This is a genomic window from Yoonia sp. R2331 (assembly GCF_041103235.1).
GTDB lineage: Bacteria > Pseudomonadota > Alphaproteobacteria > Rhodobacterales > Rhodobacteraceae > CANMYO01.
In genome coordinates this window covers 1501160-1614139 of record NZ_JBGCUN010000001.1, presented here as the reverse complement: position 1 = coordinate 1614139, position 112980 = coordinate 1501160, and the positions used below count along the sequence as shown (strand labels likewise).

Annotated in this window: 107 protein-coding genes, 1 tRNA gene, 1 other RNA gene and 2 pseudogenes (2 of these 111 only partly in view); 55 read left to right on the top strand and 56 right to left on the bottom strand. The window is 59.7% G+C overall.

The genetic code is table 11. The features are described from left to right. Nucleotides 1-168, top strand: the 3' end of a protein-coding gene (locus AB3Y40_RS08325) for a hypothetical protein (protein WP_369438326.1). Its footprint begins 618 nt before the window's first position; 168 of the gene's 786 nt are visible here — the last part of the coding sequence; its start codon lies off the left edge, out of view; the stop codon is at nt 166-168. Here the strand turns inward: AB3Y40_RS08325 and AB3Y40_RS08320 are convergent. The 3 genes from AB3Y40_RS08320 to cobA form a co-directional block, all read right to left on the bottom strand. Beyond that, nucleotides 165-1385: an MFS transporter gene (locus AB3Y40_RS08320; RefSeq protein WP_369438325.1), complete on the bottom strand. Its 1221-nt coding sequence runs from the start codon at nt 1383-1385 to the stop codon at nt 165-167. The two genes, AB3Y40_RS08325 and AB3Y40_RS08320, sit on opposite strands and share 4 nt — an antisense overlap. Before the next feature lie 42 nt (nt 1386-1427). Continuing rightward, nucleotides 1428-2699 carry a cobyrinate a,c-diamide synthase gene (locus AB3Y40_RS08315; protein ID WP_369438324.1) on the bottom strand — a complete coding sequence of 424 codons (1272 nt, stop codon included), beginning with the start codon at nt 2697-2699 and terminating at the stop codon, nt 1428-1430. Nucleotides 2700-2820: 121 nt separating this feature from the next. Beyond that, the gene (gene cobA, locus AB3Y40_RS08310; RefSeq protein ID WP_369438323.1) at nt 2821-3672 is read right to left on the bottom strand and encodes a uroporphyrinogen-III C-methyltransferase; all 852 of its coding nucleotides are present in this window, start codon (nt 3670-3672) and stop codon (nt 2821-2823) included. Nucleotides 3673-3768: 96 nt separating this feature from the next. Between cobA and AB3Y40_RS08305 the strand changes: the two genes are divergently transcribed. From AB3Y40_RS08305 to AB3Y40_RS08250, 12 genes are all read left to right on the top strand, one after another. Then, nucleotides 3769-4821, top strand: coding sequence for a cobalt-precorrin-5B (C(1))-methyltransferase (locus tag AB3Y40_RS08305; RefSeq protein WP_369438322.1), 1053 nt, complete (start codon nt 3769-3771; stop codon nt 4819-4821). Continuing rightward, nucleotides 4818-5543: a cobalt-precorrin-6A reductase gene (locus AB3Y40_RS08300; protein WP_369438321.1), complete on the top strand. Its 726-nt coding sequence runs from the start codon at nt 4818-4820 to the stop codon at nt 5541-5543. Before AB3Y40_RS08305 ends, AB3Y40_RS08300 begins: the two co-directional genes overlap by 4 nt. Beyond that, nucleotides 5528-6166 (top strand): DNA-3-methyladenine glycosylase family protein, encoded by a 639-nt coding sequence (locus AB3Y40_RS08295; protein ID WP_369438320.1) that lies wholly within the window; start codon nt 5528-5530, stop codon nt 6164-6166. Before AB3Y40_RS08300 ends, AB3Y40_RS08295 begins: the two co-directional genes overlap by 16 nt. Then, nucleotides 6163-6831 (top strand): alpha/beta hydrolase, encoded by a 669-nt coding sequence (locus tag AB3Y40_RS08290; protein ID WP_369438319.1) that lies wholly within the window; start codon nt 6163-6165, stop codon nt 6829-6831. Before AB3Y40_RS08295 ends, AB3Y40_RS08290 begins: the two co-directional genes overlap by 4 nt. A gap of 1 nt (nt 6832) precedes the next feature. After that, nucleotides 6833-8059 (top strand): lytic murein transglycosylase, encoded by a 1227-nt coding sequence (locus AB3Y40_RS08285; protein WP_369438318.1) that lies wholly within the window; start codon nt 6833-6835, stop codon nt 8057-8059. Nucleotides 8060-8221: 162 nt separating this feature from the next. After that, the gene (locus tag AB3Y40_RS08280) at nt 8222-8806 is read left to right on the top strand and encodes an HNH endonuclease (RefSeq protein WP_369438317.1); all 585 of its coding nucleotides are present in this window, start codon (nt 8222-8224) and stop codon (nt 8804-8806) included. Nucleotides 8807-9106: 300 nt separating this feature from the next. Then, a complete protein-coding gene (zwf, locus tag AB3Y40_RS08275) occupies nt 9107-10561 on the top strand; it encodes a glucose-6-phosphate dehydrogenase (protein WP_369438316.1) in 1455 nt (484 codons plus the stop codon). A 4-nt stretch (nt 10562-10565) separates the two neighbouring features. After that, nucleotides 10566-11237: a 6-phosphogluconolactonase gene (gene pgl, locus AB3Y40_RS08270; protein WP_369438315.1), complete on the top strand. Its 672-nt coding sequence runs from the start codon at nt 10566-10568 to the stop codon at nt 11235-11237. 2 nt (nt 11238-11239) lie between these two features. Then, a complete protein-coding gene (gene pgi, locus AB3Y40_RS08265; RefSeq protein ID WP_369438314.1) occupies nt 11240-12838 on the top strand; it encodes a glucose-6-phosphate isomerase in 1599 nt (532 codons plus the stop codon). Nucleotides 12839-12884: 46 nt separating this feature from the next. Then, nucleotides 12885-13343: an A24 family peptidase gene (locus AB3Y40_RS08260; protein ID WP_369438313.1), complete on the top strand. Its 459-nt coding sequence runs from the start codon at nt 12885-12887 to the stop codon at nt 13341-13343. A gap of 838 nt (nt 13344-14181) precedes the next feature. Next, on the top strand, nt 14182-15324 hold the full coding sequence (gene ctaA / locus AB3Y40_RS08255) for a heme A synthase (protein ID WP_369438312.1): 1143 nt from the start codon (nt 14182-14184) through the stop codon (nt 15322-15324). Further along, nucleotides 15324-16793 carry a carboxypeptidase M32 gene (locus tag AB3Y40_RS08250; RefSeq protein ID WP_369438311.1) on the top strand — a complete coding sequence of 490 codons (1470 nt, stop codon included), beginning with the start codon at nt 15324-15326 and terminating at the stop codon, nt 16791-16793. Before ctaA ends, AB3Y40_RS08250 begins: the two co-directional genes overlap by 1 nt. A 12-nt stretch (nt 16794-16805) precedes the next feature. Here AB3Y40_RS08250 and AB3Y40_RS08245 read toward each other — a convergent pair whose 3' ends face one another. Continuing rightward, a complete protein-coding gene (locus AB3Y40_RS08245) occupies nt 16806-17591 on the bottom strand; it encodes an enoyl-CoA hydratase (protein WP_369438310.1) in 786 nt (261 codons plus the stop codon). A gap of 51 nt (nt 17592-17642) precedes the next feature. Here AB3Y40_RS08245 and AB3Y40_RS08240 point away from each other — a divergent pair, with 51 nt between their 5' ends. Further along, a complete protein-coding gene (locus tag AB3Y40_RS08240) occupies nt 17643-18062 on the top strand; it encodes a PaaI family thioesterase (protein WP_369439625.1) in 420 nt (139 codons plus the stop codon). Nucleotides 18063-18105: 43 nt separating this feature from the next. Here AB3Y40_RS08240 and AB3Y40_RS08235 read toward each other — a convergent pair whose 3' ends face one another. Beyond that, on the bottom strand, nt 18106-18333 hold the full coding sequence (locus AB3Y40_RS08235) for a DUF1127 domain-containing protein (protein ID WP_369438309.1): 228 nt from the start codon (nt 18331-18333) through the stop codon (nt 18106-18108). A gap of 83 nt (nt 18334-18416) precedes the next feature. Here AB3Y40_RS08235 and AB3Y40_RS08230 point away from each other — a divergent pair, with 83 nt between their 5' ends. The 5 genes from AB3Y40_RS08230 to AB3Y40_RS08210 all read left to right on the top strand — a co-directional run bounded on the left by AB3Y40_RS08230 (nt 18417) and on the right by AB3Y40_RS08210 (nt 22591). Beyond that, complete coding sequence (locus AB3Y40_RS08230) at nt 18417-19817, top strand: aminotransferase-like domain-containing protein (protein WP_369438308.1); 1401 nt, start codon at nt 18417-18419, stop codon at nt 19815-19817. Between the two features lie 148 nt (nt 19818-19965). Beyond that, entirely contained in the window at nt 19966-20427 is a 462-nt protein-coding gene (rplM, locus tag AB3Y40_RS08225; RefSeq protein ID WP_369438307.1) for a 50S ribosomal protein L13, read from the top strand. Continuing rightward, nucleotides 20427-20927: a 30S ribosomal protein S9 gene (rpsI, locus tag AB3Y40_RS08220; protein ID WP_369438306.1), complete on the top strand. Its 501-nt coding sequence runs from the start codon at nt 20427-20429 to the stop codon at nt 20925-20927. The genes rplM and rpsI overlap by 1 nt, the downstream gene beginning before the upstream one ends. 105 nt (nt 20928-21032) lie before the next feature. Continuing rightward, nucleotides 21033-21839 carry an FkbM family methyltransferase gene (locus AB3Y40_RS08215; protein WP_369438305.1) on the top strand — a complete coding sequence of 269 codons (807 nt, stop codon included), beginning with the start codon at nt 21033-21035 and terminating at the stop codon, nt 21837-21839. Further along, on the top strand, nt 21836-22591 hold the full coding sequence (locus AB3Y40_RS08210) for a hypothetical protein (protein WP_369438304.1): 756 nt from the start codon (nt 21836-21838) through the stop codon (nt 22589-22591). Before AB3Y40_RS08215 ends, AB3Y40_RS08210 begins: the two co-directional genes overlap by 4 nt. 12 nt (nt 22592-22603) lie before the next feature. Here the strand turns inward: AB3Y40_RS08210 and AB3Y40_RS08205 are convergent, their stop codons facing one another. From AB3Y40_RS08205 to mnmA, 8 genes and pseudogenes are all read right to left on the bottom strand, one after another. Continuing rightward, entirely contained in the window at nt 22604-23119 is a 516-nt protein-coding gene (locus tag AB3Y40_RS08205; protein ID WP_369438303.1) for an acyloxyacyl hydrolase, read from the bottom strand. An 18-nt stretch (nt 23120-23137) separates the two neighbouring features. Continuing rightward, entirely contained in the window at nt 23138-23755 is a 618-nt protein-coding gene (locus tag AB3Y40_RS08200) for a TetR/AcrR family transcriptional regulator (protein ID WP_369438302.1), read from the bottom strand. After that, entirely contained in the window at nt 23748-24617 is an 870-nt protein-coding gene (ppk2, locus tag AB3Y40_RS08195; RefSeq protein ID WP_369438301.1) for a polyphosphate kinase 2, read from the bottom strand. The genes AB3Y40_RS08200 and ppk2 overlap by 8 nt, the downstream gene beginning before the upstream one ends. A 45-nt stretch (nt 24618-24662) precedes the next feature. Then, nucleotides 24663-25655, bottom strand: a complete 993-nt coding sequence (locus AB3Y40_RS08190) for an alpha/beta fold hydrolase (protein WP_369438300.1) — start codon at nt 25653-25655, stop codon at nt 24663-24665. Continuing rightward, nucleotides 25645-26559, bottom strand: coding sequence for a homoserine O-acetyltransferase MetA (gene metA, locus AB3Y40_RS08185; RefSeq protein ID WP_369438299.1), 915 nt, complete (start codon nt 26557-26559; stop codon nt 25645-25647). The genes AB3Y40_RS08190 and metA overlap by 11 nt, the downstream gene beginning before the upstream one ends. Before the next feature lie 36 nt (nt 26560-26595). Continuing rightward, entirely contained in the window at nt 26596-27459 is an 864-nt protein-coding gene (locus AB3Y40_RS08180) for an ATPase (RefSeq protein WP_369438298.1), read from the bottom strand. 268 nt (nt 27460-27727) lie between these two features. Continuing rightward, nucleotides 27728-29173 (bottom strand): annotated as a pseudogene (locus AB3Y40_RS08175) (aldehyde dehydrogenase family protein). A gap of 220 nt (nt 29174-29393) precedes the next feature. Further along, nucleotides 29394-30533, bottom strand: a complete 1140-nt coding sequence (gene mnmA / locus AB3Y40_RS08170; RefSeq protein ID WP_369438297.1) for a tRNA 2-thiouridine(34) synthase MnmA — start codon at nt 30531-30533, stop codon at nt 29394-29396. A 128-nt stretch (nt 30534-30661) separates the two neighbouring features. Here mnmA and sciP point away from each other — a divergent pair, with 128 nt between their 5' ends. The 5 genes from sciP (at nt 30662) to AB3Y40_RS08145 (ending at nt 36363) form a co-directional block, all read left to right on the top strand. Next, entirely contained in the window at nt 30662-30940 is a 279-nt protein-coding gene (gene sciP / locus AB3Y40_RS08165) for a CtrA inhibitor SciP (RefSeq protein WP_369438296.1), read from the top strand. Nucleotides 30941-31029: 89 nt separating this feature from the next. Then, nucleotides 31030-31743, top strand: a complete 714-nt coding sequence (ctrA, locus tag AB3Y40_RS08160; RefSeq protein WP_369438295.1) for a response regulator transcription factor CtrA — start codon at nt 31030-31032, stop codon at nt 31741-31743. 180 nt (nt 31744-31923) lie between these two features. Continuing rightward, on the top strand, nt 31924-34044 hold the full coding sequence (gene ligA / locus AB3Y40_RS08155; protein WP_369438294.1) for an NAD-dependent DNA ligase LigA: 2121 nt from the start codon (nt 31924-31926) through the stop codon (nt 34042-34044). Then, nucleotides 34041-36131: an ATP-dependent DNA helicase RecG gene (recG, locus tag AB3Y40_RS08150; protein ID WP_369438293.1), complete on the top strand. Its 2091-nt coding sequence runs from the start codon at nt 34041-34043 to the stop codon at nt 36129-36131. Before ligA ends, recG begins: the two co-directional genes overlap by 4 nt. A 109-nt stretch (nt 36132-36240) precedes the next feature. Then, entirely contained in the window at nt 36241-36363 is a 123-nt protein-coding gene (locus tag AB3Y40_RS08145; protein WP_369438292.1) for a hypothetical protein, read from the top strand. Nucleotides 36364-36552: 189 nt separating this feature from the next. Here the strand turns inward: AB3Y40_RS08145 and AB3Y40_RS08140 are convergent, their stop codons facing one another. Continuing rightward, complete coding sequence (locus AB3Y40_RS08140; RefSeq protein WP_369438291.1) at nt 36553-36999, bottom strand: iron-sulfur cluster assembly scaffold protein; 447 nt, start codon at nt 36997-36999, stop codon at nt 36553-36555. 65 nt (nt 37000-37064) lie between these two features. On the opposite strand from AB3Y40_RS08140, the gene hisI reads away from it, so the two are divergent. Next, on the top strand, nt 37065-37433 hold the full coding sequence (hisI, locus tag AB3Y40_RS08135; RefSeq protein ID WP_369438290.1) for a phosphoribosyl-AMP cyclohydrolase: 369 nt from the start codon (nt 37065-37067) through the stop codon (nt 37431-37433). Here the strand turns inward: hisI and gluQRS are convergent. The 5 genes from gluQRS to gyrA all read right to left on the bottom strand — a co-directional run bounded on the left by gluQRS (nt 37399) and on the right by gyrA (nt 43859). Next, nucleotides 37399-38271 (bottom strand): tRNA glutamyl-Q(34) synthetase GluQRS, encoded by an 873-nt coding sequence (gene gluQRS / locus AB3Y40_RS08130; RefSeq protein WP_369438289.1) that lies wholly within the window; start codon nt 38269-38271, stop codon nt 37399-37401. The two genes, hisI and gluQRS, sit on opposite strands and share 35 nt — an antisense overlap. Next, complete coding sequence (locus AB3Y40_RS08125) at nt 38268-38885, bottom strand: class I SAM-dependent DNA methyltransferase (protein ID WP_369438288.1); 618 nt, start codon at nt 38883-38885, stop codon at nt 38268-38270. Before AB3Y40_RS08125 ends, gluQRS begins: the two co-directional genes overlap by 4 nt. A gap of 22 nt (nt 38886-38907) precedes the next feature. After that, on the bottom strand, nt 38908-40263 hold the full coding sequence (trmFO, locus tag AB3Y40_RS08120; RefSeq protein ID WP_369438287.1) for a methylenetetrahydrofolate--tRNA-(uracil(54)-C(5))-methyltransferase (FADH(2)-oxidizing) TrmFO: 1356 nt from the start codon (nt 40261-40263) through the stop codon (nt 38908-38910). Between the two features lie 39 nt (nt 40264-40302). Further along, a complete protein-coding gene (locus AB3Y40_RS08115) occupies nt 40303-41007 on the bottom strand; it encodes a porin (protein ID WP_369438286.1) in 705 nt (234 codons plus the stop codon). A 101-nt stretch (nt 41008-41108) separates the two neighbouring features. Next, on the bottom strand, nt 41109-43859 hold the full coding sequence (gene gyrA / locus AB3Y40_RS08110; protein ID WP_369438285.1) for a DNA gyrase subunit A: 2751 nt from the start codon (nt 43857-43859) through the stop codon (nt 41109-41111). 187 nt (nt 43860-44046) lie between these two features. Here gyrA and AB3Y40_RS08105 point away from each other — a divergent pair, with 187 nt between their 5' ends. After that, nucleotides 44047-44313 carry an usg protein gene (locus AB3Y40_RS08105; RefSeq protein ID WP_369438284.1) on the top strand — a complete coding sequence of 89 codons (267 nt, stop codon included), beginning with the start codon at nt 44047-44049 and terminating at the stop codon, nt 44311-44313. Nucleotides 44314-44389: 76 nt separating this feature from the next. Here AB3Y40_RS08105 and AB3Y40_RS08100 read toward each other — a convergent pair whose 3' ends face one another. Together AB3Y40_RS08100 and rocF are read right to left on the bottom strand one after the other, a co-directional pair. Continuing rightward, on the bottom strand, nt 44390-45439 hold the full coding sequence (locus AB3Y40_RS08100; protein WP_369439624.1) for an ornithine cyclodeaminase: 1050 nt from the start codon (nt 45437-45439) through the stop codon (nt 44390-44392). Between the two features lie 5 nt (nt 45440-45444). Then, the gene (rocF, locus tag AB3Y40_RS08095; RefSeq protein WP_369438283.1) at nt 45445-46371 is read right to left on the bottom strand and encodes an arginase; all 927 of its coding nucleotides are present in this window, start codon (nt 46369-46371) and stop codon (nt 45445-45447) included. A gap of 86 nt (nt 46372-46457) precedes the next feature. On the opposite strand from rocF, the gene AB3Y40_RS08090 reads away from it, so the two are divergent. Next, on the top strand, nt 46458-46877 hold the full coding sequence (locus tag AB3Y40_RS08090; protein WP_369439623.1) for an Lrp/AsnC family transcriptional regulator: 420 nt from the start codon (nt 46458-46460) through the stop codon (nt 46875-46877). A gap of 32 nt (nt 46878-46909) precedes the next feature. On the opposite strand, the gene AB3Y40_RS08085 is transcribed toward AB3Y40_RS08090, so the two are convergent. Next, nucleotides 46910-47356, bottom strand: coding sequence for a disulfide bond formation protein B (locus AB3Y40_RS08085; RefSeq protein ID WP_369438282.1), 447 nt, complete (start codon nt 47354-47356; stop codon nt 46910-46912). Beyond that, nucleotides 47353-47931: a YqaA family protein gene (locus AB3Y40_RS08080; protein ID WP_369438281.1), complete on the bottom strand. Its 579-nt coding sequence runs from the start codon at nt 47929-47931 to the stop codon at nt 47353-47355. Before AB3Y40_RS08080 ends, AB3Y40_RS08085 begins: the two co-directional genes overlap by 4 nt. A gap of 117 nt (nt 47932-48048) precedes the next feature. On the opposite strand from AB3Y40_RS08080, the gene ypfJ reads away from it, so the two are divergent. The 4 genes from ypfJ to AB3Y40_RS08060 all read left to right on the top strand — a co-directional run bounded on the left by ypfJ (nt 48049) and on the right by AB3Y40_RS08060 (nt 56074). Next, nucleotides 48049-48888: a KPN_02809 family neutral zinc metallopeptidase gene (ypfJ, locus tag AB3Y40_RS08075; RefSeq protein WP_369438280.1), complete on the top strand. Its 840-nt coding sequence runs from the start codon at nt 48049-48051 to the stop codon at nt 48886-48888. A 54-nt stretch (nt 48889-48942) separates the two neighbouring features. Further along, a tRNA-Leu gene (locus AB3Y40_RS08070) sits at nt 48943-49028 on the top strand. A 694-nt stretch (nt 49029-49722) separates the two neighbouring features. Beyond that, a complete protein-coding gene (locus AB3Y40_RS08065) occupies nt 49723-54615 on the top strand; it encodes a Hint domain-containing protein (RefSeq protein ID WP_369438279.1) in 4893 nt (1630 codons plus the stop codon). A 229-nt stretch (nt 54616-54844) separates the two neighbouring features. Beyond that, on the top strand, nt 54845-56074 hold the full coding sequence (locus AB3Y40_RS08060; RefSeq protein WP_369438278.1) for a Hint domain-containing protein: 1230 nt from the start codon (nt 54845-54847) through the stop codon (nt 56072-56074). Here AB3Y40_RS08060 and AB3Y40_RS08055 read toward each other — a convergent pair. After that, nucleotides 56060-56647, bottom strand: a complete 588-nt coding sequence (locus tag AB3Y40_RS08055) for a nucleotidyltransferase family protein (RefSeq protein ID WP_369438277.1) — start codon at nt 56645-56647, stop codon at nt 56060-56062. The two genes, AB3Y40_RS08060 and AB3Y40_RS08055, sit on opposite strands and share 15 nt — an antisense overlap. A gap of 147 nt (nt 56648-56794) precedes the next feature. Next, nucleotides 56795-59182, bottom strand: coding sequence for a GcvT family protein (locus AB3Y40_RS08050; RefSeq protein WP_369438276.1), 2388 nt, complete (start codon nt 59180-59182; stop codon nt 56795-56797). Between the two features lie 143 nt (nt 59183-59325). Here AB3Y40_RS08050 and AB3Y40_RS08045 point away from each other — a divergent pair, with 143 nt between their 5' ends. Then, a complete protein-coding gene (locus AB3Y40_RS08045; RefSeq protein ID WP_369438275.1) occupies nt 59326-59895 on the top strand; it encodes a YceI family protein in 570 nt (189 codons plus the stop codon). A gap of 93 nt (nt 59896-59988) precedes the next feature. Beyond that, on the top strand, nt 59989-62394 hold the full coding sequence (locus AB3Y40_RS08040) for a GcvT family protein (RefSeq protein ID WP_369438274.1): 2406 nt from the start codon (nt 59989-59991) through the stop codon (nt 62392-62394). 22 nt (nt 62395-62416) lie between these two features. On the opposite strand, the gene AB3Y40_RS08035 is transcribed toward AB3Y40_RS08040, so the two are convergent. Continuing rightward, nucleotides 62417-62971, bottom strand: coding sequence for a lipid-binding SYLF domain-containing protein (locus AB3Y40_RS08035; protein ID WP_369438273.1), 555 nt, complete (start codon nt 62969-62971; stop codon nt 62417-62419). A 167-nt stretch (nt 62972-63138) separates the two neighbouring features. On the opposite strand from AB3Y40_RS08035, the gene AB3Y40_RS08030 reads away from it, so the two are divergent. Further along, on the top strand, nt 63139-64281 hold the full coding sequence (locus AB3Y40_RS08030) for a lytic murein transglycosylase (protein ID WP_369438272.1): 1143 nt from the start codon (nt 63139-63141) through the stop codon (nt 64279-64281). On the opposite strand, the gene AB3Y40_RS08025 is transcribed toward AB3Y40_RS08030, so the two are convergent. Then, a complete protein-coding gene (locus AB3Y40_RS08025; protein ID WP_369438271.1) occupies nt 64278-64886 on the bottom strand; it encodes a VPLPA-CTERM sorting domain-containing protein in 609 nt (202 codons plus the stop codon). The genes AB3Y40_RS08030 and AB3Y40_RS08025 overlap by 4 nt on opposite strands. 59 nt (nt 64887-64945) lie before the next feature. Continuing rightward, nucleotides 64946-65833, bottom strand: coding sequence for a LysR family transcriptional regulator (locus AB3Y40_RS08020; protein WP_369438270.1), 888 nt, complete (start codon nt 65831-65833; stop codon nt 64946-64948). Nucleotides 65834-65916: 83 nt separating this feature from the next. Between AB3Y40_RS08020 and AB3Y40_RS08015 the strand changes: the two genes are divergently transcribed. Further along, nucleotides 65917-66282, top strand: a complete 366-nt coding sequence (locus tag AB3Y40_RS08015) for a DUF1330 domain-containing protein (protein WP_369438269.1) — start codon at nt 65917-65919, stop codon at nt 66280-66282. A 119-nt stretch (nt 66283-66401) separates the two neighbouring features. Here the strand turns inward: AB3Y40_RS08015 and hemB are convergent, their stop codons facing one another. After that, nucleotides 66402-67400 (bottom strand): porphobilinogen synthase, encoded by a 999-nt coding sequence (hemB, locus tag AB3Y40_RS08010; protein ID WP_369438268.1) that lies wholly within the window; start codon nt 67398-67400, stop codon nt 66402-66404. A gap of 121 nt (nt 67401-67521) precedes the next feature. Here hemB and AB3Y40_RS08005 point away from each other — a divergent pair, with 121 nt between their 5' ends. The 3 genes from AB3Y40_RS08005 to AB3Y40_RS07995 all read left to right on the top strand — a co-directional run bounded on the left by AB3Y40_RS08005 (nt 67522) and on the right by AB3Y40_RS07995 (nt 72592). Further along, a complete protein-coding gene (locus AB3Y40_RS08005) occupies nt 67522-68046 on the top strand; it encodes a component of SufBCD complex (RefSeq protein WP_369438267.1) in 525 nt (174 codons plus the stop codon). Between the two features lie 35 nt (nt 68047-68081). Beyond that, a complete protein-coding gene (mfd, locus tag AB3Y40_RS08000; protein WP_369438266.1) occupies nt 68082-71525 on the top strand; it encodes a transcription-repair coupling factor in 3444 nt (1147 codons plus the stop codon). 131 nt (nt 71526-71656) lie between these two features. Beyond that, complete coding sequence (locus tag AB3Y40_RS07995) at nt 71657-72592, top strand: homocysteine S-methyltransferase family protein (protein WP_369438265.1); 936 nt, start codon at nt 71657-71659, stop codon at nt 72590-72592. A gap of 74 nt (nt 72593-72666) precedes the next feature. On the opposite strand, the gene AB3Y40_RS07990 is transcribed toward AB3Y40_RS07995, so the two are convergent. From AB3Y40_RS07990 to AB3Y40_RS07980, 3 genes are read right to left on the bottom strand one after another with little or no spacing between them, the layout of a single operon-like run. Further along, nucleotides 72667-73875 (bottom strand): multidrug effflux MFS transporter, encoded by a 1209-nt coding sequence (locus tag AB3Y40_RS07990; protein ID WP_369438264.1) that lies wholly within the window; start codon nt 73873-73875, stop codon nt 72667-72669. Then, nucleotides 73872-74516, bottom strand: a complete 645-nt coding sequence (locus tag AB3Y40_RS07985; RefSeq protein ID WP_369438263.1) for a DsbA family oxidoreductase — start codon at nt 74514-74516, stop codon at nt 73872-73874. The genes AB3Y40_RS07990 and AB3Y40_RS07985 overlap by 4 nt, the downstream gene beginning before the upstream one ends. Beyond that, nucleotides 74503-75969, bottom strand: a complete 1467-nt coding sequence (locus AB3Y40_RS07980) for a class I adenylate-forming enzyme family protein (RefSeq protein WP_459553972.1) — start codon at nt 75967-75969, stop codon at nt 74503-74505. The genes AB3Y40_RS07985 and AB3Y40_RS07980 overlap by 14 nt, the downstream gene beginning before the upstream one ends. A gap of 65 nt (nt 75970-76034) precedes the next feature. Between AB3Y40_RS07980 and AB3Y40_RS07975 the strand changes: the two genes are divergently transcribed. Further along, nucleotides 76035-76658: a helix-turn-helix domain-containing protein gene (locus AB3Y40_RS07975; RefSeq protein WP_369438262.1), complete on the top strand. Its 624-nt coding sequence runs from the start codon at nt 76035-76037 to the stop codon at nt 76656-76658. Here the strand turns inward: AB3Y40_RS07975 and AB3Y40_RS07970 are convergent. From AB3Y40_RS07970 to AB3Y40_RS07960, 3 genes are all read right to left on the bottom strand, one after another. Further along, nucleotides 76655-77308, bottom strand: coding sequence for an aquaporin (locus AB3Y40_RS07970; RefSeq protein WP_369438261.1), 654 nt, complete (start codon nt 77306-77308; stop codon nt 76655-76657). The genes AB3Y40_RS07975 and AB3Y40_RS07970 overlap by 4 nt on opposite strands. Nucleotides 77309-77665: 357 nt before the next feature. Next, entirely contained in the window at nt 77666-77791 is a 126-nt protein-coding gene (locus AB3Y40_RS07965) for a hypothetical protein (RefSeq protein ID WP_369438260.1), read from the bottom strand. Continuing rightward, nucleotides 77788-79602, bottom strand: a complete 1815-nt coding sequence (locus AB3Y40_RS07960; RefSeq protein ID WP_369438259.1) for an extracellular solute-binding protein — start codon at nt 79600-79602, stop codon at nt 77788-77790. The genes AB3Y40_RS07965 and AB3Y40_RS07960 overlap by 4 nt, the downstream gene beginning before the upstream one ends. 344 nt (nt 79603-79946) lie before the next feature. Here AB3Y40_RS07960 and AB3Y40_RS07955 point away from each other — a divergent pair, with 344 nt between their 5' ends. From AB3Y40_RS07955 to AB3Y40_RS07945, 3 genes are all read left to right on the top strand, one after another. After that, nucleotides 79947-81116, top strand: a complete 1170-nt coding sequence (locus AB3Y40_RS07955; RefSeq protein WP_369438258.1) for a calcium-binding protein — start codon at nt 79947-79949, stop codon at nt 81114-81116. Between the two features lie 112 nt (nt 81117-81228). Continuing rightward, entirely contained in the window at nt 81229-82002 is a 774-nt protein-coding gene (locus AB3Y40_RS07950) for a 3-hydroxybutyrate dehydrogenase (RefSeq protein ID WP_369439622.1), read from the top strand. Nucleotides 82003-82111: 109 nt separating this feature from the next. Further along, nucleotides 82112-83143 (top strand): patatin-like phospholipase family protein, encoded by a 1032-nt coding sequence (locus AB3Y40_RS07945; protein ID WP_369438257.1) that lies wholly within the window; start codon nt 82112-82114, stop codon nt 83141-83143. 5 nt (nt 83144-83148) lie between these two features. Here the strand turns inward: AB3Y40_RS07945 and AB3Y40_RS07940 are convergent, their stop codons facing one another. The 5 genes from AB3Y40_RS07940 to AB3Y40_RS07920 form a co-directional block, all read right to left on the bottom strand. Continuing rightward, nucleotides 83149-83748 (bottom strand): LysE/ArgO family amino acid transporter, encoded by a 600-nt coding sequence (locus tag AB3Y40_RS07940; RefSeq protein WP_369438256.1) that lies wholly within the window; start codon nt 83746-83748, stop codon nt 83149-83151. Further along, a complete protein-coding gene (locus tag AB3Y40_RS07935) occupies nt 83741-84466 on the bottom strand; it encodes a DUF502 domain-containing protein (protein WP_369438255.1) in 726 nt (241 codons plus the stop codon). The genes AB3Y40_RS07940 and AB3Y40_RS07935 overlap by 8 nt, the downstream gene beginning before the upstream one ends. Nucleotides 84467-84536: 70 nt before the next feature. Next, nucleotides 84537-85451: a pseudouridine-5'-phosphate glycosidase gene (locus AB3Y40_RS07930; RefSeq protein ID WP_369438254.1), complete on the bottom strand. Its 915-nt coding sequence runs from the start codon at nt 85449-85451 to the stop codon at nt 84537-84539. Continuing rightward, a complete protein-coding gene (locus AB3Y40_RS07925) occupies nt 85448-86341 on the bottom strand; it encodes a PfkB family carbohydrate kinase (protein WP_369438253.1) in 894 nt (297 codons plus the stop codon). Before AB3Y40_RS07925 ends, AB3Y40_RS07930 begins: the two co-directional genes overlap by 4 nt. A 52-nt stretch (nt 86342-86393) precedes the next feature. Continuing rightward, nucleotides 86394-87194, bottom strand: a complete 801-nt coding sequence (locus AB3Y40_RS07920) for a DUF4198 domain-containing protein (protein WP_369438252.1) — start codon at nt 87192-87194, stop codon at nt 86394-86396. Between the two features lie 46 nt (nt 87195-87240). On the opposite strand from AB3Y40_RS07920, the gene AB3Y40_RS07915 reads away from it, so the two are divergent. The 5 genes from AB3Y40_RS07915 to AB3Y40_RS07895 all read left to right on the top strand — a co-directional run bounded on the left by AB3Y40_RS07915 (nt 87241) and on the right by AB3Y40_RS07895 (nt 93019). Continuing rightward, entirely contained in the window at nt 87241-88527 is a 1287-nt protein-coding gene (locus AB3Y40_RS07915; RefSeq protein ID WP_369438251.1) for a HupE/UreJ family protein, read from the top strand. Between the two features lie 102 nt (nt 88528-88629). Then, nucleotides 88630-89196 (top strand): GNAT family N-acetyltransferase, encoded by a 567-nt coding sequence (locus AB3Y40_RS07910; protein ID WP_369438250.1) that lies wholly within the window; start codon nt 88630-88632, stop codon nt 89194-89196. 250 nt (nt 89197-89446) lie between these two features. Then, complete coding sequence (gene rpsB, locus AB3Y40_RS07905) at nt 89447-90235, top strand: 30S ribosomal protein S2 (RefSeq protein ID WP_369438249.1); 789 nt, start codon at nt 89447-89449, stop codon at nt 90233-90235. A gap of 82 nt (nt 90236-90317) precedes the next feature. After that, on the top strand, nt 90318-91190 hold the full coding sequence (tsf, locus tag AB3Y40_RS07900) for a translation elongation factor Ts (protein ID WP_369438248.1): 873 nt from the start codon (nt 90318-90320) through the stop codon (nt 91188-91190). Between the two features lie 137 nt (nt 91191-91327). Continuing rightward, nucleotides 91328-93019 (top strand): hypothetical protein, encoded by a 1692-nt coding sequence (locus AB3Y40_RS07895; RefSeq protein WP_369438247.1) that lies wholly within the window; start codon nt 91328-91330, stop codon nt 93017-93019. 291 nt (nt 93020-93310) lie between these two features. On the opposite strand, the gene AB3Y40_RS07890 is transcribed toward AB3Y40_RS07895, so the two are convergent. The 3 genes from AB3Y40_RS07890 to AB3Y40_RS07880 all read right to left on the bottom strand — a co-directional run bounded on the left by AB3Y40_RS07890 (nt 93311) and on the right by AB3Y40_RS07880 (nt 95653). Continuing rightward, the gene (locus AB3Y40_RS07890; protein ID WP_369438246.1) at nt 93311-94075 is read right to left on the bottom strand and encodes a LuxR family transcriptional regulator; all 765 of its coding nucleotides are present in this window, start codon (nt 94073-94075) and stop codon (nt 93311-93313) included. Beyond that, nucleotides 94072-94518 (bottom strand): type II 3-dehydroquinate dehydratase, encoded by a 447-nt coding sequence (gene aroQ, locus AB3Y40_RS07885; protein ID WP_369438245.1) that lies wholly within the window; start codon nt 94516-94518, stop codon nt 94072-94074. The genes AB3Y40_RS07890 and aroQ overlap by 4 nt, the downstream gene beginning before the upstream one ends. 100 nt (nt 94519-94618) lie before the next feature. After that, nucleotides 94619-95653, bottom strand: coding sequence for a phosphotransferase family protein (locus tag AB3Y40_RS07880; protein ID WP_369438244.1), 1035 nt, complete (start codon nt 95651-95653; stop codon nt 94619-94621). Between the two features lie 90 nt (nt 95654-95743). On the opposite strand from AB3Y40_RS07880, the gene AB3Y40_RS07875 reads away from it, so the two are divergent. Further along, nucleotides 95744-96979 (top strand): acyl-CoA dehydrogenase family protein, encoded by a 1236-nt coding sequence (locus tag AB3Y40_RS07875; protein WP_369438243.1) that lies wholly within the window; start codon nt 95744-95746, stop codon nt 96977-96979. Here AB3Y40_RS07875 and AB3Y40_RS07870 read toward each other — a convergent pair. Beyond that, a complete protein-coding gene (locus AB3Y40_RS07870; protein ID WP_369438242.1) occupies nt 96976-98004 on the bottom strand; it encodes an L-idonate 5-dehydrogenase in 1029 nt (342 codons plus the stop codon). The two genes, AB3Y40_RS07875 and AB3Y40_RS07870, sit on opposite strands and share 4 nt — an antisense overlap. A gap of 204 nt (nt 98005-98208) precedes the next feature. Here AB3Y40_RS07870 and AB3Y40_RS07865 point away from each other — a divergent pair, with 204 nt between their 5' ends. The 3 genes from AB3Y40_RS07865 to AB3Y40_RS07855 all read left to right on the top strand — a co-directional run bounded on the left by AB3Y40_RS07865 (nt 98209) and on the right by AB3Y40_RS07855 (nt 100685). Then, a complete protein-coding gene (locus AB3Y40_RS07865; RefSeq protein WP_369438241.1) occupies nt 98209-98961 on the top strand; it encodes an SDR family oxidoreductase in 753 nt (250 codons plus the stop codon). Then, nucleotides 98961-99458 (top strand): gluconokinase, encoded by a 498-nt coding sequence (locus AB3Y40_RS07860; protein WP_369438240.1) that lies wholly within the window; start codon nt 98961-98963, stop codon nt 99456-99458. Before AB3Y40_RS07865 ends, AB3Y40_RS07860 begins: the two co-directional genes overlap by 1 nt. 207 nt (nt 99459-99665) lie before the next feature. Further along, nucleotides 99666-100685, top strand: a complete 1020-nt coding sequence (locus AB3Y40_RS07855) for a LacI family DNA-binding transcriptional regulator (protein ID WP_369438239.1) — start codon at nt 99666-99668, stop codon at nt 100683-100685. Here the strand turns inward: AB3Y40_RS07855 and AB3Y40_RS07850 are convergent. The 3 genes from AB3Y40_RS07850 to AB3Y40_RS07840 are packed head-to-tail and all read right to left on the bottom strand — an operon-like array spanning nt 100682 to nt 103302. Next, nucleotides 100682-101176 carry an SspB family protein gene (locus AB3Y40_RS07850; RefSeq protein WP_369438238.1) on the bottom strand — a complete coding sequence of 165 codons (495 nt, stop codon included), beginning with the start codon at nt 101174-101176 and terminating at the stop codon, nt 100682-100684. The genes AB3Y40_RS07855 and AB3Y40_RS07850 overlap by 4 nt on opposite strands. A gap of 60 nt (nt 101177-101236) precedes the next feature. After that, a complete protein-coding gene (gene chrA, locus AB3Y40_RS07845; RefSeq protein WP_369438237.1) occupies nt 101237-102493 on the bottom strand; it encodes a chromate efflux transporter in 1257 nt (418 codons plus the stop codon). Next, nucleotides 102490-103302: a chromate resistance protein ChrB domain-containing protein gene (locus tag AB3Y40_RS07840; RefSeq protein ID WP_369438236.1), complete on the bottom strand. Its 813-nt coding sequence runs from the start codon at nt 103300-103302 to the stop codon at nt 102490-102492. The genes chrA and AB3Y40_RS07840 overlap by 4 nt, the downstream gene beginning before the upstream one ends. A gap of 284 nt (nt 103303-103586) precedes the next feature. Between AB3Y40_RS07840 and AB3Y40_RS07835 the strand changes: the two genes are divergently transcribed. Then, a complete protein-coding gene (locus tag AB3Y40_RS07835; protein ID WP_369438235.1) occupies nt 103587-104186 on the top strand; it encodes a hypothetical protein in 600 nt (199 codons plus the stop codon). On the opposite strand, the gene AB3Y40_RS07830 is transcribed toward AB3Y40_RS07835, so the two are convergent. Together AB3Y40_RS07830 and ssrA are read right to left on the bottom strand one after the other, a co-directional pair. Beyond that, entirely contained in the window at nt 104183-104836 is a 654-nt protein-coding gene (locus tag AB3Y40_RS07830) for a DUF1194 domain-containing protein (protein WP_369438234.1), read from the bottom strand. The two genes, AB3Y40_RS07835 and AB3Y40_RS07830, sit on opposite strands and share 4 nt — an antisense overlap. 93 nt (nt 104837-104929) lie before the next feature. Beyond that, nucleotides 104930-105279: a transfer-messenger RNA gene (ssrA, locus tag AB3Y40_RS07825) on the bottom strand. 37 nt (nt 105280-105316) lie between these two features. Between ssrA and AB3Y40_RS07820 the strand changes: the two are divergent. From AB3Y40_RS07820 to AB3Y40_RS07810, 3 genes and pseudogenes are all read left to right on the top strand, one after another. Continuing rightward, nucleotides 105317-106208 (top strand): annotated as a pseudogene (locus AB3Y40_RS07820) (sulfatase-like hydrolase/transferase); the annotation flags it as partial. A gap of 150 nt (nt 106209-106358) precedes the next feature. After that, a complete protein-coding gene (locus AB3Y40_RS07815; RefSeq protein ID WP_369438233.1) occupies nt 106359-107042 on the top strand; it encodes a lysozyme family protein in 684 nt (227 codons plus the stop codon). A 130-nt stretch (nt 107043-107172) separates the two neighbouring features. Continuing rightward, complete coding sequence (locus tag AB3Y40_RS07810; RefSeq protein ID WP_369438232.1) at nt 107173-107784, top strand: hypothetical protein; 612 nt, start codon at nt 107173-107175, stop codon at nt 107782-107784. A gap of 75 nt (nt 107785-107859) precedes the next feature. Here AB3Y40_RS07810 and AB3Y40_RS07805 read toward each other — a convergent pair whose 3' ends face one another. The 7 genes from AB3Y40_RS07805 to AB3Y40_RS07775 form a co-directional block, all read right to left on the bottom strand. Beyond that, nucleotides 107860-109176 (bottom strand): branched-chain amino acid ABC transporter permease, encoded by a 1317-nt coding sequence (locus AB3Y40_RS07805; protein ID WP_369438231.1) that lies wholly within the window; start codon nt 109174-109176, stop codon nt 107860-107862. Next, nucleotides 109173-110183 carry a branched-chain amino acid ABC transporter permease gene (locus AB3Y40_RS07800; protein WP_369438230.1) on the bottom strand — a complete coding sequence of 337 codons (1011 nt, stop codon included), beginning with the start codon at nt 110181-110183 and terminating at the stop codon, nt 109173-109175. Before AB3Y40_RS07800 ends, AB3Y40_RS07805 begins: the two co-directional genes overlap by 4 nt. 1 nt (nt 110184) lies before the next feature. After that, nucleotides 110185-110523, bottom strand: coding sequence for a hypothetical protein (locus AB3Y40_RS07795; protein ID WP_369438229.1), 339 nt, complete (start codon nt 110521-110523; stop codon nt 110185-110187). Continuing rightward, nucleotides 110520-110948, bottom strand: coding sequence for a hypothetical protein (locus AB3Y40_RS07790; protein WP_369438228.1), 429 nt, complete (start codon nt 110946-110948; stop codon nt 110520-110522). Before AB3Y40_RS07790 ends, AB3Y40_RS07795 begins: the two co-directional genes overlap by 4 nt. Then, a complete protein-coding gene (locus AB3Y40_RS07785; RefSeq protein ID WP_369438227.1) occupies nt 110948-111772 on the bottom strand; it encodes an ABC transporter ATP-binding protein in 825 nt (274 codons plus the stop codon). Before AB3Y40_RS07785 ends, AB3Y40_RS07790 begins: the two co-directional genes overlap by 1 nt. After that, nucleotides 111769-112554, bottom strand: coding sequence for an ABC transporter ATP-binding protein (locus AB3Y40_RS07780; protein ID WP_369438226.1), 786 nt, complete (start codon nt 112552-112554; stop codon nt 111769-111771). Before AB3Y40_RS07780 ends, AB3Y40_RS07785 begins: the two co-directional genes overlap by 4 nt. An 87-nt stretch (nt 112555-112641) precedes the next feature. Next, nucleotides 112642-112980: the final stretch of an ABC transporter substrate-binding protein gene (locus AB3Y40_RS07775; protein ID WP_369438225.1), read on the bottom strand. 852 nt of this gene lie beyond the right edge of the window; 339 of the gene's 1191 nt are visible here — the last part of the coding sequence; the start codon falls outside the window, past its right edge — the gene reads right to left on this strand; the stop codon is at nt 112642-112644.

Sequence of the window (112980 nt, the reverse complement as noted above, 5' to 3'; positions counted from 1 at the left end):
GCCCTGTTTGCCATGACCTATTTCCAGCATCCCGACCGGCTGCCCGATGATGTGCTTGATTGGCTGACGCAGAACATTCCCAATCGCCTCGCGGCTTTTGAAACCATGTTTGGTCCGGGCAAAGCGTTGCAGCGCCCGCCGCAAGACATGCCCGCCTGTCCGGGCTAGGCTGCCACGCGGCTCCGGCGCACCAGCCAGATCAGCGATCCACCGGCCAGTGCCAGAAATGGCACCATCGCGATATTGACCGCGTTCCAGCCCTCAACCGCAGTGCCGCCCGCACAATTCATCAACCCGCCAGAGGCGAGGCTGGCCACCGTGACCATGCCAAAGACGATCATGTCGTTGACCCCTTGCAACCGGCCACGCTCTGCCGGGGAATGGGCGCTGGCCAGCATTGTGGTGGCGCCGATGAAACCAAAGTTCCAGCCAAGCCCCAGCAGCACCAGTGCGATGTAGAAATTGGTCAACTCCACGCCCTGCAAGGCAACAACGCCAGCGGCGGCCAGAATGACCAGCCCCAGCCCCATGATCCGCTCCACCCCGAAGCGAGCAATCAGATGGCCGGTGAAAAAGGATGGTGCGAACATCGCCAACACATGGCCCATCACCACGTTCGAGGCATCAGTGACACCATAGCCGCAGCCCACAACCGCCAGCGGGGTCGAGGTCATGACAAGGTTCATCAATGCATAACTCACCATCGCGCAGATCACCGCGACGGCAATGCGTGGCGTCGTCAGCAATTGCCCAATCGTTCGGCCCCGGTCATCACCGGGTGCTGCCGCTGCAGGCTTTGGGATGCGCAGAAATACGAACAGCGCCATGCCGATCACATTCAGCACCATCGCCGCGAAATAGACCGGCAGATAGCGCATCACAGTGGCGTCCGGGTTGTTGAACGTCAGCAGGCTCACCAGCTGCGGCCCGATAATGGCAGAGACAAGCCCCCCCGCCAGCACATAGGAAATGGCCTTGGGCCGGAACGCGTCAGAAGCGGTGTCAGCCGCCGCGAAACGGAAAAAACCCTGTGCGGACATATAGATACCTGTCAGGTAAGAGCCCACGAGAAACAGCGCAAAACTACTGACAGTGATGGCGTAGGCCGAAATGGCCGATCCGATCAACCCGCCAAGGGCACCCACATAGAACCCCATCTGACGACCATAGCGCTGCATGAACGGGCTCAGCCAGGGCGCGGTTGTCATTGACCCAAAAACGATAAGAGAGATGGGCAGCGTCGCAAAACAAGCCAGCGGCGACAATTGTTGCCCGGCCAACCCGCCCACCACGAAAATCATGGTGATCTGGCTGCCAAGCAGCGCTTGCGCCGCGACCAGCACAGCGACGTTGCGCCGGGCGAGAGTGTCGTTCACATGTTCCATGGCGCCATCGGTATGCCTGTCTGCGCCGGGGTGCAACGGTCGTTATGTACCTGACACAATATGCGCAAATGACCCTGACACGCGCCCCTCTTGCAGTCCCATTGGCCCAAGGGCCGTGCCTTCTGCATCAAAGGCGTCAAAAAGGGGCGTGCCTTCGGCACGCAGCGTGGTGGCATAGTGGAACTCATGCGCCCTGAAGGCGGGTTGCGACTGCCCATGTTTGTGCAAGGTGCGATAGCCCAGATGCAGCTTGCGGGTGGCAAAGCTGGTGTCGAGCTTGAGCAGACCCGCCATCTTGTGGCGCACACCATCAGCATCGGTCAAGGTCTCACCCAAGGTCATATATCCACCACATTCGCCATATATATCAGTGGTTTCTGCGGCGCTCTTGAGGCTGGTCATAAAGGTTTGCGCCGCTGCCAGCCGGGCGGCATGGAGCTCTGGATAGCCGCCGGGCAGGATGATCCGGTCGGCCTGGGGGACAGGGTCGTCAGCAAGCGGCGAGAAATAGCGCAGGTCAACACCCATATGGGCGTAAAGTGCCAGGTCATAGGCATAGCTGAACGAAAACGCCGCATCCCGCGCAATGGCCAGCGACTGCCCCTTTTGCAGCCCGCGAAACCTGTCGCTGCGCAGTGGGCTTGTGCTTTGGATCGGGCGGCCCAGCGCCAGCAGCGCGTCAAGGTCAATCGAACTTGCCATCACATCTGCGGCGCGGTTCAGGAAATTCTCCAGATCTGGCATCTCGCCCGCTTGCACCAACCCCAGATGCCGCGACGGGCGTGCAAGGTCCGGGTTGCGCATCACCGTGCCAATCACCGGGATGCCGGTTGGGGCCAGCGCGGTTGTCAGCATCCGCGCATGCCGTGCGGATCCGACCCGGTTCAGAATGACACCGCCGATAGTGTTTGCGGGGTCATGGGCGGCAAATCCCGCCACCAGCGGTGCAATGGATTGCGCCATGGATGCCGCATCGACGATCAGCACCACGGGCAGGTCCAGAATGCGCGCAAGGTCCGCGGTCGCGCCTTTGCCATCCGGCGGCGCGCCGTCAAAAAGCCCCATCGCACCTTCGATCAACAGTGGCTCGGTGCCGGCGGCCGCGTCCTTGATCCGCGCGGGCGTCATTGCCCAGGCATCAAGGTTGAAACAAGGCGCGCCGCAGGCGGCGGCGTGAAACTGCGGATCAATGTAGTCAGGACCTGATTTTGCCGCGCGTACCGCCACGCCGCGTTGCGCCAGCGCACGCAGCACGCCGAGCGTGATCGTGGTCTTGCCAGAGCCAGAGGCAGGGGCGGCGAGGATCAGTCCCACGGGCGCCCCAGAATTTTCAAAAATTCTGCGTCCCGCGGCAAACGGCGGTGCGGGTTGGAGGGGGTGGATGCCTCCGGCGGGGATATTTTTGGCCAGAAGAAGGGGGACGCGCGCATCAGCTTCAGGCGGATTCGGCCGGGCGGCCACGTCCCAAGGGGTCAATGTTGCGCGGGCGCGCCCCTGCGGCCATGCCCTGCCAGTCCAGCACCTGCCGCATCAGCACCGACCGGCCCACGCAGATGATCGCAGGCGGGGCCATGCCACTGGCCGCGATGTCATCAACGATGGTACCAAGCGTGGTTTCCAACACCTGCTGATCTGCGGTTGTGGCGGTTGTGACAACAGCCACAGGTTCCGACAGGCTGCGCCCGGCGGCGATAAGTTTGGCGGTGATCTGGGCGATATGTTTCATCCCCATATAGATGACGATCACCTGCGATCCCTTTGAAATTGCGTCCCAATTCAGCGATCCCGGTGTCATGCCGGATTGATCGTGGCCGGTCACAAAAGTCACCGACTGGTTCACGTCGCGGTGCGTCACCGGGATGCCGGCATAGGCCAGCCCGCCGATCCCCGCACTGATGCCGGGGATGATCCGCACCGGTACATCATGCTGCACCAGCGTCTGCGCCTCTTCGCCGCCACGGCCAAAGACAAAGGGGTCACCGCCTTTCAGCCGCAGCACCCGCTTGCCCGCGCGCGCCAGATCCACCAGCCGCAGCGAGATATCGCGCTGCTTGGCCGAAGGCTTGCCGCCCCGCTTGCCTGCATAGATATGCGTCGCTTGCGGCGCCCAATTCAGGATCGCCTCTTGCACCAGCGCGTCATAGATCACCACATCCGCCTGCCCAAGCGCGTTCAGCGCGTGCAGCGTCAGCAGCCCCGGATCACCGGGGCCTGCACCACACAGCCAGACCCAGCCGGGCTCAAGCTTGGGCCAATCATGGCCGGGCAATGTTGGTGTACCTGTCATGTGGTCGGTTATGCACCCAATCGCGGGCCGCGAAAAGCCATGTTGCGACACAGCTTTGGCGCTTGGCGGCATGTCTTGGCTTGCTATAGTCCGCGCATGAGCCGCAAACCAACAGGTGAACTGCGCCGGGGCTGGACCACGGGCGCTTGTGCGACCGCCGCCACCAAGGCGGCGTTGTTGCGTTTGTGGGGCGGTGACTGGCCGCAGACCGTGACGATCACGCTGCCAATGGGCGAGATTCCGACCTTTGAAATTTCACACCGTGACGCGGGCGCAGGCTGGGCCGAAGCGGGCATCATCAAGGACGCAGGGGATGACCCCGATGTAACCCACGGGGCGATGATCAAGGTGCGCGTCGCGGCCTCGTCCGGCGGCGTGGTGTTTCAGGCGGGCGAAGGTGTCGGCACTGTCACCAAAGCGGGCCTGCCCATTGCGGTCGGCGAACCCGCGATCAACCCTGTGCCGCGCGCCATGATGGATGAGGTGGTGGCTGAACTTGCCGCCGATTTTGGCAAAGCACCCGATGTAACCCTGACCGTCAGCATCCCCGGCGGGGCGGACATCGCGCAAAAGACCTGGAACCCACGGCTGGGCATCACCGGCGGGTTGTCCATTCTGGGCACTACCGGGATCGTGCGCCCGTTTTCCTGCGCCGCTTGGATCGCATCGATCCATCGCGGGATTGATGTGGCCCGTGCCGATGGGCTGACCCATGTGGCGGGCTGCACCGGGGCCACCAGCGAACGGGTGGTGCAGGGGCTTTATGGGCTGCCCGATCATGCCATGTTGGATATGGGCGACTTTGCGGGCGGGATGATAAAATACCTGCGCCGTCACCCGGTCGGGCGGCTGACCATCGGCGGCGGCATCGGCAAGCTGACCAAACTGGCGCAGGGGGCCAGTGACCTGCACTCCGGGCGCTCTCAGGTGGATTTCGCGCTGCTGGCCACATGGGCGGATGACCCGCGTGTGGCTGATGCCAACACCGCGCTTGAGGCTTATGAAATCGCAGGCCCGCCGCTGGCGCAACAGGTCGCAACACGCGCAGCGCAGGCGGCAATGGCGCTTTGTGACGGGCAGGGGCCCGAGACGCTCGATATCGTCTTGATCGACCGCGCGGGCAAGATTATCGCGCAGGCCAGCGCATGACGCTTTTGCTGCTTGCTGGCACCGGAGAGGCCAAGCGCATCGCCTCTGATCTGGCCGCTGCCGGGGTTGACGCCATTGCCTCGCTCGCCGGGGCAACCCGTGCGCCCGACGCACTTGATCTGCCAACGCGTATTGGCGGCTTTGGCGGGGCGGACGGGTTTGGGGACTACCTCGATCAACATCGGATCACCCGCGTGCTGGACGCCACGCACCCCTTTGCTGCGCGCATCTCGGAACGGACGGCACGGATCTGTGCGCTGCGCAACCTGCCATATGCCGCGTATCTGCGCCCGCCGTGGGAACCGGGACCGGGGGACAGATGGATTGCGCTCGACCAAGAAGATCAGGCCATAAGCCACATCCCCAAAGGCGAGACCGTGTTTCTGGCGACCGGACGGCAAACGTTGCACCGCTTTGCCAACCTGACCGGACGGCGCGTGATCTGTCGCCAGATCGACCCGCCCGATGGGCCGTTTCCCTTTGCGGGTGGCGACTTTCTGATCGGGCGTCCGCCCTTTTCGGTCGCGGATGAAGTGGCGCTGTTTCAAAAGCTGTCTGTGGATTGGCTAGTCGTCAAGAACGCGGGCGGGCAGGCAAGCCGGTCGAAACTCGACGCCGCGCGCCAGCTGCGCATCCCGGTCCTGATGATCAAACGGCCAGCACCGCCGCCCGGCCTGATCCTGACCACCGTGGCAAAGGCTGTGGCATGGGCGCAGGCGTAGGGCGTATCATCCAGACGGATGCCTGCGTGGCCGAAGGCGCTGCGTGGTTGGCCGCGCGTGACAGCCGCATCGCGCAGGCGCTGGATCAGGTCGGTACGCTGCCACTGCGGCGCAAGCCGGATGGATTTGACCAATTACTCAACGCCATTGTCAGCCAACAGGTCAGCGTCGCCTCGGCCAATGCGATCTGGGGGCGGCTGGTGGAAGCTGACATGACCGACCCCGCCCGCATCGCCGCCACCACGCCCGACGACCTGCGCGCCCTGGGTCTCAGCCAGCAAAAGGCGCGCTATGCCAAGGCACTGGCAGAGGCCCGCATCGACTATGTGGCTCTGCGCGACACACCTACACCCGCCGTCATCAAAACCCTCACCGCCGTCACCGGCATTGGCACCTGGACGGCAGAGGTTTACGCGATGTTCAGCCTCGGCCGCGCGGATGTCTTTGCCCCCGGCGATCTGGCCCTGCAAGAAGGCGCGCGCATGCTCTATGATCTGCCCGACAGACCAACCGACAAGGCCCTTCGCGCCATATCCGAAGACTGGTCGCCCTGGCGATCGGTTGCAGCGCGGCTCTTGTGGGCCTACTACGCTGATCAGAAAAAACGCGAGGGGATCAGATGACACGCGCATTGCAGGCAGGCCGCACGGAACCAGTCTCTGGGGAAACACGATCTGCGGTGATTTTCCTGCATGGCTACGGGGCCAATGGCGCTGACCTTCTGGGGCTGGCTGATCCTTTGGGCGAACATATGCCCGACACGCTGTTTCTGGCCCCCGATGCGCCAGAGGATTGCGCGGGCAGCCCGATGGGGTTCCAGTGGTTCCCGATCCCGTGGATTGACGGATCATCCGAAGAAGAGGCGCAAGCAGGTCAGCTCCGCGCTGCCGAAGACCTCAACGCCTTTCTTGATGGCGTCATGGTTGACGAAGACCTGCTGCCCGAACAGGTCATGGTGCTGGGCTTCAGCCAAGGCAGCATGATGGCCCTGCACGTGCTGCCCCGGCGTGAAGACCCGGTCGCTGGCATCGTCGCGATTTCCGGCCGCCTGTTGCAGCCCGAACTCTTGGCGGATGAGGTCGTCTGCCGCCCGCCGGTCCTGCTGATCCACGGCGATCAGGATGACGTGGTGCCGCCGCAATCCATGCCGCAAGCCGCCGAAGCCCTGCAAGGGGCGGGCTGGAAAGAGGTGTTCGGCCACGTCATGAAAGGCACCGGTCACGGCATTGCCCCCGATGGGTTGTCCGTGGCGCTGGCCTTCATGCGCGACCGTCTGGGGCTGGGCTAAGATGTGGCGCGGGGTCATCCTCGCGCTGCTGATCGCCGCACCTGCGGCCGCGCAAGACCGCGCGCCGGTTGAGGCGCAATTCCAGACCTGGCTGGAAGAGGTGATTTGGCCCGCCGCGGAAGAACGGGGCGTGTCCCGCGCCACGTTCGAGGCGACACTGGGCAATGTGACACTCAACTGGGACCTGCCCAGTCTCGCACCTCCCGGCTTTCCGCCCGCCGACACCGGCTTCAAACAGGCCGAATTTCGCGCGCCCGCCCGCTATTTCAACGCCGACAACATCGCCGCCTCTGGCCGGATCGGGGCGCAGCTGGCGGCGCGACACGCTGCAACATTGCGCGCGCTCGAAGACCGCTTCGGCGTGCCGGGCCATATCCTGCTTGCGATCTGGGGCCGCGAAAGCGGTTTTGGTCAGGTCGCGATCCGCGACAACCCGTTCCCGGTGCTGGCCACGCGCGGCTTTATGGGGGCGAACGCGACCTATTTCACCTCCGAGACACTGGCGCTGCTGGACATTGCTCAATCCGGTGTGGTGCCACTTGCCGACCTGCGCTCCAGTTGGGCGGGCGCGCTGGGGCAGCCGCAGATGATGCCCGGCAGCTATCTGGCCTATGCCGCTGACGGCAACGGCGATGGGCGCATCGACATTTGGGGCTCTGCCGATGATACGCTTGCCTCCATCGCCAGCTTTCTGGCGCTGCACGACTGGCAACCGGGCCGGGACTGGGGGTTCGAAGTCGTGCTGCCCCCAACCCTGTCCTGCGGGCTGGAAGGCCCAGACAACCGCAAACCCATCGCCCAATGGGTGGCCGATGGGGTCACACGGCCCGGTGGCCGCGCCTTTCCGACCCATGAGCTTTCGGGCGATGCCTCCTTGATGCTGCCGGCCGGGCGCAACGGGCCGGCCTTTCTGGTCACGCCAAACTTTTATGTCCTCAAACGCTACAACCCTTCTGATCTTTATGCGCTGTTCGTGGGCCATGTGGGCGACCGCATCGCTTACGGCGTCGGTGATTTCGCTGCACCCTGGGGCAACACCGACAGTCTGTTGCGCTCTGACGTGGCCCGTATCCAGACCGCGCTGATTGCACTGGGCCATGACGTGGGCGGGGCGGACGGTCTGGTGGGTTACAAGACCCGGCGCGCCATCGGACGCTGGCAGACGGCCACAGGGCGCGATGCGACCTGTTTTCCCAGCCGCGCTATCCTTGCGGCACTCGCCCCGTGATCCGTCATAGGCCTGTCACATCGGCAGGCCAGACATGCGACACTAACAACTTCATTTAGCGTTTGCCCTTTGATTGACGCAAGATATAGTTGACCCAAGCGGACCGAGCGGGGCTCCCGCTCTGAAACCGCAGCAGGCGACAGAGCGAGGATGTTTTGACCGATGGACGGCGATTTCAGATCAGACTTTGTACGAGAGCCGGGCGCGCTCAAACACTTTCCCGCGCTGGTGCTGAACGCGGACTATCGCCCGTTGTCCTACTACCCGCTGTCGCTCTGGCCCTGGCAAGAGGCGGTCAAAGCCGCCTGGCTCGACCGCGTCGACATCGTCAGCGAATATGAAGAGGTCGTCAGATCACCTTCGACCGAGATCAGGATACCCTCGGTGGTGGTGCTCAAGGACTATGTGAAACCTCAAAAGCGCGTGGCCTTCACGCGCTTTAATTTGTTTCTGCGGGATGAATTTTCCTGCCAGTACTGCGGGGCCAAGGGTGATCTGACCTTCGATCATGTGCTGCCGCGCGCCCGTGGCGGGATCACAAGCTGGCAAAACGTTGTCGCGGCCTGCGCGCCCTGCAACCTCAAGAAAGGGTCGCGGCTGCTGAAACATTCCGGCCTCAGCCTCAACCGTACCCCGCGCCAGCCGCAAGCCGAAGAACTGCGCAACATGGGCCGCAAATTTCCACCCAATTACATGCACGACAGCTGGATGGACTACCTTTACTGGGACGCCGAACTCGATGCGTAAAAAGGGGCCGCCCCGCAGGGCGACCCAGTGTTCCACGGCCCGCATTATTGGGGTCTACAAGCCTATGGAAACACCTTGACCGGCTTAGCCTGCCACACTCAGTGGGATTGCCGGTCTTCCGTGAGTTATGGTGCAGCCACGCCGCTACCGTGCCAAAAGTTTCACCCTTTCCCGCTTTTTGTCGTAAGACAGGCGCGCGTACAGCCGCTTGCCGCGATTCACACTGACAAAAGCTGGACAGGGCACCGTGGTCTGGTAAGAGGGCGTTAGCGCTAACGCATAGAAACGAAGAGGGTGCTCATGGTCTCGCGCGTCATCCCGGTTGAAAATTTTGATCTGGTCATTTTTGGCGGAACGGGCGATCTCGCCCGCCGCAAAATTCTGCCCGGCCTGTTCCGGCGCTTCCGTGCGGGTCAGATGCCCGATGAAAGCCGGATCATTGGTGCGGCACGTTCTGACATGGATGCTGACGGCTACCGCGACATGATCCGTGCGGCCATCGTTGAATTTGGCGGCGAGGAAAAAGAAGACACCGCCAAGCTTGAGGCGTTTCTGGCGCAGCTCGACTATGTGGCCATTGACGCGATGGGCGACGGCGGATGGTCCGAACTGGCGGGCATGATGCGCAAGAACATGGTTCGCGCGTTCTATTTCTCGGTCGGGCCCAGCTTGTTTGGCGCGCTGGCCGAACGGCTGCACAAGCATAAGATCGCGGATAAAAACAGCCGCATCGTGGTCGAAAAACCCTTTGGCCGTGACCTCGCCTCGGCGCAGGAATTGAACGAAACGCTGGCCGCGCATTTCAAGGAAAAGCAGATCTACCGGATCGACCATTATCTGGGCAAGGAAACCGTCCAGAACCTGATGGCCGTGCGTTTCGGCAATGTGTTGTTCGAACCCTTGTGGAACAACCACTACGTCGATCACATCGAAATCACCGTGGCCGAAACCGTCGGGGTCGGCGGGCGCGGGGCCTATTACGACAAATCTGGTGCGATGCGCGATATGGTGCAAAACCACCTGATGCAGCTGTTGTGCCTGATCGCAATGGAACCGCCCAGCCGCTTTGGCGCGGACGAAGTGCGCGACGAAAAGCTCAAGGTGATCCGCGCGCTTGACCCGGTAGAGCCGCACCACATCGTGCGCGGCCAGTACGAGGCTGACGGTGACGCGCCGGGCTATCGTGACGACGCCGAAAACCCCAAAAGTTTCACCGAAAGCTTCATCGCGCTGAAATGCGGCATCTCCAACTGGCGGTGGGCCGGGGTGCCGTTCTACCTGCGTACCGGCAAAAAGATGAAGGCGCGGGTCAGTTCCATCGACGTGGTGTTCAAGGACCTCGGTCACACGATCTTTGAAGGTGACCACTCCCGCCACCGCAATATTCTGTCCATTCGTCTGCAACCCAACGAAGGCATGGACCTGCAAGTCACGATCAAGGAACCGGGGCCCGGCGGGATGCGCTTGATTGACGTGCCGCTTGATATGACTTTTGCCGACGCGCTTGGCGATGATGTCGAAGACGCAGCCGACGCCTATGAACGGCTGATCATGGACGTGATCCGTGGCAACCAGACGCTCTTTATGCGCGGCGACGAGGTGGAGGCCGCATGGGCCTGGACCGACCCGCTGATCGAAGGCTGGGAGGCACGCAATGACGTGCCCAAGACCTATGAACAGGGCAGCGCCGGGCCGGAAGATGCCATGATGCTGATGCATCGTGATGGTCGAAAATGGCGGGAAATCAAAGGGTAACGTGATGGACTTCAAGGAATATCCCGACAGCGAAATGATGATGATCGACCTCGCGGACACCCTCGCGAGCGAGCTTGAGAATACGCTGCTGACCCACGACCACGCCTCCTTTGCGGTGCCCGGCGGCACCACGCCGGGGCCGATCTTTGACAGCATCTGCGATGCGCGGCTCGACTGGGACCGGGTGCATGTGATGCTCACCGATGAACGCTGGGTGCCGGAAACCTCCGAACGCTCCAACACCCGGCTTTTGCGGCAGCGCCTTCTGGTCGGGCGCGCGGCTGCGGCCAAATACGTCCCGCTCTACGCCGATGCGCCCACGCCCGAGGACAAATTGCCCGACCTGCAAACCGCGCTGGAACAGGAACTGCCTGTCTCTGTCATGCTCTTGGGCATGGGGGCCGACATGCACACCGCCAGCATCTTCCCCGGCGCCGACCAACTGGACGCAGCCCTTCACGGCGACGCCACGCTCGTAGCCATGCGGGCCCCCGGCGCGCCCGAACCCCGCATCACGCTCTCAGCCAAAGTGCTGAAAGGCGCGATGAGCCGTCACATCGTCATCATCGGCGCAGAGAAACGCGAAGCGCTTGAAAAGGCACGACATTTGCCAGTCGAAGAGGCCCCCGTCGCCGCCATTCTGGCCGGTTCAACCATTCACTGGGCGGAGAGTTAACCATGTGGGACGCACTGCACGCACATCACGCCACCATCAAGGACCGCCGGTTTGAAACCCTCGTCGATGACGCCCGTGCGCAGGATTTCGTCGCCCAAACCGGCGACATGCGCCTTGATTACGCCAAGACCAACATCGACGCCAACGGGCGCAAACTGCTGATCGACCTCCTCGATCAGGCCGGTGTCTCGGCCAAGCGCGACGCGATGTTCAGCGGCAAGGCGATCAATGAAACCGAAGGCCGCGCCGTGCTGCACACCGCCCTGCGCAACCTCGATGGCGATGCGGTCACCGTGGACGGCACGGATGTGATCCCCGGCGTGCGCGCGACGCTGCAACGCATGATCACCTTCTCCAAGGCCATCCGTAACGGCACGATCGAGGGGCAGGGCGGCCCCTACACGGATGTGATCAACATCGGCATCGGCGGCTCTGACCTTGGGCCTGCCATGGCCGTCAAGGCGTTAGCACCCTATCACAACGGCCCGCGCTGCCACTTTGTCTCGAACGTCGATCCCGCTGATATTGCTGGCGTTTTGCGCGCCTGCAATCCCGAAACCACGCTGGTGATTGTCGCCTCCAAGACCTTCACCACGATTGAAACCATGACCAACGCCCGCACCGCACGCGCCTGGATGAGCGATAAGGTCAGCGATCCGGCCAGCCAATTCGTCGCCCTCAGCACCGCGGACGACAAGACGGCGGCCTTTGGCATCGCCCAAAAACGCGTCTTCGGGTTCGAGGATTGGGTTGGCGGCCGCTATTCCATGTGGGGGCCGATCGGCCTGTCGCTGATGCTGGCTGTCGGCGCCGATGCCTTTACCGCGTTCCTGCGCGGCGGACAGGACATGGACCGGCATTTTCAGGCGGCACCGTGGCAGGATAACCTGCCTGCGATGCTGGCACTGGTGGGGATCTGGCACAACCAGATCTGCGGCTATGCCACCCGCGCCGTGCTGCCTTATGACAATCTTCTCATGCGCTTGCCGGCCTATCTTCAACAACTTGAAATGGAAAGTAACGGCAAGGGCGTGGCGATGGATGGCGCAGCACTGACTGTCAATTCCGGCCCCGTCGTCTGGGGGGAACCCGGCACCAACGGCCAGCACGCGTTCTACCAGTTGATCCACCAAGGCACCCGCGTGATCCCATGCGAATTTCTCGTGGCCGCCCGTGGTCACGAAGACGCGCTCCATCACCAGCACCAGCTTTTGGTCGCCAATTGCCTGGCCCAGTCAGAGGCGCTGATGCGCGGCCGCGCGCTGGACGAAGCGCGCGCCAAAGTGGCCGATAAATTCGACGGGGCAGAGCTGGAGCGTCAGGCTGCCCACCGTGTCTTTCCGGGCAATCGTCCAAGTATTACAATCTCTTACCCGCAACTGACGCCACATGTTTTGGGCCAGATCATCGCGCTTTATGAACACCGCGTGTTCGTTGAAGGTGCGGTTCTGGGGATCAATTCCTACGACCAATGGGGCGTGGAACTGGGCAAGGAACTCGCCACCGCATTGCAACCGGTGGTCGAAGGGCAAGCGGACACAAGCGGCAAGGATGGCTCAACTGCCGCATTGGTCGCGTTTTTGCAAAAGCATGGTGTTTAGGTCGCGGGCCTTGCGCTAATCTGCTCGCAAAACAAGAGGCAGGCAGATGACACTCACCATGATCCACGCAGCCGTTGCCGCACTTTTGGTGCTGGCCGCGATTTTTGACAGCAAGAATGCGAAAATCCCCAACTGGCTGATTGGCCTTTTTGCGCTGGTCTTCATCGCCCAGATCATCCTGTTGCCGGGCAGCGTTGATTTGATCTGGCAACCGGTCTTTGCGCTTTGCGTGCTGATCGCCGGTTTCGGCCTGTTTGCCACGGGCGGCTTTGGGGCAGGGGCCGTGAAACTGATGGCTGTTACAGCGCTCTTCATGCCGCTTGACCGGTTGGGCATGTTGGGTCTGACGCTGGTCGCCGCCGTGATCCTCAGCCTGTTTTTCTTCGGACTGTTGCGGAGCATGTTCGGGTCCGAAAGCAGCAGCTGGAAGGTCCTGCAATCTCGCATCATCCCGATGGCCTTTCCCATCGCAGTCACCGGGATCATCGGTATGTTCGTGCTCTGACGGGCAGCACCTCACCGTCAAACACGGCGACAATATTCGTACGAAGCCAACCTCGAAACACTGCAACCTGGGCCATTCCTGACAGGGCCGACCAAGCCATATGGTTCGCCATGTCAAACAGCGTTGCTTGTTTCACGCTATCACGCGCCCCGTCTGACGCGCCCCGCACCCCAAACGCGAATGCCGCTGCAGACATCTTCGCCTTGGGTCTTGGGACGCAACCGCAAAACGGATCAGGGTCGTTCCCGTTCAACCGCTGGAAGGCGCCCCACGACATCCCTCTCTTTCAGAGCGTCAGAGTCTCACATTCTCAGAGCTTCAGAGCGTGATAGTTTCACAGCTTCAGAGTCTCACAGTTTCGGGATCTCATAGCCTCATAGCCCCATAGCCCCATAGCCTCATAGCCTCATCGTCTCACAGTCTCAGAGCCTCAAAGTCTCAGCGCGCCTGCGCAGGCGATGCCGTCCGCACTTGCTGCAAAACATCGCGGCGCGTGCAGCCTCGCAACCGCGCCCACCGGGCACCAACCCCATCGAACGCCATGAACGAACCGTTACCAATCAGGTGACATAATCCCGCGGATCGCCCCTTTACCCCCGATCATGGTAAAGCGCGCTGCGTTCATCATGCCCAGACGCGCCCGAATGTGCATGCAATGTGCATGGGATGTGTATGACGTCTGCGCTGGTTAATCCCCTTGTTTTGTTGCGTTAAGACCTTGATTCGCGCACATGCCGACAGTCTGCCGCAAACAGGTTAACAAACTGCCGCGACACCCCGACGCTTGCCCCCGCCCGGCACCGCTCTTAGGTTGCGCCAGACGAGCAGGAGAAGACCAATGGCTGACAAGCCCCGCAGCATTTTCGAAGACGTGAACACGACCGAAAAACAGACCGCGACCCCCGGTGGCATTGACCGTGGTGGCGAAGGCGCACGCGGCGCGATCCGGGCCTGGCTGATGGTGCTTTTTGCCCTTGTGGTCCTGATGATCGCCGTCGGCGGCTTGACCCGTCTAACCGACAGCGGCCTGTCGATCACCGAATGGAAACCGGTGACCGGCGCGCTGCCACCGCTCAGCGCCGAAGCCTGGGAGGTGGAGTTTGAGAAATACCGCGCGATCCCCGAATATCAGTTGCAAAACAAGGGGATGGAGCTTTCGGAATTCAAAGTCATCTATTGGTGGGAATGGGGCCACCGGCAATTGGGCCGGGTCATGGGCGTGGTTTGGGCGCTGGGTCTGGCCTATTTCCTGCTGCGCCGACAGGTGCCCACAGGCTGGACCGGACGGCTGGTTCTGGTCGGCGCGTTGGGCGGGCTGCAAGGGGCCATCGGGTGGTGGATGGTCAGCTCTGGCTTGCGGCCCGGGATGCTTGATGTGGCCTCTTACCGGCTTGCGGTTCACCTTGGATTGGCCTTCGTGATTCTGGGGCTTCTGGCGTGGTATGTGCTGGCCTTGTCGCGCCGATCTGCCGATCTGTTACAGGCCCGACGGTCGGGTGATCCGACCCTCTGGACCCTATGCTCATGGTTAATGGGGCTGACCTTCCTGCAGATTCTGCTGGGCGCATTGGTCGCAGGCATTGACGCTGGCCGCGCTTATCCTGACTGGCCCTTGATGGCAGGGGGTATTTTCCCCCCTGATCCCTTTGGCCTGACGCCGCTTTGGCGCAACTTTTTTGAAGATGCAGGTCTTGTGCAATTCATCCATCGCACAGTGGGTTACCTGTTGTTTTTGTTCGGCATTTTCGTCTGGTGGCGTGGCCGGTCTGTCGCCAATACCCGGACCCGTTTTGCGCTGAACGCGATGCTTGCGGTGATGTTCCTGCAGGTCGTACTGGGCATTGTTACGGTGATCTATTCAGCCCCCGCGCATATTGCGATCGTGCATCAATTGGGCGCTGTTCTGCTATGGGTGCTGATCCTGCGAACCCGTTTCCTCACCCGCTATCCCCATCCTCAATCCGTCCGCGGAGGCCGCTAATGTCTGCTTATAACGACTTGATGTCATTTGAGAAAACCACGCAGGCCCTGGGCCAGATTGCCGGACGTCTTGGCTGGGATCAGGAAACCGTGATGCCCGCAGGTGCTGTCGAACAACGGGCCGAAGAACATGGTGCCATGGCCGCCGTCCTGCACGCACGCCGCACCGATCCGCGCATCGGTGACTGGCTGGCCAATGCCAAGGCAGAGGACGATGTCGCTGCTGCAAATCTGCGTTTGATCTCAAGGGAGTATCGCCGCAATGCGCGTGTCCCCGAACGGCTCGCGGTGGCGCTTGCCAGCACAACCAGCCGCGCACATCGGATCTGGGCCGATGCTCGACAGGCAGAGGATGTTGCCGCCTTCCTGCCGATCCTCAAAGAGGTTATCGCCCTGCGCCGGGAAGAGGCTGCCGCAATCGCTGATGGCACACGACCCTATGACGCGCTACTGGCCGACTACGAACCCGGCACGACAGAAGCAGAGATCGCGGCGATGTTCGATGCATTGCGGCCGCGTTTGGTCGCATTGCGCCAGGCCATTCTCGATCAACCGGCGGTGCCAGCGCTGACCCAAACCTTTGATGAGGCGGGACAATTGGCGCTTTCCGCAAAACTTGCGGCGACGTTTGGCTATGACCTCAACCACGGTCGGATTGACAAAGCCGTGCATCCGTTTTCCAGCGGGTCGGGGCTCGACGTGCGCATCACCACACGCACCACGCCAACCGATCCGTTCAACTGTTTCTATTCGACAATACACGAGGTCGGCCATGCCGCCTACGAACAAGGCATTGATCGCGCTTACCTTTTGACGCCGCTGGGGCGAGGGGCGTCGATGGGAGTGCATGAAAGCCAAAGCCGCATATACGAAAACCAACTGGGACGAAGTGCGGCCTTTACCGGCTGGCTTTACGGGCAAATGCGCGACACCTTCGGTGACTTCGGGGTTGCGGACGAGACGGCGTTCTATGCCTGCGTCAACCGCGTCACTGACGGCTTTATCCGGACCGAGGCGGACGAGGTGCAGTACAACCTGCATGTGATGCTGCGCTTCGATCTTGAGCGGGCGCTGATCTCGGGCGACCTGATGCCTGACGATCTGGAGGCGGCTTGGAACGACCGTTTCCTGTCCGATTTCGGGACAGCAGTCGACAAGCCTTCAAACGGTGTTCTGCAGGATGTGCATTGGTCCGAGGGGCTGTTTGGCTACTTTCCGACCTATTCGCTGGGCAACGTTTATGCAGGCTCCCTGCATCAGGCCTTGCGCACAGCGGTACCCGATCTGGACGCGGACCTTGCGCGGGGTGACACAACTGCGGCGACCACATGGCTGCGCGAAAATTTGCAGCGCCATGGTGGGCTTTATGAACCACGTGACGTCATTGAGCAGGCCGCTGGTCAGCCTGTGTCGGTCGAACCGCTCCTGGACTATCTTGAAGCGAAATTCGCAGGAATTTACGGACTTTAGCAGGCGGTGAGCCTATTCCGCCCAATCCGGCTTTCGCTTTTCAAGAAAGGCGTTGATACCTTCTTCGGTGTCGCGCACCAGCATGTTTTCCACCATGACGTCACCGGTGTAGCCATAAGCCTCTGCCGTGTTTAGCGCGGCTTGGGCGTAAAAGGCTGACTTGCCAATCCGCACAGCACTTCCCAGCTTTGACGCGATTGCTTTAGCCAGATCATGGGTCGCAGCAGGCAGGTCGGCGATGGGCGCAGTACGGTTGATAAGACCGAGAGTTTGCGCCTCGGCAGCGCTGACAAACCGGCCCGTCGTCAGCATTTCAAACGCAGCCTTGCGGTTGACGTTGCGCGTCAGGGCGACCATTGGGGTTGAACAGAATAGCCCGATATTCACGCCGTTGACCCCGAATTTGCAGTCCTCTGCCGCAACAGCCAAATCGCATGTTGCGACCAACTGACAACCTGCCGCCGTGGCGATGCCATGCACCTGCGCGATGACCGGCTGCGGCAGAGACTGAATGCGCAGCATCAACGCGGCACAGCGGTCAAATAGGTCTTTCATCGCCGCAGCGCCACCGTCCGGTGCTGCGCGTTTGGCTTGCATTTCTTTAAGGTCATGACCGGCGCAAAAGGCCTTGCCCTCACCGGCCAGAATGACGACCCGGATGTCAGGGTCAGCGGCAATCTCATCCAACGTTTCATGCAGCGCTGCGATCATCGCATCTGACAACGCATTCAGGCGGGCAGGGGCCGTCAACGTCACTGTCGCAATATGGTCGGCATCGGTACGGGTCAGCATTGCCATTGGGTCCTCCGCATGGTCACTTTACAAAGTATTAGGGCAGGGAACGGCATGATGGAACCAGTGATGGATGTGGCGGGTCTGACCGCCTTTCTGGCAGAGGCTTTTCCAGAAGTTGATGGTGAGTTTGCCGTAGACACCGTGACCGACGATGGCGTTATGGTGCGTTTGCTTGTCGGCGACCGGCATTTGCGGCCCGGCGGCACGGTATCTGGACCTGCGATGTTCAGTCTGGCGGATGTCGGCGTCTATCTGGCGGTGCTGTCGCGCATTGGGCCAGTGGCTTTGGCGGTGACCACAAATTGCAGCATTGATTTCATGCGCAAACCTGTCGCTGCGCAGGATCTGGTTGCGACGGTGCGGTTGCTAAAACTGGGCAAACGGCTCGCCGTTGGAGACGTATTGATCCGCAGTGCGGGGGAAACGGCGATCGTGGCGCGGGCAAGTTTGACCTATGCGATCCCTGATCGGTAAAAAGTGGGCCGGTCGCAACCGGCCCAGTCAGGAAGAGGCGGGGTTACCCCTGCCAGAACGGTTTGTCCGCCTCGCGCTGCGCGTCGGGTGCGGATACACCGATGTCGTCCAGTTCATGTGCCTCTAGACGGGATAAGGCGCGTCGCGACCGGCTGCGCGTGTCCCATGCGGTTACAACAACGGCCAGCGCGATCAGCACACGCGCGAGGGTGGGCAAGGTCTGATGGTTTGGTGTGGCGTCGTGGAACGCCGCATGAACGACATGTGACATGGTGATTTCCGATTTGTATTGATACAATGTTGCAGTATGCTGCACATATATTGATACAATGTGCAGGAAAATCGGTCTATAAAATGATTGTACCCGATACAAAATGGCGTCCTGACCTGAGCGGCGCAGGTAAATCGAAATACAAAGCGCTGGCGCAGGCCATTCGCGACGGGATCGCCAGCGGTGCGCTTGCTGCAGGCAGCAAGCTGCCGCCTGTGCGAGATCTGGCCTATCAGGTCAGCGTGACACCGGGCACCGTGGCGCGGGCCTACCGGCTTTTGACGGATGAAGGGCGTCTGACGGCAGAAGTCGGGCGCGGGACTTTTGTGGCGGGCACTTTGCGGCGCGAACTTCCCGTCCAGACGCCGCTTTTGTTCAAGGTCAATGAAGAGACCGCCGATTTTCGCAGCAGCCGTGTGCCGGACGTGGGGCAGGGCCGGTTGATTGATGCGGCCTTTGTTCGGCTTGGCGAGCGTCATCGCAGGCGTCATATCAATTACCCCACCGCCGAAACCGATCTGGAGGCGCGCGAGGCTGTTGTCACATGGCTGGGCCACGACAGGTTGGGCCAGTTCGACGCCAGCGATGTGATCCTTGGGAACGGGGCACAGAACTGCTGTATCCTGGCGTTGCAGGCTGTGCTTCACGGTGCGCACCCCGTGATCCTGACCGAAGAGCTGGCCTATCCCGGTGTCCGTCATGCCGCGCGGATGCTGCGGGCCGAGGTGGTGGGCGTTGCGATGGATGATGAGGGTATCCTTCCCGACGCGCTGGCCGCCGCCTATCGCCAGCATGGCGCGCAGGTGCTGTTGACCGCCGCAGAGGTGCACAGCCCCACGACGATCAAGACCAGCGCACGGCGCAAGGCCGAAATAGCGGCAATGGCGCAAAATCTCGGGCTGACGATTATCGAAGATGACTGCCACACCACGGCACCCAGCGATGTGCCGGCTTACCGCGCGCTTGTCCCGCAACAGGCCTATTTCGTATCCTCCTTGACCAAAGCGGTCAGTGGCGCATTGCGGTTCGGGTTCATTGTCGCGCCGAGCGATCTGGCTCCGGCGCAACGGCAGATCGCCCAAAGCTCTTTCTATGGGGTGGCGCAGCCCATTTTGGATGTCTGCACCGATCTGATTGCCCGCGGCGATGCGCAGCAAGTGCGAGATCGTGTTGTTGCACAAACCGCCAAACGCGTCCGTCAGGCCGTCAATGTACTTGGCGGCTGGGATTTGCGGTGGCGCGAGGATGCGCCGTTTGTCCTGTTGCATCTGCCGCAGGGCTGGCGCGCGTCTTTGTTCGTGTCCGCTTGCGAGCGGAAGGGGATCATCATTCGGGGGGTGGACGAATTTGCACTGGCCGATGGACGCGCGCCGAATGCGGTGCGGCTTGGTGTCAACACCTGCGCCGATGACGCGCGTTACGCGCAGGCCTTGCAGGATATGAACCATTTGCTGCAACATCCAGAGATGTCGATGGAGGGGTAGATGGGGTAAAATATTACCTATTTTGTAAGCCATTGATAATGCGAAATTAAATCACCAGAGCGGCGCTTGACTGGCACAGCGGCGGCTATATAAGCCACCCATCCGAATGCAGGGTGCGCAATGCATCCCCCAACCGCTTAGGTGAGATATGAAAACCTTTACCGCTACCCCGGCGGATATCGACAAGAAATGGATCCTGATTGACGCCGAAGGCGTTGTTCTGGGCCGTCTTGCTTCGATCATCGCCATGCGCTTGCGCGGCAAGCACAAGCCGTCGTTCACGCCGCACATGGACATGGGCGACAACGTGATCGTCATCAACGCTGAAAAGATCCAGATGACTGGCAACAAGCGTGATGAGAAATATTATTGGCACACAGGCCACCCCGGCGGCATCAAGTCCCGCACCAAGGGTGAGATCCTGGAAGGCGCGCACCCTGAGCGTGTCGTGATGAAAGCCGTTCAGCGCATGCTGCCCGGTGGTAAGCTGAGCCGTCAGCAAATGACTCACCTGCGCGTATTCGCAGGCACAGAGCATGGCATGGACGCGCAAAAGCCCGAAGTTCTGGACGTCAAAGCCATGAACAAAAAGAACACGAGGACTGCATAATGGCCGATCAAGTGAACTCTCTCGAAGAGCTGGGCGCTGTTGCCGAAGGCATCGAAACTGTCGACGCACCCGTCGCAGAGCCGGTCATCACCCGTGAACCTGTCCGTGACGAGCTGGGCCGTTCTTATGCAACTGGTAAGCGGAAAGATGCGGTTGCCCGCGTCTGGATCAAGCCGGGTTCCGGCAAAGTCACCGTGAATGGCAAGGATATGGACACATATTTTGCTCGGCCCGTGTTGCAGATGATCCTGCGCCAGCCGTTTCAGGTGGCCGGTGTTGTCGATCAGTTCGACGTGATGGCCACGGTTGCCGGCGGCGGCCTGTCTGGTCAGGCCGGTGCGGTCAAGCATGGTGTGTCCAAGGCGCTCCAACTTTACGATCCGACCCTGCGTGCCGCGCTGAAAGCAGCCGGCTTCCTGACCCGCGACAGCCGCGTGGTTGAGCGGAAGAAGTACGGTAAGGCCAAGGCGCGGAAGAGCTTCCAGTTCTCCAAGCGCTAATCGTCTGGACCTTGAATATTTGGAATTGGCCGCCGCGGGGCGGCCTTTTTCGTTGTGGATGGCGATGGCTGAATTATGGTGTCGGCACGAACCAAAAGGACAGGCATGAAGCATCTGATCAAAGCGGCACTGCGCCAAGCAGGGTTTGAGCTGCGCAAGATCCCGAGGGTCAAACCGGGATACTCAAAGGACGTGGCGTTTCTGAAATCAGGCGCGTTCGAGGTTGCCTATACAGAGGCAAAATTGGACGACAGCACCTATTTCGCACCCGGATACGCGCTGCACAGGCCCGCCGTTCAGGGCGTTCTGCAAGGCATGTTGTACGAACCTGACACGCACAAGTTTGTAACTCGATTTTGCGCGGAAAACGCAGGATCGATGGTACATGCGGGTACGTTCTTTGGCGACATGCTGCCGACATTTGCCGCCGCGGTTCAAGGCAAGGTCTATGCCTTTGAACCGGTGCTCGAAAGCTTTGTTCTGGCAAAGCTGTGCATTACGCAAAACGATCTGTCGAATGTGCTTTTGTTCAATGCCGGATTGGGCGCAGATCTTGCGCCCATGAAAATCAATACGGTGCAATTGGATGGGCGCCATGCGGGCGGGGCGTCCAAACTAGGGGCTGATGGGCAACCTTGTGTTGTCTTGAACATTGACCGGCTCGAAGCCGATGATGTGGTGCTGATCCAATTGGACGTCGAAGGTTTCGAACTTCAGGCCCTACAAGGGGCCACCAAAACGATAGCCCGCTGCCGCCCGGTGATTGCGATCGAAGACAACGAAAAGGCCTGCGATGGGTTCCTGACCGAACAGGGCTATGCCAAGACCGCACAGATCCCGGGGCTTGATATCTGGTGCCCGAAGGAAGTTGCAACGCTGAGCGCGCAGGTGAAAGAGATGACCAACGCATGACCGTGTGGCGTGGCCAGTTTCTGTCGCTGGGCCAAAGGCTGGGCTATCTGCCGCTGCGCGTCCGCCATCCACGCCCGAAGGCGGGACAAAAGGTGGTGCATTTTCTGCATATTGGCAAGAATGCAGGGTCTCAGGTTGGGCTGACGGCGACTGCGCTGGGGCCTAACCATCCCAAGGTGCGCATCGTCAAACATGGGCATGATGTGCAGTTGCGACACCTGCCAGAGGGCGTGGATTATTTCTTTTCCGTGCGCAACCCGGTGACTCGGTTCAAGTCGGGGTTTTACAATCGCAAGTCCAAGGGGCTTCCGGTGCGGTTGGTCGAATGGTCGTCACACGAAGCACGAGCATTTGCGGCGTTTGATCATGCCAGTGATCTGGCAGAGGCTTTATTCGAAGACAGCGCGCAAGGCCGTGACGCCTGGTCTGCCATGGCCAGCCTGCGACATGCGGGCCAACATCAGGCGGACTGGTTCTTGCAACGCGGTGCGTTTCTGGATCTATGCCCCCCGGTTCATATTCTTCGGGCCGAGTATTTTTCTCAAGACTTCAGCGACTTTGCGCGCAAAGTTGATCTACCAGCAGATACATTGAATGCCGGTGACGATACGGCTGCGCGAGTGACTGATTATGGGGATATCCCTGAGTTGTCAGACAAAGCGGTGGCCAATCTGGAACACTGGTATGCCCGAGATGTTGCGTTCTATGCGATGTGCAATGACTGGATCAACACGCATCCGCCAGACGCCTAGGGCCGCTTCGAATTAGTCCAGCAGAATACTTAGCTTCAGCGAGATCGTCTCTAGCCCCGGGTTCAGCGCCAGACGATCTGCGTTCGACCGGTGGTCATAGGCAAGCGCCAGCGTCGCCCCGCCATCAAAGGTGTAGCCAAGTCCCAGCGAGGACCGAAATTGCAGGTTTCCGCCAATATCGGGGCCCGCGCCGCCACTGTCGTAGCCAGGCATGAACGACGCTTCGACAAAAATTGGGCTATTGGCGACGATTGGTTTGGTCCAAAGAGCACCAGCGCCGACCCAAAACCTTTCCTGGTCGGTCATCGTCGCCATCACGATTGGCTGAAACGGCCCATAGCTGCGCGCAAAGGCATAGCCGATACCCAATTCTTCACCGATGATTTCACGGTCAAATTCGACACCGCTGGCTTGCAGAAAAAGCCGTGCGTCATTGCTTTCAAGCTGCAAACAACCGGTTGGACAATCGTTCAGGGCCATATCTGTTAGGCCCGCGATAAAGAATATCGCGGCAAGTGTCCCGTCCATCGCGCTGCCCTTTGCCTGTCAGTCGTCAGGGGCAATCAGCCCCAATCCGCGCAAATAAACACCGATACCGGATTCAAGCAAGTCTTCGGGCGGGTAGGGGCTTTTGGTGCCGGGGCTGCCACGGGCAAAAAGTTCAACCACCCCATGGCTAAGCGCCCAGATATGGGCCGAAAACATCGCAGGCGGCGGTCGTTTTTCGGCTGGGATGTGCTGGGACAATTCGACCGCAGCTTTTTCCAAAACACCCAACGCCTTGGTGGCGGCGGCATTAAGGGCCGAATTGTGATTGATCGAGATGCCGCTTTCAAACATCGCGACGTAGTGGCCGGGATACTTGCGGGCAAACGCCAGATAGGCGCGGCCGGTGGATTCAAAGGCTGACAGGGCCGAGGGTTGGCCTTTGTCATAGGCAAACTCCATCAATTCACCAAAGATTCCATAGCCTTGCAAGGCGGCCTCGGCGATCAGGTCCTCGCGACCCTCAAAGTGGCGGTAGACGGCGGCGGGGGTCACGCCCGCCTCGCGGGCGGCTTCGGACAGGGTGAATCCGGTGGGGCCCTTGACCTCGATCAGTTTCAGACAGCCATCGACCAACGCTTGCCGCAGGTTGCCATGATGATACCCGCGCTTAGACATTCCAGATGTCGATGCCCCCGGCGATTTGGCCGTCAACATTGCCAATGGCGTCGTCGTGTTTGCGGGCATAGTCCAATTGGGTCAGCACTGCACGGATCGTATTCACGCGCGCACGGCGTTTGTCGTCTGACCGCACCACCAGCCACGGGGCGTGATCTGTGTTCGTGCGGGTCAGCGTTTCTGCGATGGCGTCGGAATAGGCATCCCATTTCGCCAATCCCTCAACATCAATCCAGCTGAGTTTCCACTGCTTGAGAGGGTCATCTTCGCGGTCCAGAAAGCGTTTTAGCTGGGTTGCTCGGCCAACGTTCAGCCAGACCTTAAAAAGCTTGATGCCTTCGTCGACAAGCAATTTCTCAAAATCCGCGACTTGGTCAAACCATGCGGCGCGCTGTGCAGGGGTACAAAAGCCAAAGATATGTTCAACAACGCCACGATTGTACCAAGAACGGTCAAAGAACACGATCTCGCCGGCGGCAGGCATGTGCTTGATATAGCGTTGGAAATACCACTGGGTGCTTTCATCCTCGGTGGGTTTAGACAAGGCCACAACGCGGGCCTGACGTGGGTTCAGGTGTTCGCGAAACCGTTTGATCGTCCCGCCTTTGCCTGCTGCGTCGCGACCTTCAAAGACCACGACAATGCGTTGCCCGTCTTCTTGCGCTGCGGCTTGCAGTTTGACCAGTTCGATCTGAAGTGCGGCCAGCGCCGCTTCATAGTCGTCCCGTTTCCAGCGTTTTTCATAGGGAAAATCGGGGTCCAAAATACGGCCCTTTTGGGCGCTCTGGATCGCGTCGCGCACGTCGTCGGGTGCATCGTCGTTAAAATAGCGGCTGATGCCACCGTCAAACGGTTTCGTCATGGGTATGTCCTTGTCCTCATATATGATTATGGGGACGCAAGCGGCTTAGCGCAATCCGGCGCGCACCGCGGCACGATCAATTGCGGCAACTGCGGCCTCTGGGTCATTTTGGTGAGGCATGTGGCCGATACCGTCCAGCATGGTCAAGTTGGCAGAAGGCACAATCTTGATGATTTCCTTGCTGTGGACATGCGGCGGTACGGTTGTGTCAGCGCTGCCGTGCAGGATTTCAATGGGCAGGGTTAGGTCGGGGTAACGTTTTGCCATTTCAACCACATGGGGGCGCAGCGTGTTTACTTGCCGGACATTGGCGCGGAAGCTGTCTGCGCGGATCGTCAGCGGTGCGCCGATGTATTCGGCATAGCCGGCAGGTGGCTGTTGCGGCGCAAAGGTTTCAACAATGGCGCTGTCAACACGGTCCTGCGGGACAAAGGCGGACAGAAGCGGCACCAATACCGCGCCGCCAAGTGCAGAGCCGTTGTAGACATAGTACCAGCCCAGATCGCCGGGCCATGGCATTGCCACCCCGGCGAGAGAGACAATGGCAGCGGCATCTTGTGACGATTGCGTATCAAGTCCCTGCAGGGCCCAGGCTATTGCCACGATCCCGCCAAAGGAATGGCCAACAACCACCGGATCCTCGATCCCGATCTGTGCGGCGGCCTCGCGCAACATGGCCGCTTGGGCCAAAGGCGGGTCGCCTTCGGTGGCAAAGGCGCCCGTGTCGACCCCAGGCACCCGGTCGGTATAACCAAGACCGGGCCTGTCGAACGCGGTGACCGTGTAACGGTCGGACAAGCGGTCCATGAGGTCAAAAGTGAACTCTCGCAAGTTGCCACCTGCACCATGAAGCAGGATCACATGTGGACCAGACCCCTCTTGCACATAGTGGACCCGGCCACCGGTCACATCGACAAATTGACCAATGGGGGGATAGGCCGCCTCTGCCGCCGCCGATTGCCGGGAAGAGGCGATCTCTGTCGCCACAGCGCCGACCCCCGCAATCAGGGCGGTGATGGTCAGTGCTTTACGTGCCAATTTTGTCCAACTCATAATGTGTCGTCTGATATATCTCGTTGATCCAGTTGCCGTACAAGAGGTGCGCGTGACTTCTCCATCTGTTTTGAGGGTCCCGAGCGGGATCATCGTCAGGGTAGTAGTTCATCGGCACATTGATCGGCGTCCCATTAGACACGTCACGATCGTATTCTTGTTTCAAAGTTTCGCTATCATATTCAAAATGATTGAAAATATAGAGCGCACGATGCTTTGGATCCTCGACCAGACAAGGGCCAGCGTCGGCTGAGGTGATCAGCGTTTGCAGGCCCGCACCGTCGATTTCCCCTTGCCGCATTTCCGTCCAGCGGCTGACCGGGATCACGCAGTCATCCGAAAACCCGCGCAAATAAGGTGAGGCGGGGGCCTGATTGCTGTGACGAAAACAGCCGAACAGCTTTTGATCCAGCAGGTGCTTTTGCACGCCGTGGAAATGGTTGATCATCGCCATGCCGCCCCAGCAAACGCCAAAGGTGGAATGCACGTTGGTCTGGGTCCAGTCAAAGACCTCGCGCAGCTCGTCCCAATAGCTGACCTCTTCAAATGGCAAGTGTTCGATGGGCGCGCCCGTAATGATCAGCCCGTCAAATTTTTCGCCGCGCACGTCCTGAAACGGGCGATAGAATTCGGCCATATGTTCGGCAGCGGTGTTCTTGGTCTGATGTTCGGACATGCGGATCAGCGACAGCTCGATCTGCAAAGGTGTGGCCCCGATTAGACGCGCAAACTGGTTCTCGGTCTGAATTTTCTTGGGCATCAGGTTCAGCAGGGCGATCCGCAGTGGGCGGATGTCCTGACGGCCTGCGGTGTCTTCGTCCAGCACCATCACGCCTTCGCGGTTCAAAACGTCATAGGCGGGCAGGGCGGCGGGCAGTTTGATCGGCATCGGATTTTTCCTGATAAGAGAGCAGAGATAGGCGGGTTAGCCGCGCATCTCAAGGGCGTCAGCGATCATGCTGACAAAGCCCTCCGTATCTTTGACGCCTTCCACGGCGGCCTGCGGGACGGTCAGGCCCCATTTGTCCGCCATCGCCTGATAACGTGGCTGGCGATGGGCCAGCGCCTTGGCAAAGGCCCAGCGAATGAAATCATCGGGATCTACCTGATCCGGCGCTGTGCCAAATTCGACCAGATAGGCCTGCCAAGTCGCGAGCAAAAAGGCGGGGTCATAAGACATCGGCTTGGGTTCACGATCAAACCGGCGGATAAGCTCTGCGGTGTGAGCGTCAGTGCCTTTGATCCAAACCATCAGCGTCTTGGAGGCCAGATCCGTCATGATCGGGTCATTCGGATTGTTCACATCGACCCATTCGCAGATCGACCCGCCGGTGTCGCAAACGAAGTGCGGATAATGGTAAAGGTCCACGGCCCGGTCGATGAAATAACCGGTGTCATGGAGTGCTGCGACCTCTGCCGCCTGAAACTGATCCTGACGGCGGGTATATTCTTCCCACGGCAGGCCGCCCTTGGCCGGATCGCCGGGCTTGCCCAGATAGGACGACATCGGTTTGAGATCGTCGAAAGAGATGTTCGATCCGATATAGATGCTGTTGGACTGCAGAAGATCGCGCAGGAACGGCACTTTCATCGCTTCGCGCTTGGCGTTGTCCGCGATCTTTTCGCCCATGTAGCGCGTACCGATGCGGTAATCGATGGAGTAGTGGAACCAGTCGCCGGTGTCGCGCAGCATTTTGGACAGATAGGTCTTGCCCAAGCCCGACATCGCGAACAAGAGCACGCGTTTTTGCGGGGCGTTGCGCCAATCAGATGCGGACAAATAGATCATGAACGCTTGGGTAATGGCCCGCTTGTGCAAGGTCCAGAGGTACCGCTACTTTTGCACGGTTTCTGTGGCTTTGGTGGCGAGGTTGGGGGGTGCTTGGGAGGCTAGAACAACATCAGGCCAAGACCGGGCAGTGACCGACCTGAAAGACATCCGCAACGGTCCCGCAACGCGCGGCATCCCCACCAATTTGACGTCGGATTGCTTTAAAGGGTGCAAAACTGCCCTCCTGGGAGAGGTCTGGCAGTGCCCGGAATCGTAAATCTGTCATTTATCCCTTTAGCTTGATCGCGACGTTCTTCGTTTGCACATAATTCCACAGTGCTTCGCGGCCCTTTTCGCGGCCATAGCCCGACTTGCCGTATCCGCCAAAGGGAGTTTCGACCCCGCCTGCATACCATTCGTTAACAAAGACCTGACCGGCGCGGATGTCGCGGGCGGCGCGCGTGGCGCGGTCGATATCGCGGGTGAAGACCCCGCCGACAAGGCCGTAGGGGGTGCCATTGGCAATGTCGATCGCCTCTTCATCCCCGTCAAAAGATAGTACCGACAGGACCGGGCCAAAGACCTCTTCGTTGGCGATCGTCATATCTGGGGACACATCGGCCAGAATGGTCGGTTCAAGGAAGGCACCGGGGATGTTCATCTTGCGCCCGCCGGTCACCACGCGGACGCCTGCTGCCTCTGCGTCGCTGATCATGCCAGCGGCGCGGTCGCGTTGGCCTTCGGATACCATCGCGCCCATGTTGGCCCCAAATGTCGGCCGGTCGATCCCCGGTCCTACAGAAAGCGACTTGGCAACACCTGCGACCCGTTCGATCAACTCGTCCTTACGGCTTTTGTGCACGATCACGCGGCTCATCGCGGAACAGACCTGGCCTGCGTTAAAGAAGATGCCCCAGCGCACGTCATTTTCAAAAGCGTCGAGATCGGCGTCATCATGTACGATAGCGGCCGATTTGCCGCCCAACTCCAGCACACAGGGCACCACATTGGCGGCGGCGGCAGTTGCAATCGCGATGCCGGTTTGAACCGACCCGGTAAAGACGATCTGGTTGACATGACGATGGGCGGACAGCGCTGCTCCCGCCTCATGCCCCAAGCCACACAGAATGTTCACTGCACCGTGCGGCAGACCCACGGCCTCGGCGGCATGCGCGAACCAGGCGTTGGTCAGTGGCGTCATCTCTGGCGTTTTGATTACGACTGTATTGCCGGTGGCAAGGGCTGCGGACAGGGACCGCGCCGTCATTTCCAGCGGATAGTTCCACGGGATGATCTGGGCTGAGACGCCGTATGGTTCGTGCGTGGTAAAGTCGAATTAGCCCGACCCCAATGGGATTGAGCGGCCTTCGACGGTTTCGGCTTGATTGCCGTAGTATTCGAAATAACGGGCGGCGCCTTCGACCTCGATCCGCGATTCCCACAAGGGTTTGCCTTGCTCGTGGGTCAGGACCGGCGCGATCTCTTCTATGTGTTCGAGCAAATAGCGACCCATCGCTTGTACCATCCGGCCACGCACGACGGGACGCAGGTTTGACAAGGCACCAGTCAAATGTACCCGCCGCGCAGCCATCACTGCGCGGTCCACGTCAGCGGCATCAGCCAAGGCGTGGCTGGTCAGCTTTTGGCCGGTGCCGGGATCCATCACATCAATCTGGCCCGCGCCGCCATCGACCCAAGCGCCGTCGATATAATTCTGCCAATAGTCTTTCATGGAACGCTCCGGCAATGTGATGAACCTGCTTACCGCGCTGTCCGTGGAACGCCTGTCTCAGAGCGGCATCAATCTTCTTCAAGCGACGTCTGGGCGTCGGTTTGGATAAGGCAGACGGCAGGGGTATCCCCAACGCGTAGATGACACATGACCATCCTGTGATAGCAAATGTGGTCTGGAAGGATTGCTTCGACACACCGCCCGTTTGGACGGCGCCGCCCTAGTATCCGCGCCAGATCCAGCCACCGCCAAGCACGCGGCTGCTGTCTGGATCATAGAATACGCAGGCCTGTCCGGGGCTGACACCTTCTTCGGCCACGAGCAGTTCAACCTCGGCCTCCGTGTCCGAGATCGGGCGCAGAATCGCGTCTGTCGGTGGACGGGTCGACCGGACTTTGACGGCGATCTGTCGTTCACCACCCTCCAGTAATCCGCCGTCACCTAGCCAGTTGATTTCCCGCAAAGGTACACGGCGCGTCGCGAGCATGGATTTGGGCCCCACGATGACCTGTTTGGCGTCAACGTCGAGCTTGACCACATAGAGTGGATCCGCCAGCCCCCCGATACCAAGGCCGCGCCGTTGGCCGATGGTGTAGTGGATTACTCCGTCATGTGTGCCCAGAACGTTGCCGTCGACATCCACAATCTCGCCGGGTTCGGCGGCACCGGGGCGCAGCTTTTCGATCACGGCGGCATAATTGCCGTTGGGGACAAAACAGATGTCCTGGCTGTCGGGCTTGTCAGCCACGCTCAACCCGTATTTCGCGGCCAGCGCTCGGGTTTCATCCTTGGAGGGGTGATGCCCCAACGGGAAGCGCAGGTAGTCCAATTGTTCTTGTGTGGTCGAGAACAGAAAATAGCTTTGGTCCTTGGTCGGGTCCGCGGCACAATGCAATTCGGCACCCGCATCACCCATCATCCGTTGAATGTAGTGACCGGTTGCCATGCAATCGGCATCAAGGTCGCGCGCGGTTTCCAACAAATCCTTGAACTTCACACGCTCATTGCAACGGATGCAAGGAACGGGGGTCGCCCCGGCCAGATAGCTATCGGCGAACTCGTCGATCACCGCTTCGCGGAAGGTGTTTTCGTAGTCCAAAACGTAATGGGGAAAGCCCATTTCTTCGGCCACGCGGCGCGCATCGTGGATATCGCGTCCTGCACAACACGCGCCCTTTTTGGCGAGCGCGGCACCATGATCATAAAGCTGCAAGGTCACGCCCACGACATCATAGCCCTCTTCTGCCAACATTGCCGCCACAACAGAGCTGTCGACGCCGCCAGACATGGCAACGACCACTCGTGTTTCAGCAGGCGGCTTGGCAAAACCGAGCGAATTCAGGGCAGGATCAAGGGGCATCTGCGGTCCTTTGAGCGAATTGAGCAGCAAATATAGGAAAATGCGGCATACTTCCAACCCGCTGCCTACACCAGTCATTAAGCGATTTGCGTCATGTAGGGCGAAATTGAGCAAGAAAGGCGCGAAAAATGTATCTGCGCAAGATCGATGGACCCCGGTCCGTTACATTGCCGGACGGCAGTATTCTGACGCGGGCCGACCTGCCGTCGCCAAAAACTCGTCGCTGGGTGGCGTCCCGAAAAGAGGCAGTGGTCAGGGCTGTGATGTCCGGGCTGATTTCGCGTGAGAACGCGATGGAAATGTATGCCTTGTCCGAAGATGAATACGACGAGTGGGAAAATGCCGTGCGCAACCACGGGCGTGATGCCCTCAAGACGACAGCGATACAACGCTATAGACAACCTTAGGGAGAGTCGCCATAATTCTCCGTGTCGGTAACCGGTGATTAACCATTCAGCGTCTAGGTTGATCTAACGATTTCATGCGGAGATAGCCAATGCGCGTATTGCTGGTCGAAGACGATCCAACCACTTCCAAAAGCATCGAACTGATGCTGAGCCATGCCAACCTGAATGTCTATTCCACCGATCTGGGGGAAGAAGGCATCGATCTGGCAAAGCTCTATGACTATGATCTTATCCTTTTGGATATCAATCTGCCCGATATGACCGGGCACGAAGTGCTGCGACAATTGCGGCTGGCGCGTATTGATACACCGATTCTGATTCTCTCTGGTGCCGACGATACCGAAAGCAAGCTGAAGGGCTTTGGTTTCGGGGCCGACGATTACCTGACCAAACCATTCCACCGCGAAGAACTGGTGGCGCGCATTCATGCGATTATCCGCCGGTCCAAAGGGCATGCGCAGTCCATCATCAAGACCGGCTCCGTGGCGGTGAACCTTGATGCTAAGACTGTCGAGGTTGAAGGTCAGACCGTGCATTTGACCGGCAAGGAATATCAGATGCTGGAATTGCTGAGCCTGCGCAAAGGCACGACGCTGACCAAGGAAATGTTCTTGAACCACCTTTATGGCGGCATGGATGAACCCGAATTGAAGATCATCGACGTCTTTATCTGCAAGCTCCGCAAGAAGCTGAACGAGGCGACAGGGGGCGAAAACTCCATCGAAACGGTCTGGGGCCGGGGCTATGTGCTGCGCGATCCCGAACCGGCTGTCGCGGCAGAGAAAATCGCGCTCGGCGCTTAAGTCAAAATACAATGCGAAGAATCGGCGGTCCAGACCTGGGCCGCCGTTCTTGCGACTAGACCAGACCGCCGACCGCGCCTAAAACCTTAGGGCCGGTTCCTGTCCGGCGTAGCAACATAGGGGACCGTTGCGGTGGCTGGCCAATCTTCTGACAAGCAGAATAACATTGCGGGCATCGACGTGAGTGTTGCTACTGAGGATTTGTCAAAGGAACAGGCACGCGCCTTGCTGACAAAATTGGCCGATTTGCTCGCTCAGGCCAATCAAGACTATCACACCGCAGATGCACCACGGTTGTCCGATCGCGATTACGATGCCTTGAAGAGGTACAACACCGGAATCGAAGCGGCCTTTCCATCCCTTAAACGCGCAAACAGCCCCAGTGATCAGGTTGGCGGACCTGTGGCCGAAGGATTCGGTAAGGTCAAACATGCGGTCCGCATGCTGTCTTTGGCAAATGCCTTTGACGATGACGATGTGCAAGATTTTGACGATCAGGTCCGTAAGTTTCTTGGCCTTGGGGCAGATGCGCATTTGTCCTATACAGCCGAACCCAAGATTGATGGGCTGTCGCTGTCATTGCGTTATGAAGATGGTGTACTTGTGCAAGCCGCGACACGTGGCGATGGCGAGACCGGCGAAAATGTCACCGAAAATGCGCGGACAATCGCGAATATCCCGCAGCAATTGACGGATGCGCCGTCTGTGCTGGAAGTCCGGGGCGAGGTTTACATGTCGCATGCCGACTTTGCCGCATTGAATGACAGACAAGCCAAGAATGGCAGTAAGACCTTTGCCAACCCGCGTAACGCCGCAGCCGGATCATTGCGCCAATTGGATTCGTCGATCACCGCCGCACGCCCGTTGATGTTTTTTGCCTATGCATGGGGTGACGTCTCTGACCCGTTTGCGACAACGCAGTCCGGCGCAATCGCAAGGCTGGGCGATTGGGGATTTGACACCAATCCCCTGACGCAGCTGTGCGACGGTCCAAAGACCTTGCTTGCGCATTACCAGCTGATTGAGCAGCAGCGCGCCAGTTTGGGCTATGACATCGATGGTGTGGTCTACAAGGTCGATGACCTTGGACTGCAACGCCGATTGGGTTTTCGATCGACGACCCCTCGCTGGGCAATTGCTCACAAATTCCCGGCAGAACTGGCCTGGACTCGGCTGAACGGCATCGACATCCAAGTGGGCCGCACGGGTGCGCTGTCGCCCGTTGCGCGGCTTGATCCGGTAACGGTTGGCGGGGTCGTTGTCAGCAATGCGACGCTGCACAACGAGGATTACATCGCGGGTATTGGCGGTGACGGTGCCCCGATCCGAGACGGGCGCGATCTGCGTGTGGGCGATTGGGTGCAGGTCTATCGCGCAGGCGATGTAATTCCCAAGATCAAGGATGTGGACCTGTCCAAGCGGCCTCCAGATGCCCAGCCATTTGTTTTTCCTCAGGCCTGTCCGGAATGCGGGTCTGCCGCGATCCGAGAAGAGGGGGATGCCGTGCGCCGCTGCACCGGCGGCCTGATTTGCCCGGCTCAAGCGGTTGAAAAACTGAAGCATTTTGTAAGCCGGGGTGCCTTTGACATCGAAGGTTTGGGTGCCAAGCAGGTAGAGGCGTTCTATTTCGACGCGGATCTGCCGGTCAAAGAACCCGCCGATATTTTCACGCTGGCGCGGCGGGATGAAGCGAACCTTGCCAAGCTGAAGAACCGTGATGGCTGGGGCGACACCTCTGTGCGGAACCTGTTTGCGGCAATTGACGAACGTCGCAAAATAGCGCTGAACCGTGTGCTGTTTTCGTTGGGCATTCGCCATGTGGGCGAATCGGGCGCGGCGATGCTCGCCCGCCACTACGGGTCATGGTCCGTCTTCGCCGAGGCCATGGACGAAGCGACCATTGGCGAGGGTGCTGCCTGGGATGATCTGCTTGGCATCGACGGGGTTGGCGCTGTGATGGCGACCAGCCTGATTACCACGCTGCAGCAATCGGCGGAACGTGCCAGCATCGACTCACTGATTGCAGAGTTGGATGTGCAGGATGTCGCGGCCCCCACCACCGATGGCAGCCCGGTCGCGGGCCAGACTGTTGTGTTCACCGGCACATTGGAAAAGATGACGCGATCCGAGGCCAAGGCCCGCGCCGAAGCCTTAGGCGCCAAGGTTGCGGGGTCTGTCAGCGCCAAGACGGACCTGTTGGTTGCAGGACCGGGGGCAGGGTCAAAGGCCAAAAAGGCCGCTGAGCTTGGGGTCGAAATGATTGACGAAGACGCATGGCTTGCCTTGATCGGTGATGCATGACCGGACGCCCCGAGGTTCTGTTTCCGCTGTTTGCTGACGTTACAGTGTTGGATGGCATTGGCCCGAAGACAGCGCAGAACCTCTTACAGATCGGTATCGCCAAGCCCCGCGATCTACTTTTGACCTTGCCCGTATCGGGCGTGGACAGACAAAAACGTGACAGCTTGCGCGATGTGGTGCCGCCAGCCACCTTGACGGTCGAGGTGACGGTGCAGGATCACATCCCACCCAAACAGAAAGGGCGTCCGTATCGTGTGAATGTGAGTGATGCGCAAACGGCTTTTCAGCTCGTCTTTTTTCATGCGCGCGGGGACTACTTACAGCGGCAATTGCCGACCGGGCAGCGTCGCGTGGTCTCGGGCAAGATCGAGCTTTTTGACGGCATCGCGCAGATGATGCACCCCGACTACATGGTTGCAGTAGATGCCGGTGATGACATTCCTGCCTTCGAACCGGTCTATCCGCTGACCGCAGGTGTAACTCAACGAACCATGTGGAAGGCCTCGCGCGATGCGCTGGGGCGGGTTCCGGATTTGCCCGAATGGATCGACCCGCATTTGCGGACCAAGGAAAACTGGCGCGATTGGAAAGGCGCATTGCAGGATGCGCACACTCCCGGAAACATGTCGGCGCTTGCGGCAGAGGCGCCAGCGCGGGCGCGGCTGGCCTATGATGAACTGCTCGCGCATCAGTTGACCCTGGCACTTGCCCGCGCGCAGGCCCGGCAAAAACCGGGGCGTGTGTCGCAGGGCAACGGTGTGCTTTCGACCAAGGTTTTGGCCGTGCTGCCCTATGCCCCGACGGGGGCGCAGACCCGATCCATTGCGGAAATCGCCGATGATCTGGCTGCACCGCATCGGATGAACCGCTTGCTGCAAGGGGATGTGGGGTCCGGCAAGACGCTGGTTGCACTGATGGCGTTGCTGACCGTAGTTGAAGCAGGCGGGCAGGGCGTGATGATGGCCCCTACGGAAATCCTTGCCCGTCAGCATCTGGAAGGGTTGCGCCCCTTGGCAGAGGCGGCGGGCGTGACGCTCGATATCCTGACCGGGCGCGACAAGGGGCCAGACCGCGCCGCCAAACTGGCGCGCTTGGCGGCAGGAGACATCCAGATCCTGGTTGGCACCCACGCGGTGTTCCAAAAGGACGTGGCCTTTGGTGACTTGCGGTTGGCGGTGATTGATGAACAACACCGCTTTGGGGTGGCGCAACGGATGGAACTGGGGGCCAAGGGGCAGGCGGTCGATGTACTGGTGATGACCGCGACACCGATCCCGCGGTCACTGTCACTGGCGCAATACGGCGATATGGATGTCAGCGTATTGGACGAAAAGCCAGCTGGCCGGACACCTGTCCAGACCGCCTTGGTTTCAACCGAACGCATGGACGAGGTGATCGAAAAATTGCGACAGGCGGTGGCCGAAGGGCGGCAGGCCTATTGGGTCTGCCCCTTGGTCGAGGAAAGCGAAGTCAGCGACATGACCGCCGCAGAAGAACGGTTCAAACGCCTGCGCGCGGCCCTTGGTGAGGGGATCGTAGGGTTAGTCCATGGGCAGATGCCGCCGGTCGAAAAAGACGCGGCGATGGCGCGGTTCGTGGTTGGCACCACCAAGGTTCTGGTTGCAACGACAGTCATCGAGGTTGGTGTGAACGTCCCTAATGCCTCGATCATGTTGATCGAACGCGCCGAATCTTTCGGACTGGCGCAATTGCATCAGCTGCGCGGGCGCGTGGGCCGGGGATCGGCCGCATCGACCTGTTTGTTGATGTATCAAGCACCCCTGACCGAAAGCGGCAGGCGGCGGTTGGAAATCCTGCGAGAGACAGAGGACGGTTTTCGCATTTCCGAAGAGGATCTGGCCATGCGTGGTGCGGGCGACGTGATTGGCACCGCTCAATCGGGGCTGCCACGTTTTCGCATCGCTGATCTGGAACGGCAGACCGCCCTCATGCAATTGGCGCAATCGGACGCCCGCAAATTGCTGCGCGATGATCCATCGTTGACATCAGACCGGGGGCAGGCGGCGCGGACCTTGTTGTGGCTGATGGAACAGGACAAAGCGATTCGTTTGTTATCAGTGGGTTAGAGCGCCGCGGACCATTTTGTTCACAAATGTTCTTAAAAAGTTCTTTACAGTTGATTAACCATATGAGAACAAAGGGGCAACAAAACGAACCGAAGCAGGAGACACCCACATGGCCAAGGACATCAAGAACGTCATCGTCAATGCACATGACACGCTGATCGCCGACGCTTTGGGTGCTGTTGCCCTGATCGTCATGTTGTTTGTCGGATTGTCCTTGCCCGGGGCTTTCTGACCTGCCTTGCATCCGGTCCGGGTGTCGTCGTTGCACTGACCCACACGCAAAGACGTAATGACCTGCCTGTCCGATATCTGATCTGGGTTTGCCTGCCCGTCATCAGATCACCCGTCCCACCGGATGCACTTTCCTGCCGCCGCCATCCCGTCCCGGATGTGCGGCGGTTTTTTCTTTGAATGCAGGTTTTTAGCTGCTGATCTTCACGTCATCAAATGCGCCCAGCGTGGCCTCAAACGCCAGCATGATCGAGGCATGGCGGTTCTTGTAGTCACGTGCAGGTTCCAAAACCTCGAGGCCTGCAAAGGGGGCATCAGGCACCGGGCCGCCAGCTTTCAACATAGCGAGCAATTGGTCACGGCCCTTGGTGATCGTCGCCCGGTCAAGCCCGACAACCTCGCGCCCGACGACAGATGCAGCGGCCTGACCCAGCGCACAGGCCTTCACGTCTTGCGCATAGCCGGTGACCTGATCGCCATCCAGCAACAGGTCAACTGTCACGGTTGATCCACACAAGGGCGAGCGTTTCTTGCAGCTGGCATCAGGGTCCGTCAGGCGGTCCGTGTGCGACAAATCTGCAGCCAACGCGAGGATGCGCTGCGAGTAGAGCTTCATCAGATCGGCATCGTTTGACACGTGTTTGCCCTTTGCTTCTTCTCCCCCTAGATAGGGCCAACACCGCTTGATGCAAAGGTAAAGAAATGCCCTTCGATCCCGCCTCACTGAAGTATGATTCAAACGGGTTGATCCCGGCAATTGCGCAAGACGCCAACTCTGGCGAGGTTTTGATGATGGCCTGGATGAATGCCGAAGCAGTCGCGCGTACGCTGGAGACCATGCAGGTGACCTATTGGTCGCGGTCCCGGCAGGAATTTTGGGTCAAGGGGGCAACTTCGGGTCATACGCAGGCACTTGTTGATTTTCGGATTGATTGCGACCGCGATTGTATCCTGATGGAGGTCGTGCAAGTCGGTGCAGCCTGCCACACGGGGCGTCGCACGTGCTTTTTTACAGAAGTGAAAGACGGTGCAGAGGTTATCCTTCCGGAAGAAGCCCAACCATCCGCCTGATATCGTTCGGCGTGGCGCCATCGGCGCGGTATTTGGCCAAACTGCGGGCATCGTCCCGTTTTGCCAGCCGTTTGCCATGATCGTCACGGATGAGCCGGTGGTGGTGGTAGGTCGGAGTCGGCAGGCCAAGGACGGCCTGTAAGAGCACATGGATTTGCGTGGCCTCAAACAGATCAGCACCACGCAGCACATGGGTCACGCCTTGTGCGGCGTCATCCAGCACCACGGACAGGTGGTAGGAAGTGCCAATGTCGCGGCGAGATAACACAATGTCACCGACTTTGGACGTCAGGGCATTCAGTGTGACGGTGTGGTTTCCGTTCGGCGCGCCGGTCTCCAGAAACGAGAGTCCGGTTCCGTCAAACAACCCCTTTGGCACGGTTGTCAGATCAAGGCGCAAAGCGGCGTCAGCGGGGGGGGCGGCCGGATAATGATCGCGGTCTTCAGGCAAGTTGCGACAGGTGGCAGGGTAGATGATCCCGTCAGGCCCATAGCTGACACCTTCTTGCGGTGCAGATGCCGCTGCACGAATATCCGCGCGATTGCAGCGGCAGGCATAAAGCAGCCCGTCCCACCACATCTGGTTGAGGGTTTCACGATAGACATCCAACCGATCCGATTGCCGCATCACGGGGGTTTCCCATGTCAGCCCGAGCCAGGCCAAATCATCGTAAATCTGTGCTTCCCACGCCGGTCGCGCGCGGCTTTGGTCGATATCCTCGATCCGCAGCAGAAACCTGCCGTCCGCAGACCGGGCCATATCGTGTGCCAAAAGCGCCGAATAGGCGTGTCCCAGGTGCAATGGCCCGGTGGGCGAAGGCGCAAAACGAGTGATCACCTGCGGCGCAGAATTATAACGTCGGACTTCATACCGACATCGTCCAAATGGGGACCATGCTCGCGAAAAATGACCTCGACCGTGCCAGCGGCAACCGCATCATCAAGTGCTGCGATGTAACTGGCATCCGCCAACGTTGGATCATTGTAGGAAAACGCTAGCAATCCGCCGGTGTTCAGCTTGTCGATCAGCGGGGCCAACATATCCGCGGGTGCTGCACCAAGACTGACAACACCGACGGCCAGCACCACGTCATAAGCGCCACGGCCAAAGGTCAGTGCGCCGGGTTCTGACAGCCAAACCTTGTCGTAGACGCCGCGCTTTTCGGCCTGCTCCAGCATCTCGGGCGAAATGTCAGTGCCGTGCAGCGCGGTAAAGCCAGCCGCCCGCAAAGCCAGACCAGAAAGGCCCGTGCCACATCCATAATCCAGCATCGGTACCTTCAAATCCGCAAATTGTGCGACCGCATCGGCAATCCGGGCCGGGGTGTGATAACCCCGGGCCGAGACATCCGCATCATAGGTCGCGGCCCAATCTGCGTAGACTTGCATGGTCTCTTCGACAGGGCGGGGCATCCAAAGCTGCGGTTTCAGCACATCTTTTTTGTCAGTCATGCGGCCAACGTAGTCCGTGGTCTCAAGCGGCGTCCAGCGCCTTGTTGCTCAGCCATGCAAGCCAGTCCGCCTTGGCGCGGTCGGTATAACCTTTGTAGCGTTCCTTGCGGCCCTTGCGTCCGCCTTTCATGCCATCAAGCGGCGGGAAGAGGCCAAAGTTCACGTTCATTGGCTGGAATGTCTTGGCATCCGCGCCGCCAGTGATGTGTGTCACCAAAGCACCCATTGCTGTCGTCTCTGGCACTGGCGGTAGCGTCTGACCTGTCAGCTCTGCCACGGCCATGCGTCCGGCCAAAAGTCCCATCGCGGCACTTTCGACGTAGCCTTCAACTCCGGTGATCTGTCCAGCAAAGCGGACGTTTGGTTTGGATCGGAGCCGCATATCGGCATCAAGCAACGTCGGCGAGTTGATGAAAGTATTGCGATGAATTCCACCCAGACGCGCAAATTCAGCATCCTGAAGTCCGGGAATCATTTTGAAAACAGACTTCTGCGCGCCGTACTTCATTTTCGTCTGAAAGCCGACGATATTGTAAAGCGTGCCAAGCGCGTTGTCGCGGCGCAACTGCACAACGGCATAGGCTTTTTCGTCCGGCTTGTGGCTATTGGTCAGGCCAATCGGCTTCATCGGGCCAAAACGCAATGTCTCGCGACCGCGTTCGGCCATCACTTCGATGGGCAGGCAACCGTCAAAATATTTGGCTGTCTCTCCGTCCTTGAACTCTGTCTTGTCGGCGGCCAACAGCGCGTCGATGAATGCCTCATATTGGTCCTTGGTCATCGGACAATTCAGATAGGCGGTGCGTTCTGCCTCTGTCTCTCCCTTGTCGTACCGGGATTGCATCCAGGCTACGTCCATATCCACGCTGTCGAAATAGACGATCGGCGCGATGGCATCAAAGAATGCCAGTTGTTCGGCCCCGGTTTCCTGGCGGATCGATTCTGCCAGCGCGCCAGAAGTCAGCGGGCCAGTGGCCACGATCCAGTGGCCTTCGTCGGGCAGGGTGGTGATTTCTTCATACGACACTGACACGTTGGGATGTGCCTTGAGGGCCACAGTAACACTTTCAGCAAAGGGATCACGGTCAACTGCAAGCGCCCCACCTGCCGGCAAGCGATGTTTGGTTGCCATTTCCATAATCAAACCATTGGCTTGGCGCATTTCCCAATGCAGCAATCCAACGGCATTTTGTTCGTGGTCGTCGGATCGGAAAGAGTTGGAACACACCATCTCACCCAGATTGCCGGTGCGGTGGGCGAAGGTTCCGACCTTTGGGCGCATCTCGTGGATGACAACGTTCAGGCCCGCATTCGCTGCCTGCCAAGCGGCTTCGGATCCGGCCATGCCGCCGCCGATGATATTCAGTGTCTTGCTCATGCCCGTGATCTAGCGGGCATGAGCGATCTTGCAAAGGGTTTAGAAGCCCGGAAGGATTTCAAACAGGCTGCGCTGGTCAAATGTGGTGCCGCGATTGGCGCCAAAGGCAACTTCTGCACCGATCGTGATAAAGGTCTGGTCAGCGCTCGTGCCGCCAGCTTCGCCCGAAACATTGCCGAGCTTGGCATAGACGCTGGGCCCTGCGGACAGGTCGTATTGCGCACCAATGGCGGCCTGGCTCAGCGACACGTCGCCTTCGCTGGCGCGGTCATATTCGGCGATCACCGAGAAACCGTTCGACAGGCCGTAAGCACCATCAAGACCGAAGAGGTTCACTGTGTCTGTACCGTCATCAGCACGGCCAATGTAGCCACCCACGGTGCCGCCCATAAACTCTGTCCCGCCTTCAATGCCGTAGACATCGGAATTGGCATCTTCGATCCAGTCGCGGCCAAAAAAGACGCCGGCCGTGGCAGAATCAGAGATATGATAGATCCCGTGCAGCGTCGCACTGCTGAGGGATGTGTCAATGTTATCAAGCTTGTAGCCCGAGACATCGACGCCAACAGCGAATTGACGGTTGATTGAATATTCTAGCCCACCAGAATATGTAGTGCCGCCGAAATCGGTGCCGTCTGTGGGGGCGCTATATTCTATTCCCAATTGACCCGACAGGCTTTGCGCCGCGACGGGGGTGCTGACCACTGCAAGAACAGCGGCAGCGATAACTGCTTTGTGTGACATTTGCTCGCCTCAATTTTCCATGGGGCTTTTGCCGCCCCTTGAGGCACAATTTATGCGGTCATCGGGAATCTGACAAGCAAATCATGAGGATGCGCGCGGCATTATGCCTCTATCGCATCCTCTGTGTCATCTTCGTCACCCTGATCAGCAATCCAGGCCACGCTGACAACTTCTTCGCCCTTGGCGGTGTCAAAGACCTTCACGCCACCAGCGCCGCGACTGCGGAAGCTGATACCGTCGACAGGCACGCGGATGGATTGGCCAGTCGAGGTGACCAGCATGATCTGGTCAGACATCTCAACCGGGAATGACGTGACCAATTGGCCGCCGCGCATCGCCTTGTCCATTGCGGCCACGCCCATGCCGCCGCGTCCGCGGACAGGATAATCATGTGATGACGATAGCTTACCGGACCCTTTTGATGTAATCGTCAGGATCAGATTTTCAGCCGCCGACATCTCTGCATAACGCTCCTGACTGATTGCACCGGCTGGCACGTCTTCTTCATCGTCAGTTTCCGCGTCGTCGGTCAGACCCGCCATGGCGCGGCGCATCTTGAGGTAAGCGGCGCGCTCATCGGCTTCGGCATCGAAGTGGCGGATGATCGACATTGAGACGACACGATCGTCACCATTCAGCTTGATGCCGCGAACACCAACCGATGCACGTGAATTGAAGACCCGCACGTCAGTCGCCGGAAAGCGGATTGCCCGACCTGAATTGGTCACCAACATCACATCGTCGTCGTTGGACGCAATACGCGCATTGATCAGTGTTGTGCCTTCGTGTTCGCCTTCGAACTTCATGGCAATCTTGCCGTTCGACTTCACATTTGTGAAGTCTGACAATGCGTTACGTCGCACAGTTCCAGCGGACGTGGAAAACACGACTTGCAGATCGTCCCATTCATCCTCTGGCCGGTCGACGGGCATGATGGCGGCAATGGTGACACCTGCGGGGATTGGCAGGATGTTCACGATTGCCTTGCCTTTGGCAGTTCGACTGCCAAGCGGCAAGCGCCAAGTCTTAAGCTTGTAAACCATGCCGTCAGTGGTGAAAAACAAAAGTTGCGTATGGGTATTCGCCACAAAGAGGGTCGTGACGACGTCTTCTTCCTTGGTCTGCATCGAAGCGAGGCCCTTGCCACCGCGCCGCTGCTGACGGAAATCGGCCAATGCTGTGCGCTTGATGTAACCACCAGAGGTGACGGTGACGACCATGTCCTCTTGCTCGATCAGGTCTTCATCGTCCATGTCGCCAGACCAGTCGACAATCTCTGTTCTGCGGGGCACGGCAAAAAGGTCTTTGACCTCGTGTAGCTCGTCACGGATGATCTGCATGATACGGTCGCGCGAGCCAAGAATTTCAAGGTATTCCTTGATCTTACCGGCCAACTCTTCAAGTTCGTCGGTGACTTCTTTCACACCAATCTGTGTCAATCGCTGCAAGCGCAATTCTAGGATCGCACGGGCTTGCGTCTCCGACAAATTGTAGGTGCCATCGTCGTTGGCGGTGTGGGTCGGATCATCGATCAGGGCGATGTATTGAAGGATTTGATGCGCAGGCCAGCGGCGCGTCATCAGCTTTTCGCGGGCTTCTGCTGCATCTGCCGATTGGCGGATCGTATTGACCACCTCGTCGATGTTGCTGACGGCAACTGCCAGACCACACAGGATATGGCTCCGTTCGCGAGCTTTGCGCAACTCAAACGCGGTGCGTCGGGCGACGACATCTTCGCGGAAGTCGATGAAGGCAGTCAGGAAACCGCGCAGCGTGAGCGTTTCGGGTCGGCCGCCATTCAGCGCCAGCATGTTACAGGCAAAGTTTGTCTGCATTGGCGAGAAACGGAATAATTGGTTCAGCACCACTTCTGCGGTGGCATCGCGCTTCAGTTCGACAACAACGCGCACACCATTGCGATCAGATTCGTCCTGAACGTGGGCGATACCTTCAATCCGCTTTTCGCGGGCGGCTTCGGCGATCTTGTCAATCATGGACGCCTTGTTCACCTGGTAAGGCACCTCGGTGATGACAATAGCCCAACGATCCTTACGAATTTCTTCCGTATGCGTGCGGGCGCGCATGATGACGCTGCCACGCCCTTCCAGATACGCTTTCCGCGCGCCAGAACGGCCCAGCATGATGCCACCAGTGGGAAAGTCGGGGCCGGGCACGATTTCAATCAGTTGCTCGATCGAAAGGTCCGGTTCATCAATCAGCGCAAGGGTTGCATCAACGACCTCGCCCAGATTGTGGGGCGGGATATTGGTGGCCATGCCCACGGCAATACCGCCCGCACCGTTGACCAGCATGTTCGGAAAACGTGCAGGTAAAACAGTGGGTTCACGGTCCTTGCCGTCGTAGTTGTCCTGAAAATCAACGGTGTCTTTGTCGATATCGGCCAGCAGATAAGCGGCCGGCTTGTCCATACGGACCTCGGTGTAGCGCATCGCGGCGGGGTTATCGCCGTCCATTGAGCCAAAGTTGCCCTGACCATCCAAGAGCGGCAGCGACATGGAAAAATCCTGCGCCATACGGACCAAAGCCTCGTAGATGGCGCTGTCGCCATGCGGGTGGTATTTACCCATGACATCACCGACCGGACGCGCCGACTTACGGTATGATTTATCATGAGAATTTCCGGTTTCGTGCATCGCATAGAGGATGCGCCGATGCACCGGTTTTAGTCCGTCGCGGAGGTCGGGGATGGCGCGGGAGACGATGACTGACATGGCGTAGTCGAGGTAGGACGTGCGCATTTCCTCGATGATCGACACTGTCGGGCCGTCGTACGCGGGGCGTTCGGGCGGCATTTCTTCATCGTTTTCAGGGGTTTCCGGAGTGTCGCTCACGCTGGGGGCCTGTCTGCTATATTTTGTTCACCAAACCATATCAGACACCGGATATGGGGTGCAATGGCAGATGTCCCGCACGGCTGGCAGCCATCGAGGGAGAGCGATAACAATCTGTTTTCATTGACTTTTAATCTGCCTGTGGTTGGATTTACCCAAGACCCATCGCAAAGTATGGAGCAGGCAAATGTCTCAGGAAACCGAAATGATGCTGAAAGGCTATGGCTTGACGACGGCAGAGATATTCTATCACATGCCGGATTTTCCGCATGTTATCAACACCTTCGTCTGGCAAGAGTATGACCAGGCCCCCGATCACACCAGATTGCTGACCTTCATCGACTTCTGGCGGGAGGAGATCGAGGGACCGCTACATTCGGTACGGTTTGTGCACCGCAAGATGATTGCCGCTGGCGAATGGCGGCATGTCACAGGTGAGTTCACTTATCATTAACCCCGCAAAACGCACGGGATGCACAAAGGATGCACATCCCATGCACATGCCATGCAGGTCCAGGTATTAACGCGCGTTAACCCGCACGTTGTAGCATGCCAAACAGATCGCGCGGATCGTCGGGATCAGCAACAAAATCAAGATCAAGATAAAAGTCTGTCCCTTTGATTTTGCTATGAATATAGCGCAAAGCGGAAAAATCCTCGATCGCGAATCCAACCCCGTCAAAGAGCGTGATTTCGGTTAACGCCGCCCTTCCAGACGCCTTGCCCGTTAACACTTTCCAAAGCTCGGTCACGGGGTGGTCGGGATCCATCTGCTGGATCTCGCCTTCGACCCGTGTTTGCGGTGGGTATTCCACAAACACGGAGGACCGCGCGACGATGTCGCGGTGCAGTTCGGTCTTGCCCGGACAATCCCCCCCAATGGCGTTGATATGGACACCAGCCCCCACAAGGTTGTCAGTCAGGATTGTCTGCATGTCCTTGTCGGCGGTGGCAGTGGTGATGATGTCTGCGCCCTCGATCACCTCTTCGATGGAGCGGCAGGGGACAAGGGTCAAACCATGTCCAGCCAGATTGTCCATCGCCTTTGCCGTGGCTGCGGGATCGACGTCATAAAGCCGGAAGGTGTCCACACCACAGACCGCGCTGATGGCGAGGCACTGAAATTCTGACTGTGCGCCATTGCCGATCATCGCCATGGTGCGGCTGTCAGGACGGGCGAGCGCGCGGGTGGCAACGGCGGACATCGCAGCGGTGCGCATGGCAGTGAGCATGGTCATTTCGGACAGCAGAACCGGGTAGCCAGTATAAACCTCTGCCAGCAGGCCAAAGGCGGTCACGGTTTGCAGGCCTTCTTTCATGTTTTTGGGGTGGCCGTTGACATATTTGAAGCCATAGAGATCGCCGTCAGAGGTGGGCATCAGCTCGATCACGCCGACATCGGAATGGCTGCCGATGCGCGGTGTCTTGTCAAAGCTTTCCCAGCGGGCAAAATCCTCGGTTATGGCCTCGGCCAATTCGCGCAGCATCGTCTTGATCCCGATATGGTGGATCAGCTTCATCATGTTGTCGACAGAGACAAAGGGCACATAGGCGAGTTTTGACGGGGCGAGGTTTGTCATCTTGTTCATCCGTGGCTCCGGGTTGGGCGGTCAAAGACGCGGCGGCCCAAAAGGGACGCGGTCAAGTCCACCATGAGCGAGGCAGTGCGCCCGCGTTCATCAAGGAAGGGGTTGAGTTCAACGAGGTCGAGCGAGCCGACAAGGCCGCTATCAGAGAGCATTTCCATCACAAGGTGGCCTTCGCGGACGGTGGCACCGCCGGGGACGGTTGTACCGACAGCGGGGGCGACGGAAGGATCAAGGAAATCCACATCCAGTGAGACATGCAGCACGCCGTTTGCGGCCCTGACCCGGTCAAGGAAGGCCGCGAGCGGTTTGGCAATGCCGCTTTCGTCGATCATCCGCATATCGACCACGTCGATGTCCATGTCCTGCAGCATCTGATGTTCTGGCGGGTCGATGGACCGCAGGCCAATCATGCAGATGTTCGCGGGATCGACGGGCGCTTTCAGCGGTGGGAAGGCGTCAAAACCGGGGCGGCCCGTGACATAGCCGACAGGCGTGCCGTGCAGGTTGCCGCTATCGGTGGTGTCGGGGGTGTTGATGTCGGAATGGGCATCGAGCCAAAGCACAAAGAACGGACGATCGGATTTGGCGTGATGGGCGGCCATGCCTGAGACAGTGCCAAGCGCCAGCGCGTGGTCGCCGCCCATGAAGATCGGCAGGCCATTGGGCGCCTGGGCTTCTGCCGCTTCGGCCAGTGCCACGGTCCAGCCGACATTGGCGGCGAGTTCATGCACCACCGGGTTTTTTGGCGGATCAACAGTGACGTCAGCCGGGGCGACGTTGCCAATATCAGTGACGGTGTGACCGAGGGCTGTGATCGCCTCTGCCAGGCCCGCGGTGCGATAGGCGTCAGGGCCCATCAGGCAGCCGCGGCGTTTCTTTCCGGCGTCCATTGGTGCGCCGATGAGGATGCAATGGTGTGTCATGAGGCGATGATTGCGCAGAATTGGGGGTATGCGAAGCCTGCAAATTGCGCATAATGGGCGCGGATTATACAAAACGGATGACCGGTATGGACAAAGTGGACAGTCGGCTGATTGCGGCACTGCGCCGGGACGGGCGGGCGAGCCTGTCGGCGCTGGCCGAAGCGGTGGGAATCACGCGGGCCACGGTGAAGGCCCGATTGGACCGGTTGCAGGCGGGTGGCGAGATTGCCGGGTTTACCGTGTTGACACGGGCTGATGTGGCACCGGACCCGGTACGCGGTTTGATGATGCTGGAGATTGCCGGCCGCGGTGCAGAACGGGTGCAAAGGGCGCTGGGGGTGCTGCCCGAGGTATTGGCGGTACATTCGACCAATGGCACATGGGATTTGATTGCCGAGATCGGGACTGAGACGCTGGAAGATTTTGACCGGGTGCTGACGGGGATCAGGCGGATGGATGCGATTACGCGGTCAGAGACGAACCTGTTGTTGTCGACGAAACGGTAACGGCGGCGGTTGTGCTGCGTGCCACGCGTTTGTCAGGTGCGGCGCAGTGCCATGATCCAGAGGATGCAAAGGAGTGCCGAGAAGAGTGCGTTCCAGCTGGGCATGGAAAGGCTTAGAAACTCCCACGACACCTGATCGCACATGATCAGCTGTGGTCCGTCAAGGGACAGCAGGTCACCGGTCAGCGCGTTGTCGTTGCCGGTGCAGGAAGAGGGGCCTTCCCACCAGCCACGCTCGACCCCTGTATGAAAGATGCCAAGGCCGCTGGTGATCGCGGTGGCCAGCGCGCCAAGGGCGGGCAGCAGCGGGCCGGTTACACGCAGGGCAATCAGACCGATGGCGATGGCGGCGTAGTGCGGCCAGCGCTGCCAGTGGCACATCTGGCAGGGCAGGTAGCCAAGGAATTGGAACACGAACGCCCCGGCGATCAGCGCCACCGACCCGGCGGTGGCCAGAAAGATCAGCGTGTTCCGGGTCATAGGAAGCCGATCAAGGCAAAGCCGCCGATCAGCAGGATGCAAGCGAGGGTGAACATCAGGGTCAGGCGTTTTTCGATGAAATCGCGGATCGGTTCGCCGAATTTCCACAGCAGGAGCGCGACAAGGTAGAAGCGGATCGCACGGGCGATGATCGACGAACCGATGAAGACCGGGAGCGACAGACCGGTCACGCCCGAGGCAATGGTGATGACCTTGAACGGCAGCATCGTCACGCCCGCCACGATCACGGCCCAGGCCCCGTATTGATTGAAGGTGGCCGACATCTCGGCAAAGCTGTCGCCCTTGCCATAAAGTTCGAGGATCGGGCGGCCGACGGATTCAAACAGGGCAAAGCCGATATAATAGCCCAGAAGCGCGCCCAGCACGGAAGCCACAAGGCAAACGGTGGCGATCAGGAAAGCACGGTTGGGACGGGCGATAATCATCGGGATCATCAGCACATCGGGTGGGATCGGGAAGAAAGAGGATTCCACGAAGGACACGATCGCAAGGAACCACAGCGCATGGGGCGATGCGGCCAGCGAAAGGGTCCAGTTGTAAAGGCTGCGGATCATTGGGCCGGCTGCGTTGGTTGCGTGCGCCTGCTTAGGCCATGGGGCGGGGACTGCGTCAACCTTGTGGGGCAAAGCATTTTGGCGCAACCTGTCACAAATGTGTGGGGGATCAGTATCATGAAGTGGCAAGGGCGCAGAGGCAGCCGGAATATTGAACGCCGGGGCGGTCGGGCGCGGTCGGTTGGTGGCGTTGGCGGGATCGCGGGTTTGCTGATCTTGCTGGCAGGGTGGTATTTCGGGTTCGACACCAGCGGGTTTGTCGACCTTGGCGGGCAGGGTGGCAGCCAGAGCGCCGAAGTCACAGAGGCCGATCTGGAGGCGGAGCAGTTCGTCTCGGTCGTGCTGGCGGACACAGAAGACGTTTGGGGTGAGTTGCTGCCGCAACAGGCGGGCATTCCTTATACAGAACCGACGCTGGTGATCTTCAAAGGGTCGGTGCAGTCGGGGTGCGGCGGGGCGACGGCGGCCTCTGGCCCGTTTTACTGTCCCGCAGACAACACCGCCTATCTGGACACGCAGTTTTTCACGACGCTGGCAAACCGGCTGGGCGCGCGGGGTGATTTTGCCGCGGCCTATGTGGTGGCGCATGAGATCGCACACCACGTCCAGAATGAGCTGGGCATTCTTGGGCAGGTCAACCAATTGCGCGCGCAGGTAAGCGAAGAGCAATCCAATGAGCTTTCGGTGCGCACTGAATTGCAGGCCGATTGCTTTTCTGGGATCTGGGCGCGCAAAGCGCAGGAAAAGTTCGCGTCATTGGAACGTGGCGATCTGGAAGAGGCGGTGAACGCCGCCAAGCAGATCGGCGATGACACTTTACAGCGCAACGCGGGCCGCACGGTGCAGCCGCACACCTTTACCCACGGCACATCAGAGCAGCGCCAGCGCTGGTTCGTGCGGGGACTGGAAAGCGGCGACATGAGCCAGTGCGACACCTTTTCGACCAACCAGCTGTAACCCTCGTTTGAGGCGTTGACGCCACGCGCGGCACGTCTTAGGAGGGTCGCGCTGGCCGATGTGGCGGAATGGTAGACGCAGGGGATTCAAAATCCCCCGATGGTAACATCGTGAGAGTTCGAGTCTCTCCATCGGCACCAACACCCTTTTGCGAAATCAACGCCCCAAATGGGCGATTGTGGCACACCGATCGTGTGCAAAGGCTTGCCGCATTCCTGACCGAATCAACTCAAAACCAGCGGGAAGTCGCGCACCTCTGTTTCGCGAAGGAGGGGTAATGGTGTAGATTTCGGCGCGTTGTTTGCCGGTGCGCAACAATTTTCGCAACGTCACTTGCAAACAAGGCACGATTTCGGCGGCAAGGTTAATCCCGCCACATTTGGCAGGGTTAACCCGGGGAGTGCCGCCAGATTCGCGAAAAACAGCTGTTTTCGGCACAAAATTTCATCAAACTTGAACGAAAGTTGGTAAATTTCGGCAGGTTTGCCAGGCAGGGGGCGCGACACCTTGTTTCAGGTTCTGCGCCAATAGCGCGGGAATCGCGTGAATGTTCTCAATTTGATGCGCGACCACTCATTTTTCCCTTTGCCCGGTAAGTTTCCGTTAGGTATGCCGGAGGAGCCCAACTGGGGGGCACATCGACCGATTGGGGCGGTCGAGCGGCGCGGTGTGTGCGCTGCAGAAGTGATGTCTGGTGTGTGTGGCGAAAGCCAAAAACGATCAGATCGAGCATAACGCGGCTTTGCCGTGTCCAAACTGGCGTGCGCTTGGCGGACGTCGGACCTAAACCAATTTGGGATGCGTGCGCGTGTTCCGGCCACTGGAGTTAATGGTATGACCAATCTGATCTATCTGGGCAATTTTGCAGACGTAGACCCCTATGAGAATGACTATGACGCTGAGCGCGGTCACGACCTTGAGGGGATCTCTGCCGGGACGGACGATCTTCAGATCGTATCGGTCTACCAGTATGACCATGAGAATGACGGTGTGATTTCCGACAACGAGCACACATGCGACTACATCGGCTATAGTGTCGGTGGCGGCACTGTTTACAATCAGACTGACAGCACACTTTTGGGCACTGTGGCCGTGACCCTGAAGGATGGCTCTGTAAAGCACGTCGAAGTTGTTCTGATCCAGCAGGACAATGGCGATCTGTTCGTGACTGAACTGCTGAACGACGGTTCCCTTGATGGATTGGAAATTGCCAACATCGAGATCACCGACATCACCGGCACCTGCTATTCGGGTTGGTATGCCAACCAGTCGGTTGACGGTGCGAGCATCTGCCCGGTCGAGACAAGCCATCTGGACGGTTATGTCGAAGGCACCGAAGGCAATGACGTGATCGACGCCAACTATACTGGCGACCCTGATGGCGATTGCATTGATGCCAACGACCAGATCCTGCCCGGCGAAGGCGTGAACGACGATATCGTGCTGGCCGGTGGCGGTGACGATCTGGTGCTGGCCGGTGACGGCAATGATGAGATTTACGGCGGTGAGGGTGATGACACCCTGTGCGGTCAGGATGGTGACGACACCGTTTATGGCGGTGACGGCAATGACATTCTTGAAGGGATGAACGACAACGATCTGTTGTTTGGCCAGGACGGTGACGATCGCATCTATGGTGATGCAGGTGATGACACCGCCGTGGGCGGCACGGGCGAGGATGACATCCGTGGCGGCAGCGGTGAAGACAAGCTTTATGGTGGGTTGGATGACGACACCATCAAGGGCGGGTCTGGTGACGACATGGCCTTTGGCGGTGCCGGTGATGACAACATTTCCGGCGGGTCGGGTGACGACATGCTGGTCGGCGGCGGCGTCAGCTTTGACGGCAAGCTGGATTTCAACGATCTGGACACGGGCGAGCTGGTCAATGGGCAGTACACCGGCAATGGTGTGCACATCTACAGTGCCGACCCGATGCACCCTGTCATGATTTTTGACACCGCGAACCCAACCGGTGGTGACAGCGATCTGGCGACCGGCAATCTGGGCAATGTGCTGATCCTGTCCGAGGACCGTGACGGCAACGACCCCGATGACAACGGTAGCGGTCGCGGTACGTTCGTCTTTGAATTTGACGGCCCGGCCCATGTCGGCAGCCTTGATTTCCTGGATATCGAGGGCGGTGCCTGGATCAAGATGTATGACGGTGACGGCAATCTGATCCGTCAGGTCGATACCGGCAGCACATCCAACAATGGCCAATTGAGCCAGACCATCAATCAGGATGGCGTGGTACGGATGGAAGTGATCATCCAGGGCTCTGGCGCGATTGACAACCTGTGCTACACGCTGGACGGCAATGCCGAAGATGGCGATGACGTCATTGATGGTGGCAGTGGCGATGACACCATTCTGGGTGGTGACGGCGACGATACGCTGGATGGCGGCGCAGACAGCGACGTGATCTTTGGCGGCAATGACGCAGACACCATTCTGGGCGGTGCGGGCGATACCGTTGACGGTGGTGCGGGTGGTGATGACCACGACGTGCTGGACCTGACCGGCAAGGGGCCGTTCTTTGTGGCAGGCCCCGGCGGCGTGGGCGATCCGATCCCGGACAGCAACGGCAACGGCATTGACGGCCAGATCGTCTTTGTCGATGGCGACGGCAATCCGACTGGCGAAGTGATTGATTTCGTCGAGATTGAAGAGATCATCGGCGACGAGATCAACCGCGGCCCAGATGCGGTAGACGATGGCTTTGACGCGGGCGAGGATGATGCGCCAGCCGACATCGGCAACGTGTTGGACAACGATAGCGACCCCGACGGCGATCCGCTGACCGTGGGCGAGGTGAACGGCGATCCGAACGCTGTTGGCACGCCGGTTGCGGGCGACAATGGTGGTCTGGTGACCATTGACGTAGACGGCAATGTCACGTTTGACCCCAATGGCGACTTTGAGGCGCTGGGTGAGGGCGAAGAGGCCACGACGACCGTGACCTACACCGTTGATGACGGGCAGGGCGGCACCGAAGAGGCGACCGTGACGATCACCGTGACCGGTGTGAATGACGGCCCGAACGCCGAAGACAGTGCCTATGTCGTGGATCAGGACGAAGCCGCAGGCGACGTCGACGCCAATGCGATCACCGATGACACGGGCGCAGGGGCTGACAGCGATCCCGAAGGTGATCCGCTGGACGTGGTTGCCGTAGCGGGTGCGGCCGGCAATGTCGGCAACGCGGTTGCGGGCGATAACGGTGGCCTCTTCACGATCAACGCGGATGGGTCGGTTGATTTCGACGCCAATGGCGAGTTTGACGCCCTGGGCGACGGTGAAAGTGCCACGACATCGGTGACTTACACGATTGCGGATCCTGATGGGGCAACGGACACGGCCACGGTGACATTCACCGTGACCGGCACCAATGATGACCCGGTTGCTGTGCGCAATGACTATGTTGCGAACTTTGACGAAGCGGCGGGCGACGTCGACGGGAATGTGCTGACCGACGACACCGGCGACGGTGTGGACAGCGACCCCGAGAACGATCCGCTGACTGTGGTGGGCGTCGGCGCGCCGAACAGCGGTGTGGGCACGGCTGTGGCCGGATCTGCTGGTGGTCTGTTCACCATTCTTGCGGATGGCACGATCGACTTTGACGCCAATGGCGAGTTTGACGATCTGGGTCTGAACGACACACGCACCACAACGGTCGAGTACACGATCTCTGACGGGAACGGCGGCACCAGCACGGCTGTGGCGACATTCACTGTCAGCGGGATCAATGATGGCACGGTGCAGGGCACCGATGGCGACGACATCATCAACCCCGACATCCCATACGTGGATGCCGATGGGGATGTGGTCGACAACAACGACGCAATCCTGCCCGGCGATACCGGCAACGATGACCTGATCCTTGGCTTTGGTGGCAATGACAGCATTGACGCAGGCGACGGCGATGACCGGGTCTTTGGCGGTGACGGCAATGACACCATCGACGGCGGCGTCGGCAACGACGGTCTGGTTGGTGACGATGGAGATGACATCATCGAAGGCAATGACGGCGACGACATGCTGTTCGGCAATGCGGGCAACGACCAGTTGTTCGGTGGCGACGGCATGGACAAGCTGGAAGGCGGCACTGGCGACGACCTGCTGGAAGGCGGCGACGGCAATGACGATCTGTGGGCCGGCGCGGGCAACGACCGCGTGGTCGGTGGCGACGGTGACGATGTAGCCAATGGCGGCAGCGGCAACGACGTGATCCTTGGCAATGCAGGCAACGACACGCTTGACGGTGCCAGCGGTGACGACACGATCCGCGGCGGCGAGGGCGATGACAGCATCGACGGCAGCTTTGGCAACGACAGCATTGTCGGCGGCGAAGGCAATGATGTGGTCGACGGTGGCAACGGCAATGACGTGATCAACACGGGCAACCACGCTGATCCGGCCTTTGACAACCCCTATCCGGGGCTGGGTGCGCCGGATGCCGATCCAAACAACGACCTTGATACGGTGTTTGGCGGATTGGGTGACGACACCATCCTGACCGGCGACGATGCCGACAGCATCGACGGTGGCGGTGGCCGCGACTTTATCGACGCAGGGATCGACAACGATATCGTGGATGCAGGCACCGGGAATGACACCGTGATTGGTGGCGAGGGTGTCGACCTGATCGACGGCGGTGACGGCGATGATGTCCTTTATGGCGGACTGGACAACGACACGTTCGACATTGTGGACACGGACCCCGATGGCAACCCAGTTGACCTGCTGCCTGGCAACAACATCGACACCATCGAAGGTGGCGCTGGCAATGACACGATCTTTGGTCGCGACGATGCGGACGTGCTGTTTGGTGGCACCGGCAACGACGTCATCGACGGTGGCATCGACAACGATGTGATCACCGGTGGCGAAGGCGAAGATGAACTGTTCGGTGGACAGGGCAGCGATACCTTCCTGGGCGGCAACGGCGGCGACGTTGTGGTCGGTGGTGAAGATACCCCAAGCGGCACCTTCCCCGACGGCGCAGACATCGACGTGTTGGACCTGACCGGCTCCAACGTTGAACGCATCGAGTATGTGCCCGGCGACCCCGAGGCCGGTACCGTGTTCTTCATGGATGGCACGACGATGACCTTCTCGGAAATCGAGAACGTGATCCCATGCTTCACACCGGGCACGACAATTGCCACGCCACGTGGTGAGCGGCTGGTCGAAGAGCTTCAGGTTGGTGACAAGGTCATCACCCGTGACAACGGCATCCAGGAAATTGCCTGGGTCGGTCACAAGGCGATGAACGGCCGACAGTTGGCGGCGAACCCGCATCTGAAGCCGATCCTGATCAAGGCCGGTTCGCTGGGTCAGGGCCTGCCAGAGCGTGACATGCTGGTATCCCCGAACCACCGTGTGCTGGTCGCGTCGGACAAAACGCAGCTTTACTTTGAAGAGCGTGAAGTTCTGGCCGCAGCCAAGCACATGACCGGAGCCGACGGGATCCATGCGGTTAACGTGATGCAGACCACCTATGTGCACTTCATGTTCGAACGCCACGAAGTGGTGCTGTCGAACGGAGCCTGGACCGAAAGCTTCCAGCCCGGCGACTACAGCCTGAAAGGCATCGGTAACAGCCAGCGGAACGAAATCCTTGAGCTGTTCCCGGAGCTGGCGACCACCACAGGTCTGGAAGGCTATCAGGCGGCTCGCAAGGCGCTGAAAAAGCACGAAGCGCGCCTGCTGATGAAGTAAGACATGCAGCTTGTCGCCCGCGCATTTTCGCGGGGACACGAGAGCAGGGGTTGCCGAAAGGCAGCCCCTGTTTCCGTTTGCGAAACAAAAGGGGCGCAATAATCGCGAATGTTCGCGCATTCCAAACAGATCTTGCCCGAAACCTGCCGATCAGAGCCACACACGTCAAAGTTGATTTGCAATTAAAGATCTTCCCCGCAAAATGCCTGCGTGAATGCATAGGTAGGTCATGCTGCATGTTGCAGTGCTTTTGCGCGAGGACGTGATGCCGACCAAATTTGGAACAACGGGCAATGACACGCTGATTGGCAGCCAAAACCAAGATACGCTGGCCGGTTTAGAGGGCGATGACACGCTTTTGGGCGGCAATGGTCAGGACCGCCTTTATGGCGGTGATGGCGATGACAGCCTTGATGGGGGACAGGGCGAAGACAAGCTTTATGGTGGCGCAGGTGACGATAGCCTGAATGGCGGCCAAGGGCAGGACAAGCTTTATGGCGGTGCGGGCAACGATGTTATCGACAGCGGTGATACAGCTGACAACAAGGGCGTTGACCGGGTCTATGGTGGTGAAGGTGATGATACGCTCATTTCGTCGGGCAATCAGGACAAGCTTTATGGCGGGTCCCAGAGCGACGGCTTTGTCATCATCTCTGACGGATCGAATTTCAACAATCTGTTTGTTTACGGCGGCGAGGATGATGACGGCGCAGATCAGGACGTTTTGGACCTGCGTCAGCTGCAGGCGGATTACCCAGACCTTGACGTCATTTATGAAAAGGGTGGTCCCGGTGATGAAGACGGGCGCATCCTGCTCAAGACGGCCCCCGGTGGGCGCGAGTTGGGGCGCATACGCTACACGGGCATTGAGAAGGTGGTGATCTGTTTCACACCGGGCACGGCGATTGCGACGCCCAAGGGCGAAGTGCCGGTTGAGGATTTGCAGCCCGGCGACCGGGTCCTGACGCGCGACAATGGCATTCAGGAATTGGTCTGGGTGGGCGGGCGTGATCTGACGCAGTTGGACCTGCGCCGGACGCCGGGTTTACAGCCGGTGCTGATCCGGGCGGGCAGTCTGGGCCCCAATGTGCCAGAGCGGGATTTGCTGGTCTCGCCCAATCACCGGATGCTGGTGACAGAGCCGCGCGCGGCTTTGTATTTTGAGGACAGCGAAGTTTTGGCAGCGGCCAAGCATCTGACATCACTGAACGGCGTGGATCAGGTGCAGATGGATGCGGTGCGTTACGTGCATCTGATGTGCGCGCGCCACGAGGTTGTTTTGTCGAACGGTGCCTGGACCGAGAGTTTTCAGCCCGGTGATTACAGCCTGCGCGGCATGGATCAGGCGCAGCGGGCCGAGATTTATGATCTGTTTCCAGCGTTGGAAGCCGGAGATGCCGAGATGCCAGGCGCGCGGCGGGCGCTGAAGGCGCATGAGACGAAGCTATTGCTGCGCTAAGCGCCAGGCGGCCCAATCGGCAGGTGTATCAAGGTCGCGGCGGGCGCGGTCGCCGATCACTGTCAGATGGGTGCGGCCCTGCAGCGGGTTCACGAGGGTTTCGCCGCCGCTGTCGCCGGAAAGCTGCCCGAAGTCCGGGCGCAGGGATGCATCAAAGATGATTGGATGGCCGGGCTTGCCTGCGCGGGTGGCACCGCGCCAGATCAGGTTATCCGGGTTGGCTGCGCGCGCGGCAAGTACTGCGCGCAGATCGGCGGCGGTCAGGTCGGGCAGGTCTGCCAGCAGCAGCATGAAGGCGGGGCAATCGGGCAGCTGTGCCACCCCGGCGCGCAGGGTGCCAGACATGCCCTCTGCAGCGTCCGGCGTGACAAATGGGGTGACGGGCAGCCCGTCGAGTGCGGCAAGGCGGGCGGTTTGGCCGGGGCCAAGGACGACGTGGACGTCAGTTGCGACCTCAAGCGCGGTATCGGTGACGTGCCGCAAGAGCGGCCTGCCATGGGCCATCTGCAAGAGCTTGTCGGCGCCTTGCATGCGCGCGGATTTTCCAGCGGCGAGGATCAGGACGGGGATCATGGGAGCAGACTAACGCTTGTGTTTGCGAGGGTCCATTTTCTGACGCAGAAAATGGGCGCGGGTTGCAGCGGTGGGCGGTGTTCAAGTGGGTATGTCGCCGGAGGTGTTGGAGCCTCCGGCGGGCATATTTGCATTCAAAAGAAAGACTTAAGTTGTGTTGATCAGATGATCGGTGATCAGTTTGGCGGGGCGCAGGTCGCCGAGGATTTCGATTTCGACCGCAAGACCCGGTTTTGCCAGCGCGCGCGGGATCAGGGCCATGGCGATGGATTTGCCCGCGTAGTGCGAGTAGCCGCCGGAGGTGCAGAAGCCTTGCACCTTGCCGTCGATGAAGACCGGTTCGTAGGCGGTGACGTCGGTATCGGTGGCATCAACTTCGAAGGTGGCGAGGATGCGGGTAGGGGGTGTGGCGCGCGCGGCCTCTGCTGCGGCACGGCCGATGAAGTCTGTGTTTTTGGACCACTGTATGAAACGGTCCATGCCGGTTTCGGCTGCGGTATAGTCGGGCGAAAATTCGGCCAGCCACGAGCCGAAGAAACGGTCGAGCCGCAGGGACATCATGGCGCGCATGCCGAATGGCGTGATGTCGTAGGGCGCGCCGGCAGCCATCAGCACGGTCCAGAGACGGCGTTGATCCATCGGGTCGCAGTAGATTTCATAGCCCAGATCGCCGGTGTAGCTGACGCGCTGGATGATGCAGTCGATGCTGTTCAGCGTGATCATGGCAACATCGAGGAAGTTGAGGTCCGGGGTGTTGGGATCGGCGGCTTTGAGCACATCGGTGGCGCGGGGGCCTGCGATCTGAAAGCCGGTCATTTGGTCAGAGACGTTGCGGACGCTGACGCCATCGGTGGCGTGACGGTCAAACCAGCGTTGGTGGATGGTCTGGTAGCCGTAGGATGCGGTCAGTTGGAACCATTCTTCGGTCAAGCAGGAGATGGTGAAATCCCCCAAGAGCTTGCCCTTGGGCGAGAGCATTGGGGTCAAGGTCATCCGCCCCGGTTTTGGGACGCGGCCCGCCATGATGCGGTCGAGCCAGGCGCGGGCCTGCGGGCCTGTGACCTCGAATTTGCCGAAGTTCTGAAGCTCGTTGATGCCGACGCTGCCCCGCACGGCGGCAACCTCTCGCCCGGTGGCGGCAAAGGCGTTGGAGCGGCGGAAGGATGGGGCTTCGAAGGTGGGTTCATCGCCGGTAGCAAAATAGTTCGGCACTTCGAGCCCGAATTGGTGGCCCCAGACTGCGCCAAGGTCCGAGAAGATATCGTACATGGGTGTGGTGCGGTGCGGGCGCGCGGCGGGCAGTTCTTCATTCGGGTACGACACCGAGAACCGACGCTGGTAGTTTTCGATCACCTTGGGGCGGGTGTAACCAGAGGTGATCCAGGGACCAAAGCGGCCCACGTCCATGGCAGTGACGTCGCGTTCGCATTCACCTTCGATCATCCATTGGGCGAGCATCAGCCCGACGCCACCACCCTGGCTGAATCCGGCCATGACACCACAGGCGGACCAATAGTTGCGAAGCCCCGGCACCGGGCCGACCAGCGGGTTGCCATCAGGGGCAAAGGTGAAGGGGCCGTGGATCACCGATTTGACGCCAGCGGTTTCCAGCACCGGGAAGCGTTTGTAGGCAAAGGCGATGCTGTCTTCGATCTTGTCGAAATCATCAGGCAGCAGTTCATGGCCGAAGTCCCATGGCGTGCCGTTCACGGCCCAGGGGCGGCAGGGTTGTTCATAGAATCCGATGCAGAGGCCGCGGCCCTCTTGCCGCAGATAGCTTTCACCGGCGGGGTCCATCACATGGGGGTGCTCGCTGTCGCGTTCGAAAATCTCGGGCAGATCGTCAGTGACGAGGTACTGGTGCTCCATCGGGTGCAAAGGCGCATAGGTGCCCGCCATGGCCGCAACCTCGCGCGCCCAGAGACCCGCGGCATTGACCACGTGTTCGGCGTGGATGGCGCCCTTGTCCGTCACCACGTCCCATGTGCCATCAGGGCGGGGATTGGTTTCGATCACCTTGCAGTGGGTTTCGATGGTGGCCCCGCCCATGCGGGCGGCGCGTGCATAGGCGTGGGTGGTGCCGGAGGGATCAAGGTGACCGTCGAGTGGGTCATAAAGCGCGCCGATGATGCCGTCGGTGTTGGTGATCGGGGCGATTTTCGCGATCTCTTCGGGACCGACGATCTCGGTCTCGAGCCCCATGTAGCGGTGCTTGGCCCGTTCGGCGACAAGCATGTCAAAGCGGTCTTTGTTGTCGGCCAGCGTCACGCCGCCGACGTGGTGCAGGCCGCAGGACATGCCGGTGATTTCTTCCAGCTCGCGATAGAGCTTGATCGTGTAGCCCTGCAAGGCCGCCATGTTGGTGTCGCCGTTGAGCGTATGAAAGCCGCCTGCGGCGTGCCAAGTCGACCCTGACGTGAGCTCTGACCGTTCGAGCAGCATGACGTCGGACCAGCCGAGTTTGGTCAGGTGATAGAGGACAGAGCAACCGACAACGCCGCCCCCGATGACGACAACGCGGGAAGTGGTTTTCATGGGAGGGCCGTCCTTTGCGATTCTGATTTGGGGCCAGAGTGGCAAACTGAACGCAGAGCGGATAGCCGGAGGCGACATTTTTGGTCGCTTCTATCACCGAGAATTGGTTTGGGCCGATGCGGTGCCCCGTGCAAGGCTGTGGCATGATGATCAGGTGGATAAGTGCAGCGGTCTTTGCGGTTTGGGCCATCGGTGCGGGGGCCGCACCCGAACGCTATGTGCTGGATGCGCGCGGATCGACGATTGGCTTTGCGTTCAGTCTTGAAGGCGCGCCGGTGACGGGCAAGGTGCCCGTCGCTGCGGCCCATGTGGTGGTGGATTTTGACAATCTGGCAGCCAGTCAGGTCACTGCACAGTTTGATATAACACGGTCGGATGCGGGCAACGTCTTTATGACCGAGGCGATGCTGTCGGCGTCGGTGTTGAACGCGAGCGCGCATCCCCAGGCGGTGTTTCGGTCGCGGCGCGTGGTGCCAGTGGGTGCGGGCGCACGGTTGGAGGGGGATTTGACCTTGCGCGGAGTGACCCGACCTGTGGTGCTGGATGGTCAGATTTTTCGCAAGCGCGGCAGTGATCCGGGCGATCTTGACAATCTGGTGCTGATCTTCACTGGGGCTGTCAGCCGGGCAGAATTTGGGGCCACGGGGTTCCAAAGAGTGGTGGCTGACAGGGTCGAGTTGGAGATTATTGCGGCGATCCGGCGGGCCGAGTGACTTGTTGCAATGCGACATTAGGTGTCGCCTTGAGGCAAAAGAATCGCGCAGGTGCAGGGCAGTGTTGTCGTGACCCAGGAAAAGGACCCAGTCATGCGCACCCATGCCCAAGCTGTTGTGATCGGGGGCGGCGTGATTGGCTGTTCGATCCTTTACCACCTGTGCAAGGCAGGTTGGACCGATGTGGTGTTGCTGGAGCGGGATGAGCTGACATCAGGGTCCACGTGGCATGCGGCGGCAAATATTCACGGGTTGCATGACAGCACAAATATCAGCCGCATTCAGCACTATACGATGAACCTGTACAACGCGCTGGAGGAGGAGACCGGGCAAAGTTGCGGGGTGTTTCAGCCCGGCAGCCTCTACTTGGCGCAGACAGAGGCGCGCGAGCATCAGTTGCGATTGCAAGCGGCCAAGGCAAAGTTCTATGGGATGAATTTCCACGAGGTCAGTCGGGATGAGGCCGAGAGGTTGCATCCGATGGTCAATTTCGATGGCATTCGCTGCATCATGTTTGAACCGGATGGCGGCAATGTCGATCCCAGCGGGGTGACCAATGCCTATGCGGTTGGCGCGCGCAAGATGGGGGCAGAGATCATTCGATTCTGCCCGGTGACGGGGACCGAGCAGCAGCGCGATGGGTCGTGGATCGTGCGGACCCCAAAGGGGGATATCAAGACGCAATGGGTGGTGAACGCCGCGGGCCTCTGGGGGCGCGAGGTGGCCGCATTGGCGGGCATTACGCTGCCATTGCAACCGACAGAGCACCAGTATTTCGTGACCGAGACCATCGCCGAGATCGCTGCGATGGATCGGCGTCTGCCGTCTGTCGCGGATCGCGACGGCGAATACTACCTGCGGCAAGAGGGGCAGGGGCTGTTGATCGGGGCCTATGAGAAGGACCTGAAGTATTGGGCCGAAGATGGCACACCGCTGGATTTTGCGCATGACCTGTTTCCGGACGATCTTGAGCGGATCGAGGACAACATGATGCGCGCGATTGATCGCGTGCCGGCGGTCGGCTTGGCGGGTATCAAACGGGTGATCAACGGGCCGATGATCTGGTCGCCTGATAGCAATGTGCTGTTTGGCCCGCACCCGGATATGCAGAACTACTTTTGTTGCAACGGGATTATTCCGGGGTTCAGTCAGTCAGGCGGCATGGGGTTGATGGCGGCGGATTGGATGACCACCGGCGAAAGCCGCTATGACATGTTCGCCTGGGACGTGGCGCGGTTTGGGGATTGGGCCGATGCGGCCTTTACCAAGGCGCGGGTGGGTGACCAGTACGGACACCGCTTTGCCATCCATTTCCCCGGAGAGGAACGCGCGGCGGGCCGTCCGGTGCGGGTCCGTCCGATTTATGAGATGCAACGCGAGAAGGGGGCGGTGTTTGGGCTGAACTATGGCTGGGAACATGCGGCCTACTTTGACGCCAACGTGCCCGACAGTGCAGGCTTTGACCGCCAGCCGTGGTTTGACAGCGTCGGTCGTGAGGCGCGGATGCTGCGTGATGCGGTGGGTGTCATCGATATCTCGAACTTTGCGAAATACAGGGTTGCGGGGCCGGGGGCCGAGGACTGGCTGAATGCGGTGTTCGCCAACCGGATGCCACATGAGGTGGGCCGGTCTTGCCTGACGCCGTTGATTGGGGTGAATGGCGGGATCGCGGGGGATTTCACCGTCACGCGGATGGCAGAAGATGAATTCTGGATTATCGGATCGGGGATGGCCGAACGCTATCACCAACGGTTCTGGAAGATGGTGCCACTGCCCGACGGCACGACGTTTGAAAGCCGGACAGAGGCGATGTGCGGGTTCAACATCGCTGGACCTTTGTCGCGTAAGGCGCTGCAAACGCTTACGAATACGTCGCTGGAGACCCCCGACTTCGGGTTCATGCGCTCTGCCTGGCTGGAGATCGGGGGCGCGCGTTGCCTGGCGTTGCGGGTGTCGTTCACCGGTGATCTGGGCTGGGAAATTCATTGCGCCGAGGCGGATCAAGCTGTGGTCTATACAGCACTTCTTGGGGCCGCCGCGCAGCATGATGGAGGCCCGGTGGGCAGCCGTGCACTGATGGCGCTGCGGGTTGAGAAGGGCTATGGCTCTTGGGGGCGGGAATATTCGCCGGAGTATTGGCCACAGGAGGTTGGGCTGGATCGGCTGATCAAGCTGGAGAAGGAATTTCTTCATAAAGACAGCTACCTGCGCGTCAAAGATCATGCACCGCGCGAGGTATTGTCGTTGATCCATGTGCAGGATGTGACCACGGCGGACGCCACTGGCGGCGAGCCAGTGTTCTTGGCCGATGGCACACCGGTGGGGCGTGTCACCTCTGGCGCATATGGCTATAGTGTGGGCATGTCACTCGCGCTGGGGTATCTGAAAGACGTGCAGCCGGGTGATGCGGTCGACGTGATGATCCTTGGCCAGCCGCACCGGGGCGTGGTGCTGGCTGAACCTCCGTTTGATCCCAAAGGCGCACGGTTGCGGGCCTAACGCCGCACAGGTCGCCGCAAAGCTACGGAATGATCCGCGTGTATTTGGTGCCTTCAAGCGTGGCGCCAAGTTGCAGGCCGGTTTGGGCAAAGACCACGGCGATCACAGGCGCAAGTGACGTGGTGGTGTCGGCGCGCAGCATCTCACCCTGATCGTTGATCGCATATGTTACATCAGCGCCTGCGGCCCAGCCGGGGCCAGAGCGGAAATCAGCAAGGCTTTCCTGCGTCATGAAGAACAGCACATGGCTGTATTGTTGCGCACCGATTTGCAGGCCGGCAGAGCCGGAAGCGGCAGAATAGTAGTCGACCGTGGAGTCGCCGATTTGCAAAGCGCCGGTGCCAAAAGAGCCACCGAGGCCGAGGCCCACTTCTGTCACCAGCGGCATTGCAAGGATACCTGCGGACTTCGACGCCAGATCACGGGTGCCGGGGTATTTGGAATACATGAAGTTCAGGGTGGAGCTCACCCGCGCGTCGATAGTTGCGGCACCATTTGTGCCGATGCCATTGTTACATGCCGCCAGCGGCAATGCTGCCGCACCAAGCACAAAGCTGCGCCGAGAAAAATCTGTCATGGGTCTGCCCTATATACTGCCGTTTGCGGGGCTTATGTTGCCCCTTTGCGCATTACTATAGGGGTTTGGGCGAATCCTGTCACGCGCGAAGATATACGGACGGCGGGCAAGGGCCGATGCACAGTTTGCGCGTTGCGGTGGCTGCCTAGCCTGAGTAGCCTTATGGCATGATTTGGACCAGACGACATATGATGGGTGCGCTTGGCACCTTGTTGATTGCGGCCTGTGGCGGGACCACCCCACAAGTGAGCCGCGCGCAGGCGCAAGGCCTGCCGGCTGACCTGCAACCTGTTGCAAACGCAGGCTTTGACGCCTGGGTTTCAGGTTTTCGCGGGCGCGCGCGGGGGGCAGGCATATCTGACGCTACGCTGAACGCCGCCTTTGCTGGTGCGGGATATTTGCCAGGTGTGGTGACCCGAGATCGTTCGCAAATCCAGACCCGCCGCACGCTGGAAGAATATCTGTCGATCGCCACATCAGACGAGCGGCTGGCCAAGGGGCGCGCGGCCTTTGCCCGGCATCAGGGCGCGCTGCGGGCGATTGAAGCGCAGTATGGTGTGGATGCATATATCGTCGCGGCAATCTGGGGGTTAGAGAGCCAGTTTGGCGAGAAGCGCGGGCAAATTCCGGTGGTCTCTGCCACCGCGACGTTGGCCTTTGACGGGCGACGCGGATCGTTCTGGGAAAGCCAGTTGATTGCGGCGCTTCGGATTTTGCAGCGTGGTGACACGACAGCGGACCGGATGGTTGGCAGCTGGGCCGGGGCGATGGGGCACACGCAGTTTATTCCCACGTCTTATCAGGCCTTTGCGGTGGATTTCACCGGCGACGGGCGGCGCGATATCTGGGGATCTGATCCAAGTGATGCGCTGGCCTCGACGGCGAGCTATCTGGCGCGCAATGGCTGGCGGTCGGGTTTGAAATGGGGCGCTGAGGCGGGGACCGGCGGACCCGCCGGGCGCACGATCCGGCCACAGGCAGGCGGTGTGGCCTTTACGGTGACGCGCAATTTCAATGTGCTGAAGACCTACAACAACTCTGACCTTTACGCCTTGGGCGTTGGGCATTTGGCGGACCGGCTGGCCGGGGGCGGGCCGTTGCGCGGCAGCTTCCCGCCTGATGCCAACGGGCTGACCAAGGCGGACCGGCTGGCGATCCAGCAGGGGTTGACCGCGCAGGGCTATGACGTGGGCACCGTCGACGGGGTGATCGGGACCAAGACCGAGGCGGCGATCCGTGACTTCCAAAGCCGTCGCGGCGTCGCGGTCACCGGACAGGCGACACGCGACGTGCTGGAATTGTTGCGTTAGGTCCGGCGGAGCAGACGCAGCCCACCAAAGCCCGCCAGAAGCAGCAGGGCACTTGCAGGCAGTGGCACGGGGGCCGGTGCGGGTGAGAAGGCCAGATTGTCGAGCCCCGCGCCCGGATTTGGGGCGATGTCGATCAGGATCTGGTCAAACAGGCTGCTGGTGAAGCCATAGACGTTGCTGGTGCTGGTGTCGGTGACCACGCTGAAGCTTTCGATCACGGTGCCGCCCAAGAGGGCGGTGAAGGTGGTGTCCTTGTTGCCGGTGCGAAAGTGGAACAGCGCATCGGTGACAGCGGCGTCAAAGTAGATCGAGAACGGATCGACGTATTCAACCTGACCCTGGTCATTGAACTTGAAGTTAGTCAGATGACCGCCGGTCATGTTGGATTTGCCATCCAGAAACGAACCCATGAAGAGGTTGGGATCGAAGCGGACGCCGAAATCGGATTGGTATTCGGTCGAGACGTCGTCGCCATCCGCGACGCGGCCATCGTTGAAATCAAGCAGCACATCCAGATCGGCGATGCCACTGTTGGCCTGTGAGACCGGTGCGGCCTGTGCGGCGGTGCCCAACAGGACAGCCGCGATTGTCAGAAACGTTTTCATCATTACCCCCTAAAAACTGTTGTCGACGCTAGAGACACGGGGCGGGAAGGGATAGAGTTTCAACGCGATTGTGATGGAGGCCCCGGTGGCGGCGGCGCGGTCTGAAACTGATCCCAGGACCGGCGCAGGTGCCGCATGGTGGCGCGGATCCGGTGCAGGTTGCGTTGTTCGGGCAGGCAGAGCAGCCAGTAAAAGAACGGCGTGCCCACATCAACGACACCCATTTCGTGCAGACGGTGATCAGCGCGGCCCAGACGACAGGGCAAGACGCCCGCGCCGATGCCAGCGGCAATCGCTTCGCGCATGGCGGTATAGCCGTCGATGGACAGAACAACTTGCGCGTCAGGCATCAGCGCGCGGACCCAGTCGGGCGGTTCTGGCCTGCCGGGATGGGTGATGTAGGCCTGTGTGGGGGCGGAAAGATCAGCGGCGGCATAAAGGCCAAAGGCAACCGCCCCAAGCTTGACGGCGTGCAGGTCCGCAGGGGCGCTGGGGCTGATGCGCAGGGCGATGTCCGCCTCGAACCGGGCGAGCGCGCTGATCTGGTCGCGGGCCGAGGTTTCCAGCAGGATATCGGGGTGGTCGGCGACAAAGCTGCGCTGCCATTGTGCGAGCGTCATGACGAATTGTTCGGGCACTGTGACGCGAACCTTGCCTGCGCTGTGCTGGGCGGCATGGGCCTGTGGATCAAGCGCCCGAAGCTCTTGTTCGGCCCGTTCAGCGGCTGCAAAGAGCGCGCGGCCGTGGTGGGTCAGTTGAAAGCTGCCATCGGTGCGGTCGAACAGTGCACGGTTCAGCCGGGCTTCCAACGCGTCGATCCGACGGGCGACGGTCGTGCGGTCAGCCCCAAGCGCTGCACCGGCCGCGCTGAGCGTGGTGTGGCGACCAAGTGCGAGGAAGAACGGAACCTCTGACCATGATAGGTTGGGGTGTGCAATTTTGCCCATTGGTGTGCTGAGACTCGCATTTTCGTGACGTTTTGCACGGTATAGGTCTGGGTCCATCAACGCAAACATGGAAAGGACATGACATGAAATCTTTGCTGATCGCACTTGCTGCTGCCGCCACAATCCCGGTGATGGTGAAGGCCGAACCGGCCTATCTGATCGCGCAGATCGGGGTAGAGAATTGGGACGCCTACATGGGCGGATATGGGGCCGCCGCGGCACCCACCGTGTTCGAATATGGTGGCAGGGTACTGACTGCCAGCATGGACGCGATGCCGCTGGAAGGTGACTGGGCGGGCAATTGGACCGTGGTGATCGAGTTTGAAAGCATGGACAAGGCGCAGGCCTGGTATGCCGATGCCGATTATGTGGCGGCGCGTCCGCTGCGCCACGAGACCACAAGCGTCAACAATCTGGTCTTTGCACCAGGCTTCGTGCCGCCGCAATAAGGGCTGATACGAGGGACAGGGCGGGGCGCTTTAGCGCCCCGTTGCCGTATTGAGAAGGTGACTAGTCGAGCGCGTGATCGGGGTGGGGATCCACGAAAATCAATCGTATCTGCATGACGCTACTCCTGCAGCAAGCGCGCCGCTGCGGGGGCGAAGTAAGTCAGCACGCCATCGCACCCGGCGCGTTTGAAGCACAAAAGGCTTTCCAGCATGACCTTGTCATGATCCAGCCAGCCGTTTTGCGCGGCGGCCTGGATCATCGCGTATTCGCCAGAGACCTGATAGGCGTAGGTGGGCACGCCAAAGCTGTCTTTCACGCGGCGGCAGATGTCGAGATAGGGCATCCCCGGTTTGACCATGACCATGTCGGCCCCTTCCATCAGGTCGCGTTCGACAAGGCGCAGCGCCTCATCCGAATTGCCGGGGTCCATCTGGTAGGTGTTTTTGTCACCGGTGAGGGCTGCGGATGCGCCAACGGCGTCACGGAACGGGCCATAGAAGCTGGAGGCGTATTTCGCGGTGTAGCTGAGGATGGTGACGCGCTGGTGGCCTTCGGATTCGAGTGCTGCGCGGATCGCGCCGATGCGGCCGTCCATCATGTCAGAGGGGCCAAGAATGTCGGCCCCGGCCTCGGCCTGTGCCAGCGCCATCTTAACCAGTGCGTCGACCGTGCGGTCATTCACGATCTCGCCGTTTTCAACAAAGCCGTCGTGGCCGTTGATGTTGTAGGGATCAAGCGCGATGTCGGTCATGATGGCGATGTCCGGCACCGCGTCCTTGATCGCGCGGATCGCCTGGTTCGAGATATTATCAGGTGACCATGCCAATGCGCAGTCTTCGGTCCGCGCTTCCATCCCGGTGTAGGGAAAGATGCAGATTGCCGGGATGCCAAGGGCCTGCGCTTCGCGTGCGGCGGCCACGGCGCGGTCCACGGTCTTGCGCGTCACACCGGGCATGGAGGCGACCGGCGTTTCATCATCCGTTCCGTCCATCACGAAAATCGGCCAGATCAGGTCATCCACCGTCAGTGTATTTTGCCGGGCCAGACGGCGCAGTTCTGGGCTTTGCCGCATCCGGCGCAGGCGGGTCGAGGGGAAGGGGGCAACGGTCGGTTTCATGATGCGGGCCTTTCTGGTCACACCTGATTGGTTGCATGTCCACGGAGGCTTCACAAGTCTGGGCATTTGCGGGTCCGGGGTCTAGGTTCCGGCCAACTGCAAGCTGCCCTAAGAGACATTCGTGGACTGGAGCCAGGCCCTTTTCCAACTGATCGACATCTCGTCGTTCTCTTCCCTGTGGTATTGGATCATGCTGGCCGTGGTCTGGTCGTCGGTCAGTCATTGGGTGCTTGGTGTGCCCTATGACCTGATTTCGCGCGCCAAGCGGTCTGGCGGACAGGCGGAGTTGGACTTGACCGATCTGGTGCGGATCAACGTCAACCGGATGCTGGGCATTGCCCGGACTGCGGGTCTGATCCTTATTGCGTTCCTGTCCTTCGCGCTGACCTCACTGGCGGTTCTGGGGTTCTGGTACCGGATCGAGTTGGCACAGGCGATTTTCCTGATCGCCTTGCCGCTGTCGGTTGTCGGCGCGGTCAGCCTGTCGACCAGCCGCCTGATTGCCGCCACCGAACCTGAGGGTGATGCGCTTTATGCAGCGTTGAACCGGCACCGGTTGTGGACCCAGATCATCGGTATGATCGCGATCTTTGTGACGGCCATGTACGGCATGTATCAGAACCTTGATGCGGTGCGTTCGCTCTGACTTGACACCAGCAAGGCGCAGGGTAGGTCAGCCGCATGTCCCAATCAGATCACATCACCGTTGCAGGCGCGCCCGAGGGGTATGACGCGCAGTTGATCTTGGCCGAGCTAGCGCGGGCCGATGGTCCGGTGTGCCATGTCGCGCGCGATGACAAGCGGTTGGCGGCAATGCAGGCCGCATTGACGTTCTTTGCACCCGACATGCCGGTGATCGTGTTTCCGGGCTGGGATTGTTTGCCATATGACCGGGTGTCGCCGAATGCGGATGTGAGTGCGGCGCGGATGGCGACGCTGGCGGGGCTGGTACACGGCATGCCCAAGCAGTTCGTGTTGCTGACAACACTGAATGCCGCGACCCAACGGGTTCCCCCGCGCGATCTGCTACGCGAAGCGGCCTTTACCGCGCGTGTTGGCGACCGGATCGACGAAGACGCACTACGCGGTTTTCTGGTGCGCATGGGGTTCACCCAAAGCCCCACGGTGATGGAGGCGGGTGACTATGCGATCCGTGGCGGGATCATCGACATCTTCCCGCCCGGACAGGATGGACCCATCCGGCTGGATCTGTTTGGTGATGTGCTGGATGGGGCGCGGCGGTTTGATCCTGCCACGCAGCGAACGACCGAGAAGCTAAACGAGATTGAGCTGGCACCGGTCAGCGAGGTTATTCTGGACGAGGCGGCGATCACCCGGTTCCGGCAGAATTACCGGATTGAGTTTGGTGCGGCAGGCACCGATGACCCGCTGTATGAAGCGGTCAGCGCGGGGCGCAAGCACGCGGGCGTCGAACATTGGCTGGGGTTCTTTGCCGAAAAGCTGGAGACGCTGTTTGACTATCTGCCCGGTGTCACCGTCACGCTGGACGATCAGGTGGGGCCGATGCGGATCGCGCGGTGGGACAACATTGCGGATCAATATGGCACGCGGGTGCACGCGCTGAACCAGAAGGGCCGCGTGGATACGGTTTACAAGCCTGCACCGCCGGAGCTTTTGTATCTGGATGAGGCGGCCTGGGATGCGGCAGTCGCCACGACCCGCGTGATGCAGTTTGCCCCTAACCCCCAAGCCACCGGGCCGGGGGTTATTGATGCAGGCGGGCGCGTCGGGCGCAATTTTTCCGTGGAACGTCAGCGCGAAGAACTCAGCCTTTTCGGGGCCTTGGCGGACCACGTGAAGGCAAAGATGGCTGATGGTCCGGTGCTGATCGCGTCCTATTCCGAAGGCGCGCGCGAGCGTTTGACTGGGTTGATTGAGGATGAGGGCATCGCCGAGGTGATCCCGGTCAGTGATTGGGGCCGGGTTGGCAAAACTGGTGTGCATCTGGCGGTTTGGGCGCTGGATGCGGGGTTCGAGGCCCCCGGCATCACGGTGATTTCCGAACAGGATGTGCTCGGCGACCGGTTGATCCGCCAGACCAAGCGTAAGCGGCGGGCGGAGAATTTCCTGACCGAGGCGAACAGCCTGTCACCCGGCGATCTGGTGGTTCACGTGGATCACGGTGTCGGCCGGTTCAAAGGGTTGGAGGTGGTCACGGCATTAGGGGCCGCGCATGAATGCCTGCTGCTGGAATATGCCGAAAGTTCAAAGCTTTATCTGCCGGTCTATAATATCGAGCTCTTGTCGAAATACGGCCATGACGAAGGGCTGTTGGACAAGCTGGGCGGTGGTGCATGGCAGGCCAAGAAAGCCAAGCTGAAGGAACGGATCCGGCAGATCGCAGAGCGGTTGATCCGGGTCGCTGCCGAACGTGCGCTGCGCACAGCGCCGGTCCTCACGCCAACAGATGGGCTGTGGGATCAGTTCCTCGCGCGCTTCCCCTATGCGGAGACCGAAGACCAGTTGCAGGCCATTGAAGACGTGTTGGAAGACTTGGAATCGGGGCGTCCGATGGACCGGCTGATCTGTGGCGATGTCGGCTTTGGCAAGACCGAGGTGGCAATCCGGGCGGCGTTTATCGCAGCGCTTTCGGGCGTGCAGGTTGCGGTGATTGCCCCAACAACGCTGCTGGCAAGGCAGCACTACCAAAGCTTTGCAGAGCGGTTCCGGGGGTTTCCGGTCAATGTCCGACCGCTGTCACGGTTTGTCAGCGCCAAGGATGCGGCCCTCACGCGCGACGGGATCACCAAGGGCACGGTGGATATTGTGGTGGGCACCCATGCGTTGCTGGCGAAATCGGTGCGGTTCAAGAACCTTGGCCTGTTGGTGATTGACGAAGAACAGAAGTTTGGCGTGCAGCATAAAGAGCGGCTGAAATCCCTGCGCACGGATGTGCATGTGCTGACGCTGACGGCGACACCGATTCCGCGGACGCTGCAGTTGTCGCTGTCAGGGGTGCGGGATCTGTCGATCATTGGCACGCCGCCGGTGGACCGGTTGGCGATCCGCACTTACGTCAGCGAGTTTGACACGATCACCATCCGCGAGGCGCTGTTGCGCGAGCATTATCGCGGCGGGCAGTCGTTCCTTGTGGTGCCGCGGATTGCGGATATGCCCGAGATGGAAGACTGGCTGAAACGCGAGGTGCCAGAGGTGTCGTTTGTCACCGCCACGGGCCAGATGGCGGCGGGAGAGCTGGATGACCGGATGAACGCCTTTTACGACGGCAAGTTCGACGTGTTGCTGGCGACCACAATTGTGGAATCCGGGCTGGATATTCCGACAGCGAACACGATGGTGGTCTGGCGGTCGGATATGTTCGGTCTCGCACAGCTTTATCAGATCAGGGGCCGTGTGGGCCGGTCGAAGACCCGCGCCTATGCCTATCTGACGACTAAGCCGCGCCAGAAGCTGACTGATACGGCGCAGAAACGGCTGCGGGTGCTGGGGTCGATTGATAGTCTGGGCGCGGGGTTCACGCTGGCGTCGCAGGATCTGGACATTCGCGGCGCGGGGAACCTGTTGGGAGAAGAACAGTCCGGCCAGATGCGCGAGGTCGGCTACGAACTTTATCAGCAGATGTTGGAAGACCAAATTGCCGCGATCCGGTCTGGTGCGGCAGAAGGCATTGTCGATGACGGTCAATGGGCACCGCAGATCAATCTGGGCGTGCCGGTGCTGATCCCCGAGGACTACGTGCCTGATCTGGACGTGCGGCTGGGGCTTTATCGGCGGTTGTCGGATTTGACCACGAAGGTCGAGCTGGAGGGCTTTGCTGCTGAATTGATCGACCGCTTTGGCAAGCTGCCGCGCGAGGTGAACACGCTGATGCTGGTGGTGCGGATCAAGGCGATGTGCAAGCGCGCAGGAATTAGCCATTTGGATGCGGGGCCAAAGGGGGCGACAATCCGGTTCCACAACGACAAATTCGCAAGCCCCAAGGGGTTGGTCGACTTCATCAACGATCAGCGCGGGTTGGCGAAGGTGAAGGACAACAAGATCGTGGTGCGCCGTGACTGGGCAAAAGAGCGTGACAAGATCCAGGGCGCCTTTGGAATTGCACGTGATCTGGCGGCGAAGCTGAAAGAGGCGAAGGCGGGGTAAGGCAGCTGTGCGGACAAAGTGAGCTTTCGCTGCGTTTGCGCCAATGGCCGGTTTCGTTAGGGTCGCATCAGTGACACGACACTCACCCGTTGTTATGGTCGAAGGGTAATGCAAGCGACTGGCCCAAAAAGATGACACTTTATCGGGACTCATTTCCTCCCAGCAATGCCGACTTATTCTTGGCCTATGTCGGGATGGAAACCGACTTAATGTTCAATCAGGGCGTCGATTTGCCCGGCTTTGCTTCATACCCGCTTCTGAAAACTACGGAGGGTAGAGAGCTTCTCAAAGGATATATGAAAGACCTGATCGCTCTGGGCAAAGAATCGCATGCTGGTGTAATTCTTGAAAGCCCGACATGGGTCGCCAATCGAGACCGCGGGTCTGCAATTGGGTACGATTTCCCCGAACTCAAGCAGCTTAATCTAGATGCTATCGCCATGATGGCGGCAGTTCGCTCAGAAAGCGATCATGCTCCGACGATCATCAGTGCGAATATCGGACCGCGCGACGATGCGTACGCACCGGAAACGCAAATGAACGCTGATGAGGCGGAAATCTATCATTCGGAGCAAGTATCTGTTCTGGCAGACACAGATCTGGATGTGATCAGCGGATACACCTTGGCGTACCCATCTGAGGCGGTTGGCATCGTCAGGGCGGCCCGCAGGTTCGAGCTTCCGGTTGTCATTTCTTTCACTGTGGAAACAGACGGGCGGTTGCCGACCGGCGCGTCACTGGAGGGCGCTATATCAGAGGTCGAAGTTGCGACTGACAGCTATGCAGCCTACTACATGATCAACTGCGCGCATCCTCAGCATTTCTCGAGAGTCCTCGAAGACGCACCGTGGATGCAACGTGTAGGAGGTATCATTGCCAATGCGTCTCGCTGCAGCCATGCAGAACTGGACGAAGCCGAAGAACTGGATGACGGCAATCCGACCGAGTTGGGTGAGCAGCTGTCCGATATCAGGCGGCGCTTTCCTCAAATTCGGGTTTTGGGAGGGTGTTGCGGCACCGACATGCGCCACATGAAGCAGATCGTGAATGCCGCCCGGACACCTTAAGCCGACATTCGCCACATCGCAGAAACTTGTTAGGTTTGGGCTCAAACCAGACATTCATTGTTGCTGTTGATATCCTATTCTTCGCCCGGGCGTTTGATGCGGGTGGTGAGCCAGAATGCGAGCACAGCGCAGATCAGTACCCCGATCCCAATGGGGACGGGGGTTCCGTCGAAGGCAAGGCCAATGGGGGCTGCGATGATAACAGCGCCGACCGTTGAGATGGCGGCGATCAGAGAGGCGGCCATGCCGGCGATATGGGGCAGGGGTTCCATCGCCAGCGCATTGAGATTGCCGATGGTCAGGCCCGCCTGATAGAAGCCAGTGGTGACCCAGATCACGTAGATGCCAAAGGTCAGCCAGTAGGGGCCGCCCATCAGCGTGATGGTGATCATGGCGATGCTGACGGCAATCTGGACCATGAACATCGCGCGGATGATGGCGCGCATGCCCAAGCGCACGACAAGCCGCGCGTTCAGAAGGCTACCGGTCGCGGCGACAACGGCGATGCCGCCGAACCAGAAATGAAACACATCGCCCTGATCAAAGGTCACATCAAAGACCTGTTGGGTTGAGGACAGGCCCGTAAACAGCATCCCAAAGGTCAGGGTCTGAATGATGATCGACAGGCGGGTTGTGGGGTGGGTCAACACCTCGCGTGCGGCGGACAGCAGGGCCGTCACGTTCAGCGGGCGGCGGGTTTCTGGTGTTGATGTCTCTGGCTGGCGGATCAGGAGCCACGTGACGGTCACAACGGAAAACGTTACAAAGGACAAGAAGATCGCCCGCCAGCCGAGGCCTTCGATGATGAAATGACCCATGGTCGGAGCAAGCGCCGGGACCAGCGAGAAGACCACCATCACAAAGGACAGGATACGGGCCATGTTTGGCCCGGCATAAAGATCGCGGATCATGGCCATCGTTGCGACACGCGGGCCTGCGGCCCCGATGCCTTGCAGGACACGGGCTGCCAGCATCACCTCGAGACTTTGTGCGGCCCATGCCAGAAGGGCCGAGGCACAATAAAGAAGTGCGCCGCCGACGAGCACCGGCTTGCGGCCAAAGGTGTCAGCCAATGGCCCGGTGACAAAGGTGCCGAGCCCCATGCCCAGCACAAAGCTGGTGATGATCAGCTGCGCGCGGTTGGCATCACCGGGCGAAAGCTCTGCCGCGATTTCGGGCAGTGCGGGCAGCATGGCATCTATCGAAAAGGCCACTGTCGCGGCCAGCATCGCCATCAGGGCGATAAATTCGGTTTGGTGCAGGCGTTTGGTGGGTGCGTTCACTCTGCCGCGTCCAGTTGTTTCTGAATGTCCGCGATGACCTGCACCCACATTTCGGGCGGCTGCGCACCGGGGACGGCGTGTTGTTGGGCCACGACAAAGGTCGGGACAGAATTGACGCCCATTTCGCGGCTGTGGGCATCACGCTTGCGGATGTCATCAAGATCAGCATCCGTGGACAGCAGGCGGGTGACGGTGGCGGCGTCCATCTCGGCGGTGTCGGCGATGTCGGCCAAAACCTCGTGATCACCAATGTCGCGGCCTTCGACAAAGTAGGCTTTGAACAACAAGTCGACCACGAAAATCTGGCGCTGTTCGATCCCGGCCCAGTGGATCAGACGGTGAGCATCAAGCGTGTTGGGGGTTTTCTTGATGGCCTCAAAGTTGATCAGCGCACCGGCATTGGCGGCGTGTTCGACCACGGGGGCATAGGCCTTGACCGCACCTTCTTTGCCACCGAACTTGCCTTCGAGATAGGCGCGGCGGTCCATGCCGCCGGCGGGCATGTCAGGGTTGAGCTGGAACGGGTGCCATTCGATCACAAAGGGGTGGTCGGGCACCTGGGCCAAGGCCTTATCAAGGTTGGTCTTGCCGATGTAGCACCACGGACAGATCGGGTCAGAGATAATATCAAGTTTGACCATGTTCGGCTTCCCATGTTTCGCGCAACACGTGGCGCAGAAGTTTGTTGTTGGTCCCGCGGGGCAGGCTGTCGACCCGGCAGAAGACGCGGGGAATCTTATAGGCCGCGAGATGCGCGCTGGCATATGCGGTCAGATCATCCTCATCTAACAGGTTGTCGGCGACATAAAAGGCCGCAATGAGCGAAAGGTCTGTGCGCAGGCGCACTTCGGCGGCTGCAACCTCTGTGATGGCGGGGTGGTGGGTCAGGGCCTCTTCAACCTCGATCGGGCTGACGCGGGTGCCGCCGGCGTTCATCATGTCGTCGGCGCGACCGGCATAGGCAATGGCGCCGTCCGGGGTTTCATGGCCGATGTCGCCGGTGAGGAACCAGTCGCCGTCGAATTTCGCCGCCGTTTCAGCAGGGTGGTTGAGGTAGCCGAGCATCAGGCCGGGGTCGGATCGGTGGACGGCGATAATCTGGCTGTCGGGCATCAATTGGACGCGGCGTCCCGGTTGCGGATAGCCAAGTGTGCCGAAGGGGGCGGGGCGATTTGGGCCGCCAGAGATGAAGGTCGAACATTCCGACATGCCATAAGCCTCGTGCAGGGGCGTGGCTGTCGCCACCTGCCAGCGCTGGCGGAGCGTTTCAGAGAGCTTTTCACCCGCAGAAAGCCCGTGCCGGAGCCGGGGCATCGGTGGCATGTCACCGCGGAGGATCCGGCGGTAGACACCGGGTGCGGCGGCGAAGATGGTGGCGTCGTGTTGTGCCAGAAGCGCGGGCAGGGCGGCGGCATCGGTGCCGGGTGCCGGGATCAGGGCCGTGGCCCCGATCGACCAGGGGTCCATCAACCCGGTGCCAAGCGTATAGGTCCAGTTGAACGCGCCTGCGTGTAGGAGCCGGTCATCGGCGCGCAGCCCGTACCAGCCATCCCACATCATGCGACGGGCCAGAATGGCGCGGTGCGCGTGCACAACGGCGCGCGGCTGACCGGAGGTGCCAGAGGTGTAAATGATATAGGCAGGGCGCTCTGGGTCACCCAGATCCGGCTTGGCGAGGGTCGAGCCGGGCGCGACCTGGTGCAGGTTCTGGACTTGCAAGCGCGGGATATCCTGATCGGGCAGCGATATGCCCGCGCTGTGGACCACAAGGGCAGGTGCTGTGTCTGCGGCGATACGCGTCACCTCTGGCGTGGTCAGTTGCGAGGAGGTCGGAATTGGGATCAGCCCCGCGTAGATGCAGGCCAGATAGAGGATCGGAAAATCAGGTGTATTGCCCAGACGCATCAGCACGCGGTTGTGCCCCGGTGACAGGCCGTGATCCAAAAGGGTCTGTGCGGTTGCGCGCACGGCGCGGTCCAAATCGCTGTAGCGAAGCGTCAGCGGGTCCGGGCCAAGCACCTCAAGCGCGGGATGATCGGCGCGGGCCTTGGCCTGCGACAAAACATAGGCTGCCATGGTGAACGGGGTGCGCATGAGCTATCGCTATGTCGGCTGCAGCGCGGTTGCAAGGTGGGGGCTTTGCCGGGTATGTGACCCATATGGCTGAGACTGACCCAAAATCCCTGATCCGCGTGGCCCGCAACAATGGCGACAGCGCCACCGCAGCACCGGTTGATCTGGGTGCGCGGGTGCGTGCGCTGCGCAAGGAGCGCGACTGGACGTTGGAACAGGCCGCCAAGCAGGCAGGTCTTGCACGCTCGACGCTGTCCAAAATCGAGAACGGGCAAATGTCGCCCACCTATGATGCGCTCAAGAAACTGGCCGAGGGATTGGCGATTTCGATCCCTCAGTTGTTCACGCCGCCGTCGAAAGAGCAGGTGAACGGGCGCATGGTGATGACGCAGCGCGATGATCCGGTGCGGCATGTGACAACCACCTATGAGCATGACCTGCTGGCCGAAGCGCTGACACAGAAGAAAATGCTGCCCTATCGCGCGCGGATCAGAGCGCGGAAGATGGACGATTTCGACGGCTGGGTCCGCCACGACGGCGAAGAGTTTCTGTATGTGCTGACCGGGACGATCCGGCTTTACACGGAGTTCTATGAACCGGTTGAGATGGGGCGCGGTGACAGCGCCTATTACGACGCCACGATGGGGCACAACGTGGTGTCGGTCAGCCCCGAGGATGCGACGATCCTGTGGGTGACGGCGCTGGTCTAGTCGCGCGGGAAGAGTTTCGGCAGGACCAGGGCCGCGACGCCGAGGCCCACCACTTGCATCACGATGAATAGGGGCGCGTCGGCGGGATTGATCCCGGCAAAGGTATCCGAGAAGGTGCGCGCAATGGTCACTGCGGGGTTCGCAAAGCTTGTGGACGAGGTGAACCAATAGGCCCCTGTGATATAGAGTGCGACGAGGGTCGGCACCGCCTCTGGCCGGGATTTCAGCCCACCGAAGATCACGAAAAGCAGGCCGAAGGTGGCAAAAACCTCTGACGTCCATTGGCCGGGACCGGTACGGGCGGTGGTTGAAAATTGCACGACCGAGAGGTCGAACATCACATGGGTCAGCCAGACGCCCATGATGCCGCCTGCGATTTGCGAGGCGATGAAAGATGCGGCGGTTGTTGCGTCAATCTCGCGCCGGATCAAAAACACCAGCGTGACCACCGGATTGAAATGCGCGCCCGAGACGGGGCCAAGGGTTGTGATGATGACATAGAGGATGCAGCCTGTGGCAATGGCATTGGCCAGCAGTGCGATGGCGGTGTTGCCGTCTGACAGGTTCGCACCCATGATGCCCGAGCCCACCACACCAATCAGCAGCAGGGCTGTGCCAAGCCATTCAGCTAGAAGCTTTTGTGCCATCAATCCGGTCCTGTGGTCATCAATGCTTGCGACAGGGCATCGCCCTGCCGGAGGGTGACGTCAAGAGCCAGATAGCGCCGCACCGTAGTGGTGAGCCGGTCAGAGGTGGTTTGGGCGGACGTGATTGGGCCAACGCTGATGGGGGCAAGATCGCTGGGCGGAGGATGGAACGGGCTGCGTGACCGGTGCGGCGGACGAGGCTGTTCATGGGCTGCGGGGTAGAGCGGTATTGTAACGGATGTGTGACGACGGGTCGCGTCAGCGGCCCGTGTGCGGGTAAGCGGCTTTGCTTGCAAAATTGCGGCCGTCACCGGGTGGCCATGGCGCGCCAGCCTTTCATAAAGCCAAAGCCTCCAGCCCTTAGATCACCATGTCCGCTGCACCCAAGACCACCTGACCGCCGGTGATCGCGGCGTTACCGACGACCCGTGCAGGGGTGCAGGCGCTGGCCGCAAGGAGCGCGGCCAGCAAGAGCAGGCGGATCACTCTTCCCACCACCAGACGTCTGGCTGCCAGCCGGGCCAATCACCAAAGATGGGCAGGGGTTCGGGGAATTTCAGCTCTTTGACGTGGGCCAGACGGCTGATGTTCCACTGGTAGATCGGGATCACGTAGCGGCCAGAGGTCAGGACACGATCAAGGGCCTGCACGGCGGCAACAAAGTCATCCTGGCTGTCAGAGGTCAGCAGCCGTTCGATCATCGCGTCAACGGCAGGGGACTGCACGCCCATCAGGTTGCGCGAACCGGGTGTCTCGGCCGCCTCCATCCCGTAATAGGCGTATTGTTCGTTGCCCGGTGAGAGCGACACGCCACGCCGATAGTAGGTCATGTCAAAGTCGAAGGCGTCGGTGCGTTCCTTGAATTGAGCGCTGTCGACGGATTGTACGTCAACGGTCACACCGATGCGTTCGAGGCTGCGCGCGAACATGTCGATGATCGCGGCATTCTCAGACGAGCCCGATTTCAGGAGAATCTCAAATGTGAAGGGATTGCCATCAGCATCCTTCATCACGCCATCCTGAATGGTGTAGCCTGCGGCCTCCATCATTTCGAGAGCCTTAGCAGTGCCAGCGCGGTTGCGTTCAGAGCCGTCACCAACAGGCAGGCTATAACCCTCGATCGCACCGGGGGTGAGGTCGGCGGCGAAGGGTTCAAGGAATTCCAGCACACGGCCGGAAGCCGCGTCGTGGGACATGCCGAGCGGTGAGTTTGACCAATAGGATGTGATGCGCGGTTGCTGGCTGCCGGTCATCGCTTCGTTGATGAATTCAAAATTGAAGGCCTGAATCATCGCGTCGCGGACCTGCCAATCGGTGAATTGGTCGCGGCGGGTGTTCATCACAAATCCGGTCATGCCCGAGGGGCGCTGATGCGGCAGGACGAATTTGACCACGTCGCCGGATTCGGTGGCGGGGAAGTTGTACTGGCTTTCCCATTTGGCCACGTTGAATTCGCGGTTGGAATTGACGATGCCGGTTTTGAACGCCTCAAACGCGGCGGTTTCGTCGCCGAAAAATTCCAGCCGGATTTCATCCAGGTTTGCGGTGCCGCGCCGGAAAGGGATGTCAGCGCCCCAGTAGTCGGGGTTCCGGGTCAATGAAATGAAGCGTCCGGCGTCGAATTCACTAACGACGTAGGGCGATGAGGTGATTGGCACGATATCAAGGCCGCTTTCGGCAAAATCGACACCGTCCCACTGCGCCTTTTTCAGGATCGGGCGCAGACCGGCCAGAAGTGCGAGTTCCCGGTCGGCGGTGTTGAATTCAAAGCGCACGACGCCGGGGCGCACCTCTGTCAGGCTGGCGACCTTGCCCCAGAACCCGCGATAGCGCCCGTGGCCTTCGGTGCCGAGTGTTTCGAACGACCAGATCACATCTTCGGCGGTGACCGGGCTGCCATCAGAGAATCGGGCGTCCGGATTAAGGGTAAATTCGACCCATTCGCGATTCGGTCCGGTTTCGATCCCGGAGGCCAGAACCCCGTAAAGCGAGAAGGGTTCATCGAGCGTGCGGCCCATCAGGCTTTCGCCGATCAAGAAGCGCAACTGCCAGTGAACAGAGCCTTTTTGGATGTAGGGGTTCATGCTGTCAAAGCTGCCAACGGCCGATGTCACGATACGGCCGCCCTTGGGCGCATCGGGATTTACATAGGGCAGTGACACAAAATCAGGTGGCAGTGCGGGTTCGCCATACATAGCTATGCCATGCTGCGGTTCGGCCTGTGCGGCGCTTGCGGCCAGAACGAACACTGCGGTGGCGGTCAGTCGGCTGATCTGATGGAAAATGTCTATGCGCATTTTGGCAACAATCCCTTTGGTCCCTGTGTGCTTGGACTTTGAGCGTAAAGAGGGTTGCGAGCCTTTTCAAACTTTTAGCTTGGCTGCGCGCAAGTCATTGCTTATAACGGGGGGCACTGCTCGATAGGTTTCTTGCCTGTATGAAACCTGCCTCAATAACTTAACGCCAGCTTCGTGCTGGCGTTTTTTTTGGGTTTTGGGGACGGGCATCTTCCTGATCTGGTTTGTGTCACTTGTGCAGTAATTGCGACAGCGTGGCGGCAATTGCGAATTGCGGGCTTTGGACGTTGACCCCATTACGCGGTCTGGTCAGATTGAGGCAAAATCAACCGGGAGAGACCTGAATGGCATTGATGAGTTTTGCGACCACACCGACCTTTTACCGTGTGGGTGAGATTGTAGATGGTTTTACGGGGGTGCACATTTTTGGCACCGGTATGACCTATGTGACGGACCCCACCACCGGGGTCGATGTACCGGTCACTGGCACGGTAACCTCCATGCGGTTCTATCTTGACGGGATCGCCGTTGTCGCGATGCGGGATTTGCCGGTGACGAGTATCCCGCTTCTGGCCGCGGACATTGGTGATATTTTGGCCGTGCTTGACAGTGGCGACCCCGCGGATGCATTTGATGCGGTCTTTGAAGCCTTCGAAGGGGCGACATTTGTCGACCTGGCATTGGGTAATCTGACAGGCTCTGATTCAAGCGATGATATCTTGCAGGCGCGGGCCAGCGGCGGCGACCTTTTTGGCGAAGGCGGCGATGATGAGCTGCGCGGGAGCGCAGGTGAAGACGGTTTGTTCGGCGGTGCGGGCAATGACGCGCTTTTCGGCGGTGCCAATGGTGACTTTATGTCCGGCGAGGAAGGTGACGATCTGATCAATGCCGGGTCCGGCAACGATTTTGTGTTCTTTCTGGAAGGCGAAGATGAAGTTCGCGCAGGCGCGGGTGATGACGTTGTGTTTGCCGGTGATATCTTTTCCTCGTCCTTTGGGGCGACGGGCGACGATATTGTCTTTGGCGGCTCTGGCAATGATGAGCTGTACATGTCTGATGGCGACGACCGGATCTTTGGGGGCGCGAACGATGATTCCATCTACACCGGCGGTGGCCGCGACGTGGTGCGCGGAGGATCAGGCAATGATGAGATTCTCTTTGGCACCGGCCAGAACCAGATTTTTGGCGGTTCGGGCGAGGACGTCTTTCTCTTTGAAGGGGCCGAAATTTTCGAAGGCGACTCTGTGGTGCGTAACGCCGGCGATATCTCGACGATCCGAGATTTTGATGCCGGTGACGACGTCATCGTGCAGTCTTCGATTGGGGTAGGCTTAGGCGGTCCTTCGGATGCTACGACAGAGCTGGCGGCTTTTCTGGCACAGGCGAGCGAAGTGGGCGATGATGTCCTGTGGACCGATGCGGTCAGCGGTCAGCGGGTTCTGATCAAGGATCTGGAACTGTCAGACCTGAGCATTGACAACTTTGCCTATGGCGCACCGCTGGTGGCGCTCTGATCTGAACGGGGGCGGTGTGACCGCCCCCTTTTCCTGACGCCATTTTCGCAAAGGGGCATGTTCTTTCGCAGTTGCAGCATTATACTGTTGTGAAAGCGCAAGGAGCATGGCCATGACATTTGCAGGCAAAACGGCAGTTATCACCGGATCAAACTCTGGCATCGGGCTGGGCATCGCGCGGGAACTGGCCCGTGCGGGCGCGGACGTGGTGCTGAATTCCTATACCGATCGAGATGAGGACCACGCCTTGGCAGAGGGCATCGCATCCGAATTCGGCGTGAAGGCGACATATGTCGGGGCGGATATGTCCAAGGGCGAGGACTGCCGCCGGTTGATTGCCGAAGCAGGGCGCTGCGATATTCTTGTGAACAACGCTGGCATTCAACATGTTGCAGCGGTGCAGGATTTCCCCAGCGACAAATGGGATGCGATCATTGCGATCAACATGTCCTCGGCTTTTCACACCACGGCCGCCGCGATCACTGCGATGCGCGAGAACGGCTGGGGCCGGATTATCAATATTGCAAGCGCGCATGGGTTGCGTGCGAGCCCCTTCAAATCGGCCTATGTCACGGCCAAACACGGGGTTGTTGGCATGACCAAGGTCATTGCACTTGAGACCGCCAAGGAACCGATCACCGCCAATGCGATTTGTCCGGGCTATGTGCTGACCCCGCTGGTCGAGGCGCAGATCCCGGCCACGGCCAAGGAATACGGCATCTCGGAGGATGAGGCGATTGAGAAGGTGATCCTGGCCAAACAGCCGTCCAAGGATTTTGTCACGGTCGCGCAATTGGCGGGCATCGTTACCTTTTTGTGCTCGGACGCGGCAGCACAGATCACCGGCACGGCGATAGCCGCGGATGGTGGCTGGACCGCACAATGACAAAGCGACAGGGGGCCAGCCCCTTCGTCAGTGTCTCTGGGACCAAGTGCGAGGCAATGGACAAAGCCCTCGAGGTATTTCCGGCCAGAAGAAACAGGGGACCGCAGTGGTGAAACGGATCAATCTGGCCTTGCAAGGTGGCGGCGCACACGGGGCGTTCACCTGGGGCGTGCTGGATCGGTTTTTGCAGGACGAAGAGATCGAGATCGCCGCGATTTCAGGTACTTCGGCAGGGGCATTGAATGCAGCGGCGCTGAAGGCAGGGATGATTGAAGATGGTCGTGCGGGTGCGCGCGCCAATCTGGACTGGCTGTGGGGGCAGGTGGGTGCGATCACCGATGAGGGGCTGTCGGCCTGGGTCGGGGCCTGGGGTGCAACGGCGCCGTTCTGGGCCAAGGCGATGGAATATTCGCTGCCGTATCAGGGATTTGACCTGACGACGCGACTGTTTTCACCTTACGTCTACGGGCCGCTGATGCAAAATCCGTTGCGGCGGATCGTCGAGCAGTTCAGCTATGACAAGGTCTGCGCCAACGAAGGGCCGTTGATCCATATCTGTGCCACGAATGTGCGCAGTGGTAAGATCCGGGTGTTTCAGGGCGAGGAGATCTCGCCGGAGGTGATCCTTGCCTCGGCCTGCCTTCCCAGCCTGTTTCAGGCGGTGGAGTTTGTGGACCCCAAGACCGGCAAGGAAGAGGCGTTCTGGGATGGGGGTTACACCGGGAACCCGGCGCTGTTTCCGCTGTTTGAACCGGCGCTGCCGGATGACATTTTGATCGTGAATATCAACCCGCTGCACCGCGAGGACCTGCCGCGCGACAGTCAGGCGATTGCCAATCGGATCAATGAGATCAGTTTCAATTCGTCGCTGCTGCGCGAGCTGCGCGCGATTGATTTCGTCCGCAGGCTGATTGCGGATGGCAAGGTGCAAAAGGGCGCGATGAAGAATGTGCTGGTACATATGATTGCCGACGATGACCTGATGAACGATCTGAATGTGGCGACCAAGACCATTCCCAATGCGGTTGTGCTGGGGCGACTGAAAGCAGCCGGGCAACAGGCAGCAGAGCAGTTTTTGGCCACACATAAGGGCGCGCTGAACAAGCGCAGCACTGTCGATCTGGAGGCGATGTTTGCCTGAACTTTCTACAGGATAAGTTTCAGGGCCAGCGCCCACATCACCAGCCCAATGATCACATCAAGGATGCGCCATGACCGGGCCGATTGCATGATCGGTGTCAAAAGCCGCGCGCCATAGCCCAGCCCGAAGAAAAAGACGAAGGACGAGGTGACCGCGCCTGCGCCAAATGCAAGCTTGGCGTTCCCCAGATAGGCCGTTGAGATGGCACCGATCAGCGCCAGCGTGTCCAGATAGACATGCGGGTTCAGCCATGTGAAGGCGGCCCCGGTGGCGAGCGTCGCCCAGAGCCCTTTGGACTGGCCACCCATTTGCATGTCATAGACACCCAGCCACGCGGCGCGCAGGCGCAGCGCGCCGTAGGCAAAGAGAAATGCAGCCCCACCCCAAGCCATGAACTGCGGCAGGCTGGGGTATTGCGCGACAAGCACACCAAAGCCCAGCACACCTGCGGTGATCAGGATCGCATCAGAGACAGCGCAAAGCAGGCACAGCCAGAACACGTGTTGTCGCATGAGACCTTGGCGCAACACAAAGGCGTTCTGCGCGCCGATGGCGAGGATCAGGGCAAAGGCGGTGGCAAACCCGGTCGCGGCGGCGCTAAGCATCAGGTGGCGTGGTCGGGTCTTTGCCGTTTGGATAGACAAGGCCCGCAGAGATCACGAGTTTTGCCGCATCCTCGACCGTCATGTCGAGTTCGATCACATCCGCGCGCGGCAGGAACAGTAAGAAGCCCGAGGTGGGGTTTGGTGTTGTGGGGAGGAAGACGGTGACAATCTCGCCATCGCCGGGCAGCTTGGCTTTGATTTCGCCTTTCGCGTTGGTCGAGATGAAGGCGATGGCCCAGATGCCTTTGCGCGGGTATTCGATCAGGCAGGCCTTATCAAAGGACGTGTCGCGCTGCGAAAACACGGTTTCGGCGATTTGCTTGACGCCATTGTAGATCGACCGGACGACGGGCATCCGGTCGACGATCCGTTCAGCCCACCGCAGAAAGCTGCGGCCGATCAGGCCCTTGCCGAGCCAACCCACGACAACAGTGAAGATCAGGAAGATCACCACGCCGATGCCGCGGACGTTGACGTTGATCGGGTCCGCGCCTTCGGGCACCAAATAGCGGTTCACCAGTGCTTCGGGCTGGTAGTAGTCGGGCACAAAAGGCCAGACCCAGCTGTCGATCCAGCCGACAACGGTGTAGATCAGCCAGAAGGTCATCCCGATGGGGGCGACGATGATCAGACCCGCCAGAAAGTTGCTGCGCAGTCGCGAAAACAGGCCCGGGCGGCGCAGGCGAGTGGTGTCCGGGTGATCAGGGTCGTTTTGCATCGTGTCTTTCGCGCGAAATCCTGAAGCTCATGTAAGCGGCGCAACCCGCGGCCACAAGCTTTGACGTGGATCAGCCGGTGTTGCGCACCATTTCGGCAGCAATTGCGGCGCCAAGACGTGCATTGTTCAACACAAGCGCAATGTTGGATTGCAAGGACCGGCCTTCGGTGAGGTGAAATATCCGATCCAGCAGGAAGGGCGTGACCGATTTTGCGCTGATCCCTTGCGCGTCTGCTTCGGCCAGGGCCTTGGCGATGATCGGGGCGAGGGTCGCGGCGGGAATCTCGTCCGTTGCGGGGATCGGGTTGCAGACGAGTTGGCCGCCTGCAAGGCCCATCGCGGTGCGGGTTTGCTGCGCGCGCGCGATGGCAGCGGCGTCATCCATGCGCAGGGGGGCGGCCACGTCAGAGCTGCGCGACCAGAAAGCGGGCAGCATGTCCTGACCGTAAGCGATGACTGGCACACCAAGGGTTTCAAGGACTTCGAAGGTTTTGGGCAAGTCCAGAATGGCTTTGGCCCCAGCCGCAACGACGGTCACCGGCGTTTGCGCCAGTTCCTGCAGGTCTGCAGAGATGTCAAAGCTGTGCTCGGCCCCGCGATGGACGCCGCCAATGCCGCCGGTGGCAAAGACGGAGATACCGGCCAGATCGGCGGCGATCATTGTGGCGGCCACGGTTGTGGCCCCGGTGCCGCCTTGGGCGATGCAGGCGGCCATGTCGGCGCGGCTGAGTTTGGCGACATCCTGTGCCGTGGCCAATGCGTCCAGCTGCGCAGGTTCCAGCCCGATGTGCAATTGCCCGTCCAGCACGGCGATTGTGGCGGGGGTGGCACCGTGAGCACGCACCTCTGCCTCGACCAGCTTGGCGGTTTCGACGTTCTGCGGGTAGGGCATCCCGTGGGTGATGATCGTGCTTTCAAGGGCGACGATGGGGGTGCCTGCGGCACGGGCGGCGGCGACTTCGGCGCTATAAGTAAGGGGGATCACAGGGGGGTCTCTCCGGAAACGTAGGTGGCGGCGGCTTGTAGCGCGCGGTGAAGGGCAGATGCGCGGTCATGGCCCTGCGCCTCTGACGCGATATGGGCGGCCATGAAAGTGTCGCCCGCGCCGGTTACGCGGGTCACAAGGACGTCGGGCGGTGTTTGGGTGATGATGTCGCCTGCGGTCCCTTCGGAAGCGGATTTCCCACCATCCGTGACCAGCACCCGATGCGCGCCGCGGTGCATCAGGCCAGCTGCGGCACTTGTGGAAGTGTCAAAGGTGGTTTGGCAGAGCAGCCCCGCCTCTTCGAGGTTCACATAGAGCGTGGTGGCCGGGCGGTTCATCAGGGTCAGCAGGCGTTCGGCCTTGCCCGGTGAGGCGGGGGCGACGCGCAGGTCGCAACCTTTAAAAAGCGGAGAGGTGGCAATGGTTTGCAGCACATCAACGGTCAGGTTGCCGTCAAGGGCGATGGGGCCTGGAAAGGGTTCACCTTCGCGCGCGATGGCCCCATTGCGCAGGGGTTGCAGGATGCGCAGGCCTGCCGCCTCGAGCGAATGCGCGTCAGCGATGGCGGCGATCAGCCCGTTGGCCCCCTCGATGGCCATGTAAACGTCGGTGGGCAAGTCTTCAGAGCGATAGACATGATCGCAGATCAGGCCCATGCGGCGCGCCTCTGTCATCAGTTCTTCGCCTTCGGCATCGCGGCCAATGGCCGTCAGCAGGGCGGGTTTCATGCCAAAGCGGTGCAGTGTCATGGCGATGTTCATCGCCACGCCGCCGGGCAAGCGGGTGATCCGGCCCGGTACGTCAGAGCCCAGCCGCATATGGCTGGCCGAACGCCCGATCACGTCCCACAGGACCGAACCGATGCAGAGGATATCAGGTTGTTGCGTCATGTCCCCGGTTTGCAGGAGCCAAAGGCGGTCTGCAAGAGGTTGGTTGCGGGTCTTAGCCCGGTACACCCCAGGTCAGGTTGGCCCAAAGCGTTTCCCAGACCGCGCGGGTATCGGCCGCCACAGAGGCGTTTGGTTCGCGCAGCACCACGGCATCGGCCATATAGCTGTGGCCGGTTTTGACCGGCACGGTGGCGATGCCTTGGGCATCGGTGCGCACCAGAAAGATGTTCACGGCGCCGCTGGCCGATTTCTCGAATATCTCGATCTGTTCATTGGCCCGCACGTCCTGACGGTAGAAAAGTTGCAACCGCATCCCTGACGACAGGTCATCGGTATAGGGGTTGGTCAGGGCCACGATTTCGGTTTCCAATCCGGTGCGCACATCGCTGCCCGCGGCATCACCGACGCCGATCAGGGATTTGGAATAGCGGGAATAGACTTCGATGAAATTCGCCTCTGGCAGTCCGCGGGCGCGGTGCCGGGTCAGCACATCGCCCAGATCCTTGTGATCGACGAAATTCTGAAATTTCTCCCAGGTTTCATAGTCCACCGTGGCGTTGCGGGATTGGTAGGCGATCACATGCAGACCTTCAGGCGTAGCAGGTGCATCAAGGGCGGGCGTATCGCCGGGGCGGCCTGACACATTGGCGACCTTACCACCGGCAAAATCCACAAAGTGCGCGAACCGTTGCGGGAGATAGGGTTGCCGGTTGCCCGCAAATTCCTGCCCATTGACAACATCGGCAATCATTCTACCGTCCGGCGCAACTTGATAGGCTTGCGGTTCGATCCAAAATTCGTGCGCCACGAGCGGTGTAGAAAGCAGTGCAAAAACAATGGCGAACAGACGCATGAGATTTTCCTTTTTGTTAGCTTCAAGGGTGGCACTGGCATGGGTAATGTCAAGCGCGATGCTGGTCTGGATCACGCTGGCGTCATCTGCGCAGGCCCACGAGGTGCTGCCGACGATTGCCGATATGCGCAAAGAAGGCGACAGCCTCGTTTTTGACATGCGCCTGTCGATGGAGAGCTTCATTGCCGGGATCGATCAGGACAGCGTGCTGGATACGGATGCGACACCGCAAGCGGCCGATTATGACAGGCTGCGGGCGTTGGAACCGGCAGAGTTGCAAGCCGCATTCGCAGCGTTCTGGCCGCAGATGGCCGCACGGATCAGTGTGACCGCTGATGATGTCCCGCTTGATCTAACGTTGGTCGAGGCACTTGCCGGGGATGTGGGCGATGTGGATCTGGCGCGCGCCTCAGCCATTCGGGTGGCCGCTGCATTGCCGCAAGGGGCCGAGACGGTGTCTTTTGCATGGGACCGCAGCTTTGGCACCATGGTGTTGCGGCAGGTTGATGTGCCTGCACCCTATGATGGTTACTTGCAATCGGGTGCGGCCACTGGGCCGATCCCACTGGCGGGCGGCGCGCAATTAGGGCCGATGCAGACCTTTGTCAACTATATCCCTGTTGGCTTTGATCATATCGTGCCACTTGGGCTAGATCATATCCTGTTTGTGCTGGGGCTGTTTTTCCTGTCCACACGCATGGGGCCGCTCTTGTGGCAGGTCAGTGCCTTTACGCTGGCGCATACGATCACGTTGGCGCTGGCGGCGTTGGGTTATGTCACCGTTCCGGGCAGCATTGTTGAGCCGCTGATCGCGTTGTCGATTGTCTATGTTGCGGTTGAAAACCTGTTCACGGACGGTTTGTCACGCTGGCGACCGTTCATTATCTTTGGATTTGGTCTGCTGCACGGGCTTGGCTTTGCCTCTGTCCTTGCCGAGTTCGGATTGCCAGAGGGGACGTTTGTGCCGGCGCTGATCGGGTTCAACATCGGTGTTGAAATCGGCCAGTTGGCGGTGATCGGCGTGGCCTATGTCTGTGTCATGAAGGCAATTGATCATAGCGACGCCGGAACTGAGAGCCGCACGGCGGCTGCCGTTTATCTGGCGCTGATGGTGGCTGTGATCGCACTGATCATCCCGATCTCTGGCATGGCGCCAGATCTGGTGGCGGCCATGGTGCCATTGATCGCAACGGTTGCCATTTTGTTGGGGCTGTCGGCGGCATCGGTTGTGGTTGGCCGCTTTGACAGTTATCGCCAAATGGTGGCGATGCCGGGGTCGATCCTGATCGCTGTTGTAGCGGCTTATTGGTGTGTGGAGCGCGTTTTCCTGTGAACCTTCGCCAGACCGTAAGTCCGAAAAGGCTGGAATTCCTTACCTTGTGAAAGCGCTTTGGTCCGCCAATATCGGAGGCGGGACGTTGTAAGGGAGCTGACAATGACCATTTGTCTGCGACCAGCGACACGCGCTGACGCACAGGACATCGCCGCATTTGCGGATGTCTCAAGCGATGGGCTGATTTCAACCTTGTGGGCACGCAAGACAGATCTCAGCCAGTCGCCCTTGGAATACGGCTGTGCGCAGGTGTCACAGGATGAGGGCAGCCTGTCTTGGCGACATGCGACATTGGCCGTCGATGGCGACCGTGTGGTTGGCGTGGTGATGACCGATCAGCTGGCCCATCGCCCCGCCGAGATCACCAGCGAAACCCATCCCATCTTGCGTCCGTTGATCCGGTTGGAGAACGAGGCGCGGGATACCCGGACCATCTCTGCCCTCGCCGTCATGCCCGACGTGCGGCGACAAGGTGTTGCCCGCGCCCTGCTTGGCGCTGCCGAAGACGGCGTCGGGGCTGCGGGTATGTCAGTGATCCTGGCCGATCAGAATGCTTCTGCGCTGCAGTTTTTTGCCCGGCAGGGCTATGAAACACGGGCGACCCTGCCGATGGTAAAGGCGGATTGGGAAACCCAAAGCAGTGCGTGGAACTTGCTGCGCAAGCCCTGATGCGGCTTGCCAGACGTGGGTCGCGTAAATTGGGGAGAGTTTCCGTGCCGCGTGGTCAAACGGACCCGCCCTCGCGTGCTTGTTTTTCCTAACGTTTCTGCGCTTGCCAAGTCCTATTGGCCGGTCTATACGGCGCGCACTTAATCCCACAGGCGGGGGCGGGTCAGAGGGGGAGACATCCCTGATGATCCACCGGTTGGGCCACTTGGTCTAATTCCCCGCTGAGGCTGAAACCGGAAAAGGAAAAGACATGGGCTTACCTGAGTTCACCATGCGCCAACTGCTTGAAGCAGGCGTACACTTTGGTCACCAGACCGCACGCTGGAACCCCAAGATGGGCCAGTACATCTACGGATCCCGCAACGGCATTCATATCATGGACCTCACCCAGACGGTCCCGCTGCTGGATCAGGCGTTGCAAGCCATTCGCGACACCGTTGCCAAGGGTGGCCGCATTCTGTTCGTTGGCACCAAGCGTCAGGCCGCCAAGCCGATTGCTGAAGCAGCAGAGAAATCTGCACAGTTCTACATGAACCACCGCTGGTTGGGTGGCACGCTGACCAACTGGCAGACCGTGTCGCAGTCGATCGGTCGCCTCAAGGCGATTGACGAAGCATCCTCGACCGGGTTCGCAGGCCTGACCAAGAAAGAGCGTCTTGGCATGGAGCGTGAGCAGGGCAAATTGCAAGCCTCGCTGGGCGGGATCGCCGAGATGGGTGGCACACCTGATCTGTTGTTCGTCATCGACGTCAACAAGGAAGACCTGGCCATTGCCGAAGCCAAAAAGCTGGGCATCCCGGTTGTTGCTATTGTCGACACCAACTGCTCGCCCGAAGGCGTGGATTACATCATTCCTGGCAACGACGACGCAGCCCGCGCCATTGCGCTTTACTGCGATCTGGCCGCACGTGCAGCCCTAGATGGCATGTCCGCCCAACTGGGTGCGGCAGGCGTCGACATGGGTGCGATGGAAGAGCTGGCCGAGGAAGCCGTGGCTGAAGAAGCCGCAGAAGCCCCGGCAGAAGCCACCGCAGATTAAGCGTCACACGCTTGTCACATCGACCGGGCAGGGCGTGTTCGCGCCCGCCCGGCACATATGATTATTCTCAAGGAGAGATGACATGGCTATCACCGCTGCAATGGTGAAAGAACTGCGCGAAGCAACCGGCGCAGGCATGATGGACGCCAAGAAGGCGTTGACCGAAAACGACGGCGACATGGAAGCTGCAACCGACTGGCTGCGCACCAAAGGTCTGGCGAAGGCCGCCAAGAAGTCTGGCCGCACCGCAGCAGAGGGCCTTGTGGCCGTGGCTGTATCCGGTGGCAAGGGTGTTGCTGTCGAAGTGAACTCTGAAACTGACTTCGTTGGCAAGAACGCCGACTTTCAGGCCATGGTTGCGAAGATTGCAAACGCCGCGCTGGGTGTGAACGACATCGACGCGCTGAAGGCTGCAGACATCGACGGCAAGACGGTTGAGCAGACCGTGACCGACGCGGTTGCTGTGATCGGCGAGAACATGTCCGTGCGCCGGATGGCGGCATTGGAAGGTGCGTCTGTTGTAACTTACGTGCACAACGCGGCTGCCACCGACATGGGCAACATCGGTGTGCTGGTCGCCATGACCGGCGACAACGAAGCCTTTGGCCGTCAGGTTGCGATGCACATCGCAGCCACCAACCCGGCTGCCCTGAATGAAGCTGATCTGGACCCGGCGATGGTTGAGAAGGAAAAGCAAATTCAGATGGATATCGCCCGCGAATCCGGCAAGCCTGAGCAGGTCATCGAGAAGATGATCATCGGTCGGATGAAAAAGTACATGTCCGAGATCACGCTGGTGAATCAGTCCTTCGTGGTGAACCCCGATCTGACCGTGGGTGCCGCAGCCGCCGAAGCCGGTGTCGAGATCACCGGGTTCGTGCGTCTTGAAAAGGGCGAAGGCATTGAGGTTGTGGCAGAAGATTTTGCCGCCGAAGTGGCCAAGCTGAACGGTTAACACCGGCTTTTCAAAACCAGTTTAAGGCCCGTCACCTATGTGGCGGGCCTTTTTGCTGTTGCTGCCCCCTTCGTGCCGCAATCCCGGCCCAATAACGGGGTAATCCTAACGCCATATCAAGCGTTTAGGACTTACACATGCCGCAGATTATTACCCAGACCGACACCGATGACCTTTTTGATTGGTCAACGATTATCACGCAGATCGCTGACAATGGCGACAGGATCCAACGGGATTGGGAATATGACGATGGTTCGATCCGAACGGACATCTATGATGCGGGCGTGATCACCGAAACGCGCAAGTTTGATTCCAGCGCCAACCCCGATGCGAACCCTTGGGATGTGGTGCGGGTCTACTATGACAACGGCGTTATTGTCGGCAGTGAAATCACGTATGATGACACCTCTGCCAAGATCGAGATTTTCGAAAACGGCGTGCGGTCTCAACTGACTGAGTTGGATTCTACGACCGTCCCCGGCACCCGTGATTGGGAGCGGATTGACACCTACTATGATGCCAATGGCGATTTGGCTGGCCGCGAGACGCTCTATGATACGGGCGAGCGACGGTTGGAGACATATGAGTTTGGCGCGTTGTCACAAATCACCCAGCTGGACGAGACAGATGTCCAAGACTGGATCGACATTCAGACCTATTACGACAACGGCCTTATTGCAGGGCAGGTGATCACCTACGATGACGGGCGTGAAGTTGCCCGCAGCTACGATTCCGGCGCGCTGTCGCGCGAGGACCAGTATGACCGCACCGCTGCCGGGGACCCGGCAGGGCAAGAGTGGGAGCGGATCTCGACCTATTATGAGCCGGACGGGGCGCTGGCCGGACGTGAGACAGAGTTCGACGACGGTGTTCTGCGGTTGGACTATTATAGCGATGGCGCGCTGTCGCGTGTGTCACAAACAGACCGTGCAGGCGATGCGCGTATTTGGCAAAGCCACAACACCTATTTTGAGGCCAATGGTGACAAAGCGGGAATCGAGATCGACTATGACGACGGACGATTCGAGACGATCTATTTTTCTGATGGCATCAAATCCCGGCAGGAATTGATTGATCGGACCCAATCCGGCGATCCTGCGGGGCAGGGCTGGGACAGCCAGACCACCTATTTTGAGGTGAACGGCGACAAGGCCTATCGCGAGACACAATTCGACAATGGTGTGCTGAAGCAGGAAACCTTTGACGGTGGCCAGATATTCACGGTTGAACAGTTTGACACCGGCAATGCGAAAACCTGGGATTCAATTGTCATTCGGTATGATGCGCAAGGACGTATCGCCGCCAAGGAGGTGACAAACGACAACGGTTTGTTGCGCGAGGAAACTTTTGTCGACGGCCAACGCTATGAAGTCAACGAGCAAGACACAGGCAACGCCTTTGGCTGGGACTCGCGGCTGACGAGCTATAATGTTGACGAAGGCTATGTGAATGGCAAATTCATCGCGGGCGACAACGGGATCAACACCAGCCTTGGTTATGATCAAGGTGTGCTGTCCGTGCGTGAACAGGCCGACACTTTTGATATTACACCTTGGGATCTACGTGTCCGGGTTTATGGCGACGATGGCAAAGTTGACACGTTCCAGACCAGTTTTGACAACGGCGACCAACGGGTGATTTCATATGCCGAGGACGGCCGCACCCAAGCGATCCGCATTGATCAAGATGGTGACGCATCGCACGAATGGACATTCAAGGTAGTGGATATGCGCGGTGCGACCAATGTGGTCACAACATATGATTCCTTTGATGAGCTGAGCGCCGATTATCAAGATGTACTGAATTTCAGCTACACGGTGTCGATCTAAGCTAACGCATTCAACCAACGAGAAAAAAGGCGCCGCAATCGGGAGAATTGCGGCGCCGTACTCGTTACCCCCGCGCGCAGTCATTGGGATGGGACAGGCGCGCTTTATGCAGGGCCAGGTCAGAGGATCAATTCCCCGTTGCTGGTTTAGTTGCGGACCGGCTTGCCTTGAAATCGCAAGGGTTCCGGCCCGCTGTTCCCTGGCCTAAGGCCACCACTCACGGAACAAGGTAAACGTGCCATTTGACGCCGCGTCATGAAAGTAAGGTAAACCTGACCCTTCGGTCAAAACTCAGTTGTCGACGTCTTCCAGGACGAACATCTGATTATAAAACGCGGCCTTTAGAACGGCCTGCGCTGTGGTCTCGACGTCAAGCGCTTCGCGCGCAAGGCGCAAGTGCTTTTCGACGGTGGCCGGGGTCAGTTCCAGCAGAATCGCGATGTCCTGCGTGGTTTTCCCGTCGCCCACCCATTGCAGCACTTCGCGCTGGCGTTTGGTCAGCGGACGCGCACCGGAATAGGGCAGGGTCAAAAGCTTGAGGTGGAAAATGTTGTTCAGCACGATGAGTTCGTCACCGTGCTTTGCCCAAACCTCTTCCACCTGGTCCTGATTCATGCGTGGGCTGCCCACCAGACCAATGGCACCTTTGCTGCGCTCAGAAACCGAACGGAAACTGATGGTGTAGCCTGCCGTCACTTCGTGTTTCTGGTTGATCTGCAGCACGTTCATCTCACCCGGGGTGAGGTTGCCGGTCTGTGCCAGTTCTTCCATCCAGCGCCAGCTACACGCGCCATTGTTGTTGAGCGCCCACCGCAGCATCGGCGCATGATCGTAATGGGTGTCGGTAAAGAAGCTTTCCATGAACTCAGGACCGTGATTGGTCAAAATGACCCAATCCTGCGGATCGCCAAGCCCATGTGTGGTGCGGTAGCGTGTGTAGCCATAGAGCACACGGTCAAAGCCATAGGATTTCATCAGGCCAACGTGATAGTTCCACAGCTCGTTATCTGTTTTAGCGTTGGTCAGCGCCGCGAGATGGTCCAAAAGCTGAGTCATGCGGCACCGTCCAGATAGTCGCGCATTGCAGTCATCGCCAGTGGGTAGCCTCCTGCGCCAAAGCCGCAGATGACCCCAATGGCCGCTTTGGCGATATAGGATTTGCCTCGGAATTCTTCGCGGGCATGAACGTTGGACAGGTGCAGTTCAATGGTTGGCACTTCGGTCGAGAAAATCGCATCCATCAACGCAATTGACGTATGCGTATAGGCACCGGCATTGAGGATGATCCCAGCATGCACGCCACGTGCGGCATGGATCGCATCGACCAGCGCGCCTTCGTGATTGGATTGTTCAAACGCCACCGCGACACCCAGCGCCTTGGCGTGATTGGCGCAAAGGGTTTCGATCATCGGAAGGGTGGTCGCGCCATAGACCTCTGGCTGGCGCGTACCCAGCAGATTGAGGTTTGGACCATTGAGGATCAGCAGCGACGTGGTCATGGCGGTATCTTTGGCATAATCAGGTTGGGCGTGAAACCAGATTTCGTTTAGATGCCTGTTTTGCGTGTGTTTTGTGTGCCTTTTGCGCCTGTGTGTACCCTTATGGTTTCGCAATCCGGCGCGCGACTTGCGCCAGTGCGGGAATTGCAGCTTGCATCTGGCCAAGATCACCGGGATTCGAGGCGTTACCATCCACCGCACGGCGGATCACGCCCTGAATGATGGCGATGAAGCGAAAATAGCTGAAGGTCAGAAAGAATGGCCAATTGGCAGGCGGCTGGATGCCACGCGCGTTACAATAGGCCGCGATGTAATCCTGTTCGGTCGGGATGCCCAAAGCCGCACGATCCGCATTGCCCAGACCGCGCGCCACACCTTGATTGGGCAATTGCATCCCCATGATCTGATAGGCCAGATCGGCCATTGGATGGCCGATTGTCGAAAGTTCCCAATCGAGCAGCGCCAGAACCGCGGTGCCATCGGGGGCGAACATCAGATTATCAAGCCGGAAGTCGCCGTGCACGATGCTGATCTGGCCGTCATCGTCGGGGATCCGCTCTGCCAGCCAGTCGATCAGCCAGTCGACATCCGCGTTGGGTTTCAATTCGGCGGCGCGGTATTGCTTGGTCCAGCGGCCAACCTGACGCGCAAAGTAGTTGCCGGGCGCCCCAAAGTCTGACAACCCGACCGCCGCCACATCAACGCTGTGCAGGTCGGCCATCACCCGCACCATGTTGTGGTAGATCGCGGTGCGGTCAACGTGGGTCAGGTCAGGCAGGGCAGGGTCCCAGAAAGTGCGGCCTGTGAGCGCCTCCATCACGAAGAACTGTGGGCCCAGAGGGCTTTCATCGCCTGTCAGATGGTACATCTGCGGCACTGGCACGGGAGTGTCACGCAGGGCCTGCATCACGCGGAATTCGCGTGCCACCTGATGGGCGGAGCTGAGCAGCTTTCCCGTCGGCTTGGCGCGAACCACAAAGGCGCGCGCACCGCTGGTGATCCGATAAGTGGGGTTCGATTGGCCGCCGGTGAACCGGGTGATCCCGTCGAGTGTGGTGAAGCCGGGCACATGGGTCGCCAGATAGGTCTGCAGGGTGGTGTGATCGAAGGAATGGCGCAGATCAGCTGTGGTCATGGCAGGGCTTTCGCGGGCAGAGGCGTTGACAAGTATCTGCGGAGTTTGGTCCAGTCAGACCGGAATGCAAAGCCTTGAGGGGATGGAACGATGGATATGAACCTCGGGATGAGCGCGCGGGTCGCGGACTTGCGCGACCGGGTGGCGGCAATGATCCGGGACGAGATCGCACCGCTGGCCGACGAATATCACGCAGAGGTCGCGGTGGGTGATCGCTGGGTCTTTACCCCACGCCAAACTGAGATCTTGGAGGGACTCAAAGCAAAGGCCAAGGCGGCGGGTTTGTGGAACTTCTGGCTGACCGACAGCGACAAGGGCTTTGGGCTGACGACGGTCGAATACGCATATCTGGCCGAAGAGATGGGCAAGGTGACCATCGCGGCAGAGGTCTTTAACTGCAACGCGCCCGATACGGGCAACATGGAAGTGTTCGAACGCTACGGCACGCCTGCCATGAAAGAGCGTTGGTTGAAGCCGCTGCTGGCGGGTGAAATGCGGTCGGCCTATTTGATGACGGAACCGGATGTCGCTTCGTCCGATGCGACCAACATTGCGCTGTCTTGCGTACGGGACGGCAATGACTATGTGCTGAACGGTGAAAAGTGGTGGGCCAGCGGAGCAGGGGACCCGCGCACGGCGGTTTACATCGTGATGGTGCGCACCGGGGCTGCTGATGCACCTAAACATCAGCAGCATTCCATGATCGTGGTTGATGCCCGCCTGCCGGGGATCGAGGTTTTGCGCCCGATGCAGGTTTACGGCCATGACGATGCACCACACGGGCATATGCATATCCGGTTTACGGATGTCCGTGTGCCAGCAGAGAACCTGCTGTTAGGTGAGGGTCGCGGATTTGAGATTGCACAAGGGCGACTGGGGCCTGGGCGCATTCACCACTGTATGCGGGCCATTGGTCAGGCCGAGGCAGCCCTAGAGGCGATGTGTCAACGGTCGTTGGTGCGCGAGGCGTTTGGCAAACCGATTGCGGCACTTGGTGCGAATTTCGACATCATCGCAGAGGCACGGATGAAGATCGAACAGGCGCGGCTGTTGTGCCTGAAAGCCGCATGGATGATGGATCAGGGTGATGCGCGGTCGGCGGCCCCGTGGATCAGCCAGATCAAGGTCGTCGCCCCGCGCGTAGCGCTGGAGGTGATCGACGAGGCGATCCAGATGCATGGTGCGATGGGAATCTCTCAGGACACACCATTGGCGGCAGCATGGACCGCGACGCGTACGTTGCGGATGGCGGACGGGCCGGATGCGGTGCACCGCCGTCAGGTGGCGCGGGCCGAGTTGCGCAGGCACACGCAACAAAAAGTCTAGGCAAAGGCGATTTGTACCTTGAGCGCCTGCGTTCGGTCAGAGGCGAGGTCAAAGGCGGCCTGCATCTGATCAAGCGGCAAGGTATGGGTGATCAGCGGTTTCACATCCAGACGTCCGGCCTGCATCATCCGCACGGCGGTGAAGAATTCGGTGTGAAAGCGAAAAGACCCTTTGAGCACCAGTTCCTTGGCTGTCATGGCCTGGACCGGGAGGGTCATGTCGCCGCCAAGCCCCAGTTGCACCATCGTGGCACCAGGACGCAGGGCCGGAATGGTTGACGCGACAACTGGGGCCGCGCCGGTGCATTCAAACAGCACATCAAAGTGGCCTTTGTCTGCGGCGTAGCCAGTCAGCGCATCGGGGTCATCCGCCACGTTGTGGGTGGTGTCAGCGCCAATCTCTTGCGCTTTTTGCAGCGTGAATGCGGTAATGTCTGTTGCTACGATCTGTGCGGCACCCGCCGCCCGCGCCACCAGCACCGCAAGAAGGCCAATGGGGCCGCAGCCGGTGACCAAGACCCGTTTGCCAACCAGATCACCGGCCTGCCGCGCAGCGTGCAGCACAACGGCCAAAGGTTCGGCCATTGCCGCCTCTGCTGCGGTCAAGCCCGATGCGGGCGCGCATTGGGCAGCATCGGCGACAAGCATTTGTCGGAACGCGCCCTGTATATGCGGAAACGGCATCGCTGACCCATAAAACCGCATGTGCAGACAGTGGTTCTGCGCGCCGGACGCACAATAGCGACACTGCCCGCAAGGGCGTGACGGAGAGACGGCGACGAGATCACCCACTGCCAGATCAACACCTGCCCCGGTGCTTTCGATCACACCAGACACCTCGTGACCCAGAACCATCGGTTCTTTCAGGCGCACGGTGCCAAAGCCGCCGTGTTGATAATAATGCAGGTCTGATCCGCAGATACCACCAGCCTGCATCGCGATCCGCACCTGACCGGGTCCGGGAGGCGGGGCGACGCGTTCTTCGATCCGAAGGTCCTTGGCGGCGTGGGCAACGATGGCTTTCATGCGTATTCCTTCAGATGGCGGGTATGAGATCCGGTTGGCACATCGTTTCGCTGGTCATGGCGGAGGCAGTGCATGGTGCGACCTGGCGTCTGGCGGCATCTGACACCATGGCTTCCTTGCTTGACAAGCATTGGTATCGGTAACATGTCATCGGCAACGGTCGATCGGCTGTCAAGCGCCATCATTGTGACCTGAGGGGACGATATGTCAGAACTGTTTTCACTCAAAGGCAAGCGCGCACTTATCACGGGGTCTTCCCAAGGGATTGGGTACGCGCTTGCACAGGGGCTGATTGATGCCGGCGCGCAGGTCATTCTGAACGGACGTGACACCGCCAAGCTGGCCACCGCAGCAGAGGCCTTGGATGGGGCCGACACACTGGCCTTTGATGCAACCGATCATGACGCGGTGCGGAGCGCCGTCGACGACTATGAGACGGATCAGGGTGCGATTGATATTCTGATCAACAACGCCGGAATGCAGCACCGGACCGAGCTGGAGAACTTTCCAGCTGATGCGTTCGAGCGGCTTTTGCAGACCAATATCGCCAGCGTCTTTCATGTGGGCCAGGCCGTCGCGCGGCATATGATCGGACGTGGTGCGGGCAAGATCATCAACATCGCGAGTGTGCAAACCGCGCTCGCCCGGCCCGGAATTGCGCCTTATACGGCCACAAAGGGCGCTGTGGGCAATCTGACCAAGGGGATGGCCACCGATTGGGCCAAGCACGGGTTGCAATGCAACGCGATTGCGCCGGGTTATTTCGATACGCCGCTGAATGCCGCACTTGTGGCCGACCCGGAGTTTTCGGCTTGGCTGGAAAAGCGGACCCCGGCAGGGCGTTGGGGCAATGTGGATGAATTGGTGGGGGCGGCAGTGTTCTTGTCTTCTGCCGCGTCGAGTTTCGTGAATGGTCACACGCTTTATGTCGACGGCGGAATAACGGCGTCACTGTGATGGGCCGCTTTGTTGTGATGGGCGTGTCGGGGTGCGGCAAGTCCACAGTCGGCCAGTCTATTGCAGCGCGCATGGGCCTGCGGTTTGTCGATGGTGATGATCTGCATCCGGCCGCGAACATCGCCAAAATGTCCCAAGGCATTCCGTTGGAAGACACAGACCGCGCGCCGTGGCTTGCAGATGTAGGCAAGGCGTTGGCGGGTGAAGGCGGTGTAATCGTCGGATGTTCGGCGTTGAAGGTCGCGTACCGCGATACGATCCGCCAATTTGCGGCGCATGACGTGCATTTCCTGCATCTGGCTGCACCAAAGGCGGTTCTGGCCGCACGGGTGAATGCGCGGGAAGGGCATTTCATGCCACCTGCGCTTCTGGAAAGCCAATATGCAGCTCTGGAACCGTTGGGCCGCGATGAAAGCGGGCATGTCATTGATATTGATCAACCTATTGACGCCGTGCTCGCGGACGCAGAGGCGTATGTGAGGACGATTATCGGTTGAACGGACTGAGAGCATTGAGCGGGGGCATTTGGAAATGCCTCTTGGACACCGGGGGCTGCTTGAAAACCTTTGATCTGGATCCTGAGACAGGGACGACAATGACAACGTCGCGGGCATCACCCGTTTGGTATCAACCAAAGCAGGTGATAGGCGAAATTATTGCGGCCAATTTTGGTGTTAAGTTCCACAATCAGTTGACGGACATGCATGACGACTAAGCCTGACCCTAACCGCCGCGTTACCATGCGTGACGTCGCGCGCGCGGTGGATATGTCACCGATGACCGTAAGCCGTGCGCTGCGCGGGGATGAAACTGTCAACGCCCAAACCCGTGCCAAAATCAAAGATGTGGCCGCGACGCTGGGCTATGTCTATGACACCACGGCACAGGCGTTTCGAACCCAGAAAAGCGGCTTTGTCGCGGTCACACTGCCGTCGATCAACAACGCTAACTTTGCCGAAACATTTCGGGGTCTGTCAGACGCACTTGCCGATAGCGGGTTGCAGCTTTTGCTGGGAAGCACGGGCTATGATGTTGAAAAAGAAGAAGAACTTGTCGGGCAATTGCTGACCCGCAACCCCGAGGCGATTGTGTTGACGGGTGGGTATCATACCGATGCGACGCGAAAATTGCTGATCGACACCCGGATCCCGGTGATTGAGACATGGGATTTGCCAAGTGATCCGCTGGGCCATGTGGTCGGTTTCTCCAATGCGGCGGCGATGTCTGATCTTGTGCAGCATCTGGCAGATCGCGGGCGGCAAAAGTTGGCCTTTGTCGGGGCAGAGGCCGAAAGCGATCAACGGGGTGCGGCCCGATTAGAGGGGCTCCTGTCGGCGGCAAGGTCGCTTGGTTTGCCAAAGGTGGAGGTGATCGTGGCAGGGCGCGCGCCGATTTCGATGTCGCATGGGGCACAGGTGGTCACCGATTTGGGCGCGCGCATTGCGGAATTTGATGCGCTGGTCTGCGTATCGGACCCTGTGGCCTTTGGCGCGCTGAGTGCATGCCAACGGATGGGCATCGACGTACCGCGGCAGTTGGCAATCACCGGCTTTGGTGCGTTTGAAGTCTCGGCGGTGTCGACGCCGCGTATCACGACCGTCGGCGTATATGCCAACCAGATCGGGGCGCAGGTGGCGGCGCTGTTGCAAGACATATTCGCAGGCAAGACCATGCCGCAAACCATTGATGTGGGATCAGAAATTGTGCTCGGCGAGACGAGTTAAGTCTTGCGGAACTTGTCGAGGCTGACGACCTCTGCCTCTTGCGGTGCATCTGGCGCGGAAGGTTCGACCATTTCGTCCATCGGCGCTTCTTCGGCGACATCCTCTGCCGCGTCATCGTCGTCATCATCTTCATCGTCGTCCTGGGTTTCGAACCGAAGGCCAAACTCGACCGATGGGTCGACGAACGTCTTGATGGCGTCGTAGGGGATATAAAGCGGCTCTGGGCTGTTGCCGAAATTCAGAGTGATTGCAAAGCCTTCGTCGGTGACGTCAAGGTTGTCGAACCAGTGTTGAATGACCACTGTCATCTCGCCCGGGTAACGGTCAGACAGCCAATCTGCTATTTCGACATCAGGATGCATGGTGTCAAAGGTGATGAAGAAATGGTGCGCACCGGGCAGGCCTTCTTTGGCGATCCGGTTCAAAACCTCCTGGATCAAACCGCGCATGGCGCGATGCATGAGGTTTCCGTAATCAATGGTGCGGGACAAGGGCCAATCCTCCGGACGCTCCAGCGCAGCATAGAAGATTCTTGGGGGGATGAAAGGGGCCTAGAGGATGCCTGCGAGAAATAAGAGCAGCCCCAGCCCTGCATTCAGTGCCAGCACGAACAGCAAGGACCAGCCACGTTGCCACATCAAGTAGCCAGCAAGGATCGCGAGCGCCAGTGGTACGGCTTGGAGACTGTCCAAAACGGGGAGGGTGAGCGTGATCGGGCCAGATGTGAAGGGAATGACCACGCCAAAGAAGACGTGGACCGCAAACCAAAGCGACAGGTTCGCGATGACCCCGACAACAGCCGCGGTGATACCCGCGAGTGCTGCCTGCAATCGGGGCTGACCTGCCAGCCAGTCGATCAACGGCGCGCCTGCGAAAATCCAGATGAAACAAGGCACAAAGGTCACCCAAAGCGCCATGCCACCAGCCAATAGCGCCATGCCTGTGCCCTGCGCGGTCAAGCCTGCCAGCATCGCCACCATCTGCGTGACAAGGATAAGTGGACCCGGCGTCGTCTCGGCCAGCCCCAAGCCATCCATCATCTGCGTGGTGGTGATCCAGCCGTAATCCTGCACCACGGTTTGCGCCATGTAGGCCAAAACCGCATAGGCGCCGCCAAAGGTGACCACGGCGAGTTTGGAAAAGTAGATGCCGATGTCCAGCAGAAAGGTCTGACCGGCTGCAAATGAGAGGGCGAGCGGCGCGGCCCAGATTGCTCCGCCGATCATCATGATCCGGCCAAGCCCGTGCCAGCGCGGTGGTTCTGTGGTGGGGGCGGGGGTGCGGCGCAAGAGGGTTGCCCCGACCAAGGCCGCCGCCGCGATCACCAGCGGAAAGGGTAGCGACAAAGCGAAGAGCGCCAGAAAGGAAAGGGCTGCAAGCGCAATCGCCATCGGCCCGTGCAGTGCCTTGCCGATCAGTTTGTGCATCGCGCCCAGCACGATCACAACAACAGTAGCCTGCACCCCGACAAAAATCGCCTGCACCAGCGGCAAAGAGCCATAGGCACCGTAGATCAACGCAAGGGCCGTGATGACAATTGCACCGGGAATGACAAAGAGGCCACCGGCAAGCAGGCCGCCCGCAATCCCGCGTTGCCGCCAGCCGGCGTAAGTGGCGAGTTGCATCGCCTCTGGCCCTGGAAGAAGCATGCAAAATGTCAAGGCGCGCAGGAATTGATCTTCTGTCAGCCAGTCACGTTCTTCCACCAATTCGCGATGCATGACGGCAATTTGGGCCGCAGGACCGCCGAATGACAACAAACCGATGCGTCCGAAGACACGCAACATCTGGTGCCAGTCCGGAGTCATGGCTGCGCCTGCGCATCGGTTGTGTGGGTTTCGGTATGGCCGTCACGTGCCCATCGATAAAGCGCATCATAAAGCGGGAGTGCCGCGTTAAGCTGGTCGATATCATTTTTGAATTGGCGCGAGAGGCCAACCGAAATGGCAAGCAATCCAGCCGCTTGCGGGACACCCTTCATCTTGTCGGTGTCGGCGGCGCGCACCACAGCGGCCAATCGGTCCAATGCCGGATGCGACAGGCCGAAGGTGCGGATCATCACGTCAAAGGTGCAGAGCGGGCCATCATGGGCAAAGGTCACGCCCGGCACGTCATAAGGCGTGGCCGTGAAACGGTCAGCCACGTCCGTAACCTCCGCCGGAGGCACAAACAGAAACTCGGCCCGTGGATCAACAAAACGCCGGATAAGCCATGCGCAGGCGATGCGATCAATCTTGGGGCGGTGGCGCGTGACCCAACGGGTGGTGCCATCCGGCAAGGTCGGCACAGCTGCCATTGGAATGGCGGGCAAGGCTTCTGCCAGCCAAGCGAGCATACCGCCCTCTAACACCTCGGCAGAGGTTCCAGCGGCCCGCAGACGGGCGGCGACGCCGTGGCTGATCTTATGTCCCGCGTGGCAGATCGTAACGCAAGGTGTACCGCCTACCTGTTTGAGAAGATTGTCAAAGTTCCGGAAATCATGCGGGAATGCACCGGGGATCAAAACCGGGTTCTCTGCCAGATCCTCTGGGATACGCAAGTCAATGAGTTTGGGACAATCAGGCAAGCCGATCCTGCGCATGAGCGCGGCAGGGGAGATGGTTTGAAAGCCAGACATGGGGCATCCTTTCTGAGGGTTTCAGCGGATGCGAGCCTTGGGCCGAAGCCTCACGGGGTGGTCGCAGTTTGACCCCATGCGAAAGCGTTAAGCGAGGATTTGCCGGGCGTCAAGCCGCCGAAATGGCGGGAATTTCTGAGTTATCCCCAGCTTTTCGGCGTCAGGGACTGGTCAAAGCTTGCCGACTTTGCGCATCATATGGTAGCGAGCTTGACAACATCCGCGATATATTGGCGCGCATACTAAACCGTCCTGCCAGACGGAGACCGCATTGGGGGAAGAACATGAATATCACTGAGACAGTTGGCATGATGTCGACCGGGGCCCTGTTGACGATTGGCGTGGGCTATTTCATGGGGGCGTTTGATCAGCCCGCAGCCCAGCAGCAAATCGCGCAACAGCAGCCCGCAGCGGTGGTGCAAACAGCGCCCGCACCGCAGGTGACCCGCGCCACGACCGACCTGACCGAAGTGAGCCCGGTGAACCAGATTGAGGCGATTGTAGCCCTGTCCGAACAGGGGCTGAGCCAGGATCAGGAATTGTCGGACGAGCAGCGCGAAGTCATCGCCTTTTTCGAGGACACGGCCCGCGCCATGAACGAAGCGGATCGCGATCGGACCAGCGACACTGTACAGTTTTCCAACATGGCTGTGTCTGACCTGAAGGTCCGATATTTCTACACGGTGCCGGCGCGTTACGACGCGCTGAACGTGGACGAGATCATGACCGCGCAAGCGCAACTTGTGAACGAAACGCTGTGTCAGGGCGACGCGATCCAGACCCTGATGCAGGATTACGGGTTCGAGTATGTCTATACTTACATCAGCAGCGATCACAGGATGATCGGCGCAGTTCAGGCGAATGCAGCGACCTGCGCAGGCTAGCCGATCACGCGGCTCAGCTCTCGGATGATCTTGCGCCGCAGGGTTTCGGCATATTCACGATGGGTCCGCGCGGTCATCACAAAGCCGTCGCGGGTGATGACGGCACCGCGGAAAAAGTTCGTGATGGCCATGCCCATCGATTCAATCGCGATTCCGTTGATAGTCACGCCTTGTTGTTCGGCGGCGCGGCGGGCATCGCGCACTTCACCGCCTGAATTTGGCGTGCCGTCGCCTGAGACGTCAATGATTTTTCGTTTACAATCAGGAACTTGGCTGAACAGCCTTAATGAATAGTAAACCGCCTCGGCCGGGGCGGTGTCGGACAAGACAAAGGCGCGCGGCATCAGGCGGGCTTGTTGCGAAAGCACCGCCACATCGGCGGCAGATTGGATCCGGGTCCAAGGGATCGTCACCTCTTGCCGGTCAAAGCCCGACCATTGCACTACGGCAACTGCCGCCTGATTTTGGACCATCGCCTCGATCACCTCGGGGTCGCGCAGGGCATCCGCGAGGCCATCGGCCTGCACGCGGTATTCGCCGGGATCAACAGAGTTTGAAACATCCACTGTCAGGATCAGTGCCGTGTCGCAGGCCGCGCCGAATGTTGGCCAGAGTGCGCAAAGCATAGAGAGAAGTGGTAAACGCCCCATGATCGAATGGTGCGCAAGGCCCGCATGAAAGGCAAGCGCGCATTGCGCCGCAGTCTGGAAATCAGGACAAATCGGTGTGATCTGAGGGGGTTAAGTGCAGGTTTCTGTTGCCAGGTACCTGCGAACCCCGCCATAGGTCGCTAAACCTATGGAGTTAAGATTTCGGTGTTAGGCACTGCTTACGCAGCGACTGCGACCGGAGCATTGTTGTCATTTGCAACTAGCTTTTGTGAACCGATAACGGTGGTATCTCACCGAGACAAAGCAAACCCCTTTAGACGTTCGTCGATCCTATTTCGTCCCCGTCCGGCCCCAAATGAAGGCTGTTGGTGGAGACGCCGGGTACCGCCCCCGGGTCCGATCCGCTTATTACGAGCGCGTTTATGTCCATAGTCCCGAAGGACATCCCATAGATAGGCAGCGCGCGCCTGCGGGGCAAGGGGAACTGTCAGAGAGACCCAAGATTGGCCCCGTGCGGTGCCATTGCCCGTGGGCGAGGTGACGTTGGGCGATCATCTGCGCGGCGCCGGAATGGCGCGGTTGGGGCTGGCCCCCGATAGCGTGATTGGTGCACGTCAGGCAGAATGCGGCTTTGACGTTTGAACGCGGGACGATGGTCTATGGGGCAGACGGGCTTTATGACCAGCAGCGGTCACCTTACAACGCCTATCTGCAATCAAAAGGATATGACGGGGACAACCCGTGGGCCGATTATGCCAATGCAGGCGTTGAAGGCGAAGAGATCGCGAGCGGCTGGATGTTCCGCAATGCCGACGAGCCCGCCAATATCCGCGAGGAGGACAGCGAGACGCCTTGGCTGACCCGCGAAGCGATCCGCTTTGTCGATCAGGCCAAGGGGCCGTGGTGCGCGCATCTGAGCTATATAAAGGCGCACTGGCCCTATATTGTGCCAGCGCCCTATCACGCGATGTACCGGCCCGAACACGTGCCACCCGCGCAGCGCAACCTGGTTGAGCGGGATGATCCGCAGCCGGTTTACGGGGCCTATATGGGCAACAAGATTGCGCAGGCGTTTCGACAAGTAGCGGTGCGCGACAAGGTGATCCCGACCTATATGGGGCTGATCAAGCAGTGCGACGACCAACTGGGTGTGCTACTGGATCATCTGGAGGCCACCGGCCAGATGCAGGACACGGTGATCGTGCTGGCCTCTGACCACGGGGATTATCTGGGCAATCACTGGCTGGGTGAGATGGATCTGTTTCACGCGCCCTCGGTCAAGGTCCCGTTGATCATCTACGACCCAAGGGCGGCGGCCGATGCAACGCACTGCGCGATTTGTGACGCGCTGGTCGAAAGCATTGATCTGGCTGCGACCTTTGTCGAGGTCGCAGGCGCGGAGGCGCCGGATGCATTGACCGCGCGCTACCGTGAAAAGGTGCGCCAGCGCAACGACCCCGACCCGTGAACGATTTGGCAACCTTGATCGGTCAAAAGGTAGGTGAAACCTGTCCTGGGGGCGCCATTGGCCTTGCGGTTGTTACTTTGTCTATTTCTGTTGGTGCCGCAGGTGCTGCAGGCCGAGGTCGCATCGTTGTTCGGTGCGGCCACGGTGGGCAGCCGGGGTGCGTTGATCGATTTTGGCCCTGCGTCTGGTGACGCCGATGGCGCAAGCCTGTTTATCGGGCGCGACGGCACTAGCTTTTTCCGGCCATTTCCGGTCCGTGTAGCCCCCGAGACCGGGCGCATTTACCTTGGGGTCGGGCAGGGGGCCGCGGCACAGCTGCGCAACCTGATTGCCGCGGCAGAGGCGGGCCCGGCGGGATACAACGCCGTGCAATATAGCGCGCGGGTCAAGCCACCACGCTTGCCCACGCAGATGACTGTGGCGCAGATTTATGACTGGATTGATGCAACACCGGGCCAGCCCCACGCGATTGGCCGGTATCAGTTCATCCCGGCGACACTGCGGAGGCTGGTGCGCAAAGTGGGGGTCAGCGAACAGGCGGTATTCTCTATCGAGGTGCAGGACAAGCTGGCTAATGCTCTGCTGGTCGAGGCGGGGCTGAATGCGATGCAAGCCGGTGAAATTTCGCGCCATACGTTCATGGCGAACCTCGCGAAAATCTGGGCCGGTCTGCCGACGCCTTCGGGCAAGTCGCATTATGAGGGGTATGCGGGCAATAAAGCGACGATGACATGGGCGCGGTTTGATGCTGCCATGGTGCAGATTTTTCCGGGGTGAGGGGTGTTGGGCGGCTTTGCGGACGAATGCTGACGTTCGTTTTCGTTGCACCCTTTGACCGCTTGTCACTATTTTTGAACCAAAATAGATTGAAGCTGCACCCAGAATAGCAGCCATGCCGACTAGAAAAATGAATGAGCTCGATGAACCTCGTTTTCGACTGTCACGATTGGCTGCACGTTTCCGCCCTACGCCTGAGTCTAATATTAGGAATGTGAACTCAACAGAGGTTGCGTCGATCATCGCTGGGTTGATGGGCATTGGGCTCTACGCAGATGAGTTTGCCTACCTTGAAGACCCGGAGTTGAACTACTTCGAAATGCTAAAGATACTTGAGTCCTTTTTGGCGGGTCTCAGTTGGAAGCCGTTGGGCGAAGAACAAGAGTTCCGTTTTCTTACAGCAGTTTATGCCGAATTGGGCGTGAGAGACGACAATTCTGCATATGATGCAATTACACGATGGATGAAGGATGTGGGACGGGAGATGGACGAACGCTTCCACGACCAGTTCGTTGCTGACGGGATTGAAGCCGAGAAACTGTATGGCTGTTATTACTCACACTCGTCCGTGCTGGGCGGAGACGTCATCCCAAGCGTTGACGACCCGAAGACCCATGATTGGAGTATGGAGGGCAACGCCCGTCCAATGAAGGTGTTCGCCGAATGGCTGGCCGCGCATCCTAATGACAAAAGGGAATATCGTCCCTTCGATGAAGACTTGTTGACCGAGCTTTTTGCATAGTAAATGCAAGTCGTTTTTCTGCGTGGCAGCAAATGACACTTTGGGCTCTTTGCAGACGTTCAGAACCGTGCCAACTCACCTTTCTGGCACCAGCCCACGCGGGCTGAAGCGCAAGACTAGCAGTAGGATCACCCCCATCGTCAGCAGGCGCATATGAGCGGCACTTTCGATCAGGTGCATTTTCAGCGCAGAGCCATCGGCCATGCCCGCAGTCACTGCGTTCATTAGCATCAGGCCAAGCGGTTCCACCTGCACCCATAGCCACCAGATCAGGAAGCCGCCCAAGACTGCGCCGATATTGTTGCCAGAGCCACCGACAATCACCATGACCCAGATCAGGAAGGTAAACCGCAGTGGCTGATAGCTGGTGGGCGTCAGTGTGCTGTCAAGCGTGGTGATCATCGCACCTGCGATGCCACATATGGCAGAGCCAAGGATGAATACCTGCAAATGACGGGCGGTGACGTTCTTGCCCATCGCCTCTGCCGCGACTTCGTTGTCACGGATCGCGCGCATCATCCGGCCCCAAGGCGAATTCAACGCCCGCTGCGCCATCCACAGGATCACGAGCAAGAAGATCGCGAAAAGACCCGCGTAAAGCAGTTTCGTAAAGAGCGTTGAGGCGTTGACCGGGTCGAGCCCAAAGTCAGCGGCTCGTTCCACAAAGGCGGGATCATTTTGCAGGTCCGTCTCGTAAGGCACCGGACGGGGCAGGCCGACCACGTTCTTGACCCCGCGCGAGAGCCAGTCTTCGTTCTTGAGAACCGCCAAGATGATCTCTGCAATGCCGAGGGTCGCGATGGCAAGGTAGTCGGAGCGCAGGCCAAGGGCGGTCTTGCCAATAAGCCACGCCGCCCCGGCGGCCAGCACGCCACCAAAGAGCCACCCCAGAAGGGAGAACCAGTCGGCGTCAAAGGCGTTTAAGCCACCCAGATAACCCGTTGCGGCGGGGTTCACCGCCTCAACCGCGACGACGCCCGCATCAAAGACCGTGCGGAAGGCAAAGAATCCGATGATCAAAACGGCAAGCGTGGCCCATGTCTTGGCCCGGCCTTTCAACCGGGTTTGTGCCAGCACAGCGCCGACAATCGTGGCCGCACCAAGCAGCAGACCTGCAATGATCGAGATGCCTCCCGCGCTCCAAGCCTCTTTGACGGGCGGCATGGACATCAGCACGGATGCCAGCCCACCCAGTGCCACAAAGCCCATGATGCCAACGTTGAATAGGCCCGCAAAGCCCCATTGCAAGTTCACCCCAAGCGCCATGATCGCCGAGATCAGCCCGTAGTTCAGGATGGTCAGCGCGGTGTTGGGGCCCTGCACGATGGCTGTCCCGACCAGCAGGACCACGACCAGGGCAAAGAGAAGCGGGGCACGCATGGATTGGGTCATACCGATTGTCCTTTGAAGAGGCCGGTGGGTTTGAACAGCAGCACGATGATCAGGATCACGAAGGAGACTGCGAACTTGTAGTCGGTGGAAATCAGCTGCACGAGCGCATCGGGTTCAAGGTTTTCAGGCAGCAAGTAGCCAAGGACCTTTTTCAGCGGGTAGGTGATGGCGACCTCGGCAAAGGCCACGACAAAGCCACCGGCAATGGCGCCAATCGGGCTGCCAAGGCCGCCAACAATTGCAGCGGCAAAGATTGGCAGTAGAAGCTGGAAATAGGTGAAGGCCTTGAAGGATTTATCAAGGCCATAAAGCACGCCCGCGGTGGTCGCCAGCGCGGCCACGATCAGCCATGTGACCATGACCACGCGTTCGGGGTTGATGCCTGACAAAAGTGCCAAGTCTTCGTTGTCGGAAAAGGCGCGCATGGATTTGCCAGTGCGGGTTTTGTTGAGGAACCAGAACAACAGCACCATGACCACAAGCGCGGTCACGACGGTGATCCCTTGGGTGGTTTTCAGGGCGAGACCTTCGTCCAGGCCGGTCATTTCCTTGAAGTTGCGGGCGGTGATGATGAAACGCTCGCCGTCCGAAAAGTTGATGTCACGCACGCCGATGATGAAGCGGGTCAACCCGTTCATGATGAACATCACGCCAAGGCTGACAATCACGAGGATCACCGGTTTCGCCTTTTGCTGGCGGTAGAACCGATAAACCGTCCGGTCGGTGAACAAGAGCAACAGGGCCGTCACCCCGATGCCAAAGGGCAGGGCAAGTAGAGCGGTGGGCAAGGGGCCAAAGCTGATGCCCATCGCCTGAAACGCCCATGTAAACAGGATCGTCGCCATTGTACCAAAGGCCATCGTGTCGCCGTGGGCGAAGTTCGAGAACCGCAGGATGCCATAGATCAGCGTGACCCCCAGCGCGCCGATGGCAAGTTGCGCACCGTAAGCCAGGCCCGGCACGATCACGAAGTTGGTCAGCACCACAAGGGCGTTCAGGAAATCCATGTCAGTGGTCCTCACAAGTGCCGGTGAGCGTTTCACCGGTGCGGGTATTGGCAAGTTTGGCAGAGCCGTCAGCGGCGACCGAGAACATCACGGATGATCCGCCAAGGCCGTCCGCATGAAAACCGCGCACGGGGCCGATGATGAACGGCTCTGCCGGAAAACGTTTGTCGCCAAGGCTGACCTGGCTGATCTTGCGGCGCGGCGGGTCATTCGGGTCTTGCGGGGCGACGAATTGCGTGCGGTCTATGGCAAAGGTCAGCGCCTCGCCATTGTCCATGGCACAGCGGATATCGTCGGCATGGGCTGTTGTGGCCAGACAGGTGAGGGCGGCGCGGATCATCCGAAGAAATCCTCGCACTGGCCTTGGGTTGTCGCCGTTACCAACCGGCCTGCGTCGTCAAAAATCGTGCGGCTCAACATCGCCTCGCCCACGCGATCGGGCACGACGGTGTCGCCATACCAGCCCAGAAAGACGTCGATGCGTTCGGGGTCGGCGTTGGGCAGAAGGAAGGTCATGATCGGATCGTCGCCGGTGCGCGGGCTTTCGGGCACGATGGCCGCGGCAAAATCGCCTTCGCGCCATTCAAACCCGTCGCCCTGTTCGGCCAGCACGACAATACGGTCATCGTCAAACGTGCAGCGCATGAAGGGGTCGTTGCGGCCCTCGGCCACCGCACCAGAGGCCAGACAGCAAAGTGCCAGTCCCAGCTTCTTCTGGCCGAAATAATCCCCCGCGGAGCGTCCCGCATGTGCCGCAAGCGCCATCATCCGCCCAGAAAGCTCCGCCGGACATCGTCATCGGCCAAAAGCTCTTTTCCGGTTCCGGTGTGGGCATTGCGGCCCTGCACCAGCACATAGCCCTTGTCTGCGATTTCAAGTGCTTGGCGGGCGTTTTGTTCGACCATCAGGATTGGAATGCCGGTGCGTGCGACCTCGATAATGCGGTCGAAAAGTTCGTCCATCACAATCGGGCTGACACCGGCGGTGGGTTCATCGAGCATCAACACCTTGGGCTGGGTCATCAGCGCACGGCCCACGGCAACCTGCTGGCGTTGGCCGCCAGAGAGTTCGCCGGCAGGCTGCAGGCGCTTTTCCTTGAGGATCGGGAAGAGGTCATAGATCTGCGCCATCGTATCCGAAAAATCATCGCGCCGGATGAACGCCCCCATCTCAAGGTTCTCTTCCACCGTCATCGAGGTGAAAATGTTGGAGGTTTGCGGCACAAAACCCATGCCTTTCACAACGCGGTCCTGCGGCGAAAGGGCGGTGATGTCTTCCCCATCCAGCACCACGCGACCGGTGTGGATGTTGAGCATCCCGAACACCGCCTTCATCGCGGTGGATTTGCCCGCGCCATTGGGGCCGACGATCACGGCAATCTCGCCGGGGTTCACGGCGATGGTGCAGTCGTGCAGGATGTCTGGCCCTTTGCCGTATCCGCCGGTCATGGCGTCACCGATCAGAAAGGGCGCATCGCTGGCGGTGGTCGTGGGGCCGGATTGGCGCACGGGGTCGGCGGTGCTGGTGCTGTCGCGGCCAAGGCTTGCATCCTTGTTGCCACGGCCATCCTGATAGGGGTTGTCGCTCATACCGTTGCCACCTGATCTTTGTTCTTCAGGCCGGTGCCCAGATAGGCCTCGATCACCTGTTCGTTGGCCTTGATTTCGTCCAGCGTGCCTTCGGCGAGGACTTTGCCTTCTGCCATGCAAATCACTGGGTCGCAGAGCCTGCCGATGAAATCCATGTCGTGTTCGATCACCACGAAAGTATAACCGCGTTCTTCGTTCAGGCGGATGATGGCGTCGCCGATGGTGTTCAGCAGGGTGCGGTTCACGCCTGCACCAACCTCGTCCAGAAAGACGATGCGGGCGTCGACCATCATGGTGCGGCCCAGTTCCAAAAGTTTCTTTTGTCCTCCGGATACCTGGCCCGCCTTGTGGTCGGCCAGATGTTCGATGGTCAGAAATTCAAGCACCTCATCGGCCTTTGCACGCAGGGCGCGTTCTTCGTCGGCGATGCGTTTGCGGCCAAACCACGTGTTCCACAGCGCCTCACCCGATTGGGCACCGGGCACCATCATCAGGTTTTCGCGGCAGGACATGGACGAAAATTCATGCGCGATCTGGAAAGTGCGCAGCAGACCTTTGTGGAATAATTCGTGTGGCGGCAATCCGGTAATGTCTTCGCCCGCCATTTTCACCCGACCGGAGGTGGGTTGAAGAACGCCCGCGATCACGTTGAAAAGTGTGGTTTTTCCGGCCCCGTTTGGGCCAATCAATCCGGTGATTGACCCTTCAGTGATCGATAAGGATGCCCCATCCACGGCGTGAAAGCCGCCAAAGGTTTTCACCAGATTTTCAACAACGATCATGCCGCCCCCGTACACATGAAAAACACGTCATAACTTGCAGAAACGGCGCGGAAAAACTCCGCGCCGTTTCGTTTTCAGACCGCCAGATTAGCGGAACTTGACTGTGTTGATCGCACCGTCGCCGATTTCGATCTCGCGGTAGTTACCTGCGGATTCACCCGGTCCGATTAGCTCAACCGCTGTGGCGCCGACGTAGTCGATGTCTTCGCCTGCTTTCAGCAGCTCGATGGCTTTGGCAAGCTCACCAGGGAAGATTTCGGTGCCCGGTGCGTTGGCGACGTCCATGACGTGGTCTTTGAAGTCAGCGGACTGGTTAGAGCCTGCAGCTTCCATCGCCAGCATGATCAGAGCAGCAGCGTCATAGCTTTCGGGGGCGAAAGCGCCGGTGCCGTCAAAGTCGGTTGCCAGCTCAAGGAACATTTCAGC

Excerpts from the sequence above, each read along its gene's own strand:
- AB3Y40_RS08320 (WP_369438325.1), bottom strand. The coding sequence starts at position 1,385 with ATGGAACATGTGAACGACACTCTCGCCCGGCGCAACGTCGCTGTGCTG.
- cobA (WP_369438323.1), bottom strand. The coding sequence starts at position 3,672 with ATGACAGGTACACCAACATTGCCCGGCCATGATTGGCCCAAGCTTGAG.
- AB3Y40_RS08305 (WP_369438322.1), top strand. The coding sequence starts at position 3,769 with ATGAGCCGCAAACCAACAGGTGAACTGCGCCGGGGCTGGACCACGGGC.
- AB3Y40_RS08300 (WP_369438321.1), top strand. The coding sequence starts at position 4,818 with ATGACGCTTTTGCTGCTTGCTGGCACCGGAGAGGCCAAGCGCATCGCC.
- AB3Y40_RS08295 (WP_369438320.1), top strand. The coding sequence starts at position 5,528 with ATGGGCGCAGGCGTAGGGCGTATCATCCAGACGGATGCCTGCGTGGCC.
- AB3Y40_RS08290 (WP_369438319.1), top strand. The coding sequence starts at position 6,163 with ATGACACGCGCATTGCAGGCAGGCCGCACGGAACCAGTCTCTGGGGAA.
- AB3Y40_RS08285 (WP_369438318.1), top strand. The coding sequence starts at position 6,833 with ATGTGGCGCGGGGTCATCCTCGCGCTGCTGATCGCCGCACCTGCGGCC.
- AB3Y40_RS08280 (WP_369438317.1), top strand. The coding sequence starts at position 8,222 with ATGGACGGCGATTTCAGATCAGACTTTGTACGAGAGCCGGGCGCGCTC.
- zwf (WP_369438316.1), top strand. The coding sequence starts at position 9,107 with ATGGTCTCGCGCGTCATCCCGGTTGAAAATTTTGATCTGGTCATTTTT.
- pgl (WP_369438315.1), top strand. The coding sequence starts at position 10,566 with ATGGACTTCAAGGAATATCCCGACAGCGAAATGATGATGATCGACCTC.
- pgi (WP_369438314.1), top strand. The coding sequence starts at position 11,240 with ATGTGGGACGCACTGCACGCACATCACGCCACCATCAAGGACCGCCGG.
- AB3Y40_RS08260 (WP_369438313.1), top strand. The coding sequence starts at position 12,885 with ATGACACTCACCATGATCCACGCAGCCGTTGCCGCACTTTTGGTGCTG.
- ctaA (WP_369438312.1), top strand. The coding sequence starts at position 14,182 with ATGGCTGACAAGCCCCGCAGCATTTTCGAAGACGTGAACACGACCGAA.
- AB3Y40_RS08250 (WP_369438311.1), top strand. The coding sequence starts at position 15,324 with ATGTCTGCTTATAACGACTTGATGTCATTTGAGAAAACCACGCAGGCC.
- AB3Y40_RS08245 (WP_369438310.1), bottom strand. The coding sequence starts at position 17,591 with ATGGCAATGCTGACCCGTACCGATGCCGACCATATTGCGACAGTGACG.
- AB3Y40_RS08240 (WP_369439625.1), top strand. The coding sequence starts at position 17,643 with ATGGAACCAGTGATGGATGTGGCGGGTCTGACCGCCTTTCTGGCAGAG.
- AB3Y40_RS08235 (WP_369438309.1), bottom strand. The coding sequence starts at position 18,333 with ATGTCACATGTCGTTCATGCGGCGTTCCACGACGCCACACCAAACCAT.
- AB3Y40_RS08230 (WP_369438308.1), top strand. The coding sequence starts at position 18,417 with ATGATTGTACCCGATACAAAATGGCGTCCTGACCTGAGCGGCGCAGGT.
- rplM (WP_369438307.1), top strand. The coding sequence starts at position 19,966 with ATGAAAACCTTTACCGCTACCCCGGCGGATATCGACAAGAAATGGATC.
- rpsI (WP_369438306.1), top strand. The coding sequence starts at position 20,427 with ATGGCCGATCAAGTGAACTCTCTCGAAGAGCTGGGCGCTGTTGCCGAA.
- AB3Y40_RS08215 (WP_369438305.1), top strand. The coding sequence starts at position 21,033 with ATGAAGCATCTGATCAAAGCGGCACTGCGCCAAGCAGGGTTTGAGCTG.
- AB3Y40_RS08210 (WP_369438304.1), top strand. The coding sequence starts at position 21,836 with ATGACCGTGTGGCGTGGCCAGTTTCTGTCGCTGGGCCAAAGGCTGGGC.
- AB3Y40_RS08205 (WP_369438303.1), bottom strand. The coding sequence starts at position 23,119 with ATGGACGGGACACTTGCCGCGATATTCTTTATCGCGGGCCTAACAGAT.
- AB3Y40_RS08200 (WP_369438302.1), bottom strand. The coding sequence starts at position 23,755 with ATGTCTAAGCGCGGGTATCATCATGGCAACCTGCGGCAAGCGTTGGTC.
- ppk2 (WP_369438301.1), bottom strand. The coding sequence starts at position 24,617 with ATGACGAAACCGTTTGACGGTGGCATCAGCCGCTATTTTAACGACGAT.
- metA (WP_369438299.1), bottom strand. The coding sequence starts at position 26,559 with ATGCCGATCAAACTGCCCGCCGCCCTGCCCGCCTATGACGTTTTGAAC.
- AB3Y40_RS08180 (WP_369438298.1), bottom strand. The coding sequence starts at position 27,459 with ATGATCTATTTGTCCGCATCTGATTGGCGCAACGCCCCGCAAAAACGC.
- mnmA (WP_369438297.1), bottom strand. The coding sequence starts at position 30,533 with ATGCCCCTTGATCCTGCCCTGAATTCGCTCGGTTTTGCCAAGCCGCCT.
- sciP (WP_369438296.1), top strand. The coding sequence starts at position 30,662 with ATGTATCTGCGCAAGATCGATGGACCCCGGTCCGTTACATTGCCGGAC.
- ctrA (WP_369438295.1), top strand. The coding sequence starts at position 31,030 with ATGCGCGTATTGCTGGTCGAAGACGATCCAACCACTTCCAAAAGCATC.
- recG (WP_369438293.1), top strand. The coding sequence starts at position 34,041 with ATGACCGGACGCCCCGAGGTTCTGTTTCCGCTGTTTGCTGACGTTACA.
- AB3Y40_RS08145 (WP_369438292.1), top strand. The coding sequence starts at position 36,241 with ATGGCCAAGGACATCAAGAACGTCATCGTCAATGCACATGACACGCTG.
- hisI (WP_369438290.1), top strand. The coding sequence starts at position 37,065 with ATGCCCTTCGATCCCGCCTCACTGAAGTATGATTCAAACGGGTTGATC.
- AB3Y40_RS08125 (WP_369438288.1), bottom strand. The coding sequence starts at position 38,885 with ATGACTGACAAAAAAGATGTGCTGAAACCGCAGCTTTGGATGCCCCGC.
- trmFO (WP_369438287.1), bottom strand. The coding sequence starts at position 40,263 with ATGAGCAAGACACTGAATATCATCGGCGGCGGCATGGCCGGATCCGAA.
- AB3Y40_RS08115 (WP_369438286.1), bottom strand. The coding sequence starts at position 41,007 with ATGTCACACAAAGCAGTTATCGCTGCCGCTGTTCTTGCAGTGGTCAGC.
- AB3Y40_RS08105 (WP_369438284.1), top strand. The coding sequence starts at position 44,047 with ATGTCTCAGGAAACCGAAATGATGCTGAAAGGCTATGGCTTGACGACG.
- AB3Y40_RS08100 (WP_369439624.1), bottom strand. The coding sequence starts at position 45,439 with ATGACAAACCTCGCCCCGTCAAAACTCGCCTATGTGCCCTTTGTCTCT.
- rocF (WP_369438283.1), bottom strand. The coding sequence starts at position 46,371 with ATGACACACCATTGCATCCTCATCGGCGCACCAATGGACGCCGGAAAG.
- AB3Y40_RS08090 (WP_369439623.1), top strand. The coding sequence starts at position 46,458 with ATGGACAAAGTGGACAGTCGGCTGATTGCGGCACTGCGCCGGGACGGG.
- AB3Y40_RS08085 (WP_369438282.1), bottom strand. The coding sequence starts at position 47,356 with ATGACCCGGAACACGCTGATCTTTCTGGCCACCGCCGGGTCGGTGGCG.
- AB3Y40_RS08080 (WP_369438281.1), bottom strand. The coding sequence starts at position 47,931 with ATGATCCGCAGCCTTTACAACTGGACCCTTTCGCTGGCCGCATCGCCC.
- ypfJ (WP_369438280.1), top strand. The coding sequence starts at position 48,049 with ATGAAGTGGCAAGGGCGCAGAGGCAGCCGGAATATTGAACGCCGGGGC.
- AB3Y40_RS08065 (WP_369438279.1), top strand. The coding sequence starts at position 49,723 with ATGACCAATCTGATCTATCTGGGCAATTTTGCAGACGTAGACCCCTAT.
- AB3Y40_RS08060 (WP_369438278.1), top strand. The coding sequence starts at position 54,845 with ATGCTGCATGTTGCAGTGCTTTTGCGCGAGGACGTGATGCCGACCAAA.
- AB3Y40_RS08055 (WP_369438277.1), bottom strand. The coding sequence starts at position 56,647 with ATGATCCCCGTCCTGATCCTCGCCGCTGGAAAATCCGCGCGCATGCAA.
- AB3Y40_RS08050 (WP_369438276.1), bottom strand. The coding sequence starts at position 59,182 with ATGAAAACCACTTCCCGCGTTGTCGTCATCGGGGGCGGCGTTGTCGGT.
- AB3Y40_RS08045 (WP_369438275.1), top strand. The coding sequence starts at position 59,326 with ATGATGATCAGGTGGATAAGTGCAGCGGTCTTTGCGGTTTGGGCCATC.
- AB3Y40_RS08040 (WP_369438274.1), top strand. The coding sequence starts at position 59,989 with ATGCGCACCCATGCCCAAGCTGTTGTGATCGGGGGCGGCGTGATTGGC.
- AB3Y40_RS08035 (WP_369438273.1), bottom strand. The coding sequence starts at position 62,971 with ATGACAGATTTTTCTCGGCGCAGCTTTGTGCTTGGTGCGGCAGCATTG.
- AB3Y40_RS08030 (WP_369438272.1), top strand. The coding sequence starts at position 63,139 with ATGATTTGGACCAGACGACATATGATGGGTGCGCTTGGCACCTTGTTG.
- AB3Y40_RS08025 (WP_369438271.1), bottom strand. The coding sequence starts at position 64,886 with ATGAAAACGTTTCTGACAATCGCGGCTGTCCTGTTGGGCACCGCCGCA.
- AB3Y40_RS08020 (WP_369438270.1), bottom strand. The coding sequence starts at position 65,833 with ATGGGCAAAATTGCACACCCCAACCTATCATGGTCAGAGGTTCCGTTC.
- AB3Y40_RS08015 (WP_369438269.1), top strand. The coding sequence starts at position 65,917 with ATGAAATCTTTGCTGATCGCACTTGCTGCTGCCGCCACAATCCCGGTG.
- hemB (WP_369438268.1), bottom strand. The coding sequence starts at position 67,400 with ATGAAACCGACCGTTGCCCCCTTCCCCTCGACCCGCCTGCGCCGGATG.
- mfd (WP_369438266.1), top strand. The coding sequence starts at position 68,082 with ATGTCCCAATCAGATCACATCACCGTTGCAGGCGCGCCCGAGGGGTAT.
- AB3Y40_RS07995 (WP_369438265.1), top strand. The coding sequence starts at position 71,657 with ATGACACTTTATCGGGACTCATTTCCTCCCAGCAATGCCGACTTATTC.
- AB3Y40_RS07985 (WP_369438263.1), bottom strand. The coding sequence starts at position 74,516 with ATGGTCAAACTTGATATTATCTCTGACCCGATCTGTCCGTGGTGCTAC.
- AB3Y40_RS07980 (WP_459553972.1), bottom strand. The coding sequence starts at position 75,969 with ATGCGCACCCCGTTCACCATGGCAGCCTATGTTTTGTCGCAGGCCAAG.
- AB3Y40_RS07975 (WP_369438262.1), top strand. The coding sequence starts at position 76,035 with ATGGCTGAGACTGACCCAAAATCCCTGATCCGCGTGGCCCGCAACAAT.
- AB3Y40_RS07960 (WP_369438259.1), bottom strand. The coding sequence starts at position 79,602 with ATGCGCATAGACATTTTCCATCAGATCAGCCGACTGACCGCCACCGCA.
- AB3Y40_RS07955 (WP_369438258.1), top strand. The coding sequence starts at position 79,947 with ATGGCATTGATGAGTTTTGCGACCACACCGACCTTTTACCGTGTGGGT.
- AB3Y40_RS07950 (WP_369439622.1), top strand. The coding sequence starts at position 81,229 with ATGACATTTGCAGGCAAAACGGCAGTTATCACCGGATCAAACTCTGGC.
- AB3Y40_RS07940 (WP_369438256.1), bottom strand. The coding sequence starts at position 83,748 with ATGCTTAGCGCCGCCGCGACCGGGTTTGCCACCGCCTTTGCCCTGATC.
- AB3Y40_RS07935 (WP_369438255.1), bottom strand. The coding sequence starts at position 84,466 with ATGCAAAACGACCCTGATCACCCGGACACCACTCGCCTGCGCCGCCCG.
- AB3Y40_RS07925 (WP_369438253.1), bottom strand. The coding sequence starts at position 86,341 with ATGACGCAACAACCTGATATCCTCTGCATCGGTTCGGTCCTGTGGGAC.
- AB3Y40_RS07920 (WP_369438252.1), bottom strand. The coding sequence starts at position 87,194 with ATGCGTCTGTTCGCCATTGTTTTTGCACTGCTTTCTACACCGCTCGTG.
- AB3Y40_RS07915 (WP_369438251.1), top strand. The coding sequence starts at position 87,241 with ATGTCAAGCGCGATGCTGGTCTGGATCACGCTGGCGTCATCTGCGCAG.
- AB3Y40_RS07910 (WP_369438250.1), top strand. The coding sequence starts at position 88,630 with ATGACCATTTGTCTGCGACCAGCGACACGCGCTGACGCACAGGACATC.
- rpsB (WP_369438249.1), top strand. The coding sequence starts at position 89,447 with ATGGGCTTACCTGAGTTCACCATGCGCCAACTGCTTGAAGCAGGCGTA.
- tsf (WP_369438248.1), top strand. The coding sequence starts at position 90,318 with ATGGCTATCACCGCTGCAATGGTGAAAGAACTGCGCGAAGCAACCGGC.
- AB3Y40_RS07895 (WP_369438247.1), top strand. The coding sequence starts at position 91,328 with ATGCCGCAGATTATTACCCAGACCGACACCGATGACCTTTTTGATTGG.
- AB3Y40_RS07890 (WP_369438246.1), bottom strand. The coding sequence starts at position 94,075 with ATGACTCAGCTTTTGGACCATCTCGCGGCGCTGACCAACGCTAAAACA.
- aroQ (WP_369438245.1), bottom strand. The coding sequence starts at position 94,518 with ATGACCACGTCGCTGCTGATCCTCAATGGTCCAAACCTCAATCTGCTG.
- AB3Y40_RS07880 (WP_369438244.1), bottom strand. The coding sequence starts at position 95,653 with ATGACCACAGCTGATCTGCGCCATTCCTTCGATCACACCACCCTGCAG.
- AB3Y40_RS07875 (WP_369438243.1), top strand. The coding sequence starts at position 95,744 with ATGGATATGAACCTCGGGATGAGCGCGCGGGTCGCGGACTTGCGCGAC.
- AB3Y40_RS07870 (WP_369438242.1), bottom strand. The coding sequence starts at position 98,004 with ATGAAAGCCATCGTTGCCCACGCCGCCAAGGACCTTCGGATCGAAGAA.
- AB3Y40_RS07865 (WP_369438241.1), top strand. The coding sequence starts at position 98,209 with ATGTCAGAACTGTTTTCACTCAAAGGCAAGCGCGCACTTATCACGGGG.
- AB3Y40_RS07860 (WP_369438240.1), top strand. The coding sequence starts at position 98,961 with ATGGGCCGCTTTGTTGTGATGGGCGTGTCGGGGTGCGGCAAGTCCACA.
- AB3Y40_RS07855 (WP_369438239.1), top strand. The coding sequence starts at position 99,666 with ATGACGACTAAGCCTGACCCTAACCGCCGCGTTACCATGCGTGACGTC.
- chrA (WP_369438237.1), bottom strand. The coding sequence starts at position 102,493 with ATGACTCCGGACTGGCACCAGATGTTGCGTGTCTTCGGACGCATCGGT.
- AB3Y40_RS07840 (WP_369438236.1), bottom strand. The coding sequence starts at position 103,302 with ATGTCTGGCTTTCAAACCATCTCCCCTGCCGCGCTCATGCGCAGGATC.
- AB3Y40_RS07835 (WP_369438235.1), top strand. The coding sequence starts at position 103,587 with ATGAATATCACTGAGACAGTTGGCATGATGTCGACCGGGGCCCTGTTG.
- AB3Y40_RS07830 (WP_369438234.1), bottom strand. The coding sequence starts at position 104,836 with ATGGGGCGTTTACCACTTCTCTCTATGCTTTGCGCACTCTGGCCAACA.
- AB3Y40_RS07810 (WP_369438232.1), top strand. The coding sequence starts at position 107,173 with ATGAATGAGCTCGATGAACCTCGTTTTCGACTGTCACGATTGGCTGCA.
- AB3Y40_RS07805 (WP_369438231.1), bottom strand. The coding sequence starts at position 109,176 with ATGACCCAATCCATGCGTGCCCCGCTTCTCTTTGCCCTGGTCGTGGTC.
- AB3Y40_RS07800 (WP_369438230.1), bottom strand. The coding sequence starts at position 110,183 with ATGGATTTCCTGAACGCCCTTGTGGTGCTGACCAACTTCGTGATCGTG.
- AB3Y40_RS07795 (WP_369438229.1), bottom strand. The coding sequence starts at position 110,523 with ATGATCCGCGCCGCCCTCACCTGTCTGGCCACAACAGCCCATGCCGAC.
- AB3Y40_RS07790 (WP_369438228.1), bottom strand. The coding sequence starts at position 110,948 with ATGGCGCTTGCGGCACATGCGGGACGCTCCGCGGGGGATTATTTCGGC.
- AB3Y40_RS07785 (WP_369438227.1), bottom strand. The coding sequence starts at position 111,772 with ATGAGCGACAACCCCTATCAGGATGGCCGTGGCAACAAGGATGCAAGC.
- AB3Y40_RS07780 (WP_369438226.1), bottom strand. The coding sequence starts at position 112,554 with ATGATCGTTGTTGAAAATCTGGTGAAAACCTTTGGCGGCTTTCACGCC.